Here is a 113363-nt window from a genome sequence, read left to right as displayed (position 1 = left end):
CGCCCCGAGGACAGCGCCGAGAGCACCTCCAGCTGATCGGTGGTCAGCCGTGTCACCCCGAACAGCGAAATCCGTTCCGGCAGCGACACGATCGTCGGGTCGGCCCGCAGCCGCGCGCACGCCGCGCCCAGCCGCTCGGCCGGGCTCGGCACACCCACGACCGAGCGCAGTCGCCGCCACAGCAGGGGCTGCCACAGCAGATCCGGTGGCAGCGTGTTGCCCGCGCCATCACCATCGCGACCATCCGACCAGTCGGTAATCATCGCCGGGCGTTGTGCCGCATAACTATCGAACAGCGCCGCGATCCGCGCCGCCGTCGCGTACCGCCGCCCGATTCGGTAACCCCCCTGATCACCGTGGCCCAGATGCCGCGCCAGCACCGCGGCCCACGGCTCGGCCAACACCTCGTCCAATACCGGCAGCAGCGTCCACACCAGTCGCTCCGGCGACCACGGATCCTGCTCCGGATCCACCCCCGTCGCCTCCGCCAGCACCGTCGCCACCAGCCCGGCCGGATCGGCGAAATCGATATTGGCCGAGATACCATCGGTTCCCGCGGCCCCGCCGGTCCCGAGGACCGTGGCCAGCCGCTGATTGAGCCAGCGTTCGATGCCCTTGGCGGGCACCGCGACCACTTCCGGGGTGAACGGATCGCCGAGCGGATCGGCGAGCAGCTCGGCCAGCGCGTCCGCGAGCGTGTCCGCTCGTTCGGCCCGGTGAATGTGCACGAGCTGTGTTTATACAGTTGGCGAACGACATGCAAACACCACCCCTCACGGCTCGCCGGGTGACACCTGCCACACGCCGAAGATTTGCTAGGGCGCGTCACTCTGAAATTCGAGTGTGGTATGCGACAGTGCGTTTCGGGGAGGTAGGTAGTTGTCTTCGAAAGGCTGGTTCACATCGATGTCTGCGTCGGTGATTCCCCTGGTTCCCAGAACCGGTTTCACGGTTCGCCGGGTGGGAGACCGTTGGGAGCTCGTCAACTCTCGGCATTACGGACGCGGCGTGGTCCTACAGTCCTGGCCGCGCGAGCGCCACACCGAGGCATTCGAGCACTGCTATCGACTCAACGGACGCAGTATCGAAGAGCTACGCGCCGCATTCCACTGAGAACCACGAAACTCGGTGCGACAGTGTCGATTCGATAACATAACCGCCGTTGGCCTGCAAGACGTGCGTATCGGGCATTGTCACCTCTATTGTGTTCCCTCGTGCGTTCCCCCAAGGCCCGGCGCGTGGCCTCTTCCGCTTGTGTCCTCGCTGCCGCGGCCCTGATTCCGGCCGCCCCGGCCTTCGTTCCCGTCGCGGGCGCCATCCCCGCGCACACCCAGGGCCCGATCGCCGGATTCGACGCCGATATGAGCAACCGCATCGCCGCGGTCGATTCCTATCTCGCCGGCCGGCCCGGCGTCACCGGTTATGTGATGCGCGACCGGGTCACCGGCGGCATTTACCGAAATGGCAACGCGGACACGAACTTCTGGACCGCCTCCACCATCAAGCTGGCAATCGCGGAGGATCTGCTGAATCGCGCCCGCGTCGGTGCGATCCAGCTGGGCCCCGACGACCGCGCGCTCATGGAGTCCATGCTGGCAACCTCCAATGACAATGCCGCCGACATCCTCTGGAACAAGTACGCGGGCATCGACCGCATGGCGTTCAACAACGCCTTCCGCGCCAATGGCATGACCGGCCTGGTCCCGATGGTGCCGACCACCAATATCGAGCAGGTCAAGCTGTTCCCGGACTGGGGTTTCCAGCAGTGCTCCCCCGCCGACCTGGATCGGCTCATGGACAACGTGCTGACCCGCATGCACCCCGACGACCGCGCCTACCTGCTCGACCGCATGCGCCACGTCGACACCAACCAGCACTGGGGCGTGTGGGGCGCGGGCGCGGCCATGAGCCCGGGCCTGAAGAACGGCTGGTCCGACGAGCAGGGCGGCTGGGTCGTCAATTCGGTCGGCTTCGCGGGCCCCGGCGAGCGCTACACCCTCGCCATCATGACCGAGCAGGGTGATCAGGGCGGCTACGCGGACGGTGCCGAAACCACCACGCACGTGGCCCAACTGCTGTTCCAGGGTCGGTGACGAGTCCGGTCCAGGACCGGTGACGCCGGGCTCCTCGCCACGACTTCCCGACAATTCCCGCTGAACGACCGCCCGTCTTGTATTTTCAAGAGGGTTGTCTCATAGGTCCGTTTTTCGGCGGTCCTGATTGGTCGTCGCGCCTCACGCTGCACTACCGTTACGGGTGAGTTGTCGTAGTTTTTCACCGTCTGGCGAGGAGCAGGAACTAGATGAACGCCGAGAAATCCGTCGCACAGCGCCATCGGGTGGTGGTGATCGGGTCCGGGTTCGGTGGACTGTTCGCCTGTAAGCACCTGCGCAAGGCCGATGTCGACATCACTCTCATCTCCAAGACCTCCACCCACCTGTTCCAGCCGCTGCTGTACCAGGTGGCCACCGGCATCCTCTCGGTCGGCGAGATCGCCCCGGCCACCCGCATCGTGCTGCGCAAGCAGCAGAACGTGCGAGTCATCATGGGCGACGTCAACGACATCGACGTGGCGAACGGCACCGTCACCTCGCGACTGCTCAACCAGGATTACGTCACCCCCTTCGACAGCCTGATCGTGGCCGCGGGCGCGCAGCAGTCCTACTTCGGCAACGACCACTTCGCCACCTACGCCCCCGGCATGAAGACCATCGACGACGCGCTCGAACTACGCGCGCGCATCCTGGGCTCCTTCGAGGAGGCCGAGCTGGCCACCGATCAGGAGACCCGCGACCGGTTCATGACCTTCGTGGTGGTCGGCGCGGGACCCACCGGCGTCGAATTGGCCGGGCAGATCGCCGAACTCGCCGACCGCACCCTGGACGGCACCTTCCGGAATATCGACACCCGCGACGCGCGCGTCATCCTCGTCGAGGGTGCGGGCGCGGTGCTCGCCCCGATGGGCCCCAAGCTGGGCGGCAAGGCCGCCAAGCGGCTCGAGAAGATGGGCGTGGAGATCCAGCTCAACGCCATCGTCACCAATGTGGACGCGCGCGGGGTCACCATCAAGGATCCCGACGGCACCGAGCGGCGCATCGAATCCGCATGCAAGGTGTGGTCGGCCGGTGTGCAGGCCAGTGAGCTGGGCAAGATCCTGGCGCAGAAGTCCAAGGGCACCGAAACCGACCGGGCCGGACGCGTCATCGTCGAGCCGGACCTGACCATCAAGGGCTACCCGAACATCTTCGTGGTCGGCGACCTCATGTCGGTGCCGGGCGTGCCGGGCCAGGCGCAGGGTGCGATCCAGGGCGGCACCTACGCGGCCAAGAACATCAAGGCCGAGGTCGAGGGCAAGCAGAAGGTGGAGGAGCGCAAGCCCTTCAAGTACTTCGACAAGGGCTCGATGGCCACGGTGTCGCGGTTCAACGCGGTCTGCCAGGTCGGCAAGCTCGAGTTCAGCGGCTTCTTCGCCTGGCTGGCGTGGCTGGGTCTGCACCTGTGGTACCTGGTCGGCTTCCGCAGCCGCTTCGTCACCGTGCTGGAGTGGTTCGTCTCCTTCCTGGGTCGCCACCGCGGTCAGATGGCGGCCACCGAACAGTGGGTGTTCGCGCGACTCGCGCTCGAGGCGCTCGACGATCCGGCCGAGGCGGCGCAGCTGGCCAAGCAGATCGGCGCCGAATCCTCCTCGGGGAACGGCAAATCCGTGGCGAATGACAAATCGGGTGAATCCACCGCGCAGCGCGCGGGCTGACACTCGATTCCACTCGGTCTCCACTATGGCCTGACCGGGCGGCGTGCCCGACCAATCCGGCACACCGCCCGGATCCGAATGTTCGACATCCGTTGACATTCGGGAGAAAGGTCATTCATGGGCAAACGCCAACCGGTCGATTTGGTTCGTGAGAAGAACACCGCCACGCGACGCCGCTTGGGTTCTCTGGCGGTGGCGGGCGCGCTGCCGCTGGTCGCCGCCCTCGCCACCACCGGAACCAGTGCGGCCGAACCGGTTTCGTCGGACGAGAACTCCTCGACCGTGATCGACAATCAGCCCGCCGCCACCCCGGGCGGCACCGACGCACAGCCGGGCGTCGTCATCGACACGCCCTTCGGCAAGCTCGCGGTGCCGATGCCGCAGACCATGGCCGAGGGGGTGCACACCTATCTCGACGCCACCGCCGCCGAGGTCGAGGGCACGCCCGCGGCCGAGCCCGCCGAGGCGGACGCGCTCGCCCCGGGCGATGCCGTCGCACCGGTCGCGCCCGTGCGGGTCGGCCGCAACTCCACCACCGGCGTGCGCGACATCCCCAACGCACCGCTGGCCCCGGTGGATCAGAGCAAGCTGCACCAGCCCGATCCGCTGGCCGCACCGGATGTCGCGCCCATCGCCGCACCCGAGGGCAAGCTGCGCTTCGGTGATACCCAGGTCGACATCCCGGCCTGGATGAACCCCGATCAGGCCGCCCAGGTGAACGCGGTGGCCGCGGGCGCGGAGGCCGAGCTGGCCCGCACCTACGACTCGGCCGGTTTCGAGCCAAGCCGCTCGGACCGCATGGCCGCGCAGACCGTCGGCACCGCGGCCGTGGGCGCGGCGATCGGCGTGGGCGTGGCGGCCCCGCTCGAGATCGCGGGCGGCATGATGGGCGGATTCATCGGCGCGATGGCGGGCACGCCGTTCGCACCGGCGGGCTGGGTCTTCGGTCCGGCCGCGGGCGCGACCGCGGCCGTCACCCTGATCGCCGTGCCCGCCGCGACCGCGGGTGCGGTCATCGGTGGTGCGGTGGGTGCGGTGAACGGGTATCTGGCTCCGGCCACCCCGGGCGCGCCGGTGTCCGACGCCACGAACCAAATCGATGCTGCCGCACCGGTTGACGGGGCAGTAGCTACCGAAGAGTGATAGCCGCTCTAGCCGGGCTGGAATCCCAACACCAGGGATTCCAGCCCTTTTCGCGTTCTCGTACCGACACAATGGCTAATTCTCAGTTATAACAACGATTTCCAGTCGTCCGATTCATCACCAATCCGGGTGACCGGTGGGTTCGAATGTCGGTCGTCGATGTTCCCGAGCGAAAGGAACTGCATGGCCGCAGGTAAGCACCGAGCACTGAACCCCCACCGCAACAAAGTCGGCAATGTGGTGGCGGCAGGCGCGGTCCCGCTAGTTTTGGCGATCGTCGGATCCGGTGTGGCCAATGCCGCCCCCTCCGAGGTCGCGCCCGCGGCGCAGCACGACGATGCGCCCAAGCCCCAGTGGCCCGCCGCTGACGCCCCGAATGTGAGTCCCTATGAGGGCCTGCACATTCCGAGCGATACCAAGAGTTCCATCCAGTGGTCGCGCCCGGCCCCGGACAAGAGTTACCTGGCCCCCGTCGGCGTGCTGCATCCGCCCGCCCCGGTTCCGGCCGTGCCGCCGATCGCCCCGCCGCCCGGTATGTTCCGGTTCGGCGATGTGCAGGTCCCGGCTCCCGACTGGATCGACAAGGAACAGGCGATCCAGATCAATGACAATGCCGCTCAGGTCGAGGCGAATCTCGCCACCTTCCTCGACTCGATCGGCATGGAGCGTTCGCGCTCCGACCGCATTGCCGGGCAGACCATCGGCACCGCCGCCATGGGCGCTGTCGCCGGAGCCGCCACCGCCGCCCCGATCGAGCTCACCTCCGCCGCCGTCGGCGGCGTGCTGGGTCTGGTCGTCGGCGCCGGTTTCGTTCCGGTCGGTCTGGTCGCGGGTCCCGCCCTCGGCGCCGCCGTGGGCGCCGCGGTCATCGCCGTTCCCGCCGCCGCCGCGGGTGCCGCGGTCGGTGCCATGGTGGGCGCGGTGAACAGCTTCAACGCACCACCCCGCGTCGTCGGCGACTGAATCATCAACGACGACAGCCGCTTCAGCTGACAGATGTGCGCACGCGGTGGGAACCGGCGGTGAGGTCCGGTTCCCGCCGCGCACGCGATCATTCCGCCGGAGAATGTGTTGCCGGTCATGTGCTGAGTGCCCAATATGTGATTTGTATGGCGCGTGCGCGCGTCCTTGAAATTCCGCAAGTCCGGTGCTACTCAGGACATTTGTCCGTTCAAGCGGCCTTGTTTGCTCCGTAATGTCCATGGCATGGACATTCCCTCACCGAACCGCAAAGGGCTGAGTCTGTTCGCCCTGATCATGATTGGCATTGGTTCGATCTTCGGATCGGGCTGGCTCTTCGGAGCCGGACAGGCCGCCCAGGTCGCCGGACCGGCGGCAATCCTCGCCTGGGTGATCGGTGCGGTGTTCATAGGCTTGATCGCCATGTCCTACGCGGAGGTGGGCGCGGCCTATCCGTTCCCCGGATCCATGGCCCGCTTCGGCTCCATCTCGCACGGACCGGTCCTCGGTTTCATTACCGGATGGGCGGTGTGGATCGCGGTCGCGGCCCTCATTCCCATCGAATCCATTGCCAGCACGCAGTACATGTCGTCGTGGAGCTTCTCCTGGGCGCAGGGCCTGATGAAAGACGGCTCCCTGACCCTCGCGGGCATGGGCATGGCGTTCGTGCTGACCGTGGTGCTGTGGCTGTGCTGCTACTGGTCGGTCGGATTGCTCGCCCGGGTGAACAATCTGCTCACCGCGGTCAAGTTCGGCATTCCGGTGCTGGCGGTCGTGTCCCTCATCGCCTCGGGCTTCCACACCGAGAACTTCCACGGCTACGGCGGTTTCGCGCCCAACGGCTGGTCCGCGGTGCTGACCGCGGTGAGCACCTGCGGTGTCGTGTTCGCCTTCAACGGTTTCCAGGCCGTGGTCAATCTCGGTGGCGCGGCGAAGAATCCGGGCAAGGCCATTCCGGCCGCGCTCGTGGGCGCGCTGTCGATCGGCCTGGTCATCTACATGCTGCTGCAGGTCGCCTTCATCGGCGCGGTCCCGCCCGAGCAGCTGGCCGAACACGGTTGGGTCGGAATCAATTTCAACTCGCCGTTCGTCGATATCGCCAAGCTGCTCATGCTCGGCTGGCTGGTGATCATGCTGCAGTTCGGCGCGTTCATCTCGCCGTCCGGCGCGAATATCGCGAACGTGGCCTCGGCCTCGTACATGGTGCAGAACCTGGCGCAGACCGGTTTCTTCCCGAAGAAGCTGGCCGAGTCGCACCCCAGGTACGGCACCGCGCGCCCGGCCATGTGGCTGAACCTCGCGTTCTCGCTGATCCTGCTGGTGACCGTCGGCCACAGCTGGCACGCGCTGGCCGGCATCGTCTCCGCGGCCATGGTCATCTCGTACCTGATCGGCCCCATCGCGGTGGGCGTGTTCCGCAAGACCAAGCCCGAACTGCCGCGGCCCTTCCGGCTCCCGGCCGCCAATGTCATCACCCCGCTGGCCTTCACCCTGGCCGCCTGCGCCCTGTACTGGACGCACTGGCCCAATACCGGCCGCATCGTGTTCATCACGCTGCTGTCCGTGCCGATCGCGGTGGCCGTGCTGTGGCGTCGCGGTGAGCGCACCATCGCCCAGCAGCTCGCTCCGGCGTGGTGGATGATCGCCTTCCTGATCTTCATGGCGACCGTGTCCGCCCTGGGCTCGCCCGATTTCGGTGGCACCGGCCTGATTCCGGGTGGCGTCGATATCGCGCTGGTCGCCGTGGCCGCGCTGGCCACCTACTACTGGGCCGTGCGCGCCGGTGTGCAGGCACACGAGTCGGGGCTGCCGGGCCCGGATCCGGTGCTGGACGCCGAGCCGGAGCAGGACATGGTTCCGCTCGACGACATCATCGGCACCGAGCGCGATCGCAACCTGCAGCACGCCTGAGCAATTCGGTTCCGCAAGTCCACCCTCCACCATCCAAAGCCCGAGCAGTCAAAGGTCTGGTCATGGCACTCTCAGTCTTCGATTTCTTCTCCATCGGTATCGGCCCCTCCTCCTCGCACACCGTGGGCCCGATGCGTGCGGCGCAGTTCTTCGCCAACCGGCTGAAGGAAGACGGACTGCTGTCCCAGACCGCCTCGGTCCGTGTCGAACTGTTCGGTTCGCTCGGCGCGACCGGCCGCGGCCACGCCACTCCCAAGGCGGTGCTGCTCGGGCTGGAGGGTCACTCCCCCAGCACCATCGATCCGGATGTCGCCGACGAGGATGTGGCGCGGATCCGCCGCACCAAGCGGCTGCGGCTGTTGGGCACCGAGATCGGTGATACGCACGAGATTCCGTTCGACGAGCCGACCCAGCTCATCCTGCACATGCGGCGCGCGCTGCCGTACCACGCCAACGCGATGACACTGTTCGCCTACGACCGCGACGGGGTTCCGTTGCTGGAGAAGACGTACTACTCCGTCGGCGGCGGGTTCGTGGTGGACGAGGACTCGATGTGCGCGGATCCCGACAAGGACGACACCACCGTGCTGGCCTACCCGTTCAGCAGCGGCGCGCAGTTGCTGAAGCACGCTCGCGAGACGGGGCTTTCGATCTCCTCGCTCATGCTGGAGAACGAGAAGGCCTGGCGCAGTGAGGCGGAGATCCGCACCGGGCTGCTCGAGATCTGGAAGGTCATGCGGGAGTGCGTCGACCGCGGGCTGAATCGTGAGGGGATTCTGCCCGGCGGGCTGGAGGTGCGTCGCCGCGCTGCCACCTCGGCCCGGCAGTTGCGCGCCGAGGGCGATCCGATGATGCACCGCACCGAATGGACCACCATCTACGCGATGGCCGTCAATGAGGAGAACGCGGCGGGCGGGCGTGTCGTCACCGCGCCGACCAATGGTGCGGCGGGCGTGCTGCCCGCGGTGCTCTCGCACTACGTCGACTTCGTGCCGGGCGCGGACGAGGAGGGCATCATTCGATTCCTGCTCACCGCGGGCGCGATCGGGATGCTGATCAAGGAGAACGCCTCGCTCTCCGGTGCCGAGGTCGGCTGCCAGGGCGAGGTCGGGTCGGCGTGCTCGATGGCCGCGGGCGCGTTCGCCGAGGCCATCGGCGGCACACCCGAACAGGTCGAGAACGCCGCCGAGATCGGCATGGAACACAACCTCGGCCTGACCTGCGATCCCGTCGGCGGGCTGGTGCAGATCCCCTGCATCGAACGCAATGGCATGGCCGCGGTGAAGGCCGTGACCGCCGCGCGGATGGCCATGCGCGGCGACGGCAGCCACAAGGTCTCCCTCGACGACGTCATCAAGACGATGAAGGAGACCGGCGCGGACATGAGCGTCAAGTACAAGGAGACCGCACGCGGCGGCCTCGCGGTGAACCTCACCGAGTGCTGAGAATCGTTCGGCCACAAGCCGACAACCGGGCGGTACGCGAACGGCGTGCCGCCCGGCGGTGTTTCCGGAGCCCGGGCCGTCAGATCGTGAGCAGGCGGGCGGTGCGGGTGAACAGCGTGCCGCCCGCGGCCAAGGGCAGCAGGGCCGCGTCCAGTCCGGTGGTTTCGACCTGGCGGTCGTCGGGATAGGTGAGGATGCTTTCCACGGCGCGGGGACCGGACAGCCCGTCCTCGGTGACCGCGTCCGCGCCGAGTTCGAGCCGGTGCCGCAGCAGCGGTGTCGCACCGACATCGGCCGTCAGCTCACCGCTCCAGTAGCCGTGATCCTCGCCGGTGCGGCCGATCTGCACCCGCTCCCGAAGGCGCAGGCGCGCACCCTCTTCCAGAACGACGCTGGTGTAGGTCTCGTGTTCCGCGCCGCCCGCGATCACGGTCGGCTCCGGATCGAATTCCAGCTCGCCGCCCGCGGCCACCTGGAAGCGCCAGTGCGCCACCGACTTCCGGGTCTCCCGGCCCGGCAGCGCGATGGTGGCGGCGACCGATCGCACGGTCAGTCGCGCGCCCGCCCCCACGGTGACAACGATATCCAGCACATCACCGCCCAAAGGCGTTGCGGCCGTGCCGATGAAGTGCACCGTGTCGATCCCGGTGCGGCGCGCCGCCAGGCCGCCGACCGCGTGAATGTGCGGCAGCGTCCCGGCGGTCGCGGTAATGCGGAGTTCAGTGCGAATGGGCACTGCCCGCCGCCGCATCCTGTTCGGCGGCCAGCTTCAGCTGTTCGCGCACCCAGGTCAGGACCGGCGTCGCGGCCGGATCCTCGGTGAGGGAGGTGAACACGAAGGGGCGGCCCTCGCGCACCTTGGTCGAATCCCGGTCCATGACCGACAGATCCGCGCCGACCATGGGGGCCAGGTCGGTCTTGTTGATGACCAGCAGATCCGACCAGGTGACGCCCGGGCCGCCCTTGCGCGGCACCTTGTCGCCGCCCGCGACGTCGACCACGAAGATCTGGGCGTCGATCAGGCCCGAGGAGAAGGTGGCGGTCAGATTGTCGCCGCCCGACTCGACGATGATCAGATCCAGGGGCGGGTTCGCCTCGATCAGATCGTCGATGGCGTCGAGATTCGCGGTGATGTCGTCGCGAATCGCGGTGTGCGGGCAGCCGCCGGTCTGCACCGCCGTGATGCGCTCGTCCGGCAGCACCGCGTGCCGGCGCAGGAAGTCGGCGTCCTCGGTGGTGTAGATGTCATTGGTCAGCACGGCCAGCGACAGTTCGTCGCGCAGCTGACGGCACAGCGCGGCCGTCAACGCGGTCTTCCCCGACCCGACCGGTCCGCCGATCCCGATCCGGAGCGGCTCCCCCGGCGTCCGCTCCCGCTTGGGGCGGTCGTGACTGTGATCGTGCGGTTCCCCGTCGATGAGGTGAGGTGGCATGTTCGCTCCTTTCCTCCCTCATCCTGGCGCAGCGGTGTAAACCCGATGTAACCCGGGCTCCGACCGGCTAGGACGCGAACCAGGGCCGGCTAGGACGCGAACAACGGCATCTCGCGGCGCACATGCCGCTCGGCCAGCACGTCCTGCAATGGATCCGAGAGGGCGGCAAGACCTTTGACCGCCTCGTGGGCGGTGGCGTCACACACCTGGCCCAGGCGGATCGTGCAGGCGGCGACCGCCGCCGGATCCAAGGCGAGCAGGCGCTGCGCGGCGGTCGCGGCGCCGGTCATGGTCGTGTAGACGGTGACGGCGGCAATGTCCTCGGGCGCGGCCGCGCAGACGGTCCCGACCACACCGAACACCGTCGACAGATGCGGACGGGAACCCAGCGCGCCCCAATCCCCGTCCGGCCACACCTGTTTCGCGAGTCGCAACAGCCCCCGACCCTGCGCGCGCGAGGCGGTTCGGGCCGACGGCGACGGCGTCCGGGCATCGGCCTCGAGCTCGGCCCGACCCGGCTCCAAGGTTCCGGCGCAGACCGCGGCGGCCAGCGATGCCGCGACCAACCCCGAGGTTCTGATTCGCCGCCGCAGATACAGCTCGACACTCGCGACATCTCGCAACAGCCCGGAGGCCACGGCCTCCTCGACCCCACCGGAATGCACATGCCCACCGATCGGCAATCGCGAATCAGCGAGGGTGAGCAGCGTGGCCAGACTCATCGGCCCACATCCGGATAACGCATGGGCCGATCCTAAGCGGCCGCATCGAGCGAGGTCGAGCCAGTTCGGTTGTGTTGTGGCGGATACACAACCGGTGTCGTCGGGGGAACAGAACTTTCGGGCCGTCGGCCGAAGAATTGCCTTCACCAACAAGGCAATTCAACTTCGGAGGAATACCGTGTCCCGTCTTCTCACCGCCCTCGGCGCGACCGCCGTCGCCCTCGCCGCGTCCGCCGCGCTGTCCGTCGCGGGCCTGCCGACCGCGGTGGCGGATCCTGCCGCGCCGAACACGTCGGTGACCGCACCGCAACTGGTGAAGACGCAGGGGTGGCTCAATATCTACAGCGGCAGCGCGCCGCAGGGTACCGACGCGGTTCAACTGCGGGTGCTCACCGATCCCACGGTCGGCCCGCGAGTCACCGATGCCGAGGGCCGCTCGCTGTATCGCTTCGACAAGGACACCGCGAAGCCGTCGCGGTCCAACTGCACTGGCGACTGCGCCGTCACCTGGCCGCCGCTGCTGGTCAAGCGCGGTCAGGGGCTGTATCTCAATGGCGTCGATCCCGCGCAGGCCGGATTCATCGAGCGCGCCGACGGTTCCTGCCAGATCACCGTGGGCGGGTGGCCGGTCTACTACTTCTCCAAGGATCAGCAGCCGGGTGACCTCAACGGCCAGGGTGTCGGCGGCACGTGGTTCGCCGTCGGCCCCACCGGCGGCAAAGCGATCGCAAAGTAGACGAACGGCTCTGCATGTCGAACGTCGCTGGGCCGCAACGATTTTCCTCGGAGTTTGCTGAATTCCGAACCGGCGGTCCGTGACCATCACTTACGCTCGGAAAGGTGAGGTACGCAGCGTTGGCGATGCTCGTCTGCACCGCGATCTCAGGGGCGTTGATTCTCGGCGCGTGGTTGACCCGGAGCGAGGTGCGGCGGGCCCGCGTGCGCCACGGACGTCATCGCCGGCTCCCGCCCGCACTCGTCTTCGGACACGTGACCCTCGCGCTGGTCACCGCCGCCGCCTGGACCACCTTCGTCTTCGTCGGTAACCACGACATCGCCACCTCCGCGGTCGCCCTCCTGGCCGTGACCGCCACCCTGGGCGCGACCATGTTCATCCGCTGGATCCCCACCTACCGATCCCGCTCGGCCGCCCTGGACGGCCCCGGCGCAGCACACCGCGCAACCCGTGCCACAAACCTCCCGATCCGAGTCGTGCTGGCCCACGGCGCTTTCGCCATCGCCACCGCGACTTTGACAACCTTCGTCCTCCTCACCAACCGCTGACGCCTGCTCCCTCGGGGTAGGCATGTGGTGCCCAGGCATCGGAAGGCTCTGGGTAGTGCCAGGTCCGCGTCGCATGATCGAACACGTCACGAAACGACGACGAAGGACGAAATACCGTGTACCACATCGCAGTCAGCTTCGAGGTTCCCGCCGAGCGTCGCGAGCAGTTCATTGCCGCCGCGCTCGAGGACGGCCGCAATTCCGCCGCCGACGAACCCGGCACCCGCCGCTTCGAACTGATCACCGACGCCGACAACCCGAACCGCTTCTACCTCAACGAGGCCTACGACGACGAGGCCGCCTTCGACGTCCACGCCAAGGGCCCGCACTTCGCGCGCTTCTTCGAGATCATCGAATCCTTCGCCGACGGCCCCACCTGGCTCATCAAGGGCACCCGAGTCGAGGACCCGCGGTCCTGAAGCCTCGCACCAAGGTCAGGGAGCTCTCAGCGCGGAGATTCGTCGAATCACCGCGAGGAGGGCTCCCTGACCTTGTTATGCCCCGGTGCGGGCGAGGAGGTCGGTGACGGGGTGGGTGTTGATGATTCGGTCGGCGGGGATGGCTAGGTCGAGGGCTCGTTGGGCGCCGTAGCCGAGGAAGTCGAGTTGGCCGGGGGCGTGGGCGTCGGTGTCGATGGAGAAGTCGCAGCCGATGTCGAAGGCCAGTTTCAGCAGGCGGGTGGGCGGGTCGCGGCGTTCGGGGCGGGAATTGATCTCGACGGCGGTGCCGTGGTCGCGGCAGGCGGTGAAGACCTCTTCGGCGTCGAAGCTCGATTCCGGGCGGGTGCCGCGATTGCCCTCGACGAGGCGGCCGGTGCAGTGGCCCAGGATGTCGACCCGGGCGTTGGAGACCGCGCGGACCATGCGCCTGGTCATGGCGGCGGGTTCCATCTTGAGTTTGGAGTGGACGCTGGCGACGACGATGTCGAGGCGGTCGAGCAGGTCCGGTTCCTGGTCGAGGGTGCCGTCGTCGAGGATGTCGACCTCGATGCCGGACAGAATGCGCATCGGGGCGAACTGCTCGCGGAGTTCGTCCAGGACATCGAGTTGTTGGCGTAACCGGTCGGGCGACAGACCGTTCGCGACCGTGAGGCGGGGTGAATGGTCGGTCAGCGCGCAGTATTCGTGGCCCAATGCCTTGGCGGCGGCCATCATTTCGGCGATGGGGGCTGAGCCGTCCGACCAGTTCGAGTGCAGATGCAGGTCTCCTTTGAGCGCGGCGCGCAATTCGCCGCCGCCCAGGTCCTTGGCCGAGGTGCGCAACTTGGTCAGGGCATCGGGTTCGCGACCGGACCAGGCCTGGGCGATCACCGCGGCGGTCTTGGGGCCGATACCGGGCAGCGACTGCCAATCATTGGCGCGGCCCAGTTGCTGGCGCTGCGCGTCGTCGAGTCGTTCGATGATGTCGGCGGCATTGCGGTAGGCCATCACCCGTCGGGGGTCCTCGCGGGCTCGGTCCTTGAAGAACGCGATCTGACGCAGAGCGACGACAGGGTCCATGCCACCAGTGTGCCCCCCGACGAACTATTCCACGGCCTTGGCAATGAACAGCAGCGAGACCACGACACCCGCCACCACCACAACCCCCAGGTGGCCCGCCGACCGACCGTAATCGAAGGTCGATCCCGCCACCACGATCGCGAGGATGAGAAAAAGTAGGCGCTTCACCGCTGACTCCCGACACTCGCCACCCACCGTAGAAGACCCGGATTCGCATGCGCCACAGGGCAATAGGGTACTGGCAGCGCAGAGGCGACAGCACGGCAGCGCTGGTTCGACACGGCCGGTTCTGGTTCGGCGGTTACCTTTTCACGCGCCCGTTCGTCATATAAGCGACGACCGAAACACCGAGGTCGCGGACACCGACGAATGGAGACCCTCGTGCTGACCAATGTTCTGTACGTGACCGTGTATGTCACCGATCAGGATCGCGCCCTGAAGTTCTATACCGACGGGCTCGGTCTGGAGAAGCATGCCGACCATTCCGGGCCGGACGGCCGATTTCTCACGGTCAAGACGCCCGGGAGCCCGATCGAGATCATCCTGTGGTCGCATGAATCCGCGGCGGGCCAACCGGTCGCGGCCGAAGAGATCGCCGCACCCGGGCCGATCATTCTCGAGTCCAAGAACCTGCGCCGCGATGTCGAGATCCTGCGCGAGCGCGGTGTCACCTTCCTCGAGGAGGCGCCGGTGGACTATCCGTTCGGGGTCCGGATCGAGGCGGTGGATCCCGATGGCAATCGAATCTCGCTGCGCCAGCAGCGCAATGGAAGGGGATGACATGCCGACCAGGCCGGGGAACCTGGTGACCGAGGCGTTCGAGGATCAGCGGGAGCGGCTGCGGGCGGTCGCCTTCCGCATGCTCGGCTCCCATGCCGACGCCGAGGACGTGGTCCAGGAAGCGTGGATGCGCTTGGCCCGCCACGACGGGTTGGCCATCGAGAATCTCACGGGGTGGCTGACCACGGTGGTCGGGCGAATCAGCTTGGATCTGTTGCGCTCTCGCAGCACGCGATCCGAATTGTCCTACGAGGAGGGGATATCCGACATCCTCATTGTCGACGACGCGCCCGAACCTCCCGACCATGTGGCACTGGCCGATTCGGTCGGCCTGGCGTTGCTGGTGGTGCTGGATTCGCTCGCGCCGAGTGAGCGGCTGGCGTTCGTCCTGCACGACATGTTCGGGGTGCCCTTCGCCGAAATCGGCCAGATCCTGGGCAAATCCCCCGATGCGACGAAGATGATCGCCAGCCGCGCCCGCCGCAAGGTGCGCTCCACCGACCGGCCGACGGGCTCCGGGCGTGAGCAACGCGAGGTGGCCCTTGCCTTCCGCCGCGCCGCGCTGCGCGGCGATTTCGAGGCATTGCTCCGCGTCCTCGATCCCGAGGTCAAACTGACGGTCGAGACCCCGAGCGGCAGCTTCGTCACCCTCGGCGCCACCGAGGTGGCCTCGCGCGCCCGCATGTTCTCCGGCGAGGTCTCGCACCACCAGCCGGTCCTGGTCGACGGTCTTCCCGGCTACCTCGCCTGGCGCGAAGACGGCACCCCGCTATCACTGAGCTCGTTCTCGGTCACCCACCACCGCATCACCGCCCTGACCATCATCGCCGACCCGGCCAGGCTCGCCGCGATGGATCTACCGGGGCGGCTCGGCTCCGCTTGACTTGAACCAATGTTGAGGTTGCAGGGTGGGGGCAGTGTTCGTTGACGAGGTGGAGGAGTTGTTGTGCGTGCCATTCGACTTCATGAGTTCGGGGCTGCGGAGAATCTGCGGTACGAGACGGTGGCGGATCCGGAGCCGGGTGCGGGGCAGGTGCGGATAGCGGTGGCGGCGGCGGGGGTACACCTGCTGGATACCGCACTGCGGCGCGGGGTCGCGGGCGGGCCGATGCCCTTGCCGAAGTTACCGACGATTCCCGGACGCGAGGTGGCGGGGACCGTCGACCGGGTCGGGGCCGGTGTCGAGGAGAGTTGGGTGGGTCGCCGGGTCGTCGCCCATATCGGGCAGGCGCCCGGCGGGTACGCCGAGCTGACGGTGACCGAAGCCGAACGGCTGCACGAGATTCCAGACGGGGTGGACGCGGGAGCCGCGGTCGCCATGATCGGGACGGGGCGAACGGCCCTGGGAATTCTCGGGTTCGCCGAGATCGGTCCGGAGACCGTGGCCATTGTGCCATCGGCGGCGGGTGGCATCGGGACCCTGCTGGTGCAGTATCTCGCCGCCGCCCGGGCGACCGTCATCGGGCTCGCGGGCGGGAAGGCCAAGGCCGACCAGGTCTTCGAGAACGGCGCGGATCTGGCGCTGGACTATCTGGATCCATCGTGGCCGGATGCCGTCCGGGCGCGGTACGGGGAGCGACCCGCCACCCTACTGTTCGACGGTGTCGGCGGTGAGATCGCCCGGGCCGGTGTCGATCTGCTCGGCAAGGGCGGCGTGCGGCTGGTGTTCGGCTGGTCCGGCGGCCAGGTCGAGTTCAACGAGCACGAGCTGGCGGAACGGGGTGTGACCTCACAGACGGTGCTGGGTGCGCAGATGCTGGAACGGGCGGGCGGCTTGCGCGCCTTGGAAACTCGCGCGCTCGCGGAAACCGCGGCCGGGCGACTACGCCCCGCGGTGCACCGCTTCCCGCTGGCGGAGGCCGCCGCGGCGCACCGTGCCCTCGAGCATCGGGAGACCACCGGGAAGGTGGTGCTAATCCCCTGACCGGCGGCCGAATCCGCGTTCCATGAACCGTTGTGCGGCGCCTCGGCGCAGATCCGTCCAGGCCTGGACCGGCCCGGTCCACCACGGCGAGATCTCGAGGGGCCGCGCGACGACGGCATGGCAGATGAGATTGGCGGCCTCGTCGGCGGTGAGGCCGGGAACGCCGGAGAAGTCGGTGGGTGCGCTCATGCGAGTGTGGACCAACGGCATGTACACCGAGGTGGTGGTGACGCCGTCGGCCGCGATCTCCGTGGCCACGGTCCGCAACCAGATGTCGAAGGCGCCCTTGGACGCACCGTAGGCCGACCAGCGTGGCGCGGGCGGCATGCGCAAACCCCAGGTGGAGATATTGACGATGTGCCCGCGGCCGCGTTCCCGCATGCTCGGCAGCAAGGTCAGCAGCAGGCGCACCGGGCCGAGATAGTTGACGTCGATGGTCCGGGTGAAATCGTGGAAGCGGTCATAGGATTCGTCCAGCGGTCGCCGAATCGAGTGGCCCGCGTTATTGACCACCACATCGACCCGGCCGTGCTCGGTCAGCAGGGCGCGGCCGAGCTTCTCGACCGCGTCGAATTCGGTGATGTCCGCGCTGTACACGAAGGCCGTGCCGCCCGCCTCCCGGATATCGGCGGCCACGGCGTCCAGATCCTCCTGTGAGCGCGCGACCAGCAGCACCGTCGCACCCGCCCCGGCCAGCTTCTTGGCCGCCGCCTTGCCGATGCCGTGGGAGGCGCCGGTCACCAACACCACCGCGTCGGAGACGGCCTCGCGCAAGGCTTTCGCCCGCGGACGGGAGGTCGGATAGAAGATCTTGGTCGCCACGCGTTCCGCCAACGGACGGCCATTGGACCCGGCCTGGTCGGCGGTGTTCGGGGCGTCGTGCTCGGCCACGGTTTCGAGGGTAGCCCCACCGCTGGTTCACGATCGAGGCTTGGCGAAGAAGGCCACCACCGCCATCCCGGCGAGCAGCACCGCGCCGGTCGTGGTCGCCACATGCATGCCGGTGACGAAGGATTCGCGCGCCGAGTCGATCAGCGCCGCATTGTCTCCCGCGTCATTGATGGTCTCCCCCAGCGTGGGCGCGAAGTTCCCGCCGGACCGGAACACCAGCGCGGCGAGGGAGCCCAGCAGCGCCAGACCCAGACCGTTGCCGAGTTCGAAGCTGGTCTCGGAGATGCCGACCGCCGACCCGGCCCGCTCCGGCGGCACCGAGGACACCGACACCTCGGAGACCAGCGTGAACGCGATACCGAAACCGATGCCCGCCACCACGGAACCCGCGATGTACCAACCGACTCCACCGTCCACCCCGACCCCGAGCAGCAGGAGGTTGCCCAGCGAGGCCATGCTCAAAGCCAGCACGAAGGTGGTCTTGGTGCCCAGCTTGCGTCCGATGCGCGCACCGCTCATGGAGAACACGAACACCACCACGGCACTCGGAATCCCGAGCAGCGCCGACTGCAGCGCGTCGCGGCCGGTCACCGATTGCAGGTACATGCTGGTCAGGTAGCTCATACCGGCCAGCGACAGCATGCCGACCGTACTGGAGCCGATCGCCACCGAGAACAGCCCGCGGCGGAACAGGCTCAGATCCAGCAGCGGTTCGGCCAGGTGCCGCTGGCGGCGGATGAACGCGGTCAGCAGCAGCACACCGATAATGCCGATGCCGATCGCGGGTAGGTCGAATCCCTCGGCCGCGCAATGCTTGATGGCGTAGATGATGGGCAGGATGCCGCCGATGGACAGCAGCACGCTCACCCAATCGAGGGGTCCGCGCCCGGCCGCGCGATGCTCGGGCAGCAGCAGCGGTCCGAAGACCAACAGCACCACCAGTACCGGCGTATTGATCAGGAACACCGAACCCCACCAGTAGTGGTGCAGCAGCACGCCGCCGATGATCGGCCCGACCGCCGACCCGCCCGCGAAGAACGCCGTCCACACGCCGATGGCGGTGGCCCGGGCCCGATCGTTGGGGAACAGCGTGGAGATCAGCGCCAGGCTCGATGGCAGCAGCGTCGCGCCGCCCACGCCCATGAGCGCCCGCGCCGCGATGAGCACGCCCGCGCTCGGGGCGAAAGCGGCCAGCACCGAGGCGATTCCGAACACGGTGGCACCGGCGAGCAGGATGTTGCGCCGCCCGATCCGGTCACCCAGATTGCCCATGGTGATGAGCAGGCCCGCGATCATGAACCCGTAGATGTCGAGGATCCAGAGCTGCTGCGTGGCAGACGGATCCAGGCTCTGGGTGAGCGTCGGCATGGCCAGGTACAGCACCGACATGTCCATCGAGACCAGCAGTACCGGCAGCAGCAGTACCGCCAGACCGGCCCAGGCACGGCGCGGCGTCTTCGCGTCGGGACGCGCGAGGGTACTCGTCATGACCTATCCTTCGGGCTGATCGCGGGCTGGAATCGAGATTCACGCGTACGACGTACGCGCAACAAGGGTACAGTGTACGCATAACCGGTGCGGGAAGGGAAGAATTCGTCCGATGACCGAGGCCAAGCTCACCCGGGCCGCCATTGTGGACACCGCCATCACGCTGGCCGACGAGTCCGGACTCGACGCCCTGTCCATGCGTCGCATCGCCGAGCGCATGAATGCCGGGGCCATGTCGCTCTACCGGCACGTCCCCAACAAGGACACACTGCTGGCCGCCATGACCGACGAGGTCTCCCGTCGCAATCCCTATCCCCCGGCCGACGGCCAGAACTGGACCTGGCGCGATCGCGTGCGCATTGCCGCCGAGGTGGATTGGCGGCTGTACCAGGAACATCCCTGGGTGCTGTTCACCTTCGCGGTCCCGCGCTACAACTTCGGCGAACACAGCCTCATCGTGCTGAGCTGGCTGGTCGAGGGCTTCACCGAACTCGGCGTGGACACCCGCGAGGCCACCCGCATGTCACTGTCGGTCTGGAGCTATATCGCCGGGGTCGCCCTGCAGGAGGTCAGCGCCCGACTGCTGCCGGGCCGCGACAGCAATGCCGACGAACGCTCCGGCCTCACCGCCCTCCTCGACGGCGATCCGCACTGGCCCACCCCCTCCGCCCTCGCTCCCCTCGAAGGCTCGGGCGACCTGACCCTTCTCACCCCCGAGCACCTCCTCGAATCCGGCCTCGCCGACCTCTGCGACGGCTTCGAGTCCCGCGCCGCCCGCTGATCGGCACCGATTCGTCACGCGCTCGGAGTCGTCCCGTCAGGCGTCGCCCGCAGCATTGCAGGCACTGCAAGTCCGCGCTCTATGCATGCATACGCCGCGTGCCGCGCCGATTGGATTGCACGACAGGCATTCTCGGTCCCACCCCGGCCGCGGCACCGCGCTGCCACGCAACGACGACCATGTCGCCTCTCCACGTCGCGGGCGTCGCATCGGCCAGAGATCCGGCCGGTACGAGCCGATCGATGCGGCCTCGCATCCGCCACAAGTCCAGCAGACGCGAGCCGATCGGCCAGGCCGCGGCCGTTCAGTTTCGGATGTCGCCGTCGAGGTAGACCCAGGCTCCTTGGTCGCGGCGGAAGCGACTGTTCTCGTGCAGCTCGCCCGCCGCGCCGTGGACCCGATAGTGGGCCCGGAATTCCACCGTGCCCTCGGTGTGGAAGGGTCCGCCGCCGGTCGCACCGAGGATTTCGAGCCGGTCCCAGTGCAGGGCCGGGTCGAAATCCACGTCGGCGGGCCGGGTTCGGGGGTCCCAGCTGCGCAGTAGATAGTCCTCGTCGTGCATGGCGAAGGCGCTGAAGCGCGATCGCATGAGCTGTTCGGCTGTGGTCGCCTGTGCCTCGCCCCGATGCAGCCGCCCGCAGCAGTCCGCGTAGGTCGCGGGCAGTCCGCACGGGCAATCCTGGGGAATCGGCTGGGCTCGGCGACGCTTCGACATGGCGCTAAGCGTAGAAGCTGCGCCCGCCGAGTCCGCCGGACACCGACCACACCTCGACGATCCGGCCGTTCTCGGCGCGCAGGATATCGGTCCCGCTCAGCTCGACCACCTTCTCACCGGGCCGGGTGATCGTCACGCCGTAGGGCTGGGCCACCAGCCCGGTGCCGGTCTCGTCCATGTCGATGACCGGCACGCCCTGCGGGGCGAACACCAGCCCGGGAATCTGCTTGTGGAACAGCTCGATCTGCTCGGCGAAGGCGGCCGGATCGTGAATGTCGTCGTAGACGCTGGCGCCCGGTTGTGCGTAGCGCAGCGTGAATTCCGGGGCCATGACGTCCTCGACCGGAAGTTCCCGGTTCCAGATGGCAGCCCAGCGTTCGTACAGCTCGATGCCGAAGTCCCGCATCGTCACTCCTATAGTCTCATTGATACTGTTACCCGGGCAACGGTATAGTCTCATTGATACCGTGTCAACCGGATGCGAGCGAAAGGGAGTGCGGCATGGCCGAACTCGGTCCCCAGGACCACATTGTGCTCGGGCTCATCGCCCGGCACGGGCCGCTGACCCCCTACGACCTGAAGGTCCGCCTGGAGGAGAGCGTCGACAAGTTCTGGCCCATCCCGCACGCGCAGCTCTACCGCGTGCCGCCGCGATTGGCCGAGCAGGGACTGCTGCGCGAGGAAGCCGAGGAAGGCGGACGCCGTCGCCGCGTCTTCCACCTCACCGAGGCGGGCCGGGCCGAACTCACCCGCTGGCTCGGCGACCCGACCGCACCCCAGCCGGAGACCCGCGACCCTGCGCAATTGAAGCTGTTCTTCGCCGATCTCGGCGCTCCCGGTGATGTGGTGGCCCTGGCCCGCAATCAGGCCGAGGAGCACCGCCGTTGGCTGGACCTGTATCGCGAGCTCTACGCCCAGATCGACCCGAACGACAGCGAGCGCGCGGTCTCGCGCGGCCGGGTCCTGCGCCTGGGCATCATGCACGAACAGGCGTATGTGGACTACTGGGAGGAACTAGCGGCGAATCCGGAGCAATCGCCCGGATCCTGAAACCGATTGCCCGACAGGACGCTACGATGCGCGCTCGACCGGCAGGGCCGGAACGATCGAGGCCGAGGTCGATACCTGGGCGCGCTGATCCTTGTCGGAGTCGACACTGTGTGAATGCTCGCCGCGATACATGACGACCGCGAGCACGCCGACCATCATGAACAGCGCGGCGACCGGAGCAACCACGAGGACGCCCTGACGAACCCGCTCGACGACACCCGGTTTCTCATTGGGCTCCCGGGGTGCCATGAAAGCGGGCGACGGGAAGGTCGGGCCGTACGGTTCGCTCATTGGTACGACCGTATTGACCCACTCGCCCAAATGCGAGGCAATCATTCAGCAAACAACGCGAATCGGGTGGGCTGGACACGATATGCCCAGCTCACCCCGCGTGAGTGACGTCCGACTCAGTCGTCGTCGCCCACGACAACCGCGTAGATGAATCCGTCCCAGCCCTTGCTGCCCACGGTCTGCAACACGGTCCCGTCCAATCGCGGCTCGGCGCCGATCAATTCGATGACCTCCCGGCTGGCCCGCACCGCCGCATCGCGCGAATCCGCGTCCGCGATACCGCCATTGCGCACCACATTGTCGACGATGATCACCGACCCGGGCCGCGTCAGCCGCAATGCCCACCGCACGTAATTCGAGTTGTTGACCTTGTCGGCGTCGATGAACACCAGATCGAACGGCTCGGGCCCCTCTTCGGCGAGCACCGGCAGCGAATCCAGTGCCGCGCCCACGCGGATCTCCACCCGCTCACCCACACCCGCCCGGTCCAGATTCTCCCGAGCCACTTCCGCGTGCTTCGGCTCGAATTCGAGCGTCACCACCTGGCCGGACTTCCCCACCGCCCGAGCCAACCACGTCGTGCTGTACCCGCCCAGCGTGCCGATCTCCAGCACCCGCCGCGCCCGCGCGGACGTGGCGATCAAATACAGAAACTTGCCCTGCGGCGGCGACACATCGATGGCGGGCAACCCCGCCGCCGCATTGGCGTCCAGCGTGGCCGAATCCCCGTGCCCCACGAGGGTTTCGACCAGATAGCGATCAACTTCGGCCCAGTCGGCAGTCGTCATGACGCCGAGTCTGCCACCGCTGTGCCTCCGCTCCCACCATTGCGCTCACGGCGAGAGATTCGGCACAGCGCCCGCCCCGGCGGCATCGAGGCTCAGAACAGGAAATAGCGCTGTGCCATGGGGAGTTCGGTGGCTGGCTGTTCGGCCCAGACCTCGCCGTCGATGCGGACGGTGAAGGTGTCGGGCTCGACTTCGATGCGCGGCATGGCCTCGTTGTTGGGCAGGTCGGCCTTGGTGCGTCGGCGAACATTGGCCACGGGGACCAGCTTTCGATTCACGCGCAGGCGATCGGCCAGGCCGTCCTCGATGGCCTGTTCGGAGACGAAGTGCAGGGAGGTGCCCGCCGCGACGCTCGGCGCGGCACCGAACATGGGCCGCGGCAGCACCGGCTGCGGGGTGGGAATCGAGGCGTTGGCGTCGCCCATGGCGGCCCAGGCGATCGCGCCGCCCTTGAGGACCGCGTGCGGGCGCACACCGAAGAAGGCGGGCTCCCACAGCACTAGATCGGCGAGCTTGCCGACCTCGACGGACCCGATCTCCGCGTCCAGCCCGTGCGTAACCGCCGGGCAGATGGTGTATTTCGCGACGTAGCGCCGCACCCGATTGTTGTCGGCGGCACCGTCGCCGGGCAGCGCGCCGCGGCGGCGCTTCATGACGTGGGCGGTCTGCCAGGTGCGCATGACCACCTCGCCGATGCGGCCCATGGCCTGCGCGTCGGAGCCGATCATGGAGATCGCGCCCAGATCGTGCAGCAGATCCTCGGCGGCAATCGTCGAGGGCCGAATCCGGCTCTCCGCGAAGGCGAGATCCTCCGGGATGGACGGGCTCAGGTGATGGCACACCATGAGCATGTCCAGATGCTCGTCGAGGGTGTTGACGGTGTGCGGTCGGGTCGGATTGGTGGAACTGGGCAGCACATTGAGATGCGAGGCGACGGTGATGATGTCGGGCGCGTGGCCGCCGCCCGCGCCCTCGGTGTGATACGAGTGGATGGCCCGACCGCGAATGGCGGCCAGCGTGTCCTCCACGAATCCGGCCTCGTTCAACGTGTCCGAGTGCAACGCCACCTGCACGCCCGAGGCGTCGGCGACATTCAGGCAGTGGTCGATGGCGGCCGGGGTGGTGCCCCAGTCCTCGTGCAGCTTGAAACCGCCCGCGCCGCCGCGCAATTGCTCCCACAGTGCGTCCTCGCGCACCGTGTTGCCCTTGCCCAGCAGCAGGATGTTCACCGGCCAGGCATCGGTGGCCTCCAGCATGCGCGCCAGATGCCACGCGCCCGGGGTGACGGTGGTGGCCTTGGAGCCCTCGGCGGGGCCGGTGCCGCCGCCGATGAGGGTGGTGATGCCGCCCGCCATGGCCTCGTCGAGGATCTGCGGGCAGATGAAGTGCACGTGGCAGTCGATCGCGCCCGCGGTGACGATGCGGCCATTGCCCGCGATGATCTCGGTCGAGGGCCCGACCACGAGATCCGGGTGCACGCCACTCATGGTGTCCGGATTACCGGCCTTGCCGATGGCGGTGATGCGACCGTCGCGAATGCCGATGTCGGCCTTGATGATTCCCCAGTGATCGACGATCACCACGCCGGTGATGACGGTGTCGGGGGTGCCCTCGGCGCGGGTGGCGCGGGCCTGGCCCATGGATTCGCGCAGCACCTTGCCGCCGCCGAAGACGGCCTCGTCACCGGCGAGACCCGGTCCGCCGCAACGGTCCTCGGTGATCTCGATCAGCAGGTCGGTGTCCGCCAGGCGGATACGGTCGCCGACGGTGGGCCCGAACAGCTCGGCGTAGCGGGCGCGACTCAGTTCACTCATAGCGTGCCGTCCATGATTCCGCGTTCGGTGGATGCCGACCAACCGGGCGGCGGTGGGATGTCCAGGGGCCCGGGGGCATTGAGGCTGATGCCGTAGACCTCCCGGGTGCCGCCCAGCGGGACCAGCGAAACCCGCTGGGCCAGACCGGGTTCGAAGCGCACCGCGGTCCCGGCGGGAATATCGAGGCGGCGGCCGTGCGCGGCCTCCCGATCGAAGTCGAGCGCGGAGTTGGCCTGCGGAAAGTGCACGTGCGAGCCGACCTGGACGGGCCGGTCGCCGGTATTGACCACATCCAGTTCGATGCGGTCCGCCCCCTCGTTGAGGCTGATCGTGCCCTCGGCACAGAGGTATTCGCCAGGCACAACCGGAGCTTGCGGAGGTTGCATTGGGTTCGGCATGCGCGTCATCCGATCGGGTGGTGGACGGTGACGAGCTTGGTGCCGTCGGGGAAGGTGGCCTCCACCTGGACGTCGTGGATCATCTCCGGGATGCCGTCCATGACGTCGTCGCGGGTGAGCACGGTGCGACCCGAGGCCATCAGCTCGGCGACGGTGCGCCCGTCGCGCGCACCCTCCAGCACGTGATCGGTGATGATCGCGATCGCCTCGGGGTGATTGAGTTTGAGTCCGCGAGCCTGTCGCCGCCGGGCCAGTTCGGCCGCGTAACTCAGCAGCAGGCGCTCCTGCTCGTGCGGCGACAATCGCATTCGGACTCCTCGTGCAATCGCGGGGACGGATCGTCGGCCATTCTGGCACGACCCGCGTTACCAGCATGTTTCGACGGCAGCAGACCTTTCGGTTCGCCCGATTTCAGTTCTGCGCGTACAGGTTCTGCAGTCGCACCTGACCGCGCGCCACCGTGCGCCCCTGCTCGTCGGTGATCACCACGACCCACAGCTGCTGCGAGCGCCCGCGGTGAATCGGCGTCGACACACCGGTGAGCTTGCCCTCGCGCACCGCGCGCAGGAAATCGGTGTTGTTGTTCACGCCGACAACGGTTCCGCGCTCCCCCAGCCACGCGCCCGCCGCCACACTGGCGAGGGTCTCGATGACCGTGCAGTACACGCCGCCGTTCACGATTCCGGCCGGTTGGAACTGCTGCGGCGTCACCACCCACTCGGCCGTCACCCCGTCGCCGCTCAGCTCGGTGAACTTCAGTCCGAGCAGATCGGTGAACGTCCCTTCGCTGAGCTTGTTCATCAACTCGGGCGTCACATCGGCCAGAGACTTGACCGCGGAGAAGTCGTCACTCATGACTCCACGTTCGCACGCGGGATCTTGATACGAAGCGGCGGGCTCCCCCAATAGGGGAAGCCCGCCGCGGCAGTGGACCGGGGATCACGGCAGCCCTCCGGATACTCGCTCGGCCCTGACGCCGATCACGAGTGTAGGTCAGGCTTACCTAACAAATCAAGCGACAGCGCGGAATCGACTCAGTAGGGTGTCCACGACCCCAACCCTCCGCTGAGGGCGAGAACCTTACGGCGACCACGGCAGGACCTTGCCGGCTCGGACGAGCTGGCCGTAATGGGTCGGGTCGATCGGATCGAGGGCCAGGTTCAGTGGGGCGACGGCGGCTTGCGCGGGGGTCGGCGCGTCCGCGACGTTCCACCACAGGGCCGAGGTGGGGGTGTTGATCATGCCGGGGCATAGGGCGGCCAGGAGAATGCCTCGGGCGCGATCGGATTCGTGGCGCTGGGCGGCCAAGGCGCGGACGGCCGCGACCTGGGCGATCTTGGAGGGGATATTGACGAAGCCGGGCCAGTGTCCCGAGCGGGCGGTGCCGTCGGCCACCGCATCGCGCCACGCCGCCGTCTGGCGGTCCACCTCGTCGAGGGAGTCGAGGCCGTCGAATCGGTCGTGCAGGACGGGGGCCAGATAGTGGAGGGTGCCCAGCGTGCTCGCGACGATGAGCAGCCGGGCGTGGTCGCGCAGGATCGGGGCGAAGGCGCGCAGCAGCCGGGTGGTGCCGAAGTTGTTGACCTCCACGTACTCTCCGATGATCTGGCGTGGGTCGTCGTCGGGGCCGACGCGGTGGTAGGCGTTGCCGAAGACGATGTCCACGCCGCCGTGACGGGACTTCAGCTGTGCGGCAAGGCGTTCCGCGGCCGTCGGGTCGGCGACATCGAAGACCTCACCCCGGACCCGGGCCCCGCCCGCGGGCAGCGCGGCGACCGCCTCGGTGACGCGGGTCAGATCGCGACCGGTGAGGTAGACGACGTCGTCGGGGCCCAGGCGTTGGGCGAGCCCCTCGGCGAGGGCCAGTCCCAGGCCCTGGGTGGCTCCGGTGACGAGTGCGACCCTGGTCATCGCGGGCCTCCGATCATGGGGTACGACAAGCTCATTCCCTCACGCTAGGAGTCCCCGAGCCATGTGGGCAGCGAGAGATCATCACGGGTGGTATGCGTAATTGTCATGGCCTTCAACGATGCGTCCCTGACCGCGCTGCGCGTGTTCCGCGAAGTGGCGGAACGGGGCACCCTCACCGCGGCGGCCGCGGCGCTCGGCTATACCCAGTCGGCGGTGTCGCGGCAGATCGCGGCCTTGGAACGGGCGGCCGGGACACCGTTGATGGAACGACGGCACGATGGGGTGCGGCTGACGCCCGCGGGGCGGATCGTGGCGCGGCGGGCGTCGGCGGTGGTCGACCAGATCGACGCCACCGCAAGAGAATTGGCGGGCATTCCCGAGGACCGGGCGACCGTGCGGCTGGGTTGGTTCGCCAGCGCCGGGGCCGCGCTGGTGCCGCCTACGCTGGCCCGACTGCGGCAGACCCACCCCGGCATCACCGTCATCGGCCGCGAGGGCGCGACGCCCGCGCTGGTGCGGGCCCTGCGGGCCGGCACCCTCGATCTGGCGCTGGTCTCGTCCGTGCCGCCCTACCGGCCCCTCGATGCCGAGACCCCGGCGCTGCGGGTGCAGGTGCTGATCGAGCGCAGCCTGCGCGTCGCCGTGCCGTCGGATCATCCCCTGGCGCGCGGCGAGCACATCGATGTCGTCGATCTGCGCGGCCAATCCTGGATCGCCGGACCGGGCGACGACACGTCGATGGGCGTCTGGCCGGGCCTCGACGAACGTCCGGTCATCGCCCACACCGTGCGCGATTGGCTGGCGAAACTCCGCCTGGTCGCGGCCGGATGCGGAATCACCACGATCCCGGCCAGTCTCGTCCCGGCGTGCCCGCCCGGCGTCCGAGTCCTGCCGGTGCGCGGTGGACCGTCCGAGCATCGCCGCCTGCTGCTGGCGCGGCTGCCCGGACCGCTCCCCGAGCCGGTGGCCCGCGTGGCCGACACGCTTCGCACCCTGGCGGTCGAAGCCGTGCGGGACGCGAACGACTGAGCGGCTATGTTGGAGAGGATCGATGCTGGCCGGTGCTGTATCCCCCTGAAGGAGCAAGCGTGCGAGCAGGAATCGTTCTTCCCGTACTGGCGGTCCTGCTGCTCGGCGGGTGCGACTCGTCCACGGACACGCCCGCGTCGAAACCGGATTCGCCCGGGACGCTGGTGACCAAACGGGCGCTGACCGGGATGGATCCGGCGCTCAGCGCCGCGGCGTCCTCCGCCACCTACATCCGCTACCAATCGACCTCTCCGGCCGGAAAGCCGATCGAGGTGTCGGGCGCGGTGTTCCTGCCGCAGGGTCAGGCGCCGAGCGGCGGCTGGCCCGTGATCGCCTTCGCGCACGGCACTTCCGGTGTGGTGAGCGCGTGCGCGCCGACGAATTCGCCGACGCTGTTCGGGTCCGCGCCCGCGGTCGAACAGCTGCTGGCGGGGCATCGCGCGGTGGTCATGACCAACTATCAGGGTCTCGACGGCCCGGGCGACGCTCCGTATTTGGACACGCCGTCGTCCGGTTACGACGTGCTCGATTCGGTCCGTGCCGCGCATGCCACCGGTCTGCCGCTGGCCTCGGATACCGTGCTGGTCGGCGCTTCTCAGGGTGGGCGCGCCGCCGAATCGGCCGCCGAGACCGCGAAAGCCTATGCGCCGGAATTGCATATCCACGGCGTTGTCCTGCTCTCCCCCGCCCTGGAACTGCAATTCGCCGATACCGTCACCGATCACAGCCTCAACACCCCGGACCAGTACTTGATCCTGCCGTATCTCGTTGCAGCCGTGCGCTACTCACACCCGGACTACGCCTACGACCAGGTGATCCACGGTGATCTGCTCACCATCGCACCGCGCGTGGAATCCCAGTGCACCGGTCAGGTGACATCCGAGGAACTCTCGGTCGCCATGGCGGGCACGCCCGACGAGGTCCACTTCGTGGACGAGGCCGCGGCCCAGCCGTTCAACGATCTGCAGACCCGCACCAACCTGCCGAAGACCGCGACCAAATTCCACACCTACATCGCCCGCGGCGACGCCGACAAACTGGTCGACACCGCCTGGTCCAATGCCGCTGTCACCGACATGTGCACCCTCGGCACCCCGGTGCACGATCTGGTCGTGCCCGGCGGCCACGACGCACCGACCGCCGTGGCCGACCAATGGCTCGGCTGGATATCGGACCTGTTCGCCGACAAGCCATTCCAGTCGACGTGCCCCTACTGAGTTATCAGCGCAGGCAGGCCCGGCGGACCGGTAGACCGCGATCCTCGAACGCGGCCAGCATGGCCTGGCCGCGACGCGCGCCCTCCGAAGAGGAGGTGCGCGACAGCGCCGGGACATAGGTGGCCGCCCCGACCACGGATTCGGCGACCAGAGACCAGAAGCGGCGCACACCCAAGCCCGCGCAGCGGGTCATGGCCTCCTGGACCAGGGTGAGCGCGGGAATGCAGCGGTGCGCGAGCCAGACGTAGAGGGCGGCCTCGCAGGGCAGCGCCACCACCCCGGCCTGCCCGGCCAGCAGGTCGCCGTCGACCACGCGAATCGTGGTGTCGGACAGACCCGCCCAGTCGATGCCGCCGTCATTGTCGGTGTGGATCCACAGGTTCTCCAGGCCCGGATCCCAGGCCCGCCCCTCCGACACCACCATGGCCAGCACGCGCCCGACCACCGCGTGGATGAGAGCGGTGGCGACCACCTCGGCGGCGATATCGGCATTGCTCATCTCCGCCGCGTGCCGGCGGTACATCACCTCGATGCGACCCTCGCGGATCCCGTCGGCGAGCCGCCACCACCGGCGTTTGCCCTGATCAGCCATGGCCGCGACGGCGTAGACGCGCGGGTGTTCGGGTTGCAGGGCGCGCAGGCGGTTGCAGGCCAACCCGAAGGCGAGCCTGGAATCGCGCGGCGGGCACACGGTTACGGGTTCGAGCATCGAACCTCCTCATTCATCGACTGTTCGGCCAATGCCTGGGCCTGTTCGGCCAAGGCGTGAACAACGAGCAACGGAAGATAGGTTAGGGTTACCATATTTATCGAGCAATGAACGCGTCAGGAGTAGTTCGTCACCGTGCCCGCCGTAGTCACCAACAGACGGCGACGTCTGCTCGGACTTCTCGTTCTGGCCGCCTTATTGCTGATCGCTATCGCGGCCAGCATCGCTCTCGGAGCTCGGACATTGAGCCTCGGCACGGTCTACGACGCCGTCGTTTGCCCTGGTGGGCTACCACTTTCGTGCCCCACCGAGGGATCGGCCGCGCAGATCGTGCGCGAATTGCGGCTCCCCCGAACCGGACTGGCCCTGGCAACCGGGCTCGCACTCGGCATGGCCGGGGCACTCATCCAGGGCTATACCCGAAACCCCCTGGCCGACGCCGGATTACTCGGCATCAATGCCGGGGCCGCGTTCCTCGCGGCGCTCAGCATCCATCTGCTCGCTCTCACCACACCCGCGCAGTACATCTGGTTCGCCTTCGCGGGAGCGCTGTTCGCGGGAGCGGTCGTCTTCGGTGTCTCGGCGCTCGGCGGCGGTAGGGCCAGCCCGCTGAGCCTGGTGCTGGCGGGCGCTGCGGTCACGGCGTTCTTGCAGGCCATGACCAATATCGTTGTGCTGCTGGACGGTACCGCGCTCAATACCTACCGCTATTGGGTGGTCGGCGATGTGGCCGGACACGACGCCTCGGTCTTCCGACAGGCGCTCCCCTTCCTCCTTGTCGGCGCGCTCCTGGCTCTCGCCGCCGCGCCCGGCCTCAACCTCCTCGGCCTCGGTGACGATGTCGCCCGCGGACTGGGCGTGAACATCGGCCGCAGTCGCGCGCTCGGCCTGGTCTCCGTGGTCCTGCTGGCGGGCGCGGCCACCGCCGCCGTCGGCCCGATCGCCTTCCTCGGTCTCATCGTCCCGCACCTCGCGCGCGCCCTCACCGGTCCCGATTACCGCTGGCTGCTGCCCTATTCGGGGCTGCTCGGCGCACTCGTGCTGCTGCTGGCCGACACCGCCGGACGGCTCATCGCCCGCCCGGGCGAACTCCAGGCGGGAATCACCCTCGCCGCCCTGGGCGCACCGTTCTTCGTTCTCCTGGTCCGCCGCCGAAAGCTGGTTTCGCTATGACACTTTCGACGGTGCGCCCGGCGGTCCGGGTCGGCGGATTCTCGGCGGTTCTTCGAATCGGCGCGCTGCTCACCGTGTTCGCGATGATCGCGGTGCTGTTCGGATTGTTCGCTCTGGATATTGCCGTTGGGGAATTCCGGATTCCGGTCGGCAAGGTGCTGGATGTGCTGGGCGGCGGGGGAACTCGGGCGCAGCGGTTCGTCATCATGGATTCGCGGCTGCCCAGGGCGTTGACGGCGGTGGTCGTGGGGGCGGCGCTGGGGTTGGCCGGTGCTGTGACGCAATCGATTCTGCGCAATCCGCTGGCCAGTCCGGATCTGCTCGGCATCACCCCCGGGGCGAGCTGTGGTGCGGTGGCGGTGCTGGTGGGGATGGGCGGGGTCGCGACCGGGACCGGTGCGGTGCTAGGACTTTCGGCCGCGGCGCTGCTCGGCGGGCTGCTGACGGCGGTACTGATCTACCTCCTGGCCTGGGGTCGCACCGCGACCGGGGACGGCGGGGTGATGGGATTCCGGTTGGTACTCATCGGGATCGGCGTCAATGCGGCGCTGTTGTCGGTGGTGAACTGGCTGCTGACGCGGGCCACGCTGACCGATGCGGCGCATGCGCAGCAGTGGTTGACCGGCTCGCTCAACGCCGCCGATTGGTCGACGCTGATTCCCGCCTCGATCGGATTGGGTCTGGCCTTGCTCGTCACGGCCGGATCCGCGCGCACCCTGGCCACCCTGCGCTTCGGCACCGACACCACGCGAATTCTCGGCGTTCGCATTCAAACCCAGCAGGCCATTCTCATTGCGGCCGCGGTGAGTTGCGCCGCGTTGGCGACGGCCGCGGTCGGGCCGATGGGGTTCGTCGGATTGGCCGCACCGCAGATCGCGCGGCGGCTCCTCCGCACTGCGGGCGAGCCGCTGATCGCCTCCGCCCTGGTCGGGGCCATTGCCGTGGTCGGCGCGGATCTGCTGGCCCGCACCGCGTTTCCCGTCTCGCTACCGGTCGGTGTGGTCACCGCGGCGGTCGGCGGGCCGTTCCTGCTCTACCTGCTCGTTCGCACCAACAGGAAGGCGACACCGTGACTCTCGCCGCGGAAAACATCACACTCGGCTACGGCGAGCGAGTCATCGTGGATGGGCTGTCGGTGGATGTCGCGCCGGGCGTGATCACGACCGTCATCGGCCCCAACGGCTGCGGCAAATCGACGCTGCTGCGTTCGCTGGGTCGGCTGCTGAAGCCGAAGTCCGGTCGGGTCCTGTTGGACGGCAAGGCCATTTCCACCATGAAGACCAAGGACATCGCCCGGATCATCGGCATGCTCCCGCAGACCCCGATCGCCCCGGAGGGCCTGACCGTCGCGGATCTGGTTGCGCGCGGGCGGCATCCGCACCAGTCGTGGTTGCGGCAGTGGTCCGCCGATGACGAGGCCGAGGTGGCGGCCGCGCTCGCGCAGACCGGCATCGCGGATCTGGCCGGACGGACCCTCGACGAGCTCTCGGGCGGCCAGCGGCAGCGGGCCTGGATTTCCATGGCGCTCGCACAGGGCACCGACATCCTGCTGCTGGACGAGCCCACCACCTACCTGGATCTGGCGCACTCGCTCGAGGTGCTCGATCTGGTGGATCGACTCCACGACGACCTCGGCCGGACCATCGTCATGGTCCTGCACGATCTGAACCTGGCCATCCGCTACAGCGACCGTCTCATCGTCATGAACTCCGGCCGCATCGTCGCCCAGGGCCGTCCCGGCGACATCATCGAGCCCGACCTGTTGCGCGAGGTTTTCGGCCTGCGCGCGCAGGTGCTCGAGGATCCGGTGTCGGGTCGACCCATGATCGTTCCGATCGGCACCCGGCATGTGCGGGCGTCGGCGACCGCGGAGCGCGTGCGTGCGTCGGGAACCACAGACATGCCGGTCGAGGCCGCACTATGAGCAATACCACACCAGCAACCACCCGGTTACGACGACCTGTAGTACGCATTCCTGTCGTTGTCTCCGTAAACTTGTGGGATGGCAGGTCTTGGTGAACTCGAGAAAGCGGTCATGGACCAGTTGTGGTCGGCCGACGAACCGCAAACGGTCCGGCAGGTCCATGAAGCCCTCGCTGCACGCCGCGAACTCGCGTACACCACGGTGATGACGGTTCTGCAGCGTCTGGCGAAGAAGAATCTGGTGGTCCAGCAGCGCGATGATCGCGCGCATCGGTACGCACCCGTGCACACTCGCGACGAACTCGTCGCCAGTCTGATGGTGGACGCATTGCAGCAGGCGGACGAAGTGGGCAGCCGCCGCGCGGCCCTGGTGCACTTCGTGGAACAGGTCGGTGCGGATGAGGCTGCCGCATTACGCGACGCACTCGCTAAGCTCGAAGCCACCGAGGCGCGCAAGGACAAACCAGAGTCCAAATAGCTGTAGCCTCGGCCCAAGCCCCACAACGCAGTGAGCTGAGGACATGGACTGGACAGCGCCGGTTTTCGCCGGTCTCGCCTTGTTGTTGGCGGGACCGGTACCAGCGCTGCTCAGCCGAGCCACCTGGCCCTACCGCAGTCCCCGTGCCGCCCTGGTGCTTTGGCAGGCCATCGCGCTGGCCGCGGTGCTGAGCGCGTTCGGTTCCGGGTTGGCCATCGCCTCGCGGCTGCTGGTTCCCGGTTCTGACGGCCGCCCGACGACAACGCCCTCCAAGGAGATCGACGCGCTCGGGCTGCCGCTGTGGCTGGCGCTGGTGCTGGTATTCGCGCTCACCCTGCTGGTCGGGGCGCGGCTCATCTGGTCGGTGATTCGCGTCGGTATTCATACGCGCCGTCGGCGGGCTCGCCACCGCATGCTGGTCGATCTGCTCGATCAGTCCAGCGTGCAACGCAAGTCGAACGACATCCGGGTGCTGGCCGCCACCGAGCCCATCGCCTACTGCCTGCCCGGATTACGTCGCCGCGTCGTGCTCTCCCAGGGCACCGTCACCAATCTGACCGACGAGGAACTCACCGCCATCGTCAGCCACGAGCGCTCGCACCTGCGCGCTCGCCACGACCTGGTGCTCGAGGCCTTCACCGCCGCGCACGAGGCGTTCCCCCGCGTGGTCCGCTCCAAGTCCGCCCTGGACTCGGTGAAGCTGCTCATCGAACTGCTCGCCGACGACTCCGCCGTCAAGGTCACCGGCCCCACCCCCCTGGCCCGCGCCCTCGTCGCCTGCTCCAATTCCCCTGCCCCCCAAGGCGCGATGGCCGTCGGCGGCCCCACCACCCTCATCCGCATCCAACGCCTCGCCGGCCCCATCGGCGACCTCCGCATCGCGGTAGCCGCCTACCTGGCCGCCGCCGCCATCCTCGTGGTCCCCACCCTGGCCGTAGCGATCCCCTGGCTGGTCGAACTCAGCCGCCTGGTCAGCCGTGCCTGATCCCCACCCGACCGTCCCCGAATCCGACTCGGGCGCGGCGCAATCCGCCGTGCCCACGGCAGGCTCGCGAGCGAGCACAGCCACCACCACATCCACCGACCGCGACTCCCGATCCGAGCGCGACACACCGAACCCAGCCTTGGAGGCCACCATCCACACCAACCCGACGTCCGCGCCCGATGCCACCCGATTCGCGGACCTCGGGCTGCCACCCGTGCTGGTGCAGGCGCTGCGGCGGGATGGGATCGATAAGCCGTTTCCGATTCAAGCCGCGGTGATTCCGGACATTTTGGCTGGGCGCGATGTGTTGGGGCGGGCGGCGACGGGTTCGGGGAAGACGCTGGCGTTCGGGCTGCCGATGTTGGTGCGGCTGTTCGGTGCGCCGAGTGCGCCGAAGCGACCGCGCGGACTGATCCTCGCGCCCACGCGGGAGCTGGCGATTCAGATCGAGTCGGCGTTGGATGAGGCCGCGCTGTCGTTGGGGCTGCGGCTGGCCACGGCCGTGGGTGGGCTGCCGATCAAGAAGCAGGAGGAGCGGCTGGCGCGCGGGGTGGATGTGGTCATCGCGACGCCGGGCCGGCTCACCGATCTGCTCGGCCGGAAAGCGGTGGCGCTGAGCGATATTCGCGTGGTGACCGTGGACGAGGCCGACCACATGGCGGAACTGGGCTTCATGCCGCAGCTCACGGCCCTGCTCAACAAGGTTCCCGACGACGCGCAGCAGCTGCTGTTCTCGGCCACCCTCGACGAGACCATCGACGGACTGGTGCAGCGCTATCTGCGTGAGCCGGTTCGACATTCGGTTGGTCTGGCAGTCGCGCCGGGCGCGAGTTCCGGTACGGCGGCGACCGTTGGTGCAGGCGGCTCGAATATGGGCTCTACCAGCCAGGATCCGAGCGCCGGACTCGGTTCGGAAGCCGATTCCGCTCCGGGCGACCACCGCACCACGGGCCGCGCAGCGGGCACAGGTTCCACGGCGGCCGGTGGTTCTGCGGCGGGCCGAGCCTCGGTGGTGAGCCTTGAAGCCACGGGCGGTACCGCTGCGGTGCCCGCCATCGCGCATTACGCGTTGCATGTGCGCCGCAGTGACAAGCGGGCGGTGGTCAGTGAGATTGCGGCGCGGGAGGGGCGGACGCTGTTGTTCGTGCGGACCCAGTACGGGGCGGAGAAGCTCGCGGGGAAGTTGCGGGAGGTGGGGATCGGGGCGGTCGCACTGCATGGCGGGAAGGCGCAGAACCAGCGCAGTCGGATGCTGGCGGCCTTCGCGGACGGCACCGCGCCGGTGCTGGTGGCGACCGATGTGGCCGCGCGCGGCCTGCACGTCGACGATGTTTCCCTCGTCGTGCATGTCGATCCACCCGCCGACCCCAAGGACTATCTGCACCGCACCGGGCGCACGGCCCGCGCGGGCGCGTCCGGCACGGTCGTCACCATCGTGACCCCGGACAATCGCGAGGAAGCCGCCCAGCTGGCGAAGCGCGCCTCGGTGACGCTCACGGATGTGGAGGTCCGTCCCGGCGATCGACGGCTGGTGGAGATCACCGGCGCGCGTCGCCCCTCGGGCCGCCCGGTCTCCGATCCGTCGACTCCGGCCGCCCCCGAACCGGATTCGTCGCGCGAGCAGTCCCGATTCCGGCAGCGCCCGAAGGGTGAGAGCCGCCCGCACAACAAGAAACGCAAGCCCGGCGCGGCGCGCAAGTCGTCGCGCTAACGCGACACGCTTGGAGCTTCCTACGACACGCGTATCGATTCGGACGCGCGCTTCCGGCAAATCGGACGAGATTGAGATAACTCGAATCCCTCGACGGCGCTTGGCAATTATTTAGCTAACCACCGTCGAGGGGACCGTGCACAGACTCAGGTCAGGTCGGCGTTGCCGTCGATGGTCTTCAACTTGTACTCGAAACGGTTGATGCGCCAGCCCTTTTCGCCGCGCTCCAGACCGATGACATAGCTGCCCACGAACCAGCGGGTGGTGCCGTTCTTCGCATCGTTCTTCACGTGCACGGCAATGGCGTCGGCATGCGCCAGCGCGGTATCCCCGGTGATCTCGACCAGCTGATTACCGGACTGGTGCTGGCAGCCATCCAGGTCCCCCAGACCGGCGGCCCAGTCGTCGACGATGTCGGAGCCGGGCCGCGGGCCGACCGGTCCGCCGAAGCCGCCGTCGAAGAAAACCTCTGTCGCGAAAACGGATTCGCGCAGATCCGCCCAACAGGCCTGGTCGGTGTAGACGAACAGTCTGGTGATGGTGTCGCTGATATCCAGTCGATCGGCGAGGGTCTCGAGATCAGTCACGATCACGACGCTAGGGCACCCCGCTGGCAGCCGCCCGACATTTTTCTTGCCCCAACGCACCGCGAACTCTCAGCATTCAGCTACCATGGTCCAACGTGCAGTTTCTTCCCGGGCAGACTCCGCCCTATGACCTGACCTACGACGACGTCTTCCTCGTCCCCCGCCGGACGGATGTGGCGTCCCGGTTCGATGTCGATCTCTCCACCACGGACGGGACCGGCACGACCATTCCACTCGTGGTCGCCAATATGACAGCCGTCGCCGGCCGCCGCATGGCCGAGACCGTCGCCCGCCGGGGCGGCATCGTGGTGCTGCCGCAGGATCTCCCGATCCCCGCGGCCGCCGACACCATCGCCTTCGTCAAGAGCCGCTCGCTCACCGCCGACACCCCCGTGGTGCTCGATCCGGAGCAGTCGGTCTCCGATGCGCTGGCCCTCATTCACAAGCGCGCCCACGGCGCGGTCGTGGTGGTCGAGAACGGCAAGCCGGTCGGCGTGGTGACCGAGGCGTCCTGCCAGGACGTCGACCGCTTCGCCCGCCTGAGCACCGTCGCCGACACCAATTTCGTGTCCGCTCCGGCCGATACCTCGCCGCGCGAGATCTTCGGTCTACTCGAGGCCCGCCACACCAATCTGGCCGTGCTGGTCAACCCGGACGGCACCCTCGCGGGCGTGATGACCCGCACCGGCGCGATCCGCACCGGCATCTACACCCCGGCCACCGACGCCAATGGCCAGCTGCGCATCGCCGCGGCCGTCGGCATCAACGGCGATGTCCCGGCCAAGGCCAAGGCCCTGGTCGACGCGGGCGCGGACGTGCTGGTGATGGACACCGCGCACGGCCACCAGGAGAAGATGATCGAGGCGCTGCGCACGGTGGCGAGCCTGGACCTGGGCGTGCCGCTGGTCGCGGGCAATGTGGTCGCCGCCGACGGCACCCGCGATCTGATCGAGGCGGGCGCGGACATCATCAAGGTCGGTGTCGGCCCCGGCGCCATGTGCACCACCCGCATGATGACCGGTGTGGGCCGCCCGCAGTTCTCGGCGGTGGCCGAATGTGCCGCGGCCGCCAAGGAATTCGGCAAGCACGTGTGGGCCGACGGCGGTGTCCGCCACCCGCGTGACGTGGCTCTGGCGCTGGCCGCCGGCGCCGCCAACGTGATGATCGGCTCCTGGTTCGCGGGCACCTACGAGTCCCCCGGCGACCTGCGCGTGGACCGCGACGGCAACCGCTACAAGGAGTCCTTCGGCATGGCCTCCAAGCGCGCCGTGGCCGCCCGCACCGCCACCGATTCGGCGTTCGACCGGGCCCGCAAGGCGCTGTTCGAGGAGGGCATCTCCTCCTCGCGCATGCGTCTGGACCCCGAGCGTCCCGGTGTCGAGGACCTGATCGACCACATCACCTCCGGCGTGCGCAGCTCCTGCACCTACGCCGGTGCCCGCACGCTTGCGGAGTTCCACGAGCGCGCCACCCTGGGCGTGCAGTCGGCCGCCGGCTTCGCCGAGGGTCGTCCGCTGCCGTCCGGTTGGTGATCACCCGCTAGTACTGCACAACCCGAACCCGGCGGATCCGAGGCGGATCCGCCGGGTTTCGTGTGTGATACGGCCCCGCTGTGCGGAAACCGTCAAAGCCTCCCGGTACCATGGGCTATCCGGAGCCCGGCCATGGGTATCCGAAGCGCATATTCCGCTAGCAACCCCTGCGAAAGGAACCAGTTGTCACCCGCGTCCAAGGGCGCTTCACAGGAGGGCTCCTCTACCGAGCCGGGTGACAAACCCGGCGCCCACGCAATACCCGTGCGACGAACGGTCGGGTGGTACTGACCGTGTCGGCCTTGTTCACCGTTCTCAGTCTGCTCGGATTCATCGCTCTGACCGCCGGCACGGCGCTCTTCGTCGCCGCCGAGTTCTCGCTCACCGCCCTGGAACGCTCCACCGTGGAGGCCCATGCCCGCGAGGGCGACCGGCGGGCCCGCCAGGTGCGGCAGGCGCATCGCACGCTCTCGTTCCAGTTGTCCGGCGCGCAGTTGGGCATCACCATCACCACGCTGGTCACCGGTTATATCGCCGAGCCCGTGCTGGCGCGGCTGCTGGAGCCGATGTTCAACGCCTTCGGCGTGAATACCGGTACCTCCCATGGCATTTCGCTGGCGCTGGCGCTGATCATCGCGACCTCGCTGTCCATGATCTACGGCGAGCTGGTGCCCAAGAACATCGCCATCTCCTCGCCGCTCGAGGTGGCGCGGTTCACGGCCGGGCCGATGATCGCGTTCTCGACCACGTTCAAGTGGATGATCAACTTCCTGAACGGGGTCGCCAACTGGGCGGTGCGCCGCCTGGGCATCGAACCGGCCGAGGAGTTGCGTTCGGCGCGGTCGCCGCAGGAATTGGGTTCGCTGGTAAGGACTTCCGCGCTGCACGGGGCGTTGGATCAGCGCACGGCGCAGGTGGTGGATCGTTCCCTCGAGTTCGGTGAGCGCAGCGCGGAGGAGCTCATGACCCCGCGGGTGACCATCGAATCCCTGGATCAGGACTGCACTCTCGCCGATCTCATCGACGCCGCGCGCGAGACCGGGTACTCCCGGTTCCCCGTCATCGAGGGCGATCTGGACAACACGCTCGGGTTCGTGCACGTCAAACAGGTCTTCGTGTATCCGGCCAAGGATCGCCGAAATATCAAGCTGAAGACCATCGCCAAGCCGGTGCCGATCGTGCCCGCCAGCCTCGACGGTGACGAGGTGCTCGACCGGGTGCGCCGTGACGGCATGCAGGTGGCGCTGGTGGTCGACGAATACGGCGGCACCGCGGGCATTGTCACCATGGAGGACCTGATCGAGGAGATCCTCGGCGATGTGCGCGACGAGCACGACGAGGAGGAACTCGACGTGCGCCGCACCCCGAACGGCTGGGACTGCGCGGGGCTGCTGCGCATCGACGAGGTGTCCCGCACCACCGGATACGATGCGCCCGAAGGCGAATACGAAACCCTCGGCGGCCTGGTGCTGACCCGGTTGGGTCGGATTCCGGTGGCCGGTGACGAGGTGCTGCTGCCGCAGCCGGGCAATCATCAGCTGGAGCAGCCGCACACGGCGGGCGGGTGGATCGCGACCGTGGAGCGCATGGACGGCCGTCGCATCGACCGCGTGCTGATCCGGCCGGTCGACGCCGAGGCCCTCGCGAGCTGGGAGCGCAGCCATGGGTGACCTGTACGCCGTTCTGCTCACGCTGGTGCTGCTGTTGGGCAACGCGTTCTTCGTGGGCGCGGAGTTCGCGCTCATCTCCGCGCGCCGCGATCGGCTGGAAGCGCTTGCCGCACAGGGCAAACGCAGCGCCAACACCGTTATCGAGGCGGGCCAGAACCTGTCGATGATGCTGGCGGCGGCGCAGTTGGGCATCACCATCTGTTCGATCCTGTTGGGTCGGGTGGGTGAGCCCGCGGTGGCGCATCTGCTGGAGAAACCGTTCGATCTGCTCGGCGTGCCGGATTCGCTGCTGCATCCAATCTCGTTCGCCCTGGCGTTGACCATCGTGGTGATCTTGCACATCCTGCTCGGCGAGATGATTCCGAAGAACATCGCGCTGGCGGGGCCGGAACGCTCGGCGCTGCTGCTGGTGCCGCTGCATCTGATGTGGCTGCGGCTGGCCAAGCCGTTGATCGCGCTGTACAACTTCGCGGCCAATATCACGTTGCGCGCCTTGCGGATCGAGCCAAAGGACGAGCTGGACGCCACGGTGTCGTCGGTGGAGTTGGCGGAGATGTTCGGTGAGTCCCGCTCGGAGGGTTTGCTCGACGAGGAGGAGCACCGGCGACTGACCCAGGCGCTGGGGTCCAGTGATCGCATTGTCGCCGATGTGATGGTGCCGCTGGACAAGACGCGTTCGGTGCCGTTGCGCGGGGACGGGACCACGCTCGGTGATATCGAATCCGCCGTCGCCGAAACGGGTTTCTCCCGGTACCCGGTGCGGGCGGCCGATGGTTCGCTGGTCGGCTATCTGCACGTCAAGGATGTGCTGGATCTGACCGCCGACGACGACGCGGGACCGGGCACGCCCATCCCCCGCACCGATATTCGCCCGCTGCCGACCCTGAGCATGGGCACCACCCTGTACGAGGCCCTGGCTCGGCTGCGCCGCACCAATTCCCATCTGGGTCGCGTCGTCGACAGCCGCGGCAATACCGTCGGCATCGTGGCTCTGGAAGACCTGGTGGAGGAGTTCGTCGGCACCGTCCGCGACGCCACCCACCGCCTGGCCGAATGATGAACGCGCTCACCGAACTATCCGTGCTGTCCGGTCCCGCGTGGCGGGACCGGGCGGCCGCGCATCGCGAGCGCGTCGACGCCCTTGTCGGGCCGTATCTCCAGCAGCGCGCGGCGGGCCAGAAGCACCCGGTGATTGACTTCTTGTTCACCTATTACGGGCACAAGCCGGCCCAGCTGAAGCGCTGGCACCCCGGCTACGGAGTGGCCCTGACCGAGGCCGGGGAGTACGCGGGATCCCGTGGCTACCATGAGGTTTCCCTCGAATCGGGTGACACCGGCTGGACCGCCGACCCCGCCTTCCTCGAAAAGCGGAGCGACACCGTCGAATTCGTCGCCCGCCTGCTCGCCGCGACCGCGACCCGACCCGCCCAACTGTCCTGCTTCGGCCTGCACGAGTGGGCCATGGTGTACCGCACCGACGAGGTCCGCCACCAGCAGGTCCCCCTACGCCTCGGCTCGGCGGGCACCGACGCGGTCGTCGAGTCGATGCAATTGCGCTGCACCCACTTCGACGCCTTCCGCTTCTTCACCCCCGAGGCCGCGCCCCTGAACCTCGAGGTCCTCACCCGCGAATCCCAGGTCGACCGCGAACAGCCCGGCTGCCTGCACGCCAACATGGACATCTACAAGTGGGGCTTCAAACTCACCCCCTTGATCGACTCCGACCTCCTCTTCGACGCCTTCACCCTGGCCTGCGCCGCCCGCGAACTCGACATGAAGGCCAGCCCCTACGACCTCCGCGACTTCGGCTACACCCCCATCCGCATCGAAACCCCTTCCGGCCGAGCCGAATACGTCCGCGCCCAAGCCGACATCGCCTCGCGCGCCGAAGTCCTGCGCGCCCGGCTACTGGAGGCGTGCCGCCGCCTGCTGGCTGTCGGCCGCTAGCCGGGTGGTCGCAGGTTCTCCTTGCCATTCCGGCGTGCTCTTGGCCAGAATCCAGCTCTGATAGCGAGATCCGCCGAAAGCACGCCGGGATGACGGGTTAGACGATCCGCCGAGGGGCTTAGGTTGCGGATCCGCATGCGCTCGGGACGGCGTGCAATCGTCATGCGGATGTGCTGTCCGTTCACCTGTTCGTGGGGATAACGGGGCATCCTGGGGGCGGGCAGGCGGGCGGCCCAGGGCCGTACCCGGGATCATGTGCGGCGGCGGATGCTCGGCGACTGCCGCACCCCACGAGCGCAGGATGTGCGAATCCCTTGGTAATCGAGACGGTACGGCGGCGGTCACCGGTGCCGGTGGAGGACCGGGCCGCGGTGGTGCGCGATCTCGCGCCCATGCGAGGCAGCGAGTATGCGGTGTTGTTGCGGCGCGTGCGACAGGCGGGGCTGCTCGAGCGGCGACCGAGATATTACGGGTGGAAAACCGCTGTGACAGCAGGGGCTTTCGGGGCCGGCTGGGTGGGATTGTGGATGGTCGGGGACTCGTGGTGGCAGCTGGGTGTCGCCGTGTTCTTGGCGGTGGTGTTCGCGCAGTTGGCGTTTCTCGGACACGATGCGGGACACCGTCAGATCTTCGCGACCCGTCGAGCCAATCACCGATACGGGCTGCTGGTCGGCAATCTCGCGACCGGGGTGAGCATCGGCTGGTGGACCAGCAATCACAATCGCCATCACGCGCACCCCAATACCGAGGGTGCCGATCCGGATGTGTCGGGAATTCTGGCGCACTCCGGCAGGCGCGCGTCCGCCGAAACAGGCTGGCGCCGGTTCGTTTTCCGCTATCAAGCGTGGCTGTTCTTCCCGATGCTGTTGCTCGAGGCAGGCAGCCTGCACTTCTCGAGCGTGCGTGCGGTACTGACCTGGCCCCTCGCGCACCGGTTTCGCGAGGGCGCATTTCTGATCGCGCATGCGCTCTGGTATCTCGCCGCAGTGTTCCTCGTCCTGTCACCAATCAAGGCGCTCGTATTCATAGCCGTCCACCAGGGATTGTTCGGCTTCTACATGGGCTGCACCTTCGCCCCCAACCACAAGGGCATGCCCGTCCTCCCCAAGGCCGACAACACCGATTTCCTCCGCCGCCAAGTCCTGACCTCCCGCAATATCCGCGGCGGCAACCTGATCGACACGGCCCTCGGCGGCCTCAACTACCAAATCGAACACCACCTCTTCCCCACCATGCCCCGCCCCGCCCTACGCTCCGCCCAGCCAATAGTCCAAGCCTTCTGCACCGAACTCGCCCTCCCCTACACCGAAACCCCCCTCCTAACCTCCTACCGCAACGCCGTACACCACCTCGCCACAGTCAGCCGATTCGCCGTCCACCCCGGAAACCTGTAGCGCCCCACCTCCCGGGCCTGAGACAACCTCGCCCCGTTGATCTTCGGCTGCACCTCACAGACCCGCACCAAGAACGCCACTACACCCCTGACACTGGAGGGCCCCAGAACGCTCGCCCCCGGCGATGAGGCGATCGCACGACTCCACCCTCTGGCACCAAACCTATGGCCCCCGATCACCCCCGGGCTACAGCTGTCAATGTTCGACGGATCCCGACTCATCGGGGTAGCCGAGGTCATCGAGATGGTCGCACCGATTCGGTGACGTGGGCACGCTCCTCGACATGCTTTTCGGTGTGTGAGTTGGTGGGGTGGCGGTCGTTTGCGCCGATGAACGAGATGACGTCCTGGGCGAATAGCTTGTGCTTGACGACGCCCTGGTGGCCCGTTCTGCGGTAAATGGTCAACTGTGCGTTCGGGATTCGGTCTGCCGTGCGGCGAAAGGTCTCGACGGGGTAGAAGGCGTCGAGTTCTCCGCCGACTACGAGGGTGGGCGCGGTGATCTCGCCCAGCCGCTCGCTGATGTCGAATGAGTCCTCGGCCTGTAGGAATGCCGCGGTGTCGGCGGGGTTCTCGGGTCTGGCCAGTGGGTCGGCCAGCCAGAGTATCGCGGCGGCGAGGCGGGCCAAGGTTCGTGACCGCACCATGACCGGCGCGGTGTGGTGCAGACCGCGGCGTCCTGCCGCGACCGCGTTCGCATAACTCATCTGAGCGCGTTTGGCCGTCATGGGCAAGGTGTCGCCGGAGGAGGCGACAACCAGCATCCGCACCACATCTGGGTGGTCGGCGGCAAGTTGGAGCGCCACCGAGCCTCCGGACGAGACGCCCAGCACGTTGACCGCGGAGCCGAACTCGGCTCGGATTGCCTCGGCGTGCTGGGTGGCGATGTCGGCCATGGTGGTTCCCATCGCCATGCCCGGTGCACGCCCCACCGCATACACCCGGAAGTGACGGGCGAGTGGTGCCAGGGTCCTGATCTCCGAGGTGCGTTGCCAGCCAGTTGGATTGGCGTGGTCGGGCGTGAACCAGCGCAAGAACACGAGCGGCTGTCCGGATCCGAATGCGAGGTAGGGCAGCCCGTGGGTGAGAGCGCCTTCGCTGACGTCGAACCCGCTTCCCCGCCCTGCAACTTTGATCATGAACCCATGGTGTCGGCCCGCAAGTCCACAGTCGAAGACCCATTACTTATCGGTGCTAGAAGCATTCCTGATGCCTCCAGCGCTGCAGCGCAGAAGGTATCGAAATACCACAGACCCAACTCGTGGTGAGCGGCGATATCACTTCCGCCCCACGCATCGACCGGTTCGGTCAGCGCGCCTCGCGGCATGGGGGATACGAGCCACTCATCGGTCATCGATGGCTGTCACAGCCGACGAGTTCGCAGTACGCCGCTCAACATCGGGAGTGAGAATTCGCCGCTGGAAGTCTCTGGCCTGCTGGCGAGAAACTCCCGGATACGGCTGAGGGTGGCCTCTCGTTCCTGCTCGGGCATCACCAATATGCCTGCGCGCGTGGCAATCGTCGCGACAAGGGAATCGACGGTGCGACGCTGCGAGTGGGTGAACTCGGCCTGCTCCGGCGAGCCGAACCAGGCAACGGCACCCGAGCCAGGTAAGTGCATCCCCGCGGTCGCGGTGCGCCAGCTACTGAGCGTGTCCCGCGGACCGATGGCTTCCCTTCCGCCGACCCGCCCGAGCCCGGCAACCCAGTCGATCCGGTCGTCGAGCACATTCCACAAACCTGCCAGAACACCGCCGGGCGAAAGGACCCTGGCAATCTCCGGTCCCGCGATGGACATGTCGAACCAGTGCATGGCGTTTCCAGCGAGCACCGCATCGACGGACGCCTCCGGTAGCGGGATCGACTCGGCGCTGCCCGCAACGCTGCGAACCGCTGGTAACGCGCAACGCAGTTCGGCCAGCATGGCGGCGTCCGGCTCGACGGCGACGACATCGACACCCAACCCGAGCAACGTACCGGTGAGCTTGCCAGTCCCAGCGCCGAGATCCAGCACCCGTGGACCCGGCGCAGATTCCAGCGCCCAGCGTGCCGCGGCCGGTGCGTAATCGGGCCGATGCTCTGCGTAGGCAGCCGCCACTGCGCCGAAAGACGAGGAATGACGTTGCCGCACGTCCCGTTCCATGTGCCCACACTAGCTACGGTCCATGTCCGAGATGACCCCGATCATCGGCATGTGCGTGCACTCGCTGCTCGGCTCGCGGTCATCGCCATTGCTCGCACGGGTCCCTTCCGGCCGCACCAGCCGCCGCACTCGGCGACGTCTTGACTCTCGACTCGGCAGTCGTCGAACTCCGCGGTGATACGCCACGCACGAGGCCGGATGATCACACCCGCCGCGATACTTGAACACTGTTCAAGCTCGAGGTAGGTTACGGATTCATGACGAGTGAGTTGTTGAATCTGTTGGTAGACAAGGGGTTACGGCGGGCGGCTCCCAGTCGGGCGGAGGCGCTGGCGCTGTTGGGGGGTTCGGAACCGCTCATCGATGTGGTGGCTGCGGGGTCGCGGGTGCGGCGTGAGTTCTTCGGGATGCGGGTCAAGCTCAACACGATCGTGAACATGAAAAGTGGTCTCTGCCCGGAGGATTGCGGCTACTGCTCGCAGCGACTCGGGTCGAGGTCCGAGGTACTCAAGTACTCGTGGATATCGCCGGACAAGGCGGCACAGATCGCGGATCAGGCGATACGTGCTGGCGCGAAGCGTGTCTGCCTGGTGGCCAGCGGGCGCGGGCCCGGCGACCGCGACATCACTCGCATCGAAAACACCATTGCCGCAATCAAAGCCGATAACCCGCAGGTCGAGATCTGCGCATGTCTCGGGCTGTTGAACGACGGGCAGGCCGAACGGCTCGCGGCGGCAGGCGCGCACGCTTACAGCCATAATCTCAACACCGCCGAAGCCCGCTACGCGGAGATCTGCACAACCCACACGTACACCGATCGCGTGAACACCCTCACGCGCGCCACCGCGGCCGGACTGTCGCCCTGTTCCGGAGCGATCTTCGGTATCGGCGAGTCCGACGAGGACATCGTCGATGTGGCGATCGCGCTGCGCGACCTCGACCCGGACTCGGTGCCGGTGAACTTCCTGATTCCCTTCGACGGGACCCCAATGGGAAACCGGTGGGAACTCACGCCCGACCGCTGCATCCGAATCCTCGCGCTGTTCCGATTCTTCTTTCCCGACGTCGAGGTCCGTCTCGCCGGCGGTCGCGAGATCCATCTCCGCGGCCTGCAATCCCTGGCGCTGCACCTCGCCAACTCGATCTTCCTGGGCGACTACCTGACCAGCGAAGGCCAGCCCGGCGGCGACGACCGCCAGATGATCACCGACTCCGGATTCACCATCGAGGGAGCGCACGAGCAAACACTCCCCCGGCCCCGCCACGACCTCGTAGCCCTACGCCGCCGAGGTGCAGGCACAGACCTGCCCGCCAACGCCTGAACCCAGCAACTCACACAACCAGGGTTGTCGCAGACAGCTTGCGCACCTCCAGCCGCGAGGCGCTCGCCGATCAGTGTTCGCAGAGGGAGAATTCGCGTTCGTAGAGCTCCTGGTTGTGTTCGTCGACGAAGAATTTGCGTTCGCGCATGAGTTCTTCGCGGTAGGCCTTGGCCTGCTCGAGGGTCATGGTCGAGGTGGGAGACCAGGGCTGCTGGGGTGGGACGTCGGACGTGGAGATGATCGTTACCGATGGGTCTACGAGGAAGAACGCCAGGATCTTTCGGTGGCCCGGGCGGGCGGGGTCGGCGAGCTGGAAGGGGGCGACGCGGTGTTGGAGGATGTTCGGGAAGGCTAGGCAGCGGTTCGGGGTGGTCGGGACCGCGCCCAGGACCTGGTTCAGGACGTCTTCGTCTTCCAGACCGTAGACGTCTCGCATACCGGCCACGTCGTTCTGTTCGTAGTCGGGGTCGTCGACGGCCGCGCGGAAGCTCAGTCGGCTGTCGGTGATGTTCTCGCTGTCCCAGTAGTGGATGGCGGTCGAGACGATGCGCTCGTTCATCATTCCCTCGACATGCCAACTGCCACCGGCATATTCGGGCTTGTCGGGGGTGAGGTGGATGTTTGCGAGTTTGACGATGACCTGGAGTCGGCGACCGCGCAGGTCGACGCGGGCGTAGTCGTCGGGCAGGGCGGGCGGGCTGTATTCGGGAGCGTCCGGGACGACCGGGCGACGGTTCTCCCACCACTCGTCGAATGCCTCGTCGAACGCCTCGATGTCATCCTCGTCGTCGGTCTCGGGCCGGGTCGGTTCGTCGTCATACCAGGAGTACGGGTCGGGCTTGATCCGTCGCGGTCGCGGATAGCGCAGGTCGGTGAGCACATTCTCGAACAGCGGGAGCAGGCGCGCGAAGAGCAGCGGCAGGACGGACTCGAGGTCACGATGGGCGACGGGATGGACATTGTTGACGTAGGAGCGGAAGACGGCGTGACCGTCGGCATCGATATCGACATCGGTTGGCAGCCATTGGAATTTCTCCGAACACGCGTACCGCGCGTCGTTCTCCCCGGCCGTCGGCCACGCCGAGTCATCGATGGCGCTGACACCGCGGACAAGACAGAACAGCGAGGGATGTACCAGGTCCAAGACCTGCTCGTCCGATCCCGGATGCCAGTCCCGCTCCGCGTCGGGCACCTCCTCCAGGACTCGAACCGCTTCCCGCAGACGGGTTTTCAGTTCGTCGGAGATCAGTGTGTCCGACTGCCACACCCCGTCGACGGCGGAGACCTCGATACCCGACGCCTCATCACGGAGTTCGGCGTAGCGATCCAATTCCGCTAGCACATAACGGATCTGAGCTTCCGTCAGCCCTTGTTCGGCGGCCTCCCGCGTCCACCTGGCCACAATCTCGGGGTCGTTCCGCTTGACGAACCACTCCGGCTTCTCCCGAATCTCGGCACTCAGCCGCATCATCTGCAGCTCCCGCAAGGTCCGCGGCGGCGCGACGGGCATGAGGTGTTCGGCGAGGAAGGGCAGCGGAAAAGCAGACAGCTCGGTCATTCTCTCAGATCTCTCGCGGATTCCATTCGCCGCCAACGATACTTCCGCGCACCGACAGGAACCGCGTGCTGCCAGCCGAAGCTGTCACAGACAATTTTGGCCTCAGCCCTACCGGCCGGTCAGTTTATGGGTTAGCGTTCCGAGACGTAACGGTGACCACATCGGCCAACCTGCTGTGCCGACGGTCACGGGACTTGTGCACGGAACGAAGACGGGGGTACCGCGATGAGGCGGTTCACGCGCATGCGCCGGTCGAAACCGGCGGCGGTGCTGGCGGTGTCGCTGTTGGGGGCGGCCGTATTGCCGATGCACGGCGCGTCGGCGGATCTGCAGTCAGATATCGAGAGCCAGGTGCAGCAGTTTCTGGATGTCGGGCGGACCTCGGTGCCGCGCGCGGAGTGCGGGGACGGGGCGCTGCCGGAAAACGGTATGCAGGGCGATGTTCCGGCCGACGACCGCAATAGCGGGCGCAGCACGCTGGGGTATCGGTGCAATCTGTCGTTCGTCGGCGGGTATGTCGGCAAGGGCGCGGGGATCACCTCGGCGACCTACGACCACTGCTCGTACACCGGCTCGCTGTTCCCGGGCAATATCCTCGGTCCCGCACAGGGCGTGCAGGTGCTCGACGTGTCCGACCCGGCGAATCCGGTGGAGGTCGGCAGTCTCACCGAACCCGCCATGCTGGCCGGGACCTGGGAGTCCCTCAAGGTCAATGCCGAGCGAAAACTGTTGGTGGGCACCGGTGTTCCCGTCGGCGAGGGCGCGGGATACCTCTCGGTGTATGACATCTCCGACTGTGCGCACCCGCGGTTGCTGAACCCGGGCGCGGGCACGAATCTGCTGATGCCGCTGCCGATCACGACGCACGAGGGCGGGTTCTCGCCGGACGGTCGCACGTATTGGGCCTCGGGCATCGCGCCCGGTTTCGTGAGCGCCGTGGATCTCACCGATCCGACGAATCCGCACGTGATCTGGCAGGGGCTCACCGGAATCGAGGCGCACGGCTTCGGCATCAGCCCCGACGGCGATCGCATGTACCTGTCCGCGCTCGCCGGATTCACCGTGCTCGACATCAGCGCAGTGCAGCGCCGCGACCCGAACCCACAGGTCAACCACCTGGGTCGGGTCTTCTGGACCGACGGCTGGGCGACCCAGCACAGCATCCCGGTCACCTATGACGGCAAGCCGTACCTGTTCACCGTGGACGAGGGCGGCGCGGGCGGGGTGAAGCTCATCGACATCTCCGACGAGACCAATCCGACGGTCGCGGCGAAGATCAAGCTGGAGATCAACCTGCCCGAGAATCAGGATTCGGCGATGGCCTCGGCCATGGGCGGCTCGGTGTTCTCCTACGACGCGCACTACTGCGCCGCGGACCGGCCCGACAATCCGACCGCGCTGGCCTGCGGGTGGGAGGAGTCCGGGATCCGGGTCTTCGACGTCCGGGATCCCTTCCACGCCAAGGAGATCGCGTACTACAACCCGCCCGCCCGCAAGGGCCGAAACCTCGAGTTGTGGAACTCACCGCACGCACTGGCCTCGATCATCGGTGTCCCCGCCATGGAGTTCCCGTCCGCCGCCCGGGCCATCCTGGAGGGCAAGTTCGATCCGTCCCAGGCACTCTCGTCGCGCACCGGCATGGTGGCGTTCGGCGACCTGTCCACCGACTGGTGCTTCTCTCCGCCGGAGTGGCACGGAAACCAGTTGTGGGCCACCTGCAACGACAACGGCTTCATGGTGTTGCAACTCGCCGACGACGTGTACACCCCGCCCGCCGACCAGCGATCCGTGGTGGGATCGTGACGGAAACCCCTGCCCTACGGGAGAAGGACCCTGCCCGCCGGTTCGATCGGGTGCGGCGGCCCCTCATCGCGACCGCGCTTGCCGTCGCCCTCGTCGCCACCGGCATGCTCCTGCGCCCCCTGGTGTTTCCCGAGAACCATTCCACCCCGCCGATACTCAGCCAGGTCGAGATCGGCTTCGCCCAGGACATGACCGCCCACCATGAACAAGCCCTGATCATGGTGCAGCGCCTCGACTCCGGGGTCGACCCGACGGTTCGCCAACTGGCCCAACAGATCTCCGACACTCAGCGCATGGAAATCGGCACCATGCTCGGCTGGCTCCGCCTGGCCAACGCCTCCCCCGACTCCAAACACCCCATGTCCTGGATGAATTCGGCTGCTGCGCACGATCATTCGATGCCGACCATGATCAGCACCAATGGCACCGCCATGCCCGGCATGGCGACCCAGACGGAACTGGATTCCCTCGCCGCCGCACGCGGCAAGGATGCCGAAATCCAGTTCCTGCAACTCATGCTCCGCCACCACACCGGCGGCGTAGCCATGGCGAAGGCGGTCGATCACCTCATCGACTCGGGTCCGGTGAAGGAGGCCGCCCGCGGCATGATCACCACCCAATCCCAGGAAGCCGGACTGATGACGATCATGCTCGCCCAACGCGGCTTCCACCCCCTCTCCTGACCGGCAGCCCCAACGGTGCACCCACGTAGGGTGGAGCCTCGTGGAGGCGGAGAGCGAGCTGGAGGAGTTGCGGTCGGTGCTGTCCTGCGTATTCGAGAAGCTCGGTGCCGAGAGCCTCACCGAGCCCGACCGAGTCGAGTTGGTGGCGCGCGCCGAGGTGGTTCAGGACCGGATCGACGCGATCGAGGACGTCATCCCCGCGTGGTCGAGCGACCCCGAGAATGACCACACCTAGCCTGCGACAACTCGACTGAAGATGATCATGGGCCAAACCCTGCACTATGGCGGCCGAGTTGGCAGGAAACTGCCTTCCGGAGGCGATTAGTGCAGAAATCGGCCCATTCGCTTACCGAGGTCTGCAAGCACCCCGGGTGCGAAATCTCACGGGAGCGGCGCGGTGGGGGCTGGGTATGGTCGAAGGGATGATCGGCTGCGTGGCCGGGAAAGGTTGGCGTTCAGCATGACCCAGGCGGAAGCGCTCATTCTTCCCGAATACGTTCACGGGTATCCCGACGTGGTGTTCGGCGGGTATCTCGCGGGACTGCTCGCGAAGCATGCCGGAGGTGAGGTCGTGCGAGTCGACTTCCGGCGCGCCGTCATGGTGGGCACCCCCATTCACGTGTCGAGCCGCGAACCTGGTCACGCGGCATGCACCGCTGGCGAGGACACGGTCCTGGTCGAGGCGAGTCCGTCCGCGCTCACGCTCGATCCGCCGCCCGCGCCGTCGTGGGCGGCCGCACGGTCCGCTGTCGAGATCGCGTTGTCGGGCGCTCGGACGGTGACCGACTGCTACGGCTGCGGATTGGCCTGCGAGCCGGGCCGGGGATTGCGCCTGTTTCCGTCCGAGTTGCCCGATGCGCGGATGATGGCGGCGGCGTGGACACCCGATGCCAAGCTTGCCGACGCGACCGGGGAGCTGCCGCCCGAAGTGGTCTGGTCGGCGCTCGACTGTCCCGGCGGCCGAGCGGCGTTCGTGTATTCGGGGATGGGTCGTGGCGCGTTCACCGCCGCCCTCACCGCGACCCAAGTGCGGCCGGTCTATGCGGGAGCCGACTACGTTTCGCACGCTTGGACAGTCGGACGCGAAGGCCGCAAACACACTGTCGGCGTGGCCTTGTCGACCGCCGATGGCGAACTGTGTGCTCTGGCCGAAGCCCTGTGGATCGAACCGCGACAAGGCTGAATCGAACCACGACAGGGCTGATGCGCGTCCGCGAGGCTGCCCTGGCACGCGGAACACCTTCGAGTTCCGCCCCGAAATACCTTGGTTACCAGCCGTTCTCGTCGCCGTGGAGCGGCGGAGAGACACTCGTGACACACTGACCGCGTGGCAGGTTCTTCATCGCCGAAAGCCCAGACCGACGCCATGGCCGCGGTCATCAACTGGGACACGGTCGGCCCCGCGTTTCACGATTTCTGGACCAGCACCTACGCCCGCGAGGTCGCCGCCACCGGCCGGCTCACCGGCCGATTCCGTAGCTGGGGACAGTTTCTCCGCTTCACCGCCATGGTCGCCAGCGCCGTGGTCACCGGTCTGGCCGGATTCGAGGGCTCGCTCATCCGCGCCGCCACCGCGTGCGCGGGCGGTGTGGCGGTGGTGGCCACCGGCAGCGCCGCCATCTTCCACGCCGACCAGCGGGTCGCGACCAACCGCCGCACCCAGCAACTGCTGCTGTCCGAGGGCTGGCGCTTCGTCGCCGGCGCGGGCGACTACCCCGGCGGCCCGACCGCCGCGAACGCCACCAAATTCCTGCTCTCCGTGGAGCAGATCCTCTCGACCTACGTCGACGACTACGTCAAGACCATCGACGATCCCACCCCCGCGCCCTGACCCGAACTTGGTGGTGGGTTTCGGCGAGCCGCTCAGAGGTTTCCGACGGTGTGTTCCAGACGGTCGGCGACCAGTTGGCGGGCCTTTTCGCGGAGGGCGGGGCGATATCCGCTGGGGTACACCGGGTCTGCGGGGGCGTAGGTCTTCAGGATCTCCTTGGCCAGGGTGATCTTGTGGACCTCCGTCGGGCCATCCGCGATGGCCATGATCTGGGCGTAGGTCATCATGTCGGTGAACGGCAGATCGCTGCTCACACCCAGTGCGCCGTGCAGATGCATTGCCCGCTGGGCGATGTCGTGCATGACCTTCGGCATGGCGATCTTGATGGCGGCGATGTCGTGGCGGACCTTGCGGTAGTCCTGTTCCTTGTCGATGCGCCAGGCGGTGCGCAGCACGAGCAACCGGAATTGCTCCATCTCGATCCAGGATTCGGCGATCTTCTCCTGGGTCATCTGCTTGCCGCCGAGCACGCCACTGCCCATCGGGCGGGACACGGCGCGCTCGCACATCATGTCGAAGGCCTTGCGCACCAACGCGACCGTGCGCATGGCGTGGTGGACGCGACCACCGCCGAGGCGGGTCTGGGCGACGATGAAGCCGAGCCCCTCGGCACCCAGCAGCGAGTCGGCGGGGATGCGGACGCTCGAGAACCGCAGGTGGCCTTCGTGTTCGCTGAAGCCGGGGACGGTGAAGTTCTTCACGATCTCGAGGCCGGGTGCGTCGGCGGGCACGATGAACATGGAAAGCCGCTGGTGCGGAGGCGCTTCCGGGTCGGTGACGGCCATCACGATGTGGAAGGTCGCGAATTCGGCGGCCGAGTTGAACCATTTCTCGCCATTGATGACCCATTCGTCGCCGTCACGAACCGCACGGGTCCGGAAGGCGGTCGGATCCGAACCGCCGGTCGGCTCGGTCATCACGTAGCAGGAGCCGATCTCACCATCCAGCAGCGGCTGCAGGTATTTCGCCTTCTGCTCGGGCGTGCCGAAGTGTGCGAGGATCTCGGCATTGCCGGAATCCGGTGCCTGACAGCCGAATACCAGCGGAGCCCACTGCGAGGTGCCGAGCATCTCATTGAGCAGCGCCAGCTTCAGCTGCCCGTACCCGGGTCCGCCGAGCTCGGGCCCCAGGTGACAGGCCCACAGCTGCTGCTCTTTCACCTTCTCCTGCAACGGCTTCATCAATGCCCGGATCTCGGGATTGGCGCGGTCGTAGGGGTTCGGGTAGATCAGGTCGAGGGGCTCCACCTCGGTCCTGACGAACTCCGCGACCCAGTCCAGCTTCTTCTGGTACTCCGGGTCGGTCTCGAAATCCCAAGCCATGATCAGCCTTTCGTGCTCTTACGCGGTTGAATGAGTCCGTCCAGGACGGTGGTGCAGAGAATGTCGGCGATCTCGTCGGGCGTGTGCTGCCCGTCGGCGCGATACCAGAAGGTCACCGAATTGAGCATGCCGAGCAGACCGTTGGTGACGACGTGATCGGCGGTGCGCAGCACACCCGACGCCTTGCCCGCGTCGATGACCTGCTGCCACCGGCTTTGGATGCGGTCCCGCAGTTCCTGCAGTTCGCGCCCGCGCTCGCCGGTCAGGGCCGTGACATCGCGCAACTGGATCGCGACGGCCCGCCGGTTCTCGAGAATCAGCCGCACATGACTGTGAATCAGCTTGCGCAACTTGGTGACCGGATAGTCGGACCCGCTCACGATCTGCTCGGCCTCGGCCAGCATGAGCCGCGTGTAGTCGGCCAGGATCTGCCACAGCAGCTCCTCTTTGGACCCGATGTGGTAGTACAGCGCCCCGCGCTGCACATCGGCCCGATCCCCGATCTCGGCGACGCCGGTGCCGTGGAATCCCTTCTCCGCGAACAGTTCCAGCGCCGCGCGCACGATCCGCTCCCGGGTCTCCCCCGGTCCGGCGGCCGAGGCGGGCGGCCGTCCGCGCTTGCGGGCCGGAACCGCGGAGGTCACCGGAATCCCCCGTCCAGCGCGAGCGTCGCACCCGTGCAGAACGCGGAGGCATCCGAGGCGAGGAACAGCGCGGCCCCGACAATGTCCGCGGGCACCCCGATCCGCCCGAGCGCGGTGTGCCGAGCCAACTCCGCGCGCATCTGCTCGGGCCACGCCTTGGCGATATCGGTGTCGAAGGGCCCGCAGCGGATCGTATTGACCCGCACGCCCGGCCCGTAGGTGTGCGCCAAACCCACGGTCAGCGCCTCGAGACCGGCCTTGGCGGCGGCATACGGCACCGCCAGCGGTTCGGGATGCGCGGCCTCGATCGAAGATATATTTACGATCGATCCCCCGCCCGCCGCGGCCATGCGCGCCCCGATCAGCGCCGAAAGCCGGAACGGCCCCTTGAGATTGGTGGCGATCACCTTGTCGAACATGGCCTCGGAAACCTGGTCCAAGCTGGGGTAGAGCAGTGACATCCCGGCGTTGTTGATCAGGACGTCGACCTTCCCGAATTCGCCGTAAGCCGCCTCGACAAGCCGCTCGCACTGCCCCCACTCACCGACATTGCAGGCCACCGCGAGCGTCCGCTGCCCGGTCTTGGCTCGCACGTCAGTGGCTGTTTCCTCACACGCCGCGAGCTTGCGACTGGCGATCACGACATCCGACCCCGCCTCGGCGAGCGCGAACACCATCTCGCGACCGAGTCCGCGGCTGCCGCCCGTTACCACAGAGACCTTGCCGGACAAGGGTTTTCCCATGAATCGCACCCTCCCGAGGGCCCGCCGAAAAATGTTCCACCCAGTACATTAAATGTACCGATCGATACAAACAAGACCCATCGGTCGAGGCCCCAACCCCGAGGCCGTGAAATACCGCCCGGTAACCGCGAGTAATATGACGCGCGTACTTTTTCCACCCGGCTTCTCGAAATGAGGCAGTAGATGACAGAGCGGATTCAGGTCGGCGGGCTGCAGGTTGCCAAGGTGCTCCACGATTTCGTGGAGAACGAGGCCCTCCCCGGCACCGGTGTTGATTCCGCCGCGTTCTGGTCGGGTGCCGAGGCCGTCATCAATGACCTCGCCCCCCGCAACCGTGCACTCCTGGCGGAACGCGACGACATCCAAGCCAAGATCGACGAGTGGCACCGCGCGAACCCGGGCGCAGGCTACGACAAGGCTGCCTACAAGCAGTTCCTCACCGAGATCGGCTATCTCCGTCCCGAACCGGCCGATTTCCAGATCGGTACCGAGAACGTGGACGCCGAAATCGCCACCCAGGCGGGACCGCAGCTGGTCGTGCCGGTGATGAACGCCCGCTTCGCCATCAATGCCGCAAACGCGCGCTGGGGCTCGCTGTACGACGCCCTGTACGGCACCGATGCCATCTCCGAGGCCAATGGCGCGGAGAAGGGCACGGGCTACAACAAGGTCCGCGGTGACAAGGTCATCGAGTGGGCCCGCAACTTCCTCGACGATGCGGTGCCGCTGATCACCGGCTCGCATGTCGGCTCCACCAAGTACACGATCGAGGACGGCGAGCTCGTGGTCGGCCTCGAGGACGGCACCGAGATCGGCCTGGCCGACAACGATGCCCTCGTCGGCTACCTGGGCGATCCCGCGAACCCGACCTCGGTGCTGCTCAAGCACAACGGTCTGCACATCGAGATCCAGATCGATCCCGAATCCCCGATCGGCTCGACCGACACCGCGGGCGTCAAGGACGTCGTGCTGGAGTCCGCGGTCACCACGATCATGGACTTCGAGGACTCGGTCGCCGCCGTGGACGCCGAGGACAAGGTCCTGTGCTACCACAACTGGCTGGGCCTGATGAAGGGCGATCTGGCCGAGCAGGTTTCCAAGGGCGGCAAGACCTTCACCCGCACCATGAACCCGGACCGCGTGTACACCGCGCTGGACGGCAGTGAGCTTGTGCTGCACGGCCGTTCGCTGCTGTTCGTGCGAAATGTCGGTCACCTCATGACGTCCGACGCGATCATCGACGCGCAGGGCAACGAGGTGCCCGAGGGCATCATGGACGGCCTGATCACCGTGCTGATCGCCAAACACGCCCTCAACGGCGACACCAAGCTGAAGAACACCCGCACCGGCTCGATCTACATCGTGAAGCCGAAGATGCACGGCCCGGACGAGGTGGCCTTCACCAACGAGCTGTTCGGCCGCATCGAAGAGGTCGTGGGCCTGCCGGTCAACACCCTCAAGGTCGGCATCATGGACGAGGAGCGCCGCACCACGGTGAACCTGAAGGCGTCCATCCACGCCGCCAAGGACCGGGTCGTGTTCATCAACACCGGCTTCCTGGACCGCACCGGCGACGAGATCCACACCTCCATGGAGGCCGGGCCGATGGTCCGCAAGGCCGAGATGAAGGCCCAGCAGTGGATCAAGTCCTACGAAGACTGGAATGTCGACACCGGTCTGGCCACCGGCCTGCCCGGCAAGGCGCAGATCGGCAAGGGCATGTGGGCCATGCCCGACATGATGGCCGACATGCTGGAGCAGAAGATCGGCCAGCCGAAGTCGGGCGCGAACACCGCGTGGGTCCCGTCCCCGACCGCCGCCACCCTGCACGCCACCCACTACCACCTGGTGGATGTGTTCAAGCGGCAGGCCGAGATCGCCAAGGGCGGCCCACGTGCCACCGTCGACGAGATCCTCGAGATCCCGCTCGCGGCCGACACCAACTGGACCGCCGAGGAGAAGCAGCAGGAGCTGGACAACAACTCCCAGGGCATCCTGGGCTACGTCGTCCGCTGGATCGACCAGGGCGTCGGCTGCTCGAAGGTGCCCGACATCAAGGACATCGGCCTCATGGAGGACCGCGCCACCCTGCGCATTTCCTCCCAGCTGATGGCCAACTGGCTGCGCCACGGCATTGTCACCGAGGCCGAGGTCATCGCCTCCCTCGAGCGCATGGCCCCCGTCGTCGACCGCCAGAACGCCGGAGACCCCTCGTACTTCCCGATGGCTCCGGACTTCAACGCCTCCATCGCCTTCCAGGCGGCCAAGGAATTGATCCTCGAGGGCACCACCCAGCCCAACGGCTACACCGAACCGATCCTGCACCGCCGCCGCCGCGAGGCCAAGGCCTTCAACAAGAGCGTGTAACCCTCACTTCGGTTGCACCCCAACGGAATCCCCGGTCGATCACTTTCGACCGGGGATTCTCCCTATGCAGGGCTCATGTTTCCTCCGCGAGAGGGCGGCAACAGTGGGCGAACCTGACTCGGACTAGGGGCAGGTGAAGGGGACGCCTTTGCCGCCGGAGGCGGTGCTGGTGTCCATGTAGTAGGTGAGGTTGTCGGGGAGGTGGTTGATTTCGATGGCCAGCGCGTGGGTGCCCGAGGTCATCCCTTCGACGGAGAAGGCGAAGTCTCCTGTTCCGTCGGCGGTGCTCGTGAAGGTCTCGGTCGTGGAGACCGGAGCGCCCCCATCCAGCTTGAAGTAGACGTGGAACTGCTGGTTGGGAAGGTTCGTGCGGTAGAGATGACCGCTCACGAAGAGGGTTTTCGAGTCGTCGCACTGCACGGTGCCGTAACTGTGGTTGCTGTCGACGGTCTGGCCCGAGTGCTGCCCGGTCCAGGCAACGATGGGAGCGATTTCCGCCGATGTCGGGAGCGCCATTGTTCGATTCCCTTACTTGCGATGAGTAATAGCGAGAAGTGGGTCACCCGTATCAATGGTGCGCCCGATACGCCCTCGAAGCGAGATGATTCGCCCGCATTGCTTTGCCGCCCAATGGATTATCTTCGAATAGCATACCGCCCAGGCGGTACCTTCGAACGAATTGATCTCGGCCGCAGTCGATTACGAGCCGTGAGAGAGTTTGCCTTCGCAGAGGGCGGTGGCGACGGCGGTGTTCATGTCCGAGATTTGGGCGTCGGAGCCTCCCGGGTATTGGTTGGACATGGCGGTGGCGGTGCGGCCGTCGGGGGTGGTGCCGCTCAGGGTTCGGAAGCCGGGGATGCCGCCGTCGTGGCCCCAGTAGAGGCCGCCGCAGGGGAGGGGGGTGCTCATGAGGCCGAGGCCGTAGGCGCTGCCGGAGCCGTCTTCGGCGGGGCGGGTTGTCATCATTGCGTGGAGTTCGGACGGGTGGAGGAGTTGGCCGTTGACGAGGGCGGTCAGGAAGCGATTCATGTCGCCGGCGGTGGAGATCATCCCTCCGGAGGCGCCGGCCACCGTTGGGTTGATTCCGGTCATGTCGAGGAGGGCGTCCGCGGGTCGGGCGTAGCCCTGCGGATGGACGCCCGGGATAGTGGAGTCGTCTCCGGGGACGGAGGTGCCGTCGAGGGCGAGGGGGTGGATGATTCGGCGCTCGATCTCTTCTGCGTACGGCTGCCCGGTGACCTTCTCGATGAGCAGGCCCGCGACCACGTAGTCGGTGTTGGAGTACTGCCAGCCGTTGCCGGGCGCGAACAGGCGCGGATGGTCGAGTGCGAGGTTCACGAGGTCGAGTGGATCATGGTGTGCGCCAGGGTTTCTGACCAGCTCGGTCAAGTCCAGGTACTGGACGTAGTCGGGCAGGCCGCTGGTGTGCTGGAGCAGATGGCGCACGGTGATATCGCGTCCGTCGTTGCCATTGCCCTTGATCAGACCGGGTAGGTACTGCTCGACCGGCGTGTCGAGCCCGACCTTCTGCTCGCCCACGAGTTGCAGGACCACGGTGGCGACGAACATCTTGGTCATGCTGCCGATGCGAAAGCGGCTGTCGCCCACCATCGGCGCGTGGGTGTCGATATTCGCGACGCCGCGGGTCAGGACCGTCCGGCCGTGCGCGTCACTGACTTCGAGCAGTGCGCCGGGTGCGCCGTCGGCACCGGTCAACCGGTCCAGGATGGTGCCCACGTCGGCATAGCTCGGTGCTGCCGGAGCGTTCCCCCGCCCGTCCGTTCCGCAGGCGCACAGCGCCAGCGCCAATACACAGGCAGCACCAAACACCTTGGCGTATCTCAGCATTCGTCCTCCACAGCTTGGGCGGACCCCCATGCTATGAAGCCATAACCGGAGCACACGTCGGCCTCGGGAGCCAACTGGCGAACCACGATGCGGTACTCCGGAGCCAGACGTCCCTCACCCGTGGGGTGTAGCCGTGACTGCTCAGGCCCCAGCCGATGCGCTCTCCGACAGCACGCTCGACAACACTGTGCCCTCGATCAGCTCGGCTACCGCCTCCGGGTCGGGCAGGTCGGCGCGGCGCAGGATCAGCTCACGCCCGACGAGGAGGGCATGACGGGAGGCCGGAGCCGGATCCGGGAGGGTATCGAGGTCGGTGAGATGGGCGAATCCGATGGTGCGCCGGACGAGTTCGGCCCCGGCGTAGCCGAGAGCATCCGTCCACACACGATGCAGGAACCGTTCGAGGTAGGCGTCGTCGAAGAAGTCATCGATCCGGGCAGGCCACAGGCGGCGGAATTCACTGGTGAACGCCTGCCAGCTCAGCGCGAGCTGCTCCCCGGGTGCGGTCACATGTCCGAGCGCGCGGGCGCGAGCCTCCGCGGCAATGGTATTGCCCCAGTACAGACCGAGGTCGAAGCCGATCGGCCCGACGAAGGAGAATTCGGGATCGAAGATGCGCACCACTTCCGCACCGTCGCGGGTGCCGACCATGATGCTGCCGGTATGGAGATCACCGTGCAGCAGCGCCTGCGCACCGGTCATGAAAGTGTGTCGCAGATCGGCGATCTCGGTGCGCAAGGACGCGTCCGCACGGAAGGCCGCGGCCAGGTCGGCGACGCCTTCGTGCCAGTGATTGTGCTCGTGCTCGATATACGGCTCCGCGAGCACGACATCCTCGGTGATCTTGCACAGATCGGGATTCACCGATTCCGCGATCAGCGCCTTGCGTTCGGCCGAAGACAAGCCGAAATCGCTGGTGGCGAAGGACAATCGGGCAACGAACACCCCGACGGCCGTCGAGACACCGCCGTACCCGCCGCCGTCATTGAGCACACCGCGCAGCACGCGCAGATCCGACAGATCCTCGAGAATCAGCGCGTAGTTGGCCGGATCGTAGTCGTGCAGCACCGGAACGGTGTCCGCCGCGACCGCCCGAACCCGTTGGTAAGCACGGGCTTCGGCGTCCGCGCGAGCCGGACTCATGGGCCACGATGGCCCGGCCACCCGCACCCACGGCAACGCCTGTTTCACCGCGACACTGCGCCCGTCATCGCGGCGGGTCGCGATGAACACCCGGTTGAGGTTGCCGTCGGACACCTCGTGGACATCCACCTCGCCCGCTCCCCAGAAACCCCGCTCGCGCAGGTACTCCGGCACATCGGCGGGTTCCAGAATCCGGTAGTTCCCGGTCACGACCTTCTCCCTTCGGACAGCGTGAAACTGCAGACCAGCGCGAGGATGAGCACCACGCCCTCGACGACGTCCTGTGTGTAGTAGGGCAGTCCGGCGATGGTGAGTCCGGAGGAGACTATGCCGATGAGCACCGCGCCCAGCGCGGTCCCCCACACATTCGGGCGACCCCGGCCCAGCACGGAGGTCCCCACCAGCGCGACCGCCACGGCCTCGAGCAGCTGCGAATTGCCCGCCGACACGTCGCCCTGCCCGATGCGCGCGGCCAGAATGAGACCGCCGGTGGCGGCCAGCAGCGCCGAGAGCACGTAGGCCAGGCCGCGATAGCGACCGACCCGCACCCCGGCCAGCCGCGCCGCCTCCCGATTCGCGCCGATCGCGTACAGCACTCTCCCCCACCGGGTTCGGGCCAGGAACACCCACGCCGCGAGCGTGAGAACCGCGAAGATCAGCACCGAGTTCGGTACGCCGAGCACGCTGCCGCGGTCGATGGACAGGAACCCGGAGGTGAATTTGCCGGGCGCGGTCGAACCGTCGGGCAGCGTCATTCCGGGCGAAATCGATTGCCCGTCCACCATCACCAGCTTCAGCCCGGAGATGGCGAACATGGTGCCCAGCGTGGCGAGCATATCGGGCACCCGCAGCAACACCACCAGGACGGCATTCACCAGACCGGCGAGCGCGCCCACCCCGAGCACGGCCAGTACCGCGATGACCCCGATCTGGTTGTGCACCACCATGGTCTGCGCCGCCACCGACACCGCGAGCCCGGCCACCGCGCCCACGGACATGTCCAGCCCGCCGACCGCCATGGTGAGCGTCACGCCCAGCCCGAGAATGGCCGCGACCGAGACGTAGCGCAGTACATCCAGCAGTGTGGAGCCGCTGCGGAAGGTCGGTTCGCTGATGCTGAAGTACGCGAACAGCCCGGCCGTCACGACCAGGAAGCCGTACTTGACGACGAGGTCGCCCGCCCGCCGGACGCGCGGCGTACCGGTCACCGGGGCTGCTTCTTCGATTACAGTCATGGAGTCTCTCTGTGGGGCAGCGGAATTCGACATGACGTCACACCGCCGCCAGGGCCTGCACGATGCGGTCGGGCTCGGGATCGTAGGTGTCGAGCCGGATTTCGCCGTCGACCAGCACGATCACCCGATCCGCGACCTCGAGCACCTCGTCGACATCGGCGGACAACAGCAGCACCGCACCGCCTTCGGCGCTCGACGCGCGAGCCCGCCGCCCGATATCCCGGCGCGCGCCCAGATCGACGCCCCGGAAGGGTTCGTCGAGCACCAGTACCCGGGGCGTGCGCGCCAGCCAGCGCCCGACCACCACTTTCTGTTGATTGCCACCGGAGAGTTCCTCGATGCGACTGTCCTCGTCCCGTGCGACGACCCCGAGTTCGTCGATCACTCGACGCCCCGCGGCGGCCTCCCGGCCGTGCCCCAGCCACCCCCAGCGACTCGACACCGTGCGCAGGAACGGCAGGGTGAGGTTCTCCGCGATCGACCAGCCCGGAATCAACGCGTCCGCGTGCCGGTCCTCGGGCACCAAATGCACTCCGCTCCGAATCGCCTCGGCCGGATGGCGGGGCCGAAACGGCTTGCCGTCCAACAGCATCGAGCCGCCGTCGAACCGGTCCGCACCGAACACTCCACGCGCCAGTTCGGTCTTGCCCGCGCCGAGCAGCCCGACCACACCGGTCACCTCACCGGCCCGCAGGTCCAGATCCAGTGGCCGCCGCCCGGCCCGCAGCGGCACTCCGCGCAACGACAACACCGGTTCACCGCCGCGCGGCCCCGCGTCCTCGGGTCGCCGCGTGGCCGCCGAGTGCGCGGTGGCCAGCATGGCCGCCAGCGCTGCGTCCCAGTCGAAGGGCCGTTGCTGAACATCCCTGATACGGCCCTCACGCAGGACGACCAGATCATCGGCGAGCGAATCGATTTCGCCCAGCCGGTGCGACACGTAGAGGATGGCGATCCCGGCATCGCGCAGCCGCTCGACGATGGCGAACAGTCGCCGGGCCTCGGCCGCCGACAGCGCCGAGGTGGGTTCGTCGAGGATCAGCAGTCGGGGCCGTGTGGCCAGGGCCCGGGCGAGAATCAGCAGTTGCTGATCGGAGATGCCGAGCTCACCGATATCGCGCCGCAGCAGGCGGTCGTCCCAGTCCAGTTCGAGCACCGCCTGAATCTCCCTGGCCCGGGCCAGGATTCGCGAGCCTTTCAGCAGCACGCCGCCCCGTCTGGCCGCGAACTCCTCGAAGACGAGGTTCTCCGCCACCGACAGTCCGGGCACGATGGTCTCGGCAATGTGCTGATGCACCGTACGAATACCCAGATCCCGGGCCGCGGCAGGCGAATGCAGGTGCGCGACAACACCGTCGATACGGATCCGGCCCCGGTGCCCCGGGTGTACACCCGAGAGCACCTTGATCAGTGTCGATTTCCCGGCCCCGTTCGCACCCAGCAGCGCGACCACGCGACCCGCCGCGAGCTGCAGCGAGACCCCGTCGAGCACACTGCGCCCGCCGAAGGACATCCCGACCCCGTCCAGCTCGACGACGGGCGTGGACGCACCGACCTCAGCGGTTCCCCCGGAGTCAGTGAGCGACAACGGGAATCCAGTCCGCCGCACTGACCTGCCCCAGCGCCAATGCGGGCAGGGCCGCGCGCAACTGATCGAGATTCTGAATCTGTTTGGACACCAGCAGATCCCGGGTCACCGCCACGGCGGGAAACTGCACGCTCTGCTTTCCCAACTGTCCGGCCAGCTGCAGGGCGGCCGTCCGGACCACCGCCGCGCCGACGGCCGACGGATCGGTCCCGGCCGTGGCCACCCATGGGCTGTCCGCCGCGGTGATGGCCTGGATATCGGCATTCGAGATGTCCGCCCCGACCACCTTCACACTGCCGCCGAGCCGCTTGTTCTGCACCGCCAACGTCGCGCCCTTGGCCAGTTCGTCGTAGGGCGCGAAGATCCCCTTCACCTCGCCGTGCTGGGTCAGCGCGGCGCTGACCATCGGCACGGTGTCGGTGGCGGTGGAGTCGGTCACCTTCCCCACCTTGAATGCCTGGGTCCAGCCGTTGTCGCCGAGTGCCTTCTGCCACACCGCATCCCGACGATCCAGCGGCGCGTATCCCGCGACGTTCACATAGCCGACCGGCGCGTTCTTCCCGATGGCCGTCGCCAGCGCGCCGATGGCGGCATTGGCGATATCGGCGTCGTTCTGGCTGGTCGTCACGACTTTCGCATTGGTGGTGTCCACGTCGTAGGTCACCACCGTGATGCCCTTGTCGACGGCCTGATCGATCAGCGGTTCCAGCGTCGCCGGAAACCCGTGGTCCACGATGATGGCCCGCACACCGGAGTTGATCGCGGTGGACAGATCGGTCGCCTGCTTGGCATTGTCGGCCTGCGCGTCGTATACCGACAGATCGATGCCGAGCGCCTTGGCCTGCGCCTTCGCGCCGGTGCCCCACTGTTCGAAGTAGTCGCCCGCCCCGCTCTGGCGCACCAGCGCCACCGGCACCGCGCCGTGGTCGAACGGTGCGGGCCGGGGCCCGGTCGCCTGCGTAACCGTGGACGTCGCTTGCGGTCCCGTCGCGCCGCCGCCGGATTGGGAGCAGGCCGTCGCCAGCAGGACGAGGGCGAGCGCGGGCACGGTGAGGACCGAGGTCAAGCGTGACACGGTGGATTCTCCAGGGTCGGACGGAAAGACAAGACCGGGAACCTACCGATCGGAAGCTTTCCGCACACCGCATTGACTCACCGTGATCGCAACCCGGTCCCGGGACGGCGGCGGGTGGTGGTCAGTCGACGAACATCTGGGCGGCCATGCGCCGGGAGTTGTCGATGGCCGCTCGGCCGCGCGGGAGCATGACGGTCTGATAATCGGCGACGGCTGCGGTGAGGGACTTCTCTCCCCTTGTGGCGGACAGGATTTCCCGCGCGAGGCTCGCGGCGTCGGCCAATGCCGTGTTCGCCCCGGCACCGGCGGTGGGCGGCATGGTGTGGATCGCGTCGCCGAGCAGGGTGACCGGGCCGGGTCCCCAGTTGTCGACCGGCGCGCTGATTCGGAAGGTGATCGGGAAGAAGCTGTCGATGTCGGAGTGCGCGTAGATGTCGCGAATCGCGGGGTGCCAGTCCGAGACCACGTCGGTCGAGAGTTTCCACAGCTCCTGCGCCGACATGCCGAACAGCTCATCGTCGGTCACCCCGAGGCGGGACGGTGTCGCGCAGAGGGTGACCATCAGATAGTCGGGTCGTCCGTCCTCGGGTGTGCGGAAGACGACGGGACCGAATCCGGCTCCGCACGTACTGCCCTCGGTCACCCAGCACAGGCCGCGATTGAATTCGTCGGGATCCAGACGGCCCGTGAGGGTCATCCGGCCGTAGATGCAGCGCAGACCGAAGTCCTCGACCACCGCGTTCGGCAGCAGTCGACGCCGGATGACCGATCCGACGCCGTCCGCGCCGACCAGCAGGTCGCCTTCATCGCCGCCACCCTCGGCGAATTCGATCCGGACTCGGCCGGATTCGGTGATCCGATAGTCCGATACGGTCCGTCCGAATCGCACGACCTCGTCCAACCCGGTGAGCAGCCCGCGCCGGAACGCATTGCGGTCCACAGCCGTGATCATCTTCTCGGGGATGCCCGGGAATTCGAGCGCGGACACCAGCTCGAGTCCGCTCGTGAACGTGGTGACCAGGTCCCCATTGATGCTGCTGGAGCGACGCAACACATCGAAGACCTGCGGATCGAGGCACTCCCCCAGTGCGGCATTGCCGTCCGGATCGATGTGGATGCGATAGCCCTGATTGCGCGTCTGCGGCGTCGGGTCCTGCTCATAGACGACGACATCGACCCCCGCGGTGTGCAGCGCTTGCGCGAGCGTCAGACCGCCGACTCCGCCGCCGACGATGAGAACCCTTGTGCTGTCCTTCATTTCGATACTCCTCGATGTTTCCAATCACGTCGTCGCAGCTGCGCTACCCAGCGTGCGCCGCCCACACCGAGCTTGTCAATCGCTCTCTTGAATTAATCAATCATTCATTTGATAAAGCCACATGGATGTATGATCGCCTTCATGCCCGCGACGAACCCCCGCCGATCGCCCAAGCCGCAGGAGCGGCAGCGCGATCCCGAGCGCACCCGCGCCCAGATCCTGGACGCGGCGGTGCAAGAGTTCGGGGCACACGGCTACGCCGGTGCCCGGATCAGCGCGATCGCGGCCCGAGCCGGGGTGAACGTGCAGCTGATCTCGTACTACTTCGATGGCAAAGAGGGCCTCTACCAGGCCATCTCACAGCAGTGGCAGCAGCGCCGGGGCGAGCTGGCACCCGCGGAGACGGCCTTGCCCGAGCAGCTGCGCCGCTATGCGCTGGAGGCGCTGCACAACCCGGCGGGCGTGCGGCTGCTGGCCTGGGCCGGTCTCGAATACGCAGGGGCCGGGACGCCGTCGCATTCGGGCCAGTTCGCCGACACCATCGAGGAACTGCGCTCGCTGCAGCAGGCCGGTCGCCTTCCGGCCGATCTCGACCCGGCCGTTCTGACGGTCATGTTGATGGCCATGGCCATGGCACCCACCACGCTGCCGCACATTGTGGAGTCGACCTGCGGCGAGGATCCGCGCTCACCGGAGTTTCTCGAGCGGTTCGCCGACCAGGTGGCGATCCTGGCGCGCCATCTCGGACTCGGCTGACCGGCGCTCACGCACGGTAGAGCCGAGCCATGGCCGCTGCCTCGGCCGCGACGCGCTGGCGAAGTTCCTCGGGGGCAAGGACTTCCGCGCCCGCGCCGAGCCGCAGGAGATCCGGAACGGCCCGCTCGAGGGATTCGATGGGCAGGCGGACTTCGCGGTAGCCGTTCGCATCTGGTTCACCGGCGGCGGCGCGGGCAGCCACTGCGGTGGCGGGGTCGAGAGGTTCGGTCAGGCCGTCGTAGGTCGCGGCGTCGAGGCGCACTACCGCCGAATCGCGGTGGCGGCGTTGGTCGAAGGATTCGAGGTAGTCGGTCCAGTAGGCGGCCAGGTCGAAGTCGGGTGGGCGGTGGACCGGGGTGTCGAGTACCTGGAGTTCCATGATTCGCGAGATGCGGTAGGTGCGGATGCCGGTGTCGGTGTGACCTACCAGGTACCAGTTGCCGGATTTCAGGACCAGTCCGAGTGGTTCGGCGCTGCGAGTCACCAGATGCGGTGTGGCCCAGCGGATGTAGTTGAAGCGAATGGCCTGTTCGTTCCACACCGCGTTGGCGACGGCCGTCAGAAACGGAGTGGGCTCGGTTTCGGAGTACCAGCCCGGCGCGTCGAGATGGAAACGTTCGGCGACCCGGCCCGCCCGGTCGCGCAGTTCCGGCGGTAGTGCGGACATGACCTTGAGGTTGGCGGCGGTCACGATGGCCCCGAGCCCCAGATCCGAGGCGGCGCTGGGCAGTCCCGCGAGGAACAGGGATTCGGCCTCGTCGGCGGTCAGCAGATTGAGCTTGGCTCGAAATCCATCCAGCAGGCGGTAGCCCCCGTCGTGGCCCGCATCGCCGTAGACCGGAATTCCGGCCGCCGACAGCGACTCCATATCCCGATACACAGTCCGAACCGACACCTCCAGCTGTTCCGCGATCTCCTGCGCCGTGACGCGCTCGCGCGTCTGCAGAAGCAGCAGGATCGACATGAGACGGCTGGCGCGCATGCCAGAAATTCTCCCCGAATCCACTGACACTAGATGTCAGTGAAGCGCCCATACCTTGTTCCTCGTTCCGAACGCATCGGATTCGAGACCGAATGAGGAGATGGCGCAATGCCTTTCGTTGAAACCCGCACCGGCACCTCGCTGTTCTACCGGGACTGGGGCACCGGGCGGCCGGTGGTGTTCTGTTCGGCCTGGGGCATGGACAGCAATGAGCCGCGCGGTGTGATGGCAGATCTGGTGGCGCACGGCTTCCGTGCGATCTCCATCGATCGCCGCGGCCACGGCCGCTCGGACGATCCGGGTCTGGGCTACGACTTCGACACCCTCGCCGATGATCTGGCCGATGTGCTCGATCACGCGAATGTGCACGACGCCCTGCTGGTCGGGCACTCCATGGGCGGCGGCGAGATCGTGCGCTATCTGACCCGCTATGGCAGCGAAAGAGTCGAGCGCATCGCGCTGATCGCCGCCACCCTGCCGTTCCTCCTGCAGACGCCCGACAATCCCGACGGTGTCCCGGGTGAGGTGGCCGAGGCACTGCGCGCCTCGTGGCGGCACGGTCTGGCCGCCTGGCTGCTCGACAACGGCGACCCGTATATCGGTGTGGGCCTGCCGGGTTGCGATGTCGCGACGGTGGCCCGCGACGCCGTCCTCGCCTCCATCTACAACACCTCGCGGCAGGCCGCCATCGAGTGCAATCGCGCGGTGGTGGAGACCGACTTCCGCGCGGAGCTGCCCGCAATCACCCTCCCGACCCTGATCATCCACGGCGACAGCGACGCCTCAATCTCGCTGGAGATGGGTGGCCGCCGCCAGGCCGAGCTGCTCCCGAACAGCGAACTGATCGTCTACGAGAACGGCCCGCACGGCCTCTACCTGACCCACGGCGCGCGTCTCACCGCGGACCTGCTGGCCTTCCTCGGGGATGCGCCTTTGCGCCATGCCGTTTCGCTCTCGGACCCGGTCGGATACGCTCCGCAACGTTAGCCACCCCGAACATGAGGAATTATCGATGGGTTCTACCGTCATTGAAGTCGTCAACGTCATCCTGACCCATGTCAACGCGACCTGGTCCTGGCTCACCTCGGGCTCCTCCGGCCCGATCCCCTGGTAAGTCCCGACGCACGACGATTTCGCGAATCCCTTCGCCGCACTCGCGGCGGAGGGATTCAGGCGTTTCGGGGGTCAGCCGACAACGATGACCGACTTGCCGCGGGCGCCACCCGAACCCAGATTCGCGATGGCCACCGCCGCCTCCGGCAGGGTGTAGGTGCGGGTGATGCGCGGGGTCAGCGCACCGGCGGTGGCGAGTTCGGCCAGGGTGCGCAGGGTTTCGGGTTTGGGCAGCGAGAGCAGCGAGCGCAGGCGTTGCCGAGTGAACGGTGAGAGCAGCTGGGCGCGCACCGAACGGCCGAGCCCACCGAAGAATCGACCACCGCCCTCCCCGCCGCCGAGCACCAGCGTGCCGGAGTCGGCGAGCAGGGAGCGCAACAGCGGCAGGGGCCGGTTCCCGGCCATGTCGAAGATGAGATCGTAACGGCCGGTGAGCTTCTCGGCGGTGTAGTCGATGATGTGATCCGCGCCGAGATCCCGGACGAACTCGGCGGAGTCACCCGAGCACACGCCGGTCACCTCCGCGCCGTAATGCTTGGCCAGTTGCACCGCGAGGTGACCGACTCCCCCGGCCGCGCCGATGATCAACACGTGTTGTCCGGCTTCGATGTGCCCGGAGTCGCGCAAACCATTGAGCGCCGTCATGCCCGAGATCGGCAGCGCCGCAGCTTGTTCGAAGCTCAACTTCTCGGGCTTGTGCGCCAGCTTCAGCGCGGGCGCGCACGCGAATTCGGCGAACGAGCCGGACACCGTGCCGAAAACCTCGTCACCGGGCCGGAATTCACTCACCCGCGGCCCGACCTCCTCGACAATCCCGGACACGTCCCACCCGCGCACCCGCTCCCGCGGCCGCCGTAGCCCGAGGGCCAGGCGCGCGACCAGCGGTTCGCCGGTCATGAAATGCCAGACGCTGGGATCCACCCCCGCGGCGCGGACCCGGATCAGCACCCCGTCCTGCCCCACCTCGGGGCGGGGAATGTCGGTGTAGGACAGCACATCCGTGCCGCCGTAGACCTCTTGCGCGATAGCCTTCATGGCTCATCTTCTTCCGGATACTCGAAGACCTCGTCCAGCGGTGCACGGAACACCCGGGCGATCTGGAACGCCATCTCCAAGGATGGCGAGTATTTGCCCTGTTCGATGGCGATGACGGTCTGCCGGGTCACCCCGAGCCGGTCGGCCAGCTCGGCCTGTGTCATCTCACCGTGCGAGAAGCGCAGCGCGCGAATGTTATTGCTCACCTTGGTCGGTTTCACCATGGCCACAGCCCCCGCCGGTAGGCGACGAGTTTGGCGGCGGCGCTGACCATCGCGCCGAGGGTGAAGCCGAGGTAGAGGGCGTTCGCGATCCAGAAGCGATCCGCGTCCGCGAGGGTGAGCAGCAGCCCGCCGCCCGCGCCGAGCGCGGTGAACGCGCCGCCGATCTGCGCGCCGCGCAGGTCGATCTCCCTGTCCCGCTGATCTTTTCGGTCTCCCTCACGGGAGGTGATGGCAACCAGGATGCTGCCGAGGATGGAGACCAGGATCGAGCCGCCGACCGTCCACAGCAGTGGCGCGGCGAAGGATACCGAGGTGAGGGCCTGGCCGTGGGCTCGAACGAGCACCACGACCAGGTAAATCACATACGAGACGGCGGCCGCGACACCCAGGATCCAGGTTCGCTTCTCCTCGAAGGGCATGCGCCCAATGTAAAGCAAACCCGACACGATGTACAGAATCTTTTACATCGCCTGGGGGTACACGGCCGACGGTCTCAGGCAGGTTTGAATCCCACCCGCAGGGATTCGAGGCCGCGGATCACCACGTTGGGCTTGAACGGCGGGTTTTCCGAAAGCAGTTCCATGGCAGAGACTTTGCGCAGCAGGACGTCGAGCAGCACCTCCATCTCGAGCAGCGCCAGGGGCGCGCCGAGGCAGTAGTGGATGCCGAGGCTGAAGCCGAGGTGTTTCTTGGCCGGGTTCATGGGATCGGAGTAGCGGGCCACGTCGGTGCGGTCAGGGTCGGGGAAGACGCGCTCGTCGTGGTTGGCGGAGTTGATGAGCACGACGACGCCGTCGCCGGTCTGGAAGTCGTGCCCGGCCACGGTGATCGGTCGGGTGGCGGCGCGGGTGGTGATCTGAACGGAGGGTTCCAGCCGCAGCAGTTCGTCGGGAGCCGAGGCGGTCAGCTCGGGCCGGTCGCGCAGGGCCTGCACCTGATCGGGGGCGCGCAGCAGGCGCAGCATGCCGGTGCCGACGAGGTTGGCGGTGGTCTCGTGCCCGGCCACGAAGGTGGTGATGCAGGTGGCCAGCAGTTCCTGTTCGGTGAGCACGTCGCCGCGGTCCTCGACCAGCGAGAGCGCGCTCAGCAGATCGTCTTTCGGATCGGTGCGCCGCTGGTTGAGCAGTTCCCGGAAGTAGCCCATGAAGCCGCGTGAGGCCGCGCTGCGCGCCGTCAGGCACTCCGGCGGCAGCGTGTAGTCGTGGTCGAATCCGCGCGCGAGATCCTGCGACCACTGATGCACCTGCTCGTAGGCCTCCTCGGGCACCCCGATGAGTTCGCAGGCGATGATCAGCGGCAGCGGATACGCGATGGTCTCGACCAGATCGAATTCGCCCGCTTCGAGCGCCTGATCCACGAGCTGTTCGGCGAGTTCCTCGATGCGCGGCCGCAATCGGGTCACCATGCGCGGGGTGAAGCCCTTGGTGACCAGGTTGCGCAGCCGCGTGTGGTCCGGCGGCTCCATCCACAGGAAGGAGGTGGGCAGTTCCTCGGGCGCTTCCTCGGGAGCGACGGTCGGATGCATCATGCCCGCCTCCTCCGCATGACTCCACGCGGTGGTGGACAGCACCGCGGCGCAATCCTCGTAGCGGGTCAACACGTGATGCCCGAGCGGGGTCAGATGGATCGGCCCGGCATCACGCAGGACCTTGGCGGGGGCGTAGGGATCGGAGCGGCCGTCGGGCCCGAACAGCTGGGCCAGGGCGGCCAGCACGGCCGGATCCTGGTGCTCGGCCGCGGTATTCACCTCTGGGGCGACCATGGTGGTCCTCCTGTTTTCAGTGGTGGGCTGACAGGGTGATCGCGGCCCCATTGCCGCGCAACATGATTCGGCCCGCCATCGCCGGACTGGTCAGCGCGGCGGGCGGATCGACGAGATGGGCGACCCGCATGAAGGTGCGTGCCACCAGCGCGTCGCGGTGGGCGGCGCGATGCGCCTGCGCCACATAGGCGTTGGTGAGTGTGGTGCGCAGGTCCCGCCGGCCCACGACGGCGCGATGCCGCAGGTCGGAGGCGGCGGCGAGCTGCCAGGCGGTGGCGGTCGCCGCGCTCGCGGCCGCGTAGAACCGAGCGGGCAACTCCGCGAAAGGCAGGCCGGTCCGTAGACATTCGCGCAGGGCGGCCGCCTGCAGTGCCGCCACGGTCATGCCCTGGGCGTAGAGGGGGTTGAACGCGCACTGGGCGTCGCCGAGCACCACCAGACCGGCGGGCACGGCGGGCTGCCGGTCGAAGCGGCGGCGCACCGATGACCGGAACCGGTAGGGCACCGCGTCGCCGAGGGGGTCGGCGGCGGTGATGATCTCGTGGATGTCGGACGCGGGCAGGGTCGCGGCATAGGCCTGAAATCCGGCGGGATCGGTGGGCGGATGGTCGCCCATCATCCCCGCGAGCGTGACCAGCCAGCGGTCGCTCTCGACATGCACCGCGCCGCCGCCGTGGCCGTCCGCACCGGTCGAGATGATCACCGAGGCGTGCCCGTCCAGCAGCCCGTCGCGATGCCGGTACAGCCGCGAGGCATACCCGAGATCCACCTCCAGCCGCTCCTCCTCGGGCGTCTCCGCACCGATCGTCCGCAACCACTCGCAAATTCGCGACCCGCGCCCGCTCGCGTCGACGACCAGATCACAGCCGACGACCTCGATATCGGCCGGGTCGGCCACCTCGGCGCGCCTGTTCGGCCGCGCGCCCTCGTCGACCGCGAGGTCGTCCCCGGCAGCTCCGAGATCGATGTCCGGATACCGCCCGCGACGCGCCGACATTCGCACGCCGGTGATTCGCTCGGCGTCCCCGATCAGCCCGCGCACAGTGATTCCCTCGCGCAACACCACATTCGGCAGTTCGAGGGTGCGGCGGCGCAGCACGGATTCGAGCAGGGGCCGCGTGGCGATGACCGAGGTGAGTCCGGTCGGCGTGGCCCGCAGCCGCGAACCGCCGATATACCAGCGGGTTCCAACGAGCACCTCGGTGGTGCGCGCACCCGCGGCAACCAAATCGTCGGTATACCCGGGGTACAACTCCTCGATGATGGCGCGACCACGGTCGAGCAGCCCGTGCAGATGCCGCCCCTGCCCCACGCCACGGCGCACCTCGCCCGCGTCACCGGTGTCACGTTCGAGAATCGTGACCCGCGTACAGAATTCAGCAAGCACCCGCGCCGCGAGCAGGCCCGCGATGCCCGCGCCGATGACGAGGGCGTGGCGGTCCGCCGGGCTCATACCTTCACCGGCAAGGACAGCACGCCGCGGTGGATCAGGCTGGGACGATATTCGATGGTATCGGTGTCCAGGCGCAGGGCGGGCGCACGGTCGAGCAGGGCGCGCACCGCCGCTGCGGCTTCGATTCGGGCCAGGGGTGCGCCGACGCAATAGTGGATGCCGAGGCTGAAGCCGAGGTGTTTGCGGGCGGGGCGGGGGCCGGCGTAGCGGGTGATGTCGAAGTGGTCGGCGTTGGGGAAGACTCGGTCGTCGCGGCTGGCGGAGGCGGTGAGGACGACTACGCCGTCGCCGCGCTTGAATTCGTGGTCGCCGATGACGGTGTCGTTGAGGGCGACGCGGATGGTGAACTGGGTGGGGGCGTCGTAGCGGAGCATTTCGTCGAGGGCGGGTTCGACGAGTTCGGGTCGTGCGCGGAGGGTTTCGAGCTGGTCGGGATGGCGCAGCAGGGCGAGCAGGCCGTTGCCGATGAGGTTGATGGAGGTTTCCATGCCCGCCACCAACAGCAGTAGCGACATGCCGATGACCTCGGCCTCGGTCAGCGATTCGCCGTCCGCGCCGACGGTCAGCTGGCTGAGTAGGTCGGTCCCGGGCTCGCGTTTGCGTCGCGCGACGAGTTCACCGAAGTACCCCATGCACGCCAGTGCCGCCTCGGTCCGCGCGGACACCGCCGCCTCGTCGAGCAGGGAGTCCGGGTCGCTGCCGCGGGCAATGGCCAACTGCCACTCCCGGAATCGCGCCCCGTCGGCGGGGTCCGCGCCGAGCAGCCGCACCGGAATCATGGCGACGGCCAGCGGCACCGCCAGATCCTCGAGGACGTCGAACCCGCCGCGCGCGAGGGCGGTGTCGACCAGTTCGTCCACCACCCGTCCGGCGACGGGTGCGAGGTCGGCGACCATGCGCGGGGTGAAGGCCTTGGCCACCAGCTTGCGGTAGCGGCCGTGCTCGGGCGGGTCCATGCGCACGAACGAGCCCGGGATGGCGGCGGTGGTGTCGCGGAAGGGGCTGATTCCGGCCGCATAGCCGTGACCCCAGTCCGAGCCGGTGAGCACGGCCGCGCATTCCTCGTAGCGGGTCACGAGAGTGACCGGCACGCCGTCGAGTTCGTAGGGAAACAGCGCCGCGGCGTCGCGCACCCGCCGATAGGCCGGATAGGGGTCGGCGCGGTGGTCGTCGTCGAAGGCGTCGAAGGTGATCTCGGGTACGGCGGTGCTCATCGGCCCTCCACTCGGACACGCAATTCGGACATGCCGCGCACGACCACATTGGGCCGGTACGGCGGTTCGGCCAGCAGGTTCAGGTCGGTGACGCGAGTTCCGAAGGCGTGCAATATCGTTCGCATTTCCAGGCGGGCCAGGGGCGCGCCCAGGCAGTAGTGCAGCCCCAGCCCGAAGGACAGATGCCGTTCGGCGCGATGCCCGGGCAGGTAGCGGGTCAGGTCGAAGCGGTCGGCGTCGGGGAAGGCCGCCGGGTCGCGGTTGGCGGAGCCCAGCAGCACGATCACAGCCTCCCCGGGCGCGAAAGTTCGTTCGCCGACGGTGATTTCGGCGCGGGCGGTACGGGTGGTGAGGTGCACGGGCGCGTCGTAGCGCAGGACCTCGTCCACGGCCGGTCCGGCCAGGTCGGGATCGGTACGCAGCCGCTGGAATTCACCCGGCTCGCGAATGAGGGCCAGGACTCCGTTGCCGATCAGGTTGACCGAGGTCTCGTGTCCGGCGACGACCAGGATGAGCAGCGTGCCGATGAGCTCGGTGTGGGTCAGCCGCACACCGGCTTCCTCGGCTTGCACCAAGGCCGTGATCACGTCGGCCTGCGGGTTCTTGCGCCGCTGTTCGACGAGATCGCCGAAGAACTCGGTGAATTCGTGCACGGCGGCCGTCCGCGCGGCCAGTTCTTCCGGACTGAGCAGCACGTCCGGGTCGAGTCCGCGGGCAATTCCAGCCGACATGGCCCGCACCTGCGCGTGCGCTTCGGCGGGCACGCCCAGCATTTCGCAGATGAGGGTGAGCGGCACCGGATAGGCCAGAGCCTCCAGCAGATCCACCTCGCGCTCGGCCAGGATCGCGGTCAGCAGCTCGTCGACCAGCTGTTCGGCGCGAGTCTGCAGCGCGGTCACCGTCCGCGAGGTGAATGCCTTGCCGACCAGTCCGCGCAGCCGGGTGTGGTCCGGCGGCTCCATCCACAGGAACGAGCCGGGCAGCTCCACGTCGCTGTCGCCGTGCAGCAGGTCCGGTTCCTCGGCGTGGCTCCAGCGCGGATCGATCAGAATGGCCTGCGCCTCGGCGTGGCGGGTCACCAGGTGGGTGTCGTGCGGTCCGGGCACGAATGGCCCGGCGGTGCGCAGGATCTCGTAGCTGTCGTAGGGGTTGTGCCGGAACTGCGGCGCGATGCTCTCGATGACCGCCTGCTGCACCCGGGTAATTTCCGCGACCGCGGGATCGGAACTCACCGGCGACTCCTGAATTGTGCGGACCGATTTCGGCATTCATCCTCACGGGCCGCCGACCTGCGCCGTCCGGCCATTGCCGACGTCTATCGTCCGATCGCCGTATCGCTTTATCGGGCACGATAATTGGGCGATCGACGCTGCTTATCACCGCCCACGATTAACAAGGCGTTCAGCGCGCGGACACAATTCGCTGTTGTCGTGATCGTCATGGATTCCACGAATTCGCAAGGCACACTGCCGGATCGGCTGGCCGATATCGCGGCCGCCCATCCGACGGTCGCCACGACCTTCTGGTCGACCGGGCAGCGCCTGGAATACGCCGAGTTGTACCGGCTTTCCCTGGTCGCAGCGGCGGAGCTGGTGCGGCGCGGTATCGGCCGTGGCGAGCCGGTCGGCATTCTGTGCCCGAACGCGCCGGAATTCCTGGTGAGCTTCTTCGCGGTGGCCGCGGCGGGCGGTGCCGCCACTCCCCTGCCCTTGCCCGCGAGTACGCGCCGGGCCGGTGGGTATCCGCAGCAGTTGGCGGCCATTACCGCGGCGGCGGGGATGCGGACAGTACTGGTGTCCTCGACCTTCGCGGAACTGGTGCCGCTGTTGCACGGCAGCGTGGATGTCGAATTCGTGGACACTGCACTACTTACCGAGCCAGGCACCTCACGACTTACCGAGGCAGCCACCGCACCACTTACCGAGGCAGCCACCGCACCACTTACCGAGGCAGCCACCGCACCACTTACGGAGGCCGCACCGGCCGTCGAGTTGCCGCACCCCGAGCCCGACGACCTCGCCGTCGTGCAGTTCACCTCGGGCAGCACGGCATTACCCAAGGGCGTGCGCCTGACCCATCGTCAGGTACTGGCCGGACTGGCCGCCATTCGCCGCGGCATCGCCCTCGACTTCGACGATCAGGGCGGTTTCTGGCTCCCGCTGTTCCACGATATGGGCCTGTTCGGCACGCTGTCGGCCATCCTGCGCGGCATTCCCTCGCACCTGTGGTCGCCGCTGTCGTTCGTGAAGGATCCCGCGCGTTGGCTGCGCGAATTCGCCGCCAGCGGGACCACCATCACCGCCATGCCGAGTTTCGGCTACGAGGCACTGCTGGCCGCGGTCGACCCCGAGCAGGTCGCGGAGTTCGATCTGCGGCACTGGCGCATCGCTTTCAATGGCGCGGAACCGATTTCGCAGGAGGTGGTCTCCCGGTTCCTGGAACGGTTCGCCCCCGCCGGGTTCGCGCCCACCAGCATGTTCGGGGTGTACGGAATGGCCGAGGCCACCCTGGCCGTCGCCTTCCCGCCGCTCGGCCGCGAGCCGGTGTTCGAATGGGTCGACCGGCCGCTGCTGGCGGATGCCGGTGTCGCCGAGCCGATTTCGCCCGAACTGTCGTGGGCGCGGGCGGTGGCCGGTGTCGGGGCGGCGGTGGATGGCCTGGAGCTGCGCGTGGTGTCCACCGACGGCGGCATCGACCTGCCCGACGGTCACGTCGGCGAGATCCTCATTCGCGGCGCGTCCGTGACCGAGGGCTACCTGACGGCCGACTCCGACTCGGTGGCCGATCGCTTCGTCGACGGCTGGCTGCGTACCGGCGACCTCGGATATCTGCGTACCGGTGAGCTTTTCGTGACCGGTCGCTGCAAGGACATGATCACCGTGCGCGGCGTCAATCACTACGCCCAGGACGTCGAGGCGGCGGTCGCCGATCTCGACGGCATCTACAAGGGCCGCTGCACCGCCGCCGCGGACCCCGACGGCGCGGACGTCATCGCCGTCATCGCCGAAACCGAATGCGAGGGTGCGGCCGCCGACGCGCTCACCCGCGCCATCAAGGACCGCATTGCCGCCGACCTCGGCTTGGCCGCGGTCGATGTCCACCTCGTTCCGCCACGCACCATTCCCCGCACCAGCAGCGGCAAGCTGCGCCGCCTGGCCGCCCGCGACCTCATTGGAGTATCCCGTGCACAGTTATGACGTCTTCCGCCACTACGAGCGCCTGCACTGGAAGCTGAGCGAACTCGACGTCGACTCGGTCGACAAGGACCTGGTCCGCCCCGAGTACGTCACCCTGGCCAAGAGCGCGGCCATGGGCGAATCCAATGTCATCGCCGCCGTGCACGGCTTCCTGGCCGAGTTCGTCGACGACTACGACTTCTCCACCTTCGCGGTGGTGTGGGGCTATCAGGAGGTCCAGCACCACTACGCCTTCCGCACCTGGCTGCGCGCCATCGGCGAGGACGTCCAGGACCGGGCGGTCGACGCCATGCGTGAGCCGTACGCGCCGGGCACCACGCCGTCGGCGACGCTCGCGACCAACATCATTTCCGAGCTGACGGTCAATCACGTGTATCGCGCGGTGTCGGCGTGGGTCGAGGAACCGGTGCTGAAACAGTTGCTGCTCAACGCGAGTCGCGACGAGGCCGGGCACGCCCGCGAGTTCATCCACTACGCGACGGGACGGCTGGAGCGGCGGCCCGAGGAGTTGCCGTCGGTGCTCGAGACGCTGTACGTGTACAGCTCCGAGGCCAAGATCAAGCATCCGGTGAGCACGTTCAAGGCCGGGATCGCCGAGCTGGGCGATCACGAGACCATCGACACCGGATTCGAGCTGTTCCTCGAAAAAGTCGCCGCCGATGGCGAATTGGAGGTGCTGCACGACAAGGTGCGCCGCACCTTCGGAGCCATGACCGGCCTGGATCTGTCCAGCAATGCCAAGGTCCGCCGCGCGCTGGCCGAGGCCATCGCCTAGGCCGCAAACCGTGTCCACGAAATCCGACCCCGTGTCAGCGCCCGCCGATCCGGCCGCCGTGCGCGTGCCGTGGTCGGTCATCCCCGACTACCACTGCTTCGGCTGCTCCCCGCACAATCCGTCCGGCCTGCGGCTGTCGTTCACCCCGCACGGTGACGGGTTGCGGGCCCGGTTCCGCCTCGACCGGTCCTTCGAGTCGTATCCGGGCATCGTGCACGGCGGACTCACCGGCGTCATCTGCGACGAGGTGATGGGCAATCTCATCGTGCTGGCCCGGCACGTGCCCGCCTTCACCGTCTCCCAGCGCACCCGCTTCCTCACCCCGCTGCTGATCGACCGCGAATACAGCTGCGTGGCAGAGCTTTCCGACTCCGGTCCGGACGGCCTCATTCGGGCGTCGGCCGAGATCCGCGATGCCGAGGACGCGGTGTGCGCCGCCTCGGCCGCCACCTATCAGCCCTTCGCCCTCGACGCGGTGCGCCATCAGCTATCCCTGCGCGACGACGAGGTCGCCCTGCTCGCCCAGGCCCTCACCCCGGCAACCGCCCTGTCCCCGAACGGAGTTCACCCATGAGCACGAACGACATTCTGCGCACCGTCACCGAGATCGCCGCCGCCGAGACCGGACTGCCGGAATCGACGCTGACCCCCGACGCCGATCTGCGCGGCATGGCCGGGGTGGATTCGGTGCGCGTGCTGCGCATGATCGCCCGCATCGAGCGCACCTACGACATCGAGCTCGAGGACGAGGACGTCTTCGGCACCGCGACCCTGGCCGAGGTCGCCGCGGTCGTGGACAAGGCGCTGCGGGAGGCGGCGTGAGCACCACCGCCGACACCAATCAGCACTACGATCTCGATCCGGAGATCTTCGGCCAATTCCTGGATCCGCTGCGCAAGTACAGTTCCGCGCTGTACGACACGGGCTGCGAGACTTTGGAACTCGCGCAACGCAACAAGCTGCGGTTCGTGGCCAAGCGGCTGGGGATCAATGGCGGTGAGCGACTGCTCGACATCGGCTGCGGGTGGGGGTCGCTGATCCTGTTCATGGCGCAGGAGTACGGGTGCGACACCCTCGGGATCAGTCCCGCGCCGCGGCAGCACGAGTACATCGCGGCACAGGCCGCCGAACGCGGCGTCTCACGCCAAGTACACACGCGGGTGGGGCATTTCGAGGAGATGGAGCTGCCCGCGGGCAGTCAGGACGCGGTGACCATGCTCGGGTCGATCGTGCACATGCCGGATCTGGATCTGGTGTTCCGGCGGGCACGTGCGGTGCTGCGCCGGGGCGGTTCGCTGTACGTCTCGGAGAGCTGCTTCCGTAATGCCGCCGCGCGCAAGGCCTTCGACGACCGCGCGGGCACCGAGTTCGTGCGCAACGACATCTTCGGCTGGGGTTCGCTGCGCCCGCTGTCGGAGCTGGTCACTGCCGCCGAGGACGCCGGGTTCTCCATCACCTCGGTCGACGATCTCACCGATCAGTATCGGCGCACCATCGAGGACTGGATCGCCAATGTCGACGCCGCCGCCGATGCCATCGACGCCCGCCAGCCGGGGATGGCCGCCAAGCTGCGGCACTACCTCGAGGTCGCCAATGCCGGATGGGGCTACACCACAAAGCATTACGCGCTCGGCTGCCGCAAGGCGCGCTGACGGTCGGGAGGCTGACATGACGATGGAACAGTCGCTGCTACCGGTGAACGAACTGGTGGCGGCGGTGGACGGATTTCTGGCCGCCTCACCCGCCGCCCGGGCCTGGGATGTGGAGACCGCCTTCGACTGGGCGGCCGCCGACGCAGGGCGGCTCACCGACGGGCAGCGGTCGGCGGTGCGGTTCGTGACCTTCATCGAGGATCATCTGCCCGGGTATTTCGATGTCTACCAACGGTTCTTCCCGGTCGACGACAGCGTCGAGCTGCCCGCGTTCATCCACAATCGCGAGCTCTACCACTTCACGGTGCGGTGGGCGCTCGAAGAGGACACGCACGCGCGAGCGTTGAATCACTATCAGGTGGCCTCCGGCATCGCCGAACGGGAGTCGCTGCGCACGGAATTGGCGATCGAGGGGCAGAAGCCGTTCGATCTGCCCTACGAGCATCCGGTGCAGTTCTTCACCTACGCGCTGGTGCAGGAGAAGGCGACCCAGATGTACTACCACCAGTTGCGGGACGTGTCGGGCGATCCCGTGCTGGCGGCGGTGCTGTCGCGGTTGGCGCGCGACGAGGCACGGCATTTCAGCTTCATGGCCGATGTGGTGAGCCGGTACCTGCGGGTGCAGGGCGATGACGTGGTGGAGCCGATCCGCGACGTGATCGCGAACTTCCGCATGCCCCTGGCCGATACGATGCGCGGCTACTGGCGGTGGGCGCTGCGCATCGCCGATGTCGCCGACTACGACCACACCGCCGCCTACGAGCATCTGCTGAAGGTCCTCGACCGCGCCGTCGACGCACGCACCGACCGCATGGGCGAACTGGCGGAATTCATCGGCCAGTGCCGCGCGCTGGCCTGAGCCACCAGCCGCCGAAGAGCCCGGTTCCGAAAGGAACCGGGCGCTTTCGTTGGACTCTCAGTCCTGCGGGGGACTGTCAGCCCTGCGGGCCCAGCACCAGAATCGTGGTGGAGCCGTGCGCGATCAGCTTGCCGTTCGCGTCGGTGATGCGCCCCTCCGCGGTGGCGGTGCGGCGGCCGACGTGCACGGCATTCGCCTCGCAGGTCAGGCGGCTGCCGTCGATCCCCACCGAGCGAATGAAGTTCACCTTCAATTCCAGGGTGGTGTAGGCGGTGTTGTCGCCCAGCTTGGTGAAGACCGCGCTGCCCATGGCGGTGTCCATGAGGGTGGCGATCACGCCGCCGTGCACGGTGAACATGGCATTGATGGTGGCCGGGTTCGGGTCCAGGTAGTAGCGGGTGTAGCCGTCGCCCGCCTGGTCGAGGCGAATGCCCAGCGAGGCACCGACTCCCAGCTTCTCGTCGAGGCCCCGCTGGAAGACCGTGGTCAGTTCCTCGACGCGGGACGCGACCGTCGCGTCGATCTGGGCCTCGCCGTTCACGTGTGTGCTGGTCATGGATTCGTCCTCCCTAGCCTGGCGGTGTCAGCCGAATTCGACCAGTCCCCGGTGAATTGCGGTTGGCCGCAGGCCATTCCATTCCCAGCTCCGATCGGGCGATCGAGAATGCCGTGTGATGAATCGTTCCTCGCCGCAAGCGATTACATCGGATAGTGTCGCGTTATGGCCGACATCGAAGCCCCGGACCGAATCGAGTCCATCGGGCCGGATTTCTTCGCCGATCCGCATTCCCATTACCGCCGCTGGCGCGAGCACGGCCCGGTGCGCCGGGTCCGCTACCCGGACGGGATCGTGCGCTGGGTCATCCTCGACTACGCCGCGGGCCGCGCCGCGCTCAACGATCCGCGGCTGTCCAAGAACTACCTGGCGACCAACAGCCTGCTCGCCGACAAACGCGGTCTGCCGCACCCGGATCCGCGGGATCTGGTGCTGTTCAACAATATGCTCAATATCGATCCGCCCGACCACACCCGGCTGCGCAAGCTGATCATGCGGGCCTTCACCCCGCGCCGGGTGGCCGAGTTGACGCCGCGGATCGAGGAGATCGCGGCCGCGCTGCTCGACGCCCTCGACGGCCGCGACGAGGCGGACCTGCTGCGCGACTTCGCCGAACCGCTGCCGATCACCGTGATCTGCGAACTGCTCGGCGTCCCGCTCGCCGACCGCGCGAACTTCCAGGCCTGGACCAAGGCGCTGGTCGCGGTGGCCGGGGTGGAGGAGGAACGGGAGTCCGCGACGCGGGCGATGGGGGACTACCTGACCCGGCTGGTGCGGGAGAAGGCCGAGCGCCCGACCGCGGATCTGCTCTCCGCCTTGGCCGTTCCCGCCGACGACGGCGACGCGCTCACCGAGACCGAACAGGTCGGCATGGCGTTCCTGCTGCTGGTCGCCGGGCACGACACCACCGTCAACCTGATCGCCAACGGCACCCTGGCCCTGCTCCGCAATCCCGACCAGTGGCGGGCCCTGCGCGCCGAGCCCGAGCTGATCCCCACGGCCGTCGAGGAGTTCCTGCGCTTCGACGGGCCGGTGAACATCAGCACCATCCGGTACACGTCCGAACCCGTCACCATTGCCGGGGTCGACATCCCGGCCGGAGAATTCGTCTTCATCGCACTCATCGCCGCCAACCGCGACGAGGACCGCTACCCGAATCCGGACACTCTCGATATCACCCGTGATACGTCGGGCCATATCGCCTTCGGCCACGGCATCCACTTCTGCGTCGGCGCGCCCCTGGCCCGCATCGAGGCCCGAGTGGCCTTCTCCGCCCTGCTCTCTCGCTTCCCGAACCTCCGCCTGGCTCCCCGCGACGCGGCCCTGACCTGGCACCCCAGCACCCTCATCCACTCGCTACAGGAGCTGCCGGTGCTGCTGGGCTGACGGTTGGTCAGCGTCGCCTCAGGGTGACCGGCAGGGCGTTCGGGGACAGGACGAAGTCGCGGTTGGACGCCCGGACCCGATGCTTCGGGTCGGGCGTCAGCCGCCAGCGGGACAGCAGGGCCGCCGAGGCGAGGGCGATCTCGAGCATGGCGAAGTGGTCGCCGAGGCAGCGGCGGCGGCCGACGCCGAAGGAGATCATGGCCTTCTTGGCGGTGTCGGCGGCGTTCTCGGCGTTCCAGCGGTCGGGGTCGAAGGTCTCGGGGTGGGCGAACCAGCGTGGATCGTGCTGAACCATGTAGGGGCTGAACATGATTGCCGAGCCTGCGGGGATGGTGACCTCGCCGATGGGGAGGTCGGCGCTGGCGTTGGCGGCGCTGATCCATGGGCCCCAGAAGCGGATGGTCTCGGACACCACCTGTTTCAGGTACGGCATGGACGCCAGGTGCTCGGGCCGCACATCATCGGTCCCCACCACGGAATCCAGTTCCGCGTAGAGCTTCTCGGCGATGTCGGGCCGCAGGCTCACCTCGTGCCACAGCCAGCCGGTCAGCGACGCCATCGATCCCACGCCGCCGGCCAACATGAGAATGGCCTCGTCGATGATGTGGTCGTCGGAGAGCCGCTCTCCGGTCTCGCCGTCGGTGTGCCGGATCAGCGCCGACACCACATCGTTGAAATCCTCATCGCGCCTGCGGTATTCGGCGACCACGGCCCCCACCGCGTCCCGCAGGTGCCGGGCCTTGCTCCGCCACCGGTAGTTGGCGATGACCCGCAGCTTCCGCAGCTGCGGGGGCAGCGCGGTGCGCACGATCACCTGACTCAGCAACCACGGCACGCTGTCTCGGATCTCACGCCGGGCGCTGTCGCCGAAATCGGCGGTGAACAGCGTCGCCGACACGGTATCGAGCACCAGTCCGTGTGCCTCGTCCATCAGGTCCACGCGTTGGCCCGTCGGCAGCCCCGCGGCCCAGCCGTTCGCGATATCGGCGGCAGCCTCGGCATATTCGGCGAGTCGACTCTGCCGCAGGGCGGGCGAGATCATCCGCCGCCGCAACCGGTGTTCCGGCCCCCGCAACACATTGACCGCTCCACCCGCGATATCGGCGATCGCCTCCCGCAAGTCCTCCCGCTCGAACTCCGCATCACTGAGGTTGACTTCACGCAAGAGATCGGGAGTCGTCAACACGTATCCGGTCTGCCGCCCGAAACGCACCCGCACTATCGGTCCCAGCGCGGGCAGCGATGTGACGAAGCCCGGTGCATCGGTGAGCGCCCGCAGGCTGTGCCCGAGCACGGGCACTCTGCCGGGTGCGGTCGGGATCTCGGCCAGCGTGCGCGGCATCGCGGTCGGGAAGGCCGTCGCGGTCGGGGAATCGTCCAGGAATCGCGCCTGCGCCTGCGTGTATACCTCCAGAACCTTGGCGATCTGACGGGATTGGCGAACGTCCTCGGTGTGTCCGGCGAGGTTGGCCCGCAGGGCGGACAGGATCGAGCGGTCGGCGGCCAGTTTGGCGAGGGTTTCCGCCAGGGCCCCGACCGAGGCGTCGGCGGCCAGCACGCCCGCGGGGATCGACTCGGCGAGGGCCGGGTCGCTATAAACGACCGGCAGGCCCATGGCCAGTGCTTCGAGCAGCACCATGCCCTGGGTGTCGAAGCCGTGGGAAGGGAAGAGGAGAGCGTCGGCGGTGGCCATGGCGTCCAGGCAGTCGGACTGGGATACCCGGCCGTGCAGGCGGATTCGGTCGCCCAGGCGGCGTTCGACGATCTTTCCCACGGCAGCGCCGTGGAGGTCGCCGTCGCCGTAGATGTCGAGTTCGCAGTTTTCGGTGCGGCGGACCGCTTCGATCGATTCGAGCAGGCGCTTTTCCGCCGAGAGTCGTCCGCACCAAATCAGCCGGAGCGGGCCGTCGTCGGGGCGCTTCATCTCGCCGCGGCCGTCGAGCAGGGCATCGTCTACGCCGTTGGAAACCACCGTGATCGGGCGGGTCACGCCGTGGGCGAGAAGCAGGTCCGCGAAATGCCGGGTGGGGGCGATCACCTGGTCCGCGGTTTGGGCTTGGCCGCTGACCGTCCACCAGGCGTGGCGGGCCGCGGCCGATTCCTCCTGGCGGTGGGGCATGTGGTGGGTGTGGGGCACGTAGCGGCCGTGGAGGAGTCGCAGCGCCAGGGCGGTCGCGTAGGGGGCCGGTGAGGTGAGTTCGATGAAGGCGTCATCGCGACTCTGCGCGGTGTGGACGAGCGGGATGCGGTGTCGGCGTGCGGCTTTCATGCCCGCGATGGCCACGCCGTAGGTGGACTGGGTGTGCACGATGTCGACCGGTCCGCGAGCGGCGAACTCGGCGTCGATGAGCTCGTCATTGCGGCGGGTGGGCGCCACCACCTCGAAGCCGTTGACCGCCGGAATCGAAAGCGGGTGCAGGGCAACGATATCCGGGTCCGGCGCGGCACCGTTGTCGGGTGCGACGAACAGGGTGACGCGGTGACCTGCCCGTTCGAGCCCACGGCGCAGCGCCGTGACGGCGGTCTGCACCCCGCCGAGCGAGGCCGGGTGGTAGTCCACGAACATCGCAATGTGCATCAGCGGAACCCTACTCACGCGCGCCCCGCTGTGAAATGCCCACATTTCCTCCGTCTGGACTTCGGCCGTGGCGGCCACCAGTGTCTATTGGTCCCACCATCTGTGTCGAAAGAGGCCGCATGCGCATCGCGATACCGCTCACCGGAACTCGCGGCGATGTCCACCCGATCGTGGGCCTCGGCGTCGAGTTGCGGCGACGCGGCCACGAGGTGCACGTGGGCGCGCCGCCGAATCTGGTCGACTTCGTCACCGCCGCAGGACTTCCCGCGCAGTCCTGCGGACCGGATGTACAGCAGCTGTACAGCTCCGAGGAGGGCCAGCGGGCTCTGGCGGCCGGGAATACGCTGCGGCTGATGCAGTTGGTGGGCAAGCAGATGGCCGAGTACGCCGAACGGATGAACCGCGAGGTCATCGAGGTGTGCTCGAAGGCGGAGCTGATCGTGGCGACCACGGTCACCGAGGATCGGGCATCGTCGATCGCGGAGGCCATGGGGGTGCCGCTGGTCAGCCTGCACTATTATCCGTGCCGGATGAACAGTGTGTATCCGTTTCCGGGATTGCTTCCGGCGCACTGGAATCCGCCGGGGCCGGTGAATCGGGCGACGTGGACGCTTGCGGAGAATCTGCGGCGGGTGGTGTTCATGCGCTACCTCAATCAGCTGCGCGGCACGCTCGGGCTGCCCAAGTCGTATGCGAGTCCGGCGGCGGCGTTGGCTCGCGCGCGGGTTCCCGAGATCCAAATCTATGATCCGGCACTGGTTCCCGGGCTCGGCGAGCAGTGGGGTGAGCGTCGACCCTTCACCGGTTTCCTCACCCTCGACCGCGACACCCGCGCGGCCGTCGGCGAACTGTCCGGCAGTCACGACGAGTTGCTGGCCTGGATCCAATCCGGCGACGCCCCTGTCTTCTTCGGGTTCGGCAGCATGCCGATCCAGGATGCGTCCAGCGTCTTCGCGATGGTCGAGGAGGTGTCCACCCGGCTCGGCATCCGCGCCCTCGTGCACGCGGGCTGGAGTGATCTGGACGTCTCCAATACCGTCACCGGCGACCGAATCAAGCTGGCGAGCACCAACTTCGCCTACGACGAGATCTTCCCGCACTGCGCCGCGGCCGTCCATCACGGCGGTATCGGCACCCTGTTCGAGAGCCTGCGGGCGGGTCTGCCGACGGTGGTGTGCTCGGTGTCCTTCGAACAGCCCATGTGGGGTGGTCAGGTCGAAAAGCTCGGTGTGGGTGCGCATCTGCCTTTCACCAGCCTTAGCGCCGAGCGTCTGCAAGCGAAACTCGCCCCACTGCTCACCGCCGAAAGCCGCACGCGCGTCCAGCGATTCGCCACCACCCTGCGCACGACCGGCACCGCCGAACGCGCCGCCGACCTGATCGAGGCCGCCGCCCGGTGACCTCCCCCACCCTGGCCGCGGCCCGCTACCTCATCCCCGACACCCTGGTGATGTTCCGCCGCTGCGCCCGCCGCACCGTGCGCAGCACCGACACCCTCGTCATCTCCCTGACCATGCCCATCCTGGTCATGCTCCTGTTCACCTACGTCTTCGGCGGCGCCATCGAGGTCGGCGGCCCCTACCTCAACTACGTGGTCCCCGGAATCATGCTGCTGTGCACCGGTTTCGGCGCCTCCATTACCGCCACCAGCGTCTGCACCGACATGACCAAGGGCAGCGTGGACCGCTTCCGCACCCTCCCCATGTACCGCCAGGCCCTCGCCGCGGGCCACGTCACCGAGGGCGTCACCCGCACCATGGCCGCCATAGCCATCGCGGTCACCGTAGCCGTAGCCCTCGGCTACCGCCCCACCTCCGGCCCCCTCGCCTGGCTCGCCGCAACAGCCCTCATCTGCCTGTTCGTCATAGCGATCACCGCCATAGCGGTAGCCCTGGGCATGGCCGCCTCCAACCCCGAAGCCGCAGGCGGCCTGACCTACGCCATCACCTTCATCCCCTACGTGAGCAGCGCCTTCGTCCCCACCTCGACCATGCCCACCTGGCTCCGAGGCATAGCCGACCACCAACCCGCCACCCCCGTGGTCGACACCATCCGCTCCCTCCTCGACAACACCGCCACCTCCCGCACCCTCCCCGCCATCGCCTGGTGCACCCTCCTGGCGGCAATCGGCTTCACCTGCGCCGCAATCTCTTTCCGCCGCCTCTCCCACCACTGACAACCGATATTCGGTTGTCAGCGAGGTCCACGAGGTCGAGAGTGACGAACAATGAGCAGAAGCTGGCGAACCGAACCCTACGAGATCCGGGCGGCCCGCAGAACCCGCGGCTCGGTGCCGATCCGAGTCACCGCCCCACGCCCAGGCCACATCCACCCGGCCACCCCGAGCGACATCCGAGCGCTACTGACCGAACTCGGCCCCCTAGGCACCTACCGCGTCCGCCGCATCGAATTGCGCCAACAGGAGTCCGCCCGCGGCGCAAGAGAACTCTACGGCCAAACCCGCTACCCCGGCCTGATCCGCTTGTACGAACAACCCCACTGGCGCACCAGCCCCCTAGAGGACATGCCTATGCGCGACTTCATGCTCCACGTCCTCCTCCACGAACTAGGCCACCACATCCACGACCACCGCTCCGGCAAACGCCCCGCCCCCACCCTCCGAACCACCGACGCCGAACACACCGCCGACCTCTTCGCCCGCCGCCACACCCCCGCCCTGGCCCGCTTACGACATCAGCTGATTTAGCCCGGACCGTGACTGAATTGTCGCCTTTAAGCGGGTTCTGACTGGTTACGCGTGGTTAGGATCAGCCGTTAGTGATCTTGTCAGTCGATTCCTGCCCATGAATTAGCCCCGTCCGTCAGTGCGGTCCGGCTATGGAGGATTGGTGGTCGCAGATGAGATGTACACGCTGGTGTGCGGTGATGATGCTCGCGATTGTTGCAGTCTTCGCGCCGACGGTCGCGTCGGCGTCGATCCCACCTGGTGTTCAGTGTGCCGGGACCATGTGTTGGAACGACACCGATGAGCCGCTGCAGGTCACCGGCTCGGTCGTGTGTCCCGGGGTGGGGCCCTTCACCGAGGTTCAGGCCACGGTCCCGCCACACGGATCGACGATGATGCCGGGCGCGGCCTGCCCGAACGGCGAACAACTCGTCGGCATCAACTACTGATCGTGCCATCCCACACGGGCTTCCCGAAAGTTGGTGCAGCACATGACAGCAGGGTTCGCATCCGGGGCTGAATTCGCGCCGCCACCCGCGCCGCCGGAGCTGCCAGTCGAGTTGGATGTCTTCCCGCCGCAGCGCCAACGGCGCTGGACGGTGCTGCTGCGGCTGCTGTTGGCGATCCCGCAGTTGATCGTGATCTGGGCATTGGCGATCGCGATCGAGGTCGCGATGTTTTTGGGCTGGTTCGCCGCGCTCGCGCTGGGACGGTTGCCGCAGTGGTGCGGTGAAATCCTCCGCGCCTGCATGCCGTACACGGCGCGGGTCTACGGATACCTGTTGTTGCTCGTGGACCAGTACCCGCCCTTCTCCATGGATCCCGCGGTCGAATACCCGATTCGTGTCTACTTCCCCCCGCCGACCCGATTGAACCGACTCGCCGTACTTTTCCGGTTCCCGCTGGCATTCCCCATGCTGCTGCTGACCGGCCTACTGTCCATCGGTTGGGCTGTGCTGGCGGTATTCCTATGGCTGATCACCCTCATCCTCGGCTATTCGCCCCGCCCGGTCTTCCAGGCGAGCGCGGCTCTGCTGCGAACCCAATTGCGCACCTACGCCTACTTCGGAATGGTGACCCCCACCTACCCCTTCGGCACCTTCGGCGACCGCACCCCCACACCCGAATTCGCACCCCCGCCCGCCAGCCCCACACGCCCCCTAATGCTCTCCACAGCCGCCCGAGTACTGCTGATCATCTTCCTCGCCCTCGGAGTGCTCTACTACATAGGCTCGGTCACCCTCAGCGCACACAACGCCAACAACAACCGCGTCCTTCATGTCTCCAGTAAGGCTGTCACCGAACGTGTTTCGACCGCCTACACCGACAAGTACGGCCACCCACCCACGCTAATGGTCTCCTGCCCCGATCTTCGCGGCCAAGTCGGTGCGACCGTGATCTGCACCGTGAACGACGGTACGCACTCCACAACCGCCGACGTCACGGTCACCAGCGTCCACGGTCGAAACATCGCCCTACGCATCGACCTCCAACCCCCACGATGAACACCGCATCAAGTAACTGCCGTAGGGAACGACGTGCTCTATTCGGGCGAGACCACTAGGTGAACCGGCTTCCCTTGGCTACCCACAGGAGTCGGCCGCGATCGGCGAGGTCTGGGAGAGTCAGCGGGCTCAGGCAGGACATCCGTGCAGTCCTCCGAGGTAGCGGGCGAAGGTTTCGCGCGGGGTGGCTGCTTCCACATCGGCCAGGTGCACAAGCCGGTCCAAGGTGAGCGCGTCCAGGTGCTTGGCCGAGGGCACCAGGACCGCGTCGACATCGGCTTCTCGTACCTGGTCGACGAAGGAGACGGCTGTGTGTTCAGGCGGCCAGATCAGTACGTAGCCGACGCGTCGGGCGAGCCTCACCAGCTGGGCTTGATCCCATTGCGCCGCAACCCCGGACACGTCGGGGTCCATCCATCCGATGGCTGTCGGCTGTGTCCTCATATCCCCTCCTGTAGTCGCTGGCATGTATGAGGTTCGCGGCGGGCAAACCCGTGAAGGGACAGGAAAGGGACAGCTCAGGCTGGTGATAGCGCTGGAGCGGGGCCCGGGTTCGATCTAGGCTCGGTTCATGGGATTCGCCAGCTGGCTCGGTTCCCCACTGTGACAGTCGATTCCACTAGCCGCGTGACCTATAGGGAGCTATGAACGATCACGGCGCACCCGTCCTCTATGCCATCGTCACCGGGGCACCCCCCGCCCGCGATATCGGCAAGCTCGTGGATCTCGCCCAGGCCGACGGGTGGGACGTGTGCCTGATCGCCTCCCCCGAGGGCAGCCGGTTCATCGACGCCCAGGCCTTGGAGACCAAGACCGGGCACCCTGTACGCAGCCGATACAAAGACCCCGGCACCCCCGATCTCTTCCCTCCCGCGGACGCGATGATCGTCGCGCCGATCACCTCGAATTCGTTGGCCAAGTGGGCGGCCGGCATCTCCGACACACTGCCGCTCGGTCTGCTGGTGGAAGCGGTCGGCAAACGCATGCCGGTCGTGGCGGTCCCCTCCGCGAACTCAGCGTTGCGGAGCTTTCCCGCCATCGACAATGCCATCACCAATCTGTCCAAATGGGGAGTCACGATGGTTACGGCGCAACAGCATTCACCCACCGACGAGTCAGAGAATCCGCCCGGCTTCCCTTGGGAGCAGGCGTGGGCCGCGCTGCTAGAGCATCCGTGGTTGACCGTCGGCTCCGACAAATCTCCACACTGACAGCTCCCTGATCTCGGCCAGGGCGGGCTAGGTGGAGGACCAGGCGGTGGCGTCGATTTCGACTCGCAAGGCTGGGGAAGCCAGGGCGTTGACATACATGAGGGTCATGCAGGGAGTGTGGGGGCCGAGGAAGTTGGCCAATGCCGTGCGGCGTGTGTCGCTGTCTATTTCGCCGACCAGGTAGACGGTCAGCTTCACGATATCTGTGACGGTCATGTTCGCGGCCGCGAGGTTGTGTCGGATGTTTTCGAGCGCTACGGCGATTTGGTCCGCCGCCGCGTCGGGGACCGAGCCGTCGGGGCGCATGCCGATCTGGCCGGACAGCATCAGCCAGCGACCGCCGGGGCCGATCTCGATTTGGTGCGTATAGGCGGCCAGCGGTGCGTGAACTTCTCGCGGGTTGCGTTCGATCTTCACAAGGCGCAACTCTAGAATGTGGCTTGGAGCGGGGGTTTACTCGCCGCAGGTCTTCTTGTTGTAGTCCGATACTCGGATTGCGGCTCGGCCGAAGTCGTCCGAGGTGGAGGCTGGATCGATCATGCATTGCCAGTCGTCCTTGATTGCCGCGGGTGCCAGGGCCGCTAGCTTGTGCATATCGGCGTCGTCGGATGTGACGTCCGATTCGCCCTTCTGACTGTTTATCTCGTGCACAGCACGGCAATATGCGGACTGGCCGGCAGGTGTGCTCCCGCTACCGTCCCCGCATCCCGCAAGAACCGCGGCGCAGCAAAGGAAACCGGCCACGGCTACCGTCTTTTTATCCACTTCCCGACCCTCGTCCCACCATTGGAAATCTCATCGCCCAGGCACGGCGTTTGGACGAGGATGACAGTCTCCGATCAATGACCGATAAGCCCTCGATCAGCGAGTCCGGTCTGGGTTAGGTGCCGGTCGCCACCGCGGCCTGGGCGATGAGGGTCAGGTACAGGGTGAGGATGAAGAGGACGGCGGGGAGGAGGGGGTAGTCGGCGGGCTTCGAGCGGAGGAAGCGGTAGGTGCCGATTAGGGGAATCAGGGTGAGGGCCAGGGGGATCCAGCCGATGATCGTGGCGGGGCCGTGCCAGTTCCATGGCTTGGCGAGGGTGATTTCGCACAATGCCGCCAGGACCGCGCACGCCGATGATGCGGTCGCGCTGCCGGGGCCGCCCAGGGCGTTGGAGTAGTACATTTCGCCGGGGTGGGGGGTGTGGGAGGTTTTGCGGGCGAATTCGAACTGGAGGAATGCGCCTGCGAAAACTATTGCGACCCAGGCGACTCGACCACGTGCGGCGGCCTCGCCGGTGTCGATGGCGGACAGCACGACGTAGGCGGTGACCAGGAGTTGGACCGGGTAGGTGACGACCAGGTTGAGGAGGATGTTGGTGCGTACCGTGGACGAAAGTTGTTCGAGACCCCAGAGGATCAGGCCGTAGGCGAGGACGGCGGTGATGGCGATGGCCGAGCGGAGGGAGAGGGCCAGGCTTCCCGCGATCGAGATCAGGGCGATTGTCGCCATGGCGGCGCGGAGTTCGGTGGCGGTGACCGCGCCGGTTACCAAGGGGCGGTCCGGGTTGTGGATGCGGTCGTAGTCGAGATCTTTTTGTTCGTCCACCATGCGGAGGTAGAGGAGGACGATCGCGACGATGGCGATGCGGGCGGCGGTTGCGCCGGTGGGGTGCCAGCCGACAGCCGGGTTGGTCAGGAGGGCGGCGGTGCCTTCGAGGGCGAAGACCCAGAGGATGCCGTACAGCAGGTAGTGCGGCTTGTACATCACCTGGGTGAACTTGGCGATCCGGCCGACCGAGGTGAGAAAGCTTGGGCGGAGGGGCATGTCGGCGAGTTCCGTCACCGCTGTGAACCTCCTTGGGCCTCCACAGCACGGTCGGAGGTGGGCCAGCCGTCCCAGCCGGTGAGTTCTGCCGCGGGGGTGCGGCGGATCGGCTTGTCGGAGCCGGGGAGGAGGTGGGCGACCGGCAGCATTGCCACCTGGGTGACCTCGTCGAACGGGATGGCGAGCAGGTCGGCTATCTCGCGTTCGTAGGCCAGATGAGCAGTCGTCAGGGTCGAACCGAGACCTTTTGCCCGCAAGGCCAATTGGAGGTTCCAGACCGCCGGGTAGATGGAGCCGTAGAAGCTGGCGAGCCGCAGTGGAGAGGAGTCCGCGGGTGGGCGACCCAGGGTGCAGACCAGGATCAGGGCGGGGACTTCGGCGAGGTGGTCGGCGAGGTATTGGCCCGAGGACAGGTCGGCGAGTTGGTCGGGGCGAGGGATGCGGCCGGAGAGGTTGGCGGCGAAGGCTTTTCGGTAGTATTCGCCGATTTGGGACTTGCGGGCCGGGTCGCGGACCACCACGAAGCGCCAGGGCTGCCGGTTGGAGCCGCTGGGGGCATGGACGGCGACGTCCAGACATTCCCGGATGTCCTGGTCGGCGACCGGGCGGTGCAGGTCCAGGCGTTTGCGGGCGGCGCGGGTGGTGGTCAGCAGGTCGAGGGTCATCGGCGGATGTCCTCCGCAGCCGCTGCGGGCTGCTCGAATTCGAGGTCGATGCGGGCGGCGACGCCGCCGGCCTGGCGGATCTCGCAGTGCACGACCGTGGCCTCGACGCCGGAGTCGGTGCGTTCGGCGACACAGACGGCGGGCAGGTCGAGCTCGACGAACTGGTCGAAGGCGCTTGTCACGCTGATCAATCGGGGTAGCTCAGGGCCCATGGTGGTGAGCGCGGTCTGGCGGCACGCCTCGATGAGCAGATTCCCGGGCACATGGTCGAGTTGGTGGTCGAACAGGATCGGGTGGGTGGTGTCGGCGACCACCGCGGCTCGCGCCCGGAACTCGGTGGCTTCCGGGACGCCGATCACCACATTGCGCGGGTTCTCACGGCCGACGAGCGCCGCCGCCGCGCGAGGTCCGGCCGACGCGGCCGTCTCGAATGGCCCGAGCCCCAAGTGTTTCCGATACCCGGCGCGAATGGCGGCCCACTGCCGCGGATCGACCCAGGAGAACGAGCCGTCGACGGTGCCCATGATGACACCCCGGCTGGAGATCTCCAGAACCAGATCGAGCCCCTCGAGCGTTTCCCCCCGATGGTGCTTGCGCAGGGCACGCACCCGCATCTCCAGATCGGCGGGCGCGGCACCGATTTCCCAAGCGGCACTGTCGATTCCACTGCCATTGAAGGTGCGCACCAGAAATGCCCGGTCGGTGGGCACATCGTAGAACTCGTGCGTCACCGCGATGGACGCCTGCCGCGCCGCCTCCATGACCGCGATCAGATCATGATGCCGCCCCAGCACCCCGGCGTGATCACCGTAATGGCCGTGCATACGCGGCAATTGGGCACCGACCACGAACATGTCGGTGGCCTCGGCCTCCAGGGAGGTGACGAACACCTCCGAGACCGCGTGCCGGTGCGCGAGCGACCGCGGAATGGTGCGCACGTGGCTGGCGCGCACACCCGGCCGCACGGCAGCGGGTGTCACCGATTGTGTGGTTCGTATGGGCTGTGTGGTGGTCACGGTCTTGCCTCCAGCCAATCGGTCGCGCCCACGGGTCGCAGCGTCTGAGATCCGGACCCGGTGCGCATGGGTAGTAGGTAGGAACCGAGCACGATGAGCGACCACGGGTCCAGGTCGCGTCCGGACGACCACGCCGCCTCCAGCAGGGCCGCGTCGGCGTCGGTGTGCTCGGGTGATTCCGTTGCCGCGGTTCCCAATTCGTCGCGCAGTCGGGCGGCGGCGTCGGCGCGTTCGAAGCTGCGGGCCGGGGTCTCGTCGTAGAGCGCCCGGCCCAGGGCTGCGGCATCGCCGCTGCGGTCGTGACCATCCAGGGCGCGGGCGAAGACGTCGGCGCGGGTGTTCTCGTCGAAGTAGATGGCGAGCTCGCGCAGCACATCGGCCGGATCGTCGGGCGAGTGCACCAGATTGAGCAGGTAATTGTGCCGCCCCAGCAGATACCGCAGGTCGCCGGGCCGCCGTTTGCGGGGATCGGTCGCGCCCTTGGTTTCCGCCAGCCGCACGGGTGTCGGCAACTCCCCGACCGGTCCCCGCACGACCAGTACCAGCACATCGGAGATGCCGACCAGCAGATCGGCCAGCCGCCGCCGCTCCGGAGAGGCGATATTCCAGGCGAAGTACCACAGTGCCCGCGCCACATGCCGATCCACGACCACCCGCCGGGCATCCACCACCTGGAATTCGTTGGCGGCCAACCACTCCAGTGTCGGCTCGACCGCCCGGGCGACGATCGCGTCGGGCTTCAGCAACAGCAGCGAGTGCTGGTACGAGAAGCGCTCGGCATCGATGCCCAACCGCTGCGCCTGGTCCACGGTTTCCAGCACGTAGGTATCGGCGAGATAGGCGTCGACCTTCTCTTTGGAAGGCGTGAGCGCCGTCAGCAGAGTGCGCAACACGTCGTCGGTCATGACCGCGCACCTCCGAGAGCCCCCGTGCGCGCCAGGATCTCCTCGATGGAAGGCAGTGGCGCGCCCAGATATCCGGACTCCAGGCAGTGATCCAGCAGCAGCCGCAGGTATTCCTTGCCGGTGCGCGGCGGCAGCCGGTCGAGCAGGCGATCGGCGGTGCCGGTGTCGAAGCTCAGGCGACGCTGGAAGTAGCTGGTGTACAGGGCCCCGATGCGCAGGTAGTACTCGCGCTCGATCGGGTCGAGATCGTCTGCGCGGAAGGAGGATTCCGGAACGAAGGTCGCCACTTCGAACGAGGGGTATTCGGCCAGCACATCGGAAACCTCACGCAGCGAGAGCGTGTCGCGGCCGACCGCGTGCATGGTCGATCCCTCGACGCTGTCGAATTCGGTGGCCGCGGCGGCGATCACGTCCGCCACATGATCGACCGGAGCCAATGCCAGCGTGGCGTCGTAGCGGCCCGGCAGGGTCCGCAATTTGCCCTCGACCATGAGCTTCACCACGGTGTAGAGGTTCTTGTGCTCGCGAATCACGCCGTCGGCCAACGCACCGGTGACAATCCCCGGCCGCACGATCGCCCACCGCAGTCCCCGCTCGCCGGCCTTCCGGACCAGCTGCTCGGCACGCAGTTTGCTTTGTTCGTACCCGTTCCCGAAAGACTGACCGGCGTCGAGCTCATCCTCACCGATGACGCCGTGCCGCAGCCCGCATACGTAGGCGGTACTCACATGCACCAGCGGCACATTCCACGCCAGCGCCAGCTCGACGGCATGTTCGGCACCGCGCACATTGAGCTCATCGTAGGTCTCGGGCAGGGCGTCGAAGGCCGTGGTGGCCGCGGAATGCACGATCAGGCCGACTCGGTCACCGAGTTCCGCAGCCGTCGCAGGCTCCAACCCGAAGCCTGGGCGGCGAATATCCCCGGCAACCCGCACATCCGGCTCGTACGGTGTCCCGTCGTTGCGGCGGATCTCCGAATTGCTGTGCAGCACAGCCGCAACGGCGCGTCCGGCCGCACCGAGCCGGGCGGCCACCTCCGCACCGACCAGCCCGCTCGCGCCGGTCAACAAGACGGTGTCACGTCCACTCATGCGCTCACCTCCAGGGTGCGAGCTACCAGGTCGATGACCTGCCCGACTCGCAGCACCCCCATGAGCTGCTCGGGCCGATACCGTGGCAGGTCGAACCCGCGCTCGAGCACCACGGTCAACTCCATGAGCCGCAGCGAATCGAATCCGAGGTCCTCGATCAGCCGCAGCTCATCGCCCAACTCGGCGGCCGGTCGCGGGGCCATGCCGCCGACGATCTCCCGAACCCGCTCGGCCACAGCGTCTTCCGTGCTCGACGCAGCGCTTTCCGTGTTTCCAGCGGCGTTGTCCGTGCTCATGACTGCTCGCTTTCTCGCAGATGCGGCTGCTGGCCGCCGCTGGCCAGCAGATCCCGGGCCTCGTCCAGTGGCAGCGAGGCGTCCAGATATCCGGCCAGCCGCAGCCAGTCGTAGCCGAGGGTGAGAGTGCGCTGCCACTGCTCCCGCGAATCGAAGGAGGCCGGGAATTCCCGCCCCGCATCGGCGGCCAGGCGGCGCACCAGGGTGACGACGGTGTCGATAGTGGAGAGATCGTCGAGCGCATCCCCGCCGTTTCGCAGCGTCGCCGAGAATCGCACGCCGACAGCGGATTCCAGCGCGGCGAGCAACGCGCTCCGCTCCGGAGCCCCCTGTGGCAGCAGCCGCGTGACCGTGCCGACGGCGTCCACATCGGCGGGCAGCGGATGAACCCCGAACGCGCTCAACAAAACCCGCACGCTCATGGCGACCAGCCGATGCGCCGCGATGTCGGCGACATCCCCCTGTCCGTCCTTGATCGCCCCGATCAGGTCTTCCCGCGCATTCTCCAGAACCACGTTGGACCACACCAGATTCAACCCGGCCCCAATGAACCGCCCCGCCGACAACGGTGACAGCGTGGCGATCCCGTCATCCCGCACGGCCCCGGTCAACCCGAGCGCGGGCGAGGTCCCGGAGGCAACCGGCGTATAGGGCTCCACCACCTTGCACATCGCCAAGGCAGGCTCGATCACCTCTCCCCCACGCCACTGCAACCCGACGAACCCCAACCGCACGAACTCCGCCAGCTCCGCCCCGATATCCCCCGCGGCCCGCCCGAGCACATCCCGAACCGAGTGTCGGAACACCACCGACCGCCAAGCCCGCGCCGCTGCATCCGACAGCACGAAAACCTCACTGTCCGACCGCAAGACATGCAGCCGCCCAGCAAGCGGCCACGTGGTAACCGCAGGCCGCCGAGTAAAGATCACCTGATGCGGATCGTCCTCGACCCCCTCCACACCGAGATCCGCCGCCAACTCCAGCGATGCCGCCCAGCGGTCGGAAGCCTCTGTCAGAGCACGGTAGCGGTCGACCAGCGGGTCGGAACCCACCCGGTCCAGCTGCTGCGGCAGCCACTTGGTCTCGAGGTAGGTCTCGCCCCGGCGAGCCAGCCATCCCTTCATGGCCTGCGCCAGCCCATCTTCGGCCCAGGCCACCGCCTCGATGTGAGCGCCGAACGCACGCAGCGCGACCGCATAGCGCAGCGCGTGGCGGGCGCGAGCGGTCCACCAGTCCGCCACCACCGTGGCGAAAGTGTCGTAGTCGAGCACGGCCCGCAGTTCCCCGAGGTCGACCGCGCCCGGCCGCACCACGGTGGCCCGCAGGAACCGCTGACAGCGATTCAACACATCCTCATCGGGCGCGGTTGCGGCCTGCTCCAACTGGCGTCGCACCTGGGCGACAGAGCGGGTCCGGACCTCCACGCGCCGCCCGTCGACGAACAGTACGGTCGGCAGGGTCGGCAACTCGTCGGAACCGGGCGCGACCACGAGGAAGTCGATATCGGAGCCCGCATTGCCGAACCCCTCCGCGAGGGAACCCTCGAAGAGAATCGCGGCGTCGGTCGGTACGGACACCGAACGCATGGCGCTGTCGAGCAATTGCCGCAGCCGTTCGAGCGACAGACTCGTGTGGGCACTGCGTACATCAGGTTCGTCGACAGCGGTCGCCGCGTGGAGGACCGCGCCTTCGAGCGCGCCATCTTTCAGCAGCTGCCACATGTGGCGGCGGCGCGGTTTGCCGCTGGAGGTGCGGCGGATGAGCCCGCGCGGCCCGGTGATGATGTGCACGGATTGGGCGGGTCCGAGATGGCCGCGAATCAGGGCGCGGGCCTCGGAGATCCAGTCGCCCGGGGCGGATTCGGCGAACAGCGCGACGCCCTGCAGGCCCGCTTCCACAATGCCGACGGCCGCCAGTTTGCCCTTGGTGAGGCCGGTTTCCTGGGCTACGCGGGATTCGATGTCCTCCATGAACACCGAGCGGCCGCGGACCTTGATGCTGGTGCCCATGCGGCCGAGGACGAAAACCTCACCGTTGTACAGGAATCCGGCGTCACCCGAGTACAGGGTGCCGTTGTCGAGGCGGGTCGAGGAGGCGGCCGACGGCGGGCCGGAGTAGCCCAGCGCCACCGAATCACCGCGGACGACCATCTCACCGAGCACCCCGTCGGGCAGTTCGCGTCCCTCGTCGTCGACGACGGTGACGGTCGATTCCGGAGTCGAGAAGCCGAGCCCGGTAATCCAACCCGCGCCCTCGACACGGTGGGTGTCGTCCAAGATCGCGGCTTCGAGGACCGGAACCGGTTCTCCGAAGCGCAGATTCGGGTTGTCCAGGCGCAGCGCGGTGATCGGGCGGCGGGTCGGCGACGAGGTCACCATGAGCGTCGCTTCGGCGAGACCGTAGGCGAGGGTGAACGCACCCATCGAAAACCCCTGCGGCCCGACCAGGTCGGTGAACGATTGCAGGTCCGCGACTTCGACGGGTTCGGAGCCGATGGCAAGGGTGCGCCAGCCCGACAGGTCCAGGTCGACGATGTCTTCGGGTCGCACCCGGTGCGCCACGTAGCCGAGCGCGAACGACGGTGAGGGCGCGTGTTCGGCCCGGGTCATGGCCCGCAGCCAGCGCAGCGGATCACGCACGAACTGATCGGGCCGCATCAGATACAGGTCGGCCTGGTTGGTGACGCCCTGCAGGAACGCGCCCACCAATCCCATGTCGTGGTAGAGCGGCAGCCACGACACCATGGATTCGCCCGGCCGCCAATCGATGAGCCGGGTGATCATGTCGATGTTGTTGGCGAGATTGTGCCAGCTCACCCGCACCCCGCGCGGTGCACCCGAGGAGCCCGAGGTGAACTGCAGCAGCGCCACTTCCGCGACCTCGGCCAGTTCCCGGATCTCGGGCGCGGCGGGCAGCTTGGCGGCGTCGATGACCAGCGGCTCATCGGTGCGCCCGGCGGCGACGGCGGCGGCCCGCACGAAGGTCTCGAATTCCGGCGAGGTCACCACCAGCCGCGGCGCGGCCTGTTCGAGAATGCCCGCGATGTGCGCCACGATCTGTTCCAGGTCGCCGAACATGGGCGGCGCGACCGGCGTGAACACACCCCCGCACGCCCACACCGCGTAGAACGCCGAGACGCAAGGGAATCCGGTCGGCATGATGACGCACGCGCCATCGCCGCTGCCGAATCCGTTGTCCCACAGCACCGCGGCAATGGCCCAGACCTGGTCGCAGAGGTCGCGATAGCTGCGGAATTCCCACCCGTCGGCCTCGTCGGCGAGGTGAATACCGGTGTCCGCGGACGGCGAGATCAGCCAATGCCGCACGGCCGCTTCATCATTCACGGGGTCGATCACAGTTCTCCTTCGGGCGACACCGTCTCCGCTTGGGTCGACGAGGTGTCCGCATCGGTCGACGGGGTGTGAGCGTCGTCCAGGACGGTGACGGTGCCCGCCGCCCCATCGACGCGAATGCGCATCCCGGTGCGCAATTGGCGAGTGATATCGGGCAACTGAACCACGGTCGGCACCCCCAGCTCCCGCGCCACGATGGCGACGTGGGTGAGCGGGCTGCCGCGCTCGATGACCAGCGCCGACGCCGACGGCAGGGCCGCCACCCAGCCCGGGTCGGTGCGGTAGGCGATGAGAATGCCGCCCGCGACATCACGGGGTTCGTCCACGATCACCGCGGTGCCCTCGACAATGCCCGCCGCCGAGGGTGTTCCGGCCAGGACGGTGCCTGGCACGGCCGCCTCGGTCGCGGTGACCGGCACCCAGCCCTGTTCGGCCAATTCCACATTGCCCAGGCGCGGACCGACGGTCTGGAAGCGCGCCGGTGCGACGAGCGTGGAATCTTTGGCACGCAACGACTTCCGACCGGCCACAACCTCCCGCAGTCGCGTCGTGTCCGCACCTTCATAGGCCCCGCGCAATTCCTCGACGGTCAACTGGAACACGTCGTCGAACTCGTCGATCACCCCGCGCGCCACCAGATCCCGCCCCATGACGCGAATCATCCGCTTGACCATGCCGAAGGCCCGGGTGCGGCAGAACCGCAACCGCTCCCGATGCGCCGCGCAGCGATTCACCTTGCCGCGCAACCGTTCATAGATCCGCCGCCGCAGCCCGTGACCGAGATGCTCATCGAGATACGCGTCGGCCTCGGCGGATCGGTTCGCCGTCGCGGTGTCCCCGACCCGCCCGACCGCGCTGCGCAGCATGATGAACAGATTCGCCGGATTCTCCCGCAGGTCGGGCGTTTCCAGCTTCAGCTCGTCCAGGCTCCGGTAGCCGTACCGGTCGAGGTAGTCGTCGAGCGCGGCGAGGAATTCGGTGCGCCCGGCGGCCCGCAGCGCGTCGTGGATCTGCTCCGGCGCGGTCGAGTTGATGAGCTCGGTCAGCTCGGCATCGGCCCGGACGGTGCGCGCCAGTTCGGTCATGGCGCGGGCGGGCTCGGCGGATTCCACCTCCGCGCCCGGACCCACCACGGCGTAGAGGAACCATTCCGGGGCCTTGGGCAGAAACAGCTTGGTGAGCAGGAACATCAGGCCGGTGGTGGTCAGCAGGATGGCATCGAGCACCATGAGCGGACCCCACCGCTCGACCAGGTCACGATCCACCGTCCGGTACGCCCGATAGGCGTCCTCGCCGGTCAGCGTGGCGTAGTCCAGGGTGTCGTACTCGTCGTAGACGCGATAGAACTCCGCGGTGAACGCCTCCATCATGTCGTCGATGCCGAACAGCCGCCGGATATAGACCGCCGTCGTCACCGCCCGCGACCGCAACCGCGCGGCAGAACTGTCGAATTCGAACGGGCGCAAGGTTTTCGCGAGATCGTCGGACAGGGGTTCGGCCACGCCCAACGCCGCCTCGAGCACCCGCCGATTGAGCGGGTAGCCGGGCGCGATACCCACCATGCGATACCAGTGCAGCAGGTTGTAGTACACCCGGCCGTGGAACGTGCCCAGCAGGACCGGGGTCCACGCATCGGTCTGGCGCAGCTGTTCCGGCGGTACCCGCAGCGACGCCGCGTAACCGCGATACACGCGACCGTAGATATCGGCCGCGGTGGTGAAGGTCAGCGGGGAGGTGATGCCGCTGAAGCTCTCGATAATGTTGGAGTTGTCCCAAATTCGCAGGTCATCGGGGCCGACCTGTTCGCCCGCGCCGCGCAGTTCCGACGAGCGCGGGCCCGTCGCGGTCGTGGTGATCGGTCGGGTCTGCAGCAGCCAAACGCCCTGTTCGTCGATCGCCCATTCGATGTCCGCCGCCGCGCCGCTCGCCTTCTCGATGGTCCGCGCGAGCTCGGCCAACTCGGCGATCTCGACATCGGCCAGCACCCGCGCACCGCGCAGCTCCTCGGCCACCTCCACGGTGACGCAGCCGCCCTCGTCCACGGCGTCGAAACGAATATCCTTGTCCCCCACCGTGATATCGAGCAGTGCCCCGGATTCCTTGTCCAGGACCAGCGAATCGGCGTCGACAGCGCCCGAGACGAGCCCCTCCCCGAGCCCGTAGACGGCGCTGATCACCAGCTCGTCGTCCGCGCCGGTCATCGGATTCCGTGTGAACACCACGCCACTTGATCGCGCCACGATCAATCTCTGCAACACCACCGCCGGTGCGAACCCGCGAGAAATGCCGTGCGCGAACGCATATCGCACCGCACGCTCGGAAAACGCCGAGGTCCAGCAGTCCCGCACCCGCTCGACGACCGCCTCGACACCGCTCACATTCAGATGGCTGTCGAACTGTCCGGCGAACGAATGCCGCGCCCCGTCCTCGGCCGACATCGACGACCGCACCGCGATCGCACCCGGCCCCAACCGCTCCCACCCCTGCGCGACCAGCGCCCGAATCCCCTCGGGCACCTCGGCCGCCGCCAGTGCCGCGCGCAGCTCCCCGGCCCGCGCCACCGCCGCCTCCACCTCGTCCAGGGCCGCGAACTCCCGCAAGGCCCCTTCCAGCCCCGCGCCCCGCGCGAACTCTTCGAAGACCCCCGTCCCCAGCACCACCCACTCCGGGACCCGCACCCCCCACTGCTCCAGCGCGAACAGCCCTCGCGCCTTCCCACCTCCACTCGCGGTGATTTCCACCGAATCCGACCAAGGGCCGAGCAACCGCACAACCTCTCCCATCCCCCTGAGGTCAGTCGCACCACAGCAGGCGCCGGAGCAAGATCAGGGGTGCCTTTCTGGGTAATCCCCTTTTCAAACTCACACCAGCCCAAGCTTCTTGGGTCTGGGTTACCCGCTACCCGGCGGTACAGTGGCCACCGAACCGAACCCCCGCAACTGGATTTGCACACCGAGTGCTCTCACTTGAGACCCGAACGCACGAACGCGTTCACGATGTGCCGCTGCAACAGCAGATAGAGCAGGAGGACTGGGAGGCAGGCCAGGCCGGCGACGGCCATCATGGGGCCCCATTGGTCGCCCTCGGTGCCCATGAAGCTACGTAGGCCCAGTTGGAGGACGCCGTTGGAGCGGCGGAGTACTACGGCGGGCCAGAAGTATTCGTTCCAGGCGTTGATGAACAGCAGGATTCCCAAGGCCGCCAAGGCCGGTCGGAGGTTTGGGACCACTACCGTCCAGAGGATGGACCAGCTGCCGCGGCCGTCGATGCGGGCGGCGGCGACCAGTTCCTTGGGGAAGGCGGCCATGTGTTGGCGCAGGAGCAGTACTGCCAGGGCCGAGCACAGGGTGGGTAGCACCACACCGATCACGGTGTCCAGCAGGCCCAGTCGGGTGAGCAGGATGTAGTTGGGGAGCATGGTCACCTGGAAGGGCACCAGCCAGGTGCCGACGAACGCCAGGTAGAGCAGGCGCTGGAATCGGAAGGTGTAGATGGCGAAGGCATAGGCCGCCAAGAGCGCGATCAGCAGCTGGCCTAGTGCCGAGAGTGTCGCCATCGCAAAGGTATTCGCGATGAGACCGGTGATGTCGACCTGTCGGGCCGCGTCGGAGAAGTTCGACAGCGAGATCGGCCAGGGCAGGGGCGAGAGCGAGGTCACGTCCTCGGGGCGGCGCAGGGCGGTGGCGAAGAGCCAGTAGATCGGGAACACGCACACCAGTGACGTGGCCGCCAGCAGCACGTGGCCACCGGCGGACCGCAGCCGATCCCACAGCGGTGATTCAATCATCGTGGAAGGCAACCTTTTCCGAGATCCAGACCAGACCCGCCGCCAGCACCCCGAATCCGGCGAACATGAGCACGCCCGCCGCGGCGCTGAGTCCGGCGTCGAAGCTGTGGAAGGCGTACTCGTAGAGCAGGTAGTAGATGTTGGTGGTGGCCTGCGCCGGGCCGCCCTGGGTCATGGTGTCGATGAGCGGGAATGTCAGTGTGGGGCTGAGCAAAACTGTGGTCAGCACCAGGAAGAGCAGGGTCGGCGACAGCAGCGGCAGGGTGATCCAACGGCGGATCTGGGCCGGGCTCGCACCGTCCACCCGGGCCGCCTCGTCGTAATCGCCGCTGATCCCGGCCAATCCGGCCCACACCACCAGCACCGCGAAGCCCAGCAGCTGCCAGCCGGTGATGCCGATGATCACCCAGTGCGCCGTCTCGGCGTCGTAGACCCAGTTGCGCTGCGACCCGAGCACACCGTCGACGAAGCCGGTGCGCGGATGCAACAGCCAACGCCACACGGCCGCCGCCGCCACGGGCGCGACCAGGAACGGCGCGAAAATCAGTGCGTGATAGACGGTTCGGGCCCGCTCCCTCACGCGCCGACTGGCCAGCGCGATGAGCACCGGCAGCCCGACCGTGAACGGCAGCAGTCCCGCGATCAGCACCCCGGTGCGGCGCACGGACGCCCAGAACGCCGGAAGATCCACCAGCCGTTCGTAATTGGCCATCCCCACCGGCCGCAGGGGCTGAGTCGGCAGCAGATTCCACGAGTAGGTCGACAGCTGCACCGCCTGCGCCAGCGGCTGATACGTCCACACCACCAGCAGGAACACCGCGGGCGCGAGATACAGGTACGGTGCCGCACCCCGCCGCACCCGCCCCCACAGCGCACGACGCGCACGCACCTCCGGGGCCGGGGCCAGCACCGGCGGCGCGTCCGCGCGTTCGATCGTGACGAACACCGGCTACCCGGCTTCCGCCGCGAGCGCCGACAATCGCTCCTGCACCTCGGTATCGGACTTGTCATAGATCCGATGCACCGGAATCGCCTCCACGGCGGTGGCGATCACCGTGTCGCCCAGCACATCCAGGCGCGTGAACCCGGCACCGGCATACGCCTGCTGGCGTCCGGCCGGAGCCATGGCGTCGATGCGATAGGCCAGGGCCGGACCCACCCAGACCGGGACACCGGCCAGCGCGGCCGCGGCGGTCATGTGGTTGTGTCCGCACAGGATCATGCGCACATCACTGCCCGCGATCACCTCGGCCAGCCGGTCGGCGTCCTGCAGCTTCAGGAATTCCGCGGCGGGAATCGCCGAGGGCAGCGGCGGGTGATGCAACACCAGCAGCGTGCCGCGCTCGGCGGGCCGCCGCAATTCCTCGGCCAGCCACGCCAACTGCTCGGGTTCCAGTCGTCCGTCGTGACGGCCCGGCGTGGTGGTGTCCATGCCGATCAGCCGCAACCCGTCGACGTCCACGATCCGATCGTGCGGCCCGCCGTCACCGCCGGGCTCGAGGCCGAGCAACTCCACCCCGAAAGCGCCACGCTCGTCGTGATTTCCCATCACGTACAGCACCCGCGCACCGAGTTCGGCGGCCGCCGGCTCGACCGCGTCCCGCAGTCGCCGGTACGCCTCGGGCGAACCATTGTCGGACAGGTCACCGGACAGGATCAGCGCGTCGATGCGTCGCCCGCTGCCACGCAGCCGCTCGAGCACCCCCAGCAGCACCGCATGGGTGTCCACGGCGTCGAGCACCTGCTCACCGGCGGCGCGAATGTGGGTGTCGGTGAGCTGCACCAGAGTCAGTTCGTTCATGACGCGGGCAGCAGCTTGGCGCCCTCGGTGCGGGCGGCGGTGAGGGTGGACTGGGCATCCTTGCCCTGGAACACGACCGACTCGACGGCGTCCATCATGCCGTCGCGTATCTGCAGATAGTCGTTGCCGGGCATGGAGACCCACGGCTCCATGGTGGCCAGCTGCGCGATATTCGGTGTCAGCAAGGGGTTTTGGGACGCCCAGGCACCCAGCACGGAGGTGTCGGTGACCATTTCCGAACGCAGCGGCAGGTAGCCGATGTTCTTGGAGATCTGCACGTAGGACTCCTCACTGGTGAGGTACTTGATCAATTCCCAGGCGGCGCGCTGCTTGGCCGGATCGCTGGTCAGAATATGCAGTCCCGCACCGGAATTCGTCGGCACGGGCGGCTTGTCGTCGAAGCGCGGCATGGCGGCGGCGCGCAGGTCCCACTTGTCCTTGGCTCCCGCCACGAACGTGCCCTGAATGGCGCTGGTCTCGAGGATCATGCCGATCTCACCGCGCGCGAACGCCTCGTAGCCCTGCTTCTGCGCCAGCTTGGGCATCGCGTTGGAGTTGACCAGATCCTGGGCCATCTTGACGACCTCGATGCTCGGCGCATCGGCGTAGGTGAGGGTGTGCCGGTCCTCGGAGATGACGCGGCCACCATTGGACCGCACCATCGACTGGAAGCACCAGTCCTTCGCCGATTTCGTCAGGCAATCCACGTAGACCCCGCCCTGACCGGTCTTGGCATTGATGGCCTTGGCGTCCGCGGCCACCTCCGCCCAGGTCAGCGGCGGCTTGGCCGGATCCAGTCCGGCGGCGGTGAACAGGCTGGCGTTGTAGTAGAGCACCGGGGTGGAGAACACGAACGGCACGCCGTAGGTGTGCCCGTCCCAGTCGTCGAGCACGCGGGCGCGGGGGTGGTAGTGGAAGCGCTGGCCGTCGAAGTTGGCCTGCACGGCCTGCTTGCCGAACAGCGTGTCCAGCGGCTTCGCGCCGAGCTGGTGCACCGTGAAATCCAGGTCGCTGAAACCCAATTGGGCGACATCGGGCGGGCTGCCCGCGACGATCTGGTTCTGAATGCTGGAGATGGTGTCGCTGGCCGGGTTCGGGCTGTTGCCCTGCGGCTTCTGCGCGGTCACCTTGATATTGGGGAACTTCTTGGAGAAGTCGGCGATCAGGGCGTTGAAGGTGTCGGTCCACGCACCCGCGAGACCGTAGTTGTAGGACTCGAAGACGATCGAGACCTTCTGGTCGGGACCCAGTTCGGGGACCTGCGAGGTCACGGTGGTCTCGGTGGCGGTGGTGCCGCCCAGCCCGCAGCTGGTGAGCGCGAGGCAGGCGGCGAACACCAGGCCCAGGACGGGCACGGTGCGTTTCACGAGTTCTCTCCTCATCGAGTGGTGATCGAAGTTCAGGCGACCGAGGCCGCGCGTTCGACTTCCGGCACGGCCGGGCTGGCCGAATCCGGCTCCTGCCAGGTCAGTCTCAAACCGGAGGCGGGGTCGAACAGGTGGATGTCGGCCGGATCGGCGCGCAGGCCGATGTCCTCACCGACGGCGACTCCGGCCGGGCGGGGCGTGCGCACGCACAGCTCCACGGTCCCCGCACCGACGTGCACGAGCTCCTCGCTGCCGAGGTTCTCGACCATGCTCACGCGGCCGCGCACGGCGGACGCGGTGGGATCGAGGCGCAGACGCTCGGGGCGGATTCCGGCCAGAACCGGTGTGACCTCCGCGGATTCGGCGGTCAGTCCGAGGGCGGCGTCGATGCCGTCGGCACGCACCCGCAGCTCACCGTCGCACGAAATCACCTCGGCCGCGAACAGATTCATCGGCGGCGAACCGAGGAATCCGGCGACGAACGCCGTGCGCGGTCGGTCGTAGAGCTCCTCCGGCGTGCCGACCTGTTCGACGCTGCCCGCATTGAGCAGCGCGATGCGGGTCGCCATGGTCATGGCCTCGACCTGGTCGTGGGTCACGTAGAGGAATGTGGCTCCCAATCGCCGGTGCAGCCCGATCAGTTCGGCGCGGGTGGCGCTGCGCAGCTTGGCGTCCAGGTTCGACAGCGGTTCGTCCATGAGGAACGCGCCGGGATCGCGAACCATGGCCCGTGCCAAGGCGACTCGCTGCCTTTGACCGCCCGAGAGCGCGGCCGGGCGACGCTCCAGCAGCGCCGACAGCTCGAGTATGCCCGCGACATCCCCCACCCGCTGGGCGATCTCGGCACGCGAGCGGCGGCGGGCGCGCAGCGGGAAGCCGATATTCTTGGCCACCGACAGATGCGGGTAGAGCGCGTAGCTCTGGAACACCATGGCCAGGTCCCGCCGTTGCGGAGCCGCATCGGTAATGTCGTTGCCATCCAGGAGGATTCGCCCCGACGTCGGCTGCTCCAGCCCCGCGATCATCCGCAGCAGCGTGGATTTGCCGCAGCCGCTGGGTCCGAGCAGCACCAGGAATTCACCGTCGGCGATATCGAGGCTCACCTCGCGCACGGCGTAGTCGGTGCCGAATCGTTTCGACACCGTGTCGATCTGCAGCCGGGCCACGTCTCTCCTTCAGACCGGCGCGGTGCCGGTCGTGATCCAATGCGCCACGCCGGTCGCGATGGCGGGTGCGTCCTTGACCCACAGGAAGTGGTCGCGGTTCTCGATGTCCGAGTTCTCGTCGATGTGCCACTGCGTCACCTGTGCGGCGGGCATGCGCGAAACCAGGAAGTCCACATTGGATTTCGGGCCCAGCACGTCCTCGGACAGGGAGATGACCAGCACCGGGAGCTGCATGGCGGCCAGCAGCGAGTTGTAGCGGCGCTTGCTGCCGCGCGGACGGTAGTAGCTGGTCAGCGAGTGCACCGACCAGTCGATCATGACGCCGCCGGGCATGGGCGCGGGGATGAGCACGCCGCCGGGCCAGCTGCCGCGCACGCGGGAGACCAGGCCGATCCACTGGATCTGGCTCAGCGCCTCCCACCAGCGGCGCGGACCGAAGGCCCACCAGAAGACGGTGCCCGTGCCGATGACGGTGATGCCCGCGATCCGCTCGGACTCCGCCGCCGAGAACAGCAGGGCGAGTTGGCCGCCCAGGCTGTGGCCGAACAGGTGAATCGGCGCGCCCGGGAAGCGCTGCTCGACCGCGGAGACGATGGCGGGCAGATCGGTTTCGATCATTTCGCGGTAGCCGAAGTCGGTGTGCTCGCCGAGGGCTGGCGTCGCCTCACCGTGGGCACGCAAATCGCAAGTGGCGACCGAAAGCCCTTGGGCATGCAGCGCTTTGGCGAGGCCGAGGTAGTTCTTCGCCTTCATCGCCATGGCGGGCAGGATGAGCACGACGGGCGCGTCGGCCCGCTCGGCGGGCAGGAAGCGCACCGTGAAGGCGATACCCGCGGCGGGCTTGACCCGCACCGACTCCAAAGTGCTGAATTCCGAACGGGATTCCGGTGTCGCGGTGGTCATCACGCCTCGGCTCCGGCGATGGTCACATCGCACACATAGTCGAAGGTGAACTTGGCGACCACCACGTCGCTGTCGTCGAGCAGCGACGCCTTGCCCGACAGTTCGAAGCGCGCGGACTCGGCGGCGGCGAGAATCACGGCCAGTTCGGGTCCGTCGACGGTCGCGATCGCGCGGATGCGGCCCACGGCCGGTTTGCGATACGAGGCGGTGCCGCCGCGCAGCACCAACCGTTCGACCGTGTACAGCTTCTCGGCGGCCGCGCCCACGAAGGCCGCGGCACCGGCGATATCGGCGGCGGTGAACAGCGCGCCCGCGTGCACGGTCCCCATGTGGTTGCGCACCTGTTCGACGGCCGGGATCTCCACCACGGCCCGCTCGGGGCCGATCTCGGTGACGAGCGTGCCGACGTGGCCGCCGAACGGCACCAGCGCCTGCGAGACCGCGCGCAGGTACTCGTAATCGATGGCGTCGTAGTCCAATTTCGGGTAGGCGGCGGCGAATCCGGCCAGCGTTCTGGTCATGTCGTTCCCTTCCGATTCGGCGGTTGCTCAGCGGGGTCCGCGCAGCACGCGGCGGGCGATCGACCAGCGCAGTACTTCCGACGGGCCCTCGTAGATGCGGAATGCCCTGGCCTCCATCAGGAATCGGGCCACCAGGTGGTCCTCACACACGCCCAGGCCGCCGTGCAGCTGCACGGCACGGTCGAGGACTCGCCAGACCGCCTCTGAGACAAACGTTTTGGCCACCGAGGTCTCGTGGCGGGCCTGCGGGGAGGCCGGGCCGTAGGTGTCGATGGTGTCGGCGACCGAACGCACCAGGCTGCGGGCGGCGGCGATATCGATCTCGTTGTCGGCGACCAGGCCCTGGGCGATGCCGTGCTCGGCGATCGGGACGCCGAAAGCCGAACGGCGCGTGATGTGTTCGACCGTCAGCTGCTGGGCACGCACGGCCAGTCCGAGCCAGTTCATGCAGAACACCAGGCGGGAGGGGGCCAAGCGCACCTGGGCCAGCTCGAGGCCGCGGCCGACCTCGCCGAGGACCGCGGCGTCGGGCACCTCGCAGTCGACGAATTCGACCTCGCAGTGGCCGCCGGGGGCGCTGGTGTGGTCCAGAGTCGGCATGCGGCGACCCACCCGCAGGCCCGGATTGTCCCGGTCGACCAGGAACATGGTCGGGCCGTCGGCGGTCATGGCCACGCAGATGGTGAAGGCCGCGCCGTTCGCGCCGGTGGTGAAGTGCTTGGCCCCGTTGATGACCCAGCCGTCGTCGGTCTCCTGGGCATTGGTGCGCAGCATCCGCGGGTCCGAGCCCGCGCCCGGGGCCGGTTCGGTCAGGGCGATGGCCGAGCGCACCTCACCCGAGGCGAGGGGTGCCAGATAGCGTTGCCGCTGCTCTTCATTGGCGACATGGGCGAGCAGGTGGATATTGCCGTCGTCCGGCGCCCAGGCATTGACCGCGAGCGGGCCCAGCAGGCTCGCGCCCGCGGCCTCGAGCACCTGCGCCTGACCGCGGGTGTCCAAACCCAGTCCGCCGTAGCGCGGATCGGACAGCGGGCCGAAGACACCGGCCTCCTTGGCCTTCTTCTGCAGGTCCAGTCGCAGCGCGTCGTCGGTGACACGGCCACCGGCCACCACCTCGCGCTCCACCGGGTACACGTGCTCGGTCACGAATGCTCTGGTCCGTTCGACCAGTTCCGCCACAGCGCTCATGGGGTCAGTGTCGAACGGGGGCTGTGTACACCGGCGGGGCGATTGTGAATGCCTATCGGTCGAATCGACTCGGGCAACCGCCACGCGATCGACACTCGCGCTCGACCAGGGTTGGGCTCGACACCGACTCCACGAGGGGATGCGATGAGCGAGCTGACGGTCCTGGTGACCGACCGGCGGGATGTGGCCGAGGGCGTTTTCGCGCTCGAGCTGACCGCGGCCGGTGCCGGTGCGCTGCCGCCGTGGACACCTGGCGCGCACATCGACGTGCACGCGGGAACCGTTGGGGTCCGACAGTACTCGCTGTGCGGGGATCCCGCCGACGAGCGGCGTTGGCGCATCGCGATCCTGCACGAGCCGGCGGGGCGCGGCGGGTCCGATCATTTGCACCGGACCGCGCTGCCCGGGACCTCGTTACGAGTATCGCTGCCGCGCAACAATTTCGAGCTGGTGCCCAATGACGAGTACCTGTTCGTGGCGGGCGGGATCGGGATCACGCCGATCCTGCCCATGCTCGCGGCGGCCGAGCGGTCCGGGGCGCGGTGGAGTCTGCACTACGGCGCGCGCACCCGCGGCCATCTGTCCTTCACCGATGAGCTGTCCCGCTATTCGTCGGTGAATCTGGTGGCGCAGAACGAATCCGGGCTGCTGCCGATCGCGGATCTGCTCACCGACACCACCGCCGCCGTGTACTGCTGCGGGCCCGCGCCGCTGCTCGACGCCGTCGAGGCCGAGGGCGCGCGCCGCGGAATCGCCGTGCACACCGAGCGGTTCACGCCCCGGCACGTCGACAATGCCGTCGATCGCGCCTTCCAGGTCCGGCTCGCGCACAGTGGTCAGGTGCTGTCGGTCGCGGCGGACCGGTCGATCGTCGACGTCCTCGAAGGCGCGGGCGTCGCGATCGTCACCTCCTGCCGCGAGGGCACCTGCGGCAGCTGTGAGACCACCTTCCTCGAAGGCGAAGTGCAGCACCGGGATTCGGTGCTGACCGCCGATGAACGCGCCCACGGCAGGACGTTGATGCCCTGCGTGTCCCGGGCGCTCTCCGATGTTCTCGTGCTCGACCTGTGACACGGGACGCACCACCAAACCACACGCAGAGAGAAACAGGATGAGGAAAACTGCTGCGGCGTCCGCGCTGCTCGCGGCCGGACTGTGCATCAGCGCAGGCGTCACCACCGGCACGGCCCAGGCGGACACCCCCGCCGCCGTGAACTACACGGCGACCAGCACCGGCACCAACACGGTCGTTCGCACCGACGCGGGGTCCATGACCGTCGAGAACGGCGTCTTCAAAATCAAGGCCGCCGACGGCACCGTGCTCGCCGGAACCGAATTGTCTTTCCGCGTAGACGATTTCGTCTTCCCCATCGCGGCCGACATCTCCGACCACACCGCCACCCTGACCCCGCAGTTCGACGAGGCACACGCCGTCTACCAGCCGGTCGCCCTCCCCTACGAGGACCAGGCCCCCTGGAAAACCCAGTACGACCGCGAACAGGCCGCCTGGGGCCGCATGCGCGACACCATCTCCGTCGGCGCCACCATCGGCACCCTCGTGGGCGGCCTCGGCGGCGCAGCCCTCGGCTGCCTCGCCGGCGCCACCGTAGGCCTGGCCCTCACCGGCGCCCTGGCCACCTTGTTCGGCGCAGGCCCCCTGGCGGGCTGCATCGCCGGTGCCGCGGCAGTCGGCTTCCTCGGCACCATAGCCGGCCAACTGTTCGTAACGGCCCCGGTAGCCATCGCCGCCGCCATCCAATACTTCACCACCATCAACCAGCCCTTCACCCCCGCCAAATAGGCGGCCCCAATCCCGGCGACCTCTCGCCCGGGGGACAGAGACCTCGTCCGGCCCACCAACCCGGACGAGGTCTTCGCCACCCTCCCGACGCGGGGTTACGCCTTCATGATCGGTTCGAGGACCATGATCGGGATGACGCGGGGATACGCGAGACGCTGGAAGAACTCATAGCCTGGATAGGCCGTCAAGCACTTGGGCCACAACGCATCTCGCTCCGAGCTACTCGCCATACGCGCAATAACGCGGCGAGTCTGGGAACCGATCTGAATCGTAGTCTCCGGATGGGCCAACAGATTGTGGAACCAAGCCGGGTTGGTCGACTGGCCAGCCTTCGAGGCCACGACCACGATCGAGTCCCCATCCTGGCAGTAGACCACCGGCGATGTCCGACGCACTCCGGACTTCGCACCGACGTGATCAAGCAACAGAATCCGAGCATTCGGCCACCCCGGAAGGTGACCACCAACCCGACCACCGAACCTGCGATACAACGCCACATGCAGCCTCGTCGAACGTCGCCCCAAATAAACCCCCCGACTGTTGGCGAACCGCGCCCCCAACTCCACCACCCGCCCCACCAAAGTCGAAATCGTCTGCGCAGCAGTGCCCGCATTGCCAATGCCGTCCATCTCGCCCCCTATCCACGACTACTACGGCCGATAGTAGGCCCTTTTCAGCCCGCCCGAAAGCCCCTCAGCCACAATCTCGCCCGCACTCCATTCAGCATTCGCCCGACAGGTCCGCAGTCGTCCTGAACCGAGCGATCAGCGGCACTGCCGGACGTTGCCGGCTGATGGCCCAGTGTCCCGCCTCGGGAGTTCTTCGAACATCCGATCCACGATCGTTCGTTGTTCGG

At 67.6% G+C, this 113363-nt stretch carries 113 protein-coding genes (1 of these 113 cut by a window edge); 51 read left to right on the top strand and 62 right to left on the bottom strand.

Features of this window, described 5'->3' with window-relative positions; translation table 11 throughout:
• Positions 1-728 carry the beginning of an exodeoxyribonuclease V subunit gamma gene (gene recC, locus VMT65_RS23580; RefSeq protein WP_326310557.1) on the bottom strand. The gene continues 2599 nt to the left of window position 1, outside the view, so 728 of the gene's 3327 nt are visible here — the first part of the coding sequence; the start codon lies at positions 726-728; its stop codon lies off the left edge, out of view.
• 474 nt (positions 729-1202) lie between these two features.
• Here recC and VMT65_RS23575 point away from each other — a divergent pair, with 474 nt between their 5' ends.
• From VMT65_RS23575 to VMT65_RS23550, 6 genes are all read left to right on the top strand, one after another.
• Positions 1203-2093, top strand: a complete 891-nt coding sequence (locus VMT65_RS23575; RefSeq protein WP_442790297.1) for a tat pathway signal sequence — start codon at positions 1203-1205, stop codon at positions 2091-2093.
• A gap of 209 nt (positions 2094-2302) precedes the next feature.
• Complete coding sequence (locus VMT65_RS23570; protein ID WP_326310556.1) at positions 2303-3751, top strand: NAD(P)/FAD-dependent oxidoreductase; 1449 nt, start codon at positions 2303-2305, stop codon at positions 3749-3751.
• A gap of 117 nt (positions 3752-3868) precedes the next feature.
• Positions 3869-4894, top strand: coding sequence for a hypothetical protein (locus VMT65_RS23565; protein ID WP_326310555.1), 1026 nt, complete (start codon positions 3869-3871; stop codon positions 4892-4894).
• Between the two features lie 183 nt (positions 4895-5077).
• Positions 5078-5857 carry a hypothetical protein gene (locus tag VMT65_RS23560; RefSeq protein WP_326310553.1) on the top strand — a complete coding sequence of 260 codons (780 nt, stop codon included), beginning with the start codon at positions 5078-5080 and terminating at the stop codon, positions 5855-5857.
• Between the two features lie 243 nt (positions 5858-6100).
• Complete coding sequence (locus VMT65_RS23555) at positions 6101-7765, top strand: APC family permease (RefSeq protein WP_326310551.1); 1665 nt, start codon at positions 6101-6103, stop codon at positions 7763-7765.
• Between the two features lie 62 nt (positions 7766-7827).
• Positions 7828-9210 carry an L-serine ammonia-lyase gene (locus VMT65_RS23550; protein WP_326310550.1) on the top strand — a complete coding sequence of 461 codons (1383 nt, stop codon included), beginning with the start codon at positions 7828-7830 and terminating at the stop codon, positions 9208-9210.
• Between the two features lie 79 nt (positions 9211-9289).
• Here the strand turns inward: VMT65_RS23550 and VMT65_RS23545 are convergent, their stop codons facing one another.
• The 3 genes from VMT65_RS23545 to VMT65_RS23535 all read right to left on the bottom strand — a co-directional run bounded on the left by VMT65_RS23545 (position 9290) and on the right by VMT65_RS23535 (position 11365).
• Positions 9290-9940 (bottom strand): urease accessory protein UreD, encoded by a 651-nt coding sequence (locus VMT65_RS23545; RefSeq protein WP_326311173.1) that lies wholly within the window; start codon positions 9938-9940, stop codon positions 9290-9292.
• Positions 9930-10643 carry an urease accessory protein UreG gene (gene ureG, locus VMT65_RS23540; protein ID WP_326310549.1) on the bottom strand — a complete coding sequence of 238 codons (714 nt, stop codon included), beginning with the start codon at positions 10641-10643 and terminating at the stop codon, positions 9930-9932. The genes VMT65_RS23545 and ureG overlap by 11 nt, the downstream gene beginning before the upstream one ends.
• A gap of 89 nt (positions 10644-10732) precedes the next feature.
• On the bottom strand, positions 10733-11365 hold the full coding sequence (locus VMT65_RS23535) for an urease accessory protein UreF (protein ID WP_326310548.1): 633 nt from the start codon (positions 11363-11365) through the stop codon (positions 10733-10735).
• Between the two features lie 178 nt (positions 11366-11543).
• Between VMT65_RS23535 and VMT65_RS23530 the strand changes: the two genes are divergently transcribed.
• The 3 genes from VMT65_RS23530 to VMT65_RS23520 all read left to right on the top strand — a co-directional run bounded on the left by VMT65_RS23530 (position 11544) and on the right by VMT65_RS23520 (position 13068).
• Positions 11544-12101, top strand: coding sequence for a hypothetical protein (locus VMT65_RS23530; protein ID WP_326310547.1), 558 nt, complete (start codon positions 11544-11546; stop codon positions 12099-12101).
• 104 nt (positions 12102-12205) lie between these two features.
• Positions 12206-12649, top strand: coding sequence for a hypothetical protein (locus VMT65_RS23525; RefSeq protein ID WP_326310546.1), 444 nt, complete (start codon positions 12206-12208; stop codon positions 12647-12649).
• A gap of 116 nt (positions 12650-12765) precedes the next feature.
• Positions 12766-13068 carry a putative quinol monooxygenase gene (locus VMT65_RS23520; protein ID WP_326310545.1) on the top strand — a complete coding sequence of 101 codons (303 nt, stop codon included), beginning with the start codon at positions 12766-12768 and terminating at the stop codon, positions 13066-13068.
• Between the two features lie 75 nt (positions 13069-13143).
• Here the strand turns inward: VMT65_RS23520 and VMT65_RS23515 are convergent, their stop codons facing one another.
• Together VMT65_RS23515 and VMT65_RS23510 are read right to left on the bottom strand one after the other, a co-directional pair.
• Positions 13144-14148 (bottom strand): PHP domain-containing protein, encoded by a 1005-nt coding sequence (locus tag VMT65_RS23515; RefSeq protein ID WP_326310544.1) that lies wholly within the window; start codon positions 14146-14148, stop codon positions 13144-13146.
• 24 nt (positions 14149-14172) lie between these two features.
• The gene (locus VMT65_RS23510) at positions 14173-14316 is read right to left on the bottom strand and encodes a hypothetical protein (RefSeq protein WP_326310543.1); all 144 of its coding nucleotides are present in this window, start codon (positions 14314-14316) and stop codon (positions 14173-14175) included.
• Positions 14317-14529: 213 nt separating this feature from the next.
• Here VMT65_RS23510 and VMT65_RS23505 point away from each other — a divergent pair, with 213 nt between their 5' ends.
• The 3 genes from VMT65_RS23505 (at position 14530) to VMT65_RS23495 (ending at position 16852) form a co-directional block, all read left to right on the top strand.
• Positions 14530-14928: a VOC family protein gene (locus tag VMT65_RS23505; RefSeq protein ID WP_326310542.1), complete on the top strand. Its 399-nt coding sequence runs from the start codon at positions 14530-14532 to the stop codon at positions 14926-14928.
• A gap of 1 nt (position 14929) precedes the next feature.
• On the top strand, positions 14930-15811 hold the full coding sequence (locus VMT65_RS23500; RefSeq protein WP_326310540.1) for a sigma-70 family RNA polymerase sigma factor: 882 nt from the start codon (positions 14930-14932) through the stop codon (positions 15809-15811).
• A 63-nt stretch (positions 15812-15874) separates the two neighbouring features.
• Entirely contained in the window at positions 15875-16852 is a 978-nt protein-coding gene (locus VMT65_RS23495; RefSeq protein ID WP_326310539.1) for a zinc-binding dehydrogenase, read from the top strand.
• Here the strand turns inward: VMT65_RS23495 and VMT65_RS23490 are convergent.
• Both VMT65_RS23490 and VMT65_RS23485 read right to left on the bottom strand, forming a co-directional pair.
• The gene (locus VMT65_RS23490; RefSeq protein WP_326310538.1) at positions 16841-17743 is read right to left on the bottom strand and encodes an SDR family NAD(P)-dependent oxidoreductase; all 903 of its coding nucleotides are present in this window, start codon (positions 17741-17743) and stop codon (positions 16841-16843) included. The two genes, VMT65_RS23495 and VMT65_RS23490, sit on opposite strands and share 12 nt — an antisense overlap.
• A 27-nt stretch (positions 17744-17770) precedes the next feature.
• On the bottom strand, positions 17771-19231 hold the full coding sequence (locus VMT65_RS23485; protein ID WP_326310537.1) for an MFS transporter: 1461 nt from the start codon (positions 19229-19231) through the stop codon (positions 17771-17773).
• A 112-nt stretch (positions 19232-19343) separates the two neighbouring features.
• On the opposite strand from VMT65_RS23485, the gene VMT65_RS23480 reads away from it, so the two are divergent.
• Positions 19344-20012, top strand: a complete 669-nt coding sequence (locus tag VMT65_RS23480; protein ID WP_326310536.1) for a TetR/AcrR family transcriptional regulator — start codon at positions 19344-19346, stop codon at positions 20010-20012.
• Between the two features lie 304 nt (positions 20013-20316).
• On the opposite strand, the gene VMT65_RS23475 is transcribed toward VMT65_RS23480, so the two are convergent.
• A complete protein-coding gene (locus VMT65_RS23475; protein WP_326310535.1) occupies positions 20317-20727 on the bottom strand; it encodes a YchJ family protein in 411 nt (136 codons plus the stop codon).
• Positions 20728-20731: 4 nt separating this feature from the next.
• Positions 20732-21133 carry a nuclear transport factor 2 family protein gene (locus VMT65_RS23470; RefSeq protein ID WP_326311172.1) on the bottom strand — a complete coding sequence of 134 codons (402 nt, stop codon included), beginning with the start codon at positions 21131-21133 and terminating at the stop codon, positions 20732-20734.
• A 95-nt stretch (positions 21134-21228) separates the two neighbouring features.
• On the opposite strand from VMT65_RS23470, the gene VMT65_RS23465 reads away from it, so the two are divergent.
• Positions 21229-21777: a PadR family transcriptional regulator gene (locus VMT65_RS23465; RefSeq protein ID WP_326310534.1), complete on the top strand. Its 549-nt coding sequence runs from the start codon at positions 21229-21231 to the stop codon at positions 21775-21777.
• Positions 21778-21798: 21 nt separating this feature from the next.
• Here the strand turns inward: VMT65_RS23465 and VMT65_RS23460 are convergent, their stop codons facing one another.
• The 7 genes from VMT65_RS23460 to VMT65_RS23430 form a co-directional block, all read right to left on the bottom strand.
• Positions 21799-22068: a hypothetical protein gene (locus VMT65_RS23460; RefSeq protein WP_326310533.1), complete on the bottom strand. Its 270-nt coding sequence runs from the start codon at positions 22066-22068 to the stop codon at positions 21799-21801.
• 116 nt (positions 22069-22184) lie between these two features.
• Positions 22185-22856 (bottom strand): O-methyltransferase, encoded by a 672-nt coding sequence (locus VMT65_RS23455; protein WP_326310531.1) that lies wholly within the window; start codon positions 22854-22856, stop codon positions 22185-22187.
• A 92-nt stretch (positions 22857-22948) separates the two neighbouring features.
• Positions 22949-24670 carry an urease subunit alpha gene (locus VMT65_RS23450; protein WP_326310530.1) on the bottom strand — a complete coding sequence of 574 codons (1722 nt, stop codon included), beginning with the start codon at positions 24668-24670 and terminating at the stop codon, positions 22949-22951.
• On the bottom strand, positions 24667-25056 hold the full coding sequence (locus VMT65_RS23445) for an urease subunit beta (RefSeq protein WP_326310529.1): 390 nt from the start codon (positions 25054-25056) through the stop codon (positions 24667-24669). The genes VMT65_RS23450 and VMT65_RS23445 overlap by 4 nt, the downstream gene beginning before the upstream one ends.
• Positions 25057-25073: 17 nt before the next feature.
• Positions 25074-25376 carry an urease subunit gamma gene (locus VMT65_RS23440; RefSeq protein ID WP_326310528.1) on the bottom strand — a complete coding sequence of 101 codons (303 nt, stop codon included), beginning with the start codon at positions 25374-25376 and terminating at the stop codon, positions 25074-25076.
• Between the two features lie 103 nt (positions 25377-25479).
• Complete coding sequence (locus VMT65_RS23435; protein ID WP_326310527.1) at positions 25480-25923, bottom strand: PaaI family thioesterase; 444 nt, start codon at positions 25921-25923, stop codon at positions 25480-25482.
• Positions 25924-26148: 225 nt separating this feature from the next.
• Positions 26149-26979: an SDR family NAD(P)-dependent oxidoreductase gene (locus tag VMT65_RS23430; RefSeq protein ID WP_326310526.1), complete on the bottom strand. Its 831-nt coding sequence runs from the start codon at positions 26977-26979 to the stop codon at positions 26149-26151.
• A gap of 105 nt (positions 26980-27084) precedes the next feature.
• Between VMT65_RS23430 and VMT65_RS23425 the strand changes: the two genes are divergently transcribed.
• Positions 27085-28008, top strand: a complete 924-nt coding sequence (locus tag VMT65_RS23425) for a LysR family transcriptional regulator (protein ID WP_326310525.1) — start codon at positions 27085-27087, stop codon at positions 28006-28008.
• Positions 28009-28067: 59 nt separating this feature from the next.
• Positions 28068-29225, top strand: a complete 1158-nt coding sequence (locus VMT65_RS23420) for a lipase family protein (protein ID WP_326310524.1) — start codon at positions 28068-28070, stop codon at positions 29223-29225.
• A 4-nt stretch (positions 29226-29229) separates the two neighbouring features.
• Here VMT65_RS23420 and VMT65_RS23415 read toward each other — a convergent pair whose 3' ends face one another.
• A complete protein-coding gene (locus VMT65_RS23415) occupies positions 29230-29934 on the bottom strand; it encodes a hypothetical protein (RefSeq protein WP_326310522.1) in 705 nt (234 codons plus the stop codon).
• A 135-nt stretch (positions 29935-30069) separates the two neighbouring features.
• Here VMT65_RS23415 and VMT65_RS23410 point away from each other — a divergent pair, with 135 nt between their 5' ends.
• The 6 genes from VMT65_RS23410 to VMT65_RS23385 all read left to right on the top strand — a co-directional run bounded on the left by VMT65_RS23410 (position 30070) and on the right by VMT65_RS23385 (position 36204).
• Complete coding sequence (locus tag VMT65_RS23410; RefSeq protein WP_326310521.1) at positions 30070-31107, top strand: FecCD family ABC transporter permease; 1038 nt, start codon at positions 30070-30072, stop codon at positions 31105-31107.
• Entirely contained in the window at positions 31104-32180 is a 1077-nt protein-coding gene (locus VMT65_RS23405; RefSeq protein ID WP_326310520.1) for a FecCD family ABC transporter permease, read from the top strand. Before VMT65_RS23410 ends, VMT65_RS23405 begins: the two co-directional genes overlap by 4 nt.
• Positions 32177-33031: an ABC transporter ATP-binding protein gene (locus VMT65_RS23400; RefSeq protein ID WP_326310519.1), complete on the top strand. Its 855-nt coding sequence runs from the start codon at positions 32177-32179 to the stop codon at positions 33029-33031. Before VMT65_RS23405 ends, VMT65_RS23400 begins: the two co-directional genes overlap by 4 nt.
• Positions 33032-33109: 78 nt before the next feature.
• Complete coding sequence (locus VMT65_RS23395) at positions 33110-33508, top strand: BlaI/MecI/CopY family transcriptional regulator (RefSeq protein WP_326310518.1); 399 nt, start codon at positions 33110-33112, stop codon at positions 33506-33508.
• Between the two features lie 43 nt (positions 33509-33551).
• Positions 33552-34493 carry a M56 family metallopeptidase gene (locus VMT65_RS23390; RefSeq protein ID WP_326310516.1) on the top strand — a complete coding sequence of 314 codons (942 nt, stop codon included), beginning with the start codon at positions 33552-33554 and terminating at the stop codon, positions 34491-34493.
• 139 nt (positions 34494-34632) lie between these two features.
• Positions 34633-36204, top strand: coding sequence for a DEAD/DEAH box helicase (locus VMT65_RS23385; protein WP_442790302.1), 1572 nt, complete (start codon positions 34633-34635; stop codon positions 36202-36204).
• A 146-nt stretch (positions 36205-36350) separates the two neighbouring features.
• On the opposite strand, the gene VMT65_RS23380 is transcribed toward VMT65_RS23385, so the two are convergent.
• On the bottom strand, positions 36351-36791 hold the full coding sequence (locus VMT65_RS23380) for a nuclear transport factor 2 family protein (RefSeq protein WP_326310514.1): 441 nt from the start codon (positions 36789-36791) through the stop codon (positions 36351-36353).
• A 95-nt stretch (positions 36792-36886) separates the two neighbouring features.
• On the opposite strand from VMT65_RS23380, the gene VMT65_RS23375 reads away from it, so the two are divergent.
• The 5 genes from VMT65_RS23375 to VMT65_RS23355 all read left to right on the top strand — a co-directional run bounded on the left by VMT65_RS23375 (position 36887) and on the right by VMT65_RS23355 (position 43334).
• Complete coding sequence (locus tag VMT65_RS23375; protein ID WP_326310513.1) at positions 36887-38323, top strand: GuaB1 family IMP dehydrogenase-related protein; 1437 nt, start codon at positions 36887-36889, stop codon at positions 38321-38323.
• A gap of 293 nt (positions 38324-38616) precedes the next feature.
• Positions 38617-39993: a hemolysin family protein gene (locus VMT65_RS23370; RefSeq protein ID WP_326310512.1), complete on the top strand. Its 1377-nt coding sequence runs from the start codon at positions 38617-38619 to the stop codon at positions 39991-39993.
• Positions 39986-41050 (top strand): hemolysin family protein, encoded by a 1065-nt coding sequence (locus VMT65_RS23365; RefSeq protein ID WP_326310511.1) that lies wholly within the window; start codon positions 39986-39988, stop codon positions 41048-41050. The genes VMT65_RS23370 and VMT65_RS23365 overlap by 8 nt, the downstream gene beginning before the upstream one ends.
• Positions 41047-41940, top strand: a complete 894-nt coding sequence (locus VMT65_RS23360; RefSeq protein WP_442790296.1) for a 3-methyladenine DNA glycosylase — start codon at positions 41047-41049, stop codon at positions 41938-41940. Before VMT65_RS23365 ends, VMT65_RS23360 begins: the two co-directional genes overlap by 4 nt.
• 314 nt (positions 41941-42254) lie before the next feature.
• Complete coding sequence (locus tag VMT65_RS23355) at positions 42255-43334, top strand: fatty acid desaturase family protein (RefSeq protein ID WP_326310509.1); 1080 nt, start codon at positions 42255-42257, stop codon at positions 43332-43334.
• A gap of 235 nt (positions 43335-43569) precedes the next feature.
• Here the strand turns inward: VMT65_RS23355 and VMT65_RS23350 are convergent, their stop codons facing one another.
• Positions 43570-44472 carry an alpha/beta fold hydrolase gene (locus VMT65_RS23350; RefSeq protein WP_326310508.1) on the bottom strand — a complete coding sequence of 301 codons (903 nt, stop codon included), beginning with the start codon at positions 44470-44472 and terminating at the stop codon, positions 43570-43572.
• A 224-nt stretch (positions 44473-44696) separates the two neighbouring features.
• Complete coding sequence (locus tag VMT65_RS23345; protein ID WP_326310507.1) at positions 44697-45476, bottom strand: class I SAM-dependent methyltransferase; 780 nt, start codon at positions 45474-45476, stop codon at positions 44697-44699.
• A 257-nt stretch (positions 45477-45733) separates the two neighbouring features.
• Between VMT65_RS23345 and bioB the strand changes: the two genes are divergently transcribed.
• The gene (gene bioB, locus VMT65_RS23340) at positions 45734-46798 is read left to right on the top strand and encodes a biotin synthase BioB (RefSeq protein ID WP_326310506.1); all 1065 of its coding nucleotides are present in this window, start codon (positions 45734-45736) and stop codon (positions 46796-46798) included.
• A gap of 70 nt (positions 46799-46868) precedes the next feature.
• Here the strand turns inward: bioB and VMT65_RS23335 are convergent, their stop codons facing one another.
• Positions 46869-48356 carry a DUF4246 domain-containing protein gene (locus VMT65_RS23335; RefSeq protein WP_326310505.1) on the bottom strand — a complete coding sequence of 496 codons (1488 nt, stop codon included), beginning with the start codon at positions 48354-48356 and terminating at the stop codon, positions 46869-46871.
• A 225-nt stretch (positions 48357-48581) separates the two neighbouring features.
• Here VMT65_RS23335 and VMT65_RS23330 point away from each other — a divergent pair, with 225 nt between their 5' ends.
• The 5 genes from VMT65_RS23330 (at position 48582) to VMT65_RS23310 (ending at position 52673) form a co-directional block, all read left to right on the top strand.
• Positions 48582-50159: an LVIVD repeat-containing protein gene (locus tag VMT65_RS23330; protein WP_326310503.1), complete on the top strand. Its 1578-nt coding sequence runs from the start codon at positions 48582-48584 to the stop codon at positions 50157-50159.
• A 104-nt stretch (positions 50160-50263) separates the two neighbouring features.
• A complete protein-coding gene (locus tag VMT65_RS23325) occupies positions 50264-50842 on the top strand; it encodes a DUF305 domain-containing protein (protein WP_326311169.1) in 579 nt (192 codons plus the stop codon).
• Positions 50843-50882: 40 nt separating this feature from the next.
• Positions 50883-51077, top strand: a complete 195-nt coding sequence (locus VMT65_RS23320) for a hypothetical protein (protein ID WP_326310502.1) — start codon at positions 50883-50885, stop codon at positions 51075-51077.
• 225 nt (positions 51078-51302) lie between these two features.
• On the top strand, positions 51303-52025 hold the full coding sequence (locus tag VMT65_RS23315) for a PaaI family thioesterase (protein ID WP_326310501.1): 723 nt from the start codon (positions 51303-51305) through the stop codon (positions 52023-52025).
• A gap of 144 nt (positions 52026-52169) precedes the next feature.
• A complete protein-coding gene (locus VMT65_RS23310) occupies positions 52170-52673 on the top strand; it encodes a DUF4231 domain-containing protein (RefSeq protein WP_326310500.1) in 504 nt (167 codons plus the stop codon).
• A 32-nt stretch (positions 52674-52705) separates the two neighbouring features.
• On the opposite strand, the gene VMT65_RS23305 is transcribed toward VMT65_RS23310, so the two are convergent.
• From VMT65_RS23305 to VMT65_RS23295, 3 genes are read right to left on the bottom strand one after another with little or no spacing between them, the layout of a single operon-like run.
• The gene (locus VMT65_RS23305) at positions 52706-53995 is read right to left on the bottom strand and encodes an acyl-CoA dehydrogenase family protein (protein ID WP_326310499.1); all 1290 of its coding nucleotides are present in this window, start codon (positions 53993-53995) and stop codon (positions 52706-52708) included.
• A 2-nt stretch (positions 53996-53997) separates the two neighbouring features.
• The gene (locus VMT65_RS23300; protein ID WP_326310498.1) at positions 53998-54639 is read right to left on the bottom strand and encodes a TetR/AcrR family transcriptional regulator; all 642 of its coding nucleotides are present in this window, start codon (positions 54637-54639) and stop codon (positions 53998-54000) included.
• A complete protein-coding gene (locus tag VMT65_RS23295) occupies positions 54636-55382 on the bottom strand; it encodes an SDR family NAD(P)-dependent oxidoreductase (protein ID WP_326310497.1) in 747 nt (248 codons plus the stop codon). Before VMT65_RS23295 ends, VMT65_RS23300 begins: the two co-directional genes overlap by 4 nt.
• 183 nt (positions 55383-55565) lie before the next feature.
• Between VMT65_RS23295 and VMT65_RS23290 the strand changes: the two genes are divergently transcribed.
• Entirely contained in the window at positions 55566-57749 is a 2184-nt protein-coding gene (locus tag VMT65_RS23290; protein ID WP_326310496.1) for a malate synthase G, read from the top strand.
• A 123-nt stretch (positions 57750-57872) separates the two neighbouring features.
• Here VMT65_RS23290 and VMT65_RS23285 read toward each other — a convergent pair whose 3' ends face one another.
• The 7 genes from VMT65_RS23285 to VMT65_RS23255 form a co-directional block, all read right to left on the bottom strand.
• Positions 57873-58265 (bottom strand): hypothetical protein, encoded by a 393-nt coding sequence (locus VMT65_RS23285; protein ID WP_326310495.1) that lies wholly within the window; start codon positions 58263-58265, stop codon positions 57873-57875.
• A gap of 183 nt (positions 58266-58448) precedes the next feature.
• Positions 58449-59597 (bottom strand): serine hydrolase domain-containing protein, encoded by a 1149-nt coding sequence (locus VMT65_RS23280; protein ID WP_326310494.1) that lies wholly within the window; start codon positions 59595-59597, stop codon positions 58449-58451.
• 141 nt (positions 59598-59738) lie between these two features.
• Positions 59739-60950, bottom strand: coding sequence for an S-methyl-5-thioribose kinase (gene mtnK, locus VMT65_RS23275; RefSeq protein WP_326310493.1), 1212 nt, complete (start codon positions 60948-60950; stop codon positions 59739-59741).
• Entirely contained in the window at positions 60947-61975 is a 1029-nt protein-coding gene (locus VMT65_RS23270; protein WP_326310492.1) for an ABC transporter permease, read from the bottom strand. The genes mtnK and VMT65_RS23270 overlap by 4 nt, the downstream gene beginning before the upstream one ends.
• 37 nt (positions 61976-62012) lie before the next feature.
• The gene (locus VMT65_RS23265; RefSeq protein WP_326310491.1) at positions 62013-63560 is read right to left on the bottom strand and encodes a sugar ABC transporter ATP-binding protein; all 1548 of its coding nucleotides are present in this window, start codon (positions 63558-63560) and stop codon (positions 62013-62015) included.
• The gene (locus VMT65_RS23260) at positions 63547-64635 is read right to left on the bottom strand and encodes a substrate-binding domain-containing protein (RefSeq protein WP_326310490.1); all 1089 of its coding nucleotides are present in this window, start codon (positions 64633-64635) and stop codon (positions 63547-63549) included. The genes VMT65_RS23265 and VMT65_RS23260 overlap by 14 nt, the downstream gene beginning before the upstream one ends.
• Before the next feature lie 121 nt (positions 64636-64756).
• Positions 64757-65893, bottom strand: a complete 1137-nt coding sequence (locus tag VMT65_RS23255; RefSeq protein WP_326310489.1) for an FAD-dependent oxidoreductase — start codon at positions 65891-65893, stop codon at positions 64757-64759.
• Positions 65894-66034: 141 nt separating this feature from the next.
• Between VMT65_RS23255 and VMT65_RS23250 the strand changes: the two genes are divergently transcribed.
• Positions 66035-66649 carry a TetR/AcrR family transcriptional regulator gene (locus VMT65_RS23250; protein ID WP_326310488.1) on the top strand — a complete coding sequence of 205 codons (615 nt, stop codon included), beginning with the start codon at positions 66035-66037 and terminating at the stop codon, positions 66647-66649.
• Between the two features lie 7 nt (positions 66650-66656).
• On the opposite strand, the gene VMT65_RS23245 is transcribed toward VMT65_RS23250, so the two are convergent.
• A complete protein-coding gene (locus VMT65_RS23245) occupies positions 66657-67631 on the bottom strand; it encodes a helix-turn-helix transcriptional regulator (protein ID WP_326310487.1) in 975 nt (324 codons plus the stop codon).
• Positions 67632-67739: 108 nt separating this feature from the next.
• On the opposite strand from VMT65_RS23245, the gene VMT65_RS23240 reads away from it, so the two are divergent.
• Positions 67740-68618, top strand: coding sequence for an alpha/beta fold hydrolase (locus VMT65_RS23240; protein WP_326310486.1), 879 nt, complete (start codon positions 67740-67742; stop codon positions 68616-68618).
• Positions 68619-68816: 198 nt separating this feature from the next.
• On the opposite strand, the gene VMT65_RS23235 is transcribed toward VMT65_RS23240, so the two are convergent.
• The 7 genes from VMT65_RS23235 to VMT65_RS23205 all read right to left on the bottom strand — a co-directional run bounded on the left by VMT65_RS23235 (position 68817) and on the right by VMT65_RS23205 (position 75664).
• Positions 68817-69779, bottom strand: coding sequence for an NAD(P)-dependent alcohol dehydrogenase (locus VMT65_RS23235; RefSeq protein ID WP_326310485.1), 963 nt, complete (start codon positions 69777-69779; stop codon positions 68817-68819).
• The gene (locus tag VMT65_RS23230) at positions 69776-69985 is read right to left on the bottom strand and encodes a helix-turn-helix transcriptional regulator (RefSeq protein WP_442790295.1); all 210 of its coding nucleotides are present in this window, start codon (positions 69983-69985) and stop codon (positions 69776-69778) included. The genes VMT65_RS23235 and VMT65_RS23230 overlap by 4 nt, the downstream gene beginning before the upstream one ends.
• An 11-nt stretch (positions 69986-69996) precedes the next feature.
• A complete protein-coding gene (locus tag VMT65_RS23225; RefSeq protein WP_326310483.1) occupies positions 69997-70422 on the bottom strand; it encodes a hypothetical protein in 426 nt (141 codons plus the stop codon).
• A gap of 74 nt (positions 70423-70496) precedes the next feature.
• Entirely contained in the window at positions 70497-71765 is a 1269-nt protein-coding gene (locus VMT65_RS23220) for a cytochrome P450 (RefSeq protein ID WP_326310482.1), read from the bottom strand.
• Between the two features lie 16 nt (positions 71766-71781).
• Positions 71782-73218 carry an NAD(P)/FAD-dependent oxidoreductase gene (locus tag VMT65_RS23215; protein WP_326310481.1) on the bottom strand — a complete coding sequence of 479 codons (1437 nt, stop codon included), beginning with the start codon at positions 73216-73218 and terminating at the stop codon, positions 71782-71784.
• Complete coding sequence (locus tag VMT65_RS23210; protein ID WP_326310480.1) at positions 73215-74432, bottom strand: cytochrome P450; 1218 nt, start codon at positions 74430-74432, stop codon at positions 73215-73217. Before VMT65_RS23210 ends, VMT65_RS23215 begins: the two co-directional genes overlap by 4 nt.
• Complete coding sequence (locus VMT65_RS23205) at positions 74429-75664, bottom strand: cytochrome P450 (protein ID WP_326310479.1); 1236 nt, start codon at positions 75662-75664, stop codon at positions 74429-74431. The genes VMT65_RS23210 and VMT65_RS23205 overlap by 4 nt, the downstream gene beginning before the upstream one ends.
• Before the next feature lie 207 nt (positions 75665-75871).
• On the opposite strand from VMT65_RS23205, the gene VMT65_RS23200 reads away from it, so the two are divergent.
• From VMT65_RS23200 to VMT65_RS23175, 6 genes are read left to right on the top strand one after another with little or no spacing between them, the layout of a single operon-like run.
• Positions 75872-77629, top strand: coding sequence for an AMP-binding protein (locus VMT65_RS23200; RefSeq protein ID WP_326310478.1), 1758 nt, complete (start codon positions 75872-75874; stop codon positions 77627-77629).
• On the top strand, positions 77616-78404 hold the full coding sequence (locus VMT65_RS23195) for a ferritin-like domain-containing protein (RefSeq protein WP_326310477.1): 789 nt from the start codon (positions 77616-77618) through the stop codon (positions 78402-78404). Before VMT65_RS23200 ends, VMT65_RS23195 begins: the two co-directional genes overlap by 14 nt.
• Positions 78405-78414: 10 nt before the next feature.
• Positions 78415-78978 (top strand): PaaI family thioesterase, encoded by a 564-nt coding sequence (locus VMT65_RS23190; protein ID WP_326310476.1) that lies wholly within the window; start codon positions 78415-78417, stop codon positions 78976-78978.
• Complete coding sequence (locus tag VMT65_RS23185; protein ID WP_326310475.1) at positions 78975-79226, top strand: acyl carrier protein; 252 nt, start codon at positions 78975-78977, stop codon at positions 79224-79226. Before VMT65_RS23190 ends, VMT65_RS23185 begins: the two co-directional genes overlap by 4 nt.
• A complete protein-coding gene (locus VMT65_RS23180) occupies positions 79223-80056 on the top strand; it encodes an SAM-dependent methyltransferase (protein ID WP_326310473.1) in 834 nt (277 codons plus the stop codon). The genes VMT65_RS23185 and VMT65_RS23180 overlap by 4 nt, the downstream gene beginning before the upstream one ends.
• Before the next feature lie 16 nt (positions 80057-80072).
• Positions 80073-80915 carry an acyl-ACP desaturase gene (locus VMT65_RS23175; RefSeq protein ID WP_326310472.1) on the top strand — a complete coding sequence of 281 codons (843 nt, stop codon included), beginning with the start codon at positions 80073-80075 and terminating at the stop codon, positions 80913-80915.
• 76 nt (positions 80916-80991) lie between these two features.
• On the opposite strand, the gene VMT65_RS23170 is transcribed toward VMT65_RS23175, so the two are convergent.
• Positions 80992-81471: a PaaI family thioesterase gene (locus VMT65_RS23170; RefSeq protein ID WP_326310471.1), complete on the bottom strand. Its 480-nt coding sequence runs from the start codon at positions 81469-81471 to the stop codon at positions 80992-80994.
• Between the two features lie 165 nt (positions 81472-81636).
• Here VMT65_RS23170 and VMT65_RS23165 point away from each other — a divergent pair, with 165 nt between their 5' ends.
• The gene (locus VMT65_RS23165) at positions 81637-82857 is read left to right on the top strand and encodes a cytochrome P450 family protein (RefSeq protein ID WP_326310469.1); all 1221 of its coding nucleotides are present in this window, start codon (positions 81637-81639) and stop codon (positions 82855-82857) included.
• Between the two features lie 7 nt (positions 82858-82864).
• Here the strand turns inward: VMT65_RS23165 and VMT65_RS23160 are convergent, their stop codons facing one another.
• A complete protein-coding gene (locus VMT65_RS23160; protein WP_326310468.1) occupies positions 82865-85435 on the bottom strand; it encodes a cytochrome P450 in 2571 nt (856 codons plus the stop codon).
• Between the two features lie 119 nt (positions 85436-85554).
• Here VMT65_RS23160 and VMT65_RS23155 point away from each other — a divergent pair, with 119 nt between their 5' ends.
• The 5 genes from VMT65_RS23155 to VMT65_RS23135 all read left to right on the top strand — a co-directional run bounded on the left by VMT65_RS23155 (position 85555) and on the right by VMT65_RS23135 (position 89626).
• Positions 85555-86835: a glycosyltransferase gene (locus tag VMT65_RS23155; RefSeq protein ID WP_326310467.1), complete on the top strand. Its 1281-nt coding sequence runs from the start codon at positions 85555-85557 to the stop codon at positions 86833-86835.
• Positions 86832-87611 carry an ABC transporter permease gene (locus VMT65_RS23150; RefSeq protein ID WP_326310466.1) on the top strand — a complete coding sequence of 260 codons (780 nt, stop codon included), beginning with the start codon at positions 86832-86834 and terminating at the stop codon, positions 87609-87611. Before VMT65_RS23155 ends, VMT65_RS23150 begins: the two co-directional genes overlap by 4 nt.
• 51 nt (positions 87612-87662) lie before the next feature.
• Positions 87663-88142: a hypothetical protein gene (locus VMT65_RS23145; protein WP_326310465.1), complete on the top strand. Its 480-nt coding sequence runs from the start codon at positions 87663-87665 to the stop codon at positions 88140-88142.
• A 260-nt stretch (positions 88143-88402) separates the two neighbouring features.
• Positions 88403-88570, top strand: a complete 168-nt coding sequence (locus tag VMT65_RS23140; protein ID WP_326310464.1) for a hypothetical protein — start codon at positions 88403-88405, stop codon at positions 88568-88570.
• 42 nt (positions 88571-88612) lie between these two features.
• The gene (locus VMT65_RS23135; protein ID WP_326310463.1) at positions 88613-89626 is read left to right on the top strand and encodes a DUF4389 domain-containing protein; all 1014 of its coding nucleotides are present in this window, start codon (positions 88613-88615) and stop codon (positions 89624-89626) included.
• Positions 89627-89755: 129 nt separating this feature from the next.
• On the opposite strand, the gene VMT65_RS23130 is transcribed toward VMT65_RS23135, so the two are convergent.
• Positions 89756-90070 (bottom strand): hypothetical protein, encoded by a 315-nt coding sequence (locus VMT65_RS23130; RefSeq protein ID WP_326310462.1) that lies wholly within the window; start codon positions 90068-90070, stop codon positions 89756-89758.
• A 200-nt stretch (positions 90071-90270) separates the two neighbouring features.
• Here VMT65_RS23130 and VMT65_RS23125 point away from each other — a divergent pair, with 200 nt between their 5' ends.
• A complete protein-coding gene (locus VMT65_RS23125) occupies positions 90271-90837 on the top strand; it encodes a flavoprotein (protein WP_326310461.1) in 567 nt (188 codons plus the stop codon).
• A gap of 27 nt (positions 90838-90864) precedes the next feature.
• On the opposite strand, the gene VMT65_RS23120 is transcribed toward VMT65_RS23125, so the two are convergent.
• From VMT65_RS23120 to VMT65_RS23035, 18 genes are all read right to left on the bottom strand, one after another.
• A complete protein-coding gene (locus tag VMT65_RS23120; RefSeq protein WP_326310459.1) occupies positions 90865-91254 on the bottom strand; it encodes a RidA family protein in 390 nt (129 codons plus the stop codon).
• A 36-nt stretch (positions 91255-91290) separates the two neighbouring features.
• On the bottom strand, positions 91291-91431 hold the full coding sequence (locus tag VMT65_RS23115; RefSeq protein WP_326310458.1) for a hypothetical protein: 141 nt from the start codon (positions 91429-91431) through the stop codon (positions 91291-91293).
• A gap of 286 nt (positions 91432-91717) precedes the next feature.
• On the bottom strand, positions 91718-92665 hold the full coding sequence (locus tag VMT65_RS23110; RefSeq protein ID WP_326310457.1) for a hypothetical protein: 948 nt from the start codon (positions 92663-92665) through the stop codon (positions 91718-91720).
• Complete coding sequence (locus VMT65_RS23105) at positions 92662-93312, bottom strand: nitroreductase family protein (protein WP_326310456.1); 651 nt, start codon at positions 93310-93312, stop codon at positions 92662-92664. The genes VMT65_RS23110 and VMT65_RS23105 overlap by 4 nt, the downstream gene beginning before the upstream one ends.
• Positions 93309-94292, bottom strand: a complete 984-nt coding sequence (locus tag VMT65_RS23100; RefSeq protein ID WP_326310455.1) for a ScbA/BarX family gamma-butyrolactone biosynthesis protein — start codon at positions 94290-94292, stop codon at positions 93309-93311. The genes VMT65_RS23105 and VMT65_RS23100 overlap by 4 nt, the downstream gene beginning before the upstream one ends.
• A 32-nt stretch (positions 94293-94324) precedes the next feature.
• On the bottom strand, positions 94325-95233 hold the full coding sequence (locus VMT65_RS23095) for a nucleoside-diphosphate kinase (protein ID WP_326310454.1): 909 nt from the start codon (positions 95231-95233) through the stop codon (positions 94325-94327).
• The gene (locus tag VMT65_RS23090; protein WP_326310453.1) at positions 95230-96324 is read right to left on the bottom strand and encodes an SDR family oxidoreductase; all 1095 of its coding nucleotides are present in this window, start codon (positions 96322-96324) and stop codon (positions 95230-95232) included. Before VMT65_RS23090 ends, VMT65_RS23095 begins: the two co-directional genes overlap by 4 nt.
• The gene (locus VMT65_RS23085) at positions 96321-96560 is read right to left on the bottom strand and encodes an acyl carrier protein (protein WP_326310452.1); all 240 of its coding nucleotides are present in this window, start codon (positions 96558-96560) and stop codon (positions 96321-96323) included. Before VMT65_RS23085 ends, VMT65_RS23090 begins: the two co-directional genes overlap by 4 nt.
• A 56-nt stretch (positions 96561-96616) precedes the next feature.
• On the bottom strand, positions 96617-99976 hold the full coding sequence (locus tag VMT65_RS23080; RefSeq protein WP_326310451.1) for an AMP-binding protein: 3360 nt from the start codon (positions 99974-99976) through the stop codon (positions 96617-96619).
• Positions 99973-102756, bottom strand: a complete 2784-nt coding sequence (locus VMT65_RS23075) for a phosphoenolpyruvate synthase (RefSeq protein WP_326310450.1) — start codon at positions 102754-102756, stop codon at positions 99973-99975. The genes VMT65_RS23080 and VMT65_RS23075 overlap by 4 nt, the downstream gene beginning before the upstream one ends.
• A gap of 179 nt (positions 102757-102935) precedes the next feature.
• Positions 102936-103760: a carbohydrate ABC transporter permease gene (locus tag VMT65_RS23070; RefSeq protein WP_326310449.1), complete on the bottom strand. Its 825-nt coding sequence runs from the start codon at positions 103758-103760 to the stop codon at positions 102936-102938.
• On the bottom strand, positions 103753-104706 hold the full coding sequence (locus tag VMT65_RS23065) for a carbohydrate ABC transporter permease (RefSeq protein WP_442790294.1): 954 nt from the start codon (positions 104704-104706) through the stop codon (positions 103753-103755). The genes VMT65_RS23070 and VMT65_RS23065 overlap by 8 nt, the downstream gene beginning before the upstream one ends.
• Before the next feature lie 3 nt (positions 104707-104709).
• A complete protein-coding gene (locus tag VMT65_RS23060) occupies positions 104710-105561 on the bottom strand; it encodes a metallophosphoesterase (RefSeq protein WP_326310448.1) in 852 nt (283 codons plus the stop codon).
• Entirely contained in the window at positions 105558-106928 is a 1371-nt protein-coding gene (locus VMT65_RS23055) for an ABC transporter substrate-binding protein (RefSeq protein WP_326310447.1), read from the bottom strand. The genes VMT65_RS23060 and VMT65_RS23055 overlap by 4 nt, the downstream gene beginning before the upstream one ends.
• Before the next feature lie 32 nt (positions 106929-106960).
• Positions 106961-108094, bottom strand: a complete 1134-nt coding sequence (locus tag VMT65_RS23050; protein ID WP_326310446.1) for an ABC transporter ATP-binding protein — start codon at positions 108092-108094, stop codon at positions 106961-106963.
• A 9-nt stretch (positions 108095-108103) separates the two neighbouring features.
• Positions 108104-108997: an alpha/beta hydrolase family protein gene (locus VMT65_RS23045; protein WP_326310445.1), complete on the bottom strand. Its 894-nt coding sequence runs from the start codon at positions 108995-108997 to the stop codon at positions 108104-108106.
• Complete coding sequence (locus VMT65_RS23040; RefSeq protein ID WP_326310444.1) at positions 108997-109518, bottom strand: YiiD C-terminal domain-containing protein; 522 nt, start codon at positions 109516-109518, stop codon at positions 108997-108999. The genes VMT65_RS23045 and VMT65_RS23040 overlap by 1 nt, the downstream gene beginning before the upstream one ends.
• A 27-nt stretch (positions 109519-109545) precedes the next feature.
• Positions 109546-110706, bottom strand: coding sequence for an acyl-CoA dehydrogenase family protein (locus tag VMT65_RS23035; RefSeq protein WP_326310443.1), 1161 nt, complete (start codon positions 110704-110706; stop codon positions 109546-109548).
• A gap of 144 nt (positions 110707-110850) precedes the next feature.
• Between VMT65_RS23035 and VMT65_RS23030 the strand changes: the two genes are divergently transcribed.
• Both VMT65_RS23030 and VMT65_RS23025 read left to right on the top strand, forming a co-directional pair.
• Complete coding sequence (locus tag VMT65_RS23030; protein WP_326310442.1) at positions 110851-111777, top strand: PDR/VanB family oxidoreductase; 927 nt, start codon at positions 110851-110853, stop codon at positions 111775-111777.
• A gap of 40 nt (positions 111778-111817) precedes the next feature.
• Positions 111818-112507 (top strand): hypothetical protein, encoded by a 690-nt coding sequence (locus VMT65_RS23025; protein ID WP_326310441.1) that lies wholly within the window; start codon positions 111818-111820, stop codon positions 112505-112507.
• A gap of 95 nt (positions 112508-112602) precedes the next feature.
• On the opposite strand, the gene VMT65_RS23020 is transcribed toward VMT65_RS23025, so the two are convergent.
• On the bottom strand, positions 112603-113136 hold the full coding sequence (locus tag VMT65_RS23020; protein ID WP_326310440.1) for a nitroreductase/quinone reductase family protein: 534 nt from the start codon (positions 113134-113136) through the stop codon (positions 112603-112605).
• Between the last annotated feature and the right edge of the window lie 227 nt (positions 113137-113363).

The organism is Nocardia sp. CDC153 (assembly GCF_035818515.1).
Lineage (GTDB): Bacteria > Actinomycetota > Actinomycetes > Mycobacteriales > Mycobacteriaceae > Nocardia.
This window is presented reverse-complemented; position numbering and strand designations above follow the sequence as displayed.

What these genes read in the sequence shown, in the direction of transcription:
- VMT65_RS23570 (WP_326310556.1), top strand. Translation starts at nt 2,303, where the DNA reads ATGAACGCCGAGAAATCCGTCGCACAGCGCCATCGGGTGGTGGTGATC.
- VMT65_RS23565 (WP_326310555.1), top strand. Translation starts at nt 3,869, where the DNA reads ATGGGCAAACGCCAACCGGTCGATTTGGTTCGTGAGAAGAACACCGCC.
- VMT65_RS23560 (WP_326310553.1), top strand. Translation starts at nt 5,078, where the DNA reads ATGGCCGCAGGTAAGCACCGAGCACTGAACCCCCACCGCAACAAAGTC.
- VMT65_RS23555 (WP_326310551.1), top strand. Translation starts at nt 6,101, where the DNA reads ATGGACATTCCCTCACCGAACCGCAAAGGGCTGAGTCTGTTCGCCCTG.
- VMT65_RS23550 (WP_326310550.1), top strand. Translation starts at nt 7,828, where the DNA reads ATGGCACTCTCAGTCTTCGATTTCTTCTCCATCGGTATCGGCCCCTCC.
- ureG (WP_326310549.1), bottom strand. Translation starts at nt 10,643, where the DNA reads ATGCCACCTCACCTCATCGACGGGGAACCGCACGATCACAGTCACGAC.
- VMT65_RS23535 (WP_326310548.1), bottom strand. Translation starts at nt 11,365, where the DNA reads ATGAGTCTGGCCACGCTGCTCACCCTCGCTGATTCGCGATTGCCGATC.
- VMT65_RS23515 (WP_326310544.1), bottom strand. Translation starts at nt 14,148, where the DNA reads ATGGACCCTGTCGTCGCTCTGCGTCAGATCGCGTTCTTCAAGGACCGA.
- VMT65_RS23500 (WP_326310540.1), top strand. Translation starts at nt 14,930, where the DNA reads ATGCCGACCAGGCCGGGGAACCTGGTGACCGAGGCGTTCGAGGATCAG.
- VMT65_RS23485 (WP_326310537.1), bottom strand. Translation starts at nt 19,231, where the DNA reads ATGACGAGTACCCTCGCGCGTCCCGACGCGAAGACGCCGCGCCGTGCC.
- VMT65_RS23480 (WP_326310536.1), top strand. Translation starts at nt 19,344, where the DNA reads ATGACCGAGGCCAAGCTCACCCGGGCCGCCATTGTGGACACCGCCATC.
- VMT65_RS23475 (WP_326310535.1), bottom strand. Translation starts at nt 20,727, where the DNA reads ATGTCGAAGCGTCGCCGAGCCCAGCCGATTCCCCAGGATTGCCCGTGC.
- VMT65_RS23470 (WP_326311172.1), bottom strand. Translation starts at nt 21,133, where the DNA reads ATGCGGGACTTCGGCATCGAGCTGTACGAACGCTGGGCTGCCATCTGG.
- VMT65_RS23465 (WP_326310534.1), top strand. Translation starts at nt 21,229, where the DNA reads ATGGCCGAACTCGGTCCCCAGGACCACATTGTGCTCGGGCTCATCGCC.
- VMT65_RS23460 (WP_326310533.1), bottom strand. Translation starts at nt 22,068, where the DNA reads ATGAGCGAACCGTACGGCCCGACCTTCCCGTCGCCCGCTTTCATGGCA.
- VMT65_RS23455 (WP_326310531.1), bottom strand. Translation starts at nt 22,856, where the DNA reads ATGACGACTGCCGACTGGGCCGAAGTTGATCGCTATCTGGTCGAAACC.
- VMT65_RS23450 (WP_326310530.1), bottom strand. Translation starts at nt 24,670, where the DNA reads ATGAGTGAACTGAGTCGCGCCCGCTACGCCGAGCTGTTCGGGCCCACC.
- VMT65_RS23445 (WP_326310529.1), bottom strand. Translation starts at nt 25,056, where the DNA reads ATGCAACCTCCGCAAGCTCCGGTTGTGCCTGGCGAATACCTCTGTGCC.
- VMT65_RS23440 (WP_326310528.1), bottom strand. Translation starts at nt 25,376, where the DNA reads ATGCGATTGTCGCCGCACGAGCAGGAGCGCCTGCTGCTGAGTTACGCG.
- VMT65_RS23435 (WP_326310527.1), bottom strand. Translation starts at nt 25,923, where the DNA reads ATGAGTGACGACTTCTCCGCGGTCAAGTCTCTGGCCGATGTGACGCCC.
- VMT65_RS23430 (WP_326310526.1), bottom strand. Translation starts at nt 26,979, where the DNA reads ATGACCAGGGTCGCACTCGTCACCGGAGCCACCCAGGGCCTGGGACTG.
- VMT65_RS23425 (WP_326310525.1), top strand. Translation starts at nt 27,085, where the DNA reads ATGGCCTTCAACGATGCGTCCCTGACCGCGCTGCGCGTGTTCCGCGAA.
- VMT65_RS23415 (WP_326310522.1), bottom strand. Translation starts at nt 29,934, where the DNA reads ATGCTCGAACCCGTAACCGTGTGCCCGCCGCGCGATTCCAGGCTCGCC.
- VMT65_RS23405 (WP_326310520.1), top strand. Translation starts at nt 31,104, where the DNA reads ATGACACTTTCGACGGTGCGCCCGGCGGTCCGGGTCGGCGGATTCTCG.
- VMT65_RS23395 (WP_326310518.1), top strand. Translation starts at nt 33,110, where the DNA reads ATGGCAGGTCTTGGTGAACTCGAGAAAGCGGTCATGGACCAGTTGTGG.
- VMT65_RS23390 (WP_326310516.1), top strand. Translation starts at nt 33,552, where the DNA reads ATGGACTGGACAGCGCCGGTTTTCGCCGGTCTCGCCTTGTTGTTGGCG.
- VMT65_RS23365 (WP_326310511.1), top strand. Translation starts at nt 39,986, where the DNA reads ATGGGTGACCTGTACGCCGTTCTGCTCACGCTGGTGCTGCTGTTGGGC.
- VMT65_RS23360 (WP_442790296.1), top strand. Translation starts at nt 41,047, where the DNA reads ATGATGAACGCGCTCACCGAACTATCCGTGCTGTCCGGTCCCGCGTGG.
- VMT65_RS23350 (WP_326310508.1), bottom strand. Translation starts at nt 44,472, where the DNA reads ATGATCAAAGTTGCAGGGCGGGGAAGCGGGTTCGACGTCAGCGAAGGC.
- VMT65_RS23345 (WP_326310507.1), bottom strand. Translation starts at nt 45,476, where the DNA reads ATGGAACGGGACGTGCGGCAACGTCATTCCTCGTCTTTCGGCGCAGTG.
- bioB (WP_326310506.1), top strand. Translation starts at nt 45,734, where the DNA reads ATGACGAGTGAGTTGTTGAATCTGTTGGTAGACAAGGGGTTACGGCGG.
- VMT65_RS23335 (WP_326310505.1), bottom strand. Translation starts at nt 48,356, where the DNA reads ATGACCGAGCTGTCTGCTTTTCCGCTGCCCTTCCTCGCCGAACACCTC.
- VMT65_RS23330 (WP_326310503.1), top strand. Translation starts at nt 48,582, where the DNA reads ATGAGGCGGTTCACGCGCATGCGCCGGTCGAAACCGGCGGCGGTGCTG.
- VMT65_RS23325 (WP_326311169.1), top strand. Translation starts at nt 50,264, where the DNA reads ATGCTCCTGCGCCCCCTGGTGTTTCCCGAGAACCATTCCACCCCGCCG.
- VMT65_RS23315 (WP_326310501.1), top strand. Translation starts at nt 51,303, where the DNA reads ATGACCCAGGCGGAAGCGCTCATTCTTCCCGAATACGTTCACGGGTAT.
- VMT65_RS23305 (WP_326310499.1), bottom strand. Translation starts at nt 53,995, where the DNA reads ATGGCTTGGGATTTCGAGACCGACCCGGAGTACCAGAAGAAGCTGGAC.
- VMT65_RS23295 (WP_326310497.1), bottom strand. Translation starts at nt 55,382, where the DNA reads ATGGGAAAACCCTTGTCCGGCAAGGTCTCTGTGGTAACGGGCGGCAGC.
- VMT65_RS23290 (WP_326310496.1), top strand. Translation starts at nt 55,566, where the DNA reads ATGACAGAGCGGATTCAGGTCGGCGGGCTGCAGGTTGCCAAGGTGCTC.
- VMT65_RS23285 (WP_326310495.1), bottom strand. Translation starts at nt 58,265, where the DNA reads ATGGCGCTCCCGACATCGGCGGAAATCGCTCCCATCGTTGCCTGGACC.
- VMT65_RS23280 (WP_326310494.1), bottom strand. Translation starts at nt 59,597, where the DNA reads ATGCTGAGATACGCCAAGGTGTTTGGTGCTGCCTGTGTATTGGCGCTG.
- VMT65_RS23270 (WP_326310492.1), bottom strand. Translation starts at nt 61,975, where the DNA reads ATGACTGTAATCGAAGAAGCAGCCCCGGTGACCGGTACGCCGCGCGTC.
- VMT65_RS23255 (WP_326310489.1), bottom strand. Translation starts at nt 65,893, where the DNA reads ATGAAGGACAGCACAAGGGTTCTCATCGTCGGCGGCGGAGTCGGCGGT.
- VMT65_RS23250 (WP_326310488.1), top strand. Translation starts at nt 66,035, where the DNA reads ATGCCCGCGACGAACCCCCGCCGATCGCCCAAGCCGCAGGAGCGGCAG.
- VMT65_RS23245 (WP_326310487.1), bottom strand. Translation starts at nt 67,631, where the DNA reads ATGCGCGCCAGCCGTCTCATGTCGATCCTGCTGCTTCTGCAGACGCGC.
- VMT65_RS23240 (WP_326310486.1), top strand. Translation starts at nt 67,740, where the DNA reads ATGCCTTTCGTTGAAACCCGCACCGGCACCTCGCTGTTCTACCGGGAC.
- VMT65_RS23235 (WP_326310485.1), bottom strand. Translation starts at nt 69,779, where the DNA reads ATGAAGGCTATCGCGCAAGAGGTCTACGGCGGCACGGATGTGCTGTCC.
- VMT65_RS23225 (WP_326310483.1), bottom strand. Translation starts at nt 70,422, where the DNA reads ATGCCCTTCGAGGAGAAGCGAACCTGGATCCTGGGTGTCGCGGCCGCC.
- VMT65_RS23220 (WP_326310482.1), bottom strand. Translation starts at nt 71,765, where the DNA reads ATGGTCGCCCCAGAGGTGAATACCGCGGCCGAGCACCAGGATCCGGCC.
- VMT65_RS23215 (WP_326310481.1), bottom strand. Translation starts at nt 73,218, where the DNA reads ATGAGCCCGGCGGACCGCCACGCCCTCGTCATCGGCGCGGGCATCGCG.
- VMT65_RS23210 (WP_326310480.1), bottom strand. Translation starts at nt 74,432, where the DNA reads ATGAGCACCGCCGTACCCGAGATCACCTTCGACGCCTTCGACGACGAC.
- VMT65_RS23200 (WP_326310478.1), top strand. Translation starts at nt 75,872, where the DNA reads ATGGATTCCACGAATTCGCAAGGCACACTGCCGGATCGGCTGGCCGAT.
- VMT65_RS23185 (WP_326310475.1), top strand. Translation starts at nt 78,975, where the DNA reads ATGAGCACGAACGACATTCTGCGCACCGTCACCGAGATCGCCGCCGCC.
- VMT65_RS23175 (WP_326310472.1), top strand. Translation starts at nt 80,073, where the DNA reads ATGACGATGGAACAGTCGCTGCTACCGGTGAACGAACTGGTGGCGGCG.
- VMT65_RS23170 (WP_326310471.1), bottom strand. Translation starts at nt 81,471, where the DNA reads ATGACCAGCACACACGTGAACGGCGAGGCCCAGATCGACGCGACGGTC.
- VMT65_RS23165 (WP_326310469.1), top strand. Translation starts at nt 81,637, where the DNA reads ATGGCCGACATCGAAGCCCCGGACCGAATCGAGTCCATCGGGCCGGAT.
- VMT65_RS23160 (WP_326310468.1), bottom strand. Translation starts at nt 85,435, where the DNA reads ATGCACATTGCGATGTTCGTGGACTACCACCCGGCCTCGCTCGGCGGG.
- VMT65_RS23155 (WP_326310467.1), top strand. Translation starts at nt 85,555, where the DNA reads ATGCGCATCGCGATACCGCTCACCGGAACTCGCGGCGATGTCCACCCG.
- VMT65_RS23145 (WP_326310465.1), top strand. Translation starts at nt 87,663, where the DNA reads ATGAGCAGAAGCTGGCGAACCGAACCCTACGAGATCCGGGCGGCCCGC.
- VMT65_RS23140 (WP_326310464.1), top strand. Translation starts at nt 88,403, where the DNA reads ATGTGTTGGAACGACACCGATGAGCCGCTGCAGGTCACCGGCTCGGTC.
- VMT65_RS23135 (WP_326310463.1), top strand. Translation starts at nt 88,613, where the DNA reads ATGACAGCAGGGTTCGCATCCGGGGCTGAATTCGCGCCGCCACCCGCG.
- VMT65_RS23130 (WP_326310462.1), bottom strand. Translation starts at nt 90,070, where the DNA reads ATGAGGACACAGCCGACAGCCATCGGATGGATGGACCCCGACGTGTCC.
- VMT65_RS23125 (WP_326310461.1), top strand. Translation starts at nt 90,271, where the DNA reads ATGAACGATCACGGCGCACCCGTCCTCTATGCCATCGTCACCGGGGCA.
- VMT65_RS23115 (WP_326310458.1), bottom strand. Translation starts at nt 91,431, where the DNA reads ATGCACAAGCTAGCGGCCCTGGCACCCGCGGCAATCAAGGACGACTGG.
- VMT65_RS23105 (WP_326310456.1), bottom strand. Translation starts at nt 93,312, where the DNA reads ATGACCCTCGACCTGCTGACCACCACCCGCGCCGCCCGCAAACGCCTG.
- VMT65_RS23095 (WP_326310454.1), bottom strand. Translation starts at nt 95,233, where the DNA reads ATGACCGACGACGTGTTGCGCACTCTGCTGACGGCGCTCACGCCTTCC.
- VMT65_RS23090 (WP_326310453.1), bottom strand. Translation starts at nt 96,324, where the DNA reads ATGAGTGGACGTGACACCGTCTTGTTGACCGGCGCGAGCGGGCTGGTC.
- VMT65_RS23075 (WP_326310450.1), bottom strand. Translation starts at nt 102,756, where the DNA reads ATGGGAGAGGTTGTGCGGTTGCTCGGCCCTTGGTCGGATTCGGTGGAA.
- VMT65_RS23070 (WP_326310449.1), bottom strand. Translation starts at nt 103,760, where the DNA reads ATGATTGAATCACCGCTGTGGGATCGGCTGCGGTCCGCCGGTGGCCAC.
- VMT65_RS23060 (WP_326310448.1), bottom strand. Translation starts at nt 105,561, where the DNA reads ATGAACGAACTGACTCTGGTGCAGCTCACCGACACCCACATTCGCGCC.
- VMT65_RS23045 (WP_326310445.1), bottom strand. Translation starts at nt 108,997, where the DNA reads ATGACCACCGCGACACCGGAATCCCGTTCGGAATTCAGCACTTTGGAG.
- VMT65_RS23040 (WP_326310444.1), bottom strand. Translation starts at nt 109,518, where the DNA reads ATGACCAGAACGCTGGCCGGATTCGCCGCCGCCTACCCGAAATTGGAC.
- VMT65_RS23035 (WP_326310443.1), bottom strand. Translation starts at nt 110,706, where the DNA reads ATGAGCGCTGTGGCGGAACTGGTCGAACGGACCAGAGCATTCGTGACC.
- VMT65_RS23030 (WP_326310442.1), top strand. Translation starts at nt 110,851, where the DNA reads ATGAGCGAGCTGACGGTCCTGGTGACCGACCGGCGGGATGTGGCCGAG.
- VMT65_RS23025 (WP_326310441.1), top strand. Translation starts at nt 111,818, where the DNA reads ATGAGGAAAACTGCTGCGGCGTCCGCGCTGCTCGCGGCCGGACTGTGC.
- VMT65_RS23020 (WP_326310440.1), bottom strand. Translation starts at nt 113,136, where the DNA reads ATGGACGGCATTGGCAATGCGGGCACTGCTGCGCAGACGATTTCGACT.